Origin of the sequence: Aphanothece hegewaldii CCALA 016, from assembly GCF_003007785.1 — a bacterium.
In the GTDB taxonomy this organism is placed as follows: domain Bacteria; phylum Cyanobacteriota; class Cyanobacteriia; order Cyanobacteriales; family Microcystaceae; genus Chroococcus; species Chroococcus hegewaldii.
Window position 1 is genome coordinate 57672 of record NZ_PXOH01000011.1, and the last position, 86506, is coordinate 144177.

Below are 86506 nucleotides of genomic sequence, written 5' to 3' on the forward strand. Positions count from 1 at the left end.
TGTAAAAATTGTTCTGCTGAATTAAACAGATCTGCTCTCAATTCTTTTTAGTATATTTATATTCATTGGCGATATGTCAGAAAATAATGAAAAGAAGTTTATCATTATTCAAAATGCTATCACTCAGGGAATTCGAGAGTTTCTTGTAGCTTTTGAGAATAATTGGCCTAATGAAACAATGTATGCTTTTTTACTGGAGGTTAGTTGTGAAGGCACTTCTCTAGAAGCAGTTGCAGCAACAGAAGAAGGGCTGACTCGTATTGCGAAAAAATATGCAGAAAGTTATTTTAATGAGCTACAAATAAATGAGAAACGTATTGAGTTACGTTGGGGAAGTCCTGAAGACGGTTGGTATCCTAGCTATAATGGAAATTACTTCAATTATGCTAATCAACTTCTCATAGATGCTCATAATGACCAATTGATGGAACTATACGACGGAAAACTTAATCAATTAGCATTAAACGTCCTACACAAATTGGATATGCAAGGCCTTTTTGGTCACATGAAAATACGTCAGCAAAGAGCAATTGGTATTTGCTATGTAGGTGGTGATAATAGCGATGAAGAGTTTCTACATTGGCTTAGAGTAATCAACTCTATTGATGTGGTTGAACGAGTGAAACGAGAAATGGCCGCAAGGAACGAAATATACATCAAGAGCCATAAAACATAACAACTTTATTGTATTGGGTTTAAGGAAGTTACTGAGTATAGCCGTTAGCTGTATATGTACGATCGCAGATTGAAAAAACGTGAGTAGCTTATAAAAATCTCTAAATTTTTCACCCTCCCCCTAACTTACTGAGAACAAAAGCAACAAGAAAGCCGAAAACAGTAATAAGACCTGCAAAATTATGTGTTTTCTCGAAAGCTTCTGGAATCATAGTATCGACTAACATGGCTAGAATTGCCCCTGCTGCAATAGCCGTTGTTGCCGCGATCACCTCTACTGAAAAATGTTGGAAGACTGTATAACCAATGAGTGCAGCTACACCAGAAAGGAGCGTAATTGTTCCCCATACTCCAAAAATATAACCTATAGAACGTCCCGCCTGCTTCATCCCTGCTGCACTAGAAAGTCCTTCGGGAATATTAGAAAGAAAAACCGCAGCAACAGTTACCCAACTAACAACCCCTCCTCCAATAAGACTAACTCCCACGACTATAGATTCAGGTATACCATCGAGTAACGCACCGATCGCAATTGCTAAACCACTTCCAGAGTGTTCTTCTTCTGAGGGATGCAGTTTGCCCGATCGCTTACGATGTTTTGCACCATAAGATTCTAAATACCAGTTAGCTAGTGTATAAACCAGCGCACCACTAACAAAACCGATCGCAGTGGAGTCAAAACCTCCTCGGTGATAAGCTTCATCCATCAACTCGAATGCTAAAGCTGAAATAAGTACACCTGAACCAAAAGCCATAATCGCGGCGATTAATCTTTGAGGAATACGGAGAAAATAGCCGAGTAATGCTCCGAGTAAAAGTGCAGAACCACTAACCAATCCCCAAAATCCTGCTTGTAACCACAGTGGAATCATAAAAGAATTAGCTTTAAGCTTCAGTTACTAGAAAATCTAACATGAGCGTGTAAAAGTAAGCATCGAACCTTAGAAATAGTCGGTTTTTTCCTGCTACGCTTAAGTTAAAGAACGTTTTCATTGATCAAAATGCTCTCAGAGAAAGCCGCACAACTTCGACAGTCTCTTAGTCTTTTACAAAAGCAAGATATTCAAACCGCAGCGCATATATTAAAAAATAGCAATATTCCCATCGGTGATGATTGTGCCGCTATTCCTGATGGTGACGAATATTTATTATTTGCAGCAGAGGGAATGTTACCCCAACTAATAGAAACCGATCCTTGGTTTGCTGGTTGGTCAGCAGTCATGGTAAATGTTAGTGATATCTATGCAATGGGTGGTCGTCCGATCGCTATTGTAGATACAATCTGGAGCCAATCAACAAGCGATACTACGCCCATTTGGGACGGAATGACGGCAGCCGCACAAGCTTACAATATCCCTATTGTGGGCGGTCATACCAACTGTCATAGCCCCTATAATGCCCTATCTGTAGCCATTTTAGGACGTGCCAAGCGTTTAATCAGCAGTTTTTCGGCTCAATGCGGTGATTTACTCCTTGTTGTTACTGATTTTCGCGGTAAATCTCATCCAAATTATCCTTTTTGGAATGCAGCAACTGAAGCAGATCCCCTTCAACTACGAGAAAATTTAGAACTTTTACCCTATTTAGCCGAAACTGGTTTATGTGATGCGGGCAAAGATATTAGTATGGGGGGAATTATTGGTACACTGCTGATGTTACTCGAAACCTCTCACTGTGGAGCCGTTTTAAATCTTGATCTTGTTCCTTGTCCCTCTAATTTAACACTCTTAAGTTGGTTGGTTAGTTTTCCGAGTTTTGGCTTTCTTTTGAGTGTTCGTCCCGAAAAAGTAGCGGAGGTGCGATCGCTTTTTCACGCTTCAAATTTAGTCTGTGAAGTGGTGGGAGAAATACAGCAAACTCAACAACTCATTTTACAATCACAGCAGGAATCTATTGTATTTTGGGATCTGCAAAAAGAAAAATTAACTGGTTTTTCTTAGATATAATAAGATGTTTAATGTTTACACCATCAATATAATTTAAGGATTCGGGAAAAATACTACTGCCTCTCGTTGTGACTTTAAAAGTCAGAACTCGGATGGGCAGTTGCCTTCCGCAACTTTTCCCACAATTCCTAAGATTCCTGTGACTAAAATTCCGACAATACTCAAAAAGCCTATTGTAAAAGTGTTAAGACGGGTATTAAAATCATCAATCCGTTTATTTATGCCTGTTACCTCCCCTTTAACCGTCCCTAATTCAACTCTTATACTGTTGACTTCTCCTTCTAGCTTATCAAATCGGTCTTCTAGCCTATCAAATCGGTCTTCTAGCCTATCAAATCGGTCTTCTAGCCTATCAAATCGCAATGTAAAAAAGTCTTTTAACTCTTTTAAGTCTGAATCTGTTACCGTTGATATCTTAGCTAGACTCCTTTTTAAATGCCGATTGAATCCCTGATCCTATTATGATCCTATATACGATGAAACGGATCTAAAATGATCTCATGCAGCAATTCACTTTAGGGCTATAATTAAGAATTACTGAACCTTTTTGTAGTACATTTTTACTAAACTCCCCGGGTGGGATTCGAACCTACGACCAATCGGTTAACAGCCGACCGCTCTACCACTGAGCTACCGAGGAATGTTTGTCACGATTACTAATCATAGCAACAACACCGAAAAAAAGCAAGACATGAATCGAATTTTTTTTTAATCGCTTTGTAGGGTTTAACAACTAAAACCCTACCTATAGTTTAAAACTTGAAGCTTCCCCGAATAGCCCCAACCCATAAGGGATCTCGGTTATTTTCGGGGTTAATACCGACATAAACACCTGGAGTCACGGAAATATTATCGTTAATCTGGTAAACATAAAACGTTTCCACTAACCAAGGATTGTCTTTAGTTGCTTCGGTGACATCCGCAATATTGTTATCATTGCTAATATAAGCGGCATAGGGTGGCTGTCCGATCGTCACTACTCCAACATTACCTTCTTTAAATAAATCAGGGAACGCTAAACTAAATTTCCAGTTCCAAATATCGGCTGTATCACCGTCTCTAAGTCCACCTTGAGCATATGCTCTAGTATACATTCCCCAACCTTCTATACTAATTTGGGGAATAATACGCCACGCAAATAAGAGCGCGAGGTTATCTGATGCTGTAGCATTATCATTAAACGGATTATCGCTATTAGATACACCTGTATAACCCAATAGCGAAAAAGAATTAAACTGATCATCTGGAATATAATTATGTGAGTAGGCAACTGCTAAATTAAGAGTGCTAGTCGCTGCATACGTTAACTGAGATCCGACAACGTAGTTACCATTAAATAAACCGTTACCAGCTTCCGGGTTGTTTCCATTTCCCGCAGAATAAAAAGCACTCAGATTTAAAGATTTGCTAAATTCGTAGAGTAAGCCTAACCCTGTTCCTAGATTATCACTCAAAACATAAATCGGAGCGATCGCACCAAAGTAAGATAATGCACCTTCAGTAAAAGAACCCGTAAAAGGAGCTAATGGATCGGATATATCATCTAATGTTACTTTAACACCACTAATCCAAGCGGTTAATTGATCGGTGACTGGAAAACGATATTGTAATTTATTAATGGTAAGCTGATTATCTCCAGGTGCGGCAAAGTTAAAATCAGTTAAATTACTACCACCTCGTGCAAAGACAATATTAGAGGTTTGTAGACGCACTTGTAATCTATCTTCACCCGTAAAGCTGGTATCAAAATTCGCTCGATAGCGGTAATTAAGTGTAATCTGATTATCTTCTAAATCTGTTCCTGCAGGTGCGTTAGCTTGTTCATTACCCCAAACACCAGAGGCTACCATTATTACATCACCATTTAATTTTGTTGTGGTAGAAAACTGATGATCTTCAAGAAAAGCGACTCTTTGCTCTAGATTATCAACTCTAGCACCTAATGCTGCGAGTTCAGCATCAAATTCTTGGGCGAGTCGGCGAAGTTTATCGATATCTTCTTTTAAGACAGTAACACCCTCTTGTATTAAACGTTCTATGGTATTTAAACAAGCGTTTAACCCTGCTGCAAACTCCCAACGACTTAACGCCCGATTTCCACGAAAAGTACGGTCAGGATATCCTACAATACAACCATAGCGTTCTACAAGGCTTCTGAGGGCTTCATATGCCCATGCAGTCGGTGCAACGTCTTTTAGTTCATTAACGTTGGTTATTTGACTCATGGGGTTATTCTGAGTCATTGATGAAAAGGTTTGCGCTTCGTATAAAGACTCAGAAAGAGACGTTGTTTTATTGTTTTGAATTTGGTTAACTGAAGGTTGATGAAGTTCATCGGCTAATGCTGGACTTCCCAACAACATCGCACTAACAGTGACTAAGCCTTGATTTCTTAAGACTTTTTTTAGGTTGATTAACATTTTACTCCTCACACCAAAAGAAAGAACTTTCTTAAAGAAAGAAAATTATAAAAAAAATTCTAGTTTATAATCTACCATTAGTCTATTTAAAATATCAGTTGGCTTTTATACCATTTCAATAAGAAGCTAAATCACTTCAATTTTAAATTGTAATTGATTTTTCTCAAATCAAAGAAAATCTAAGGGAGAGGAAAAAAACAATGACAACTTTAAGACACACATGGCAAGATGGATTTATTGAAACCAACAATATTCAATTGCATTACGTCAGCCAAGGCGAAGGTAAGTTAATTTTATTCTTGCATGGATTCCCTGAATTTTGGTATTCTTGGCGGCATCAAATCCCAGAATTTTCTCAAGACTATAAAGTTGTTGCTTTAGACTTAAGAGGTTACAACGAAAGTGATAAGCCATCTGAAGTAGAAGCTTATCAAATGAGCGAATTAATGAAAGATGTCGAAGGTGTTATTAAAGGATTAGGTTATGAGGATTGTATCTTAGTTGGTCATGATTGGGGAGGGATGATCGCTTGGAATTTTGCCTATAATTATCCCAATATGGTCGAAAAATTAATTGTCCTTAATTTACCCCATCCTGCTAAATTTAAACAAGGTTTAACAACTTTTGAACAACTTCTAAAAAGTTGGTATGTTTTCTTTTTCCAAATTCCCCTATTACCCGAATGGTTAATTCAGTTTAATGATTATGAAATTCTTGCCTCTATGTTTACAAGAATGGCGGTTGATGAAACGATTTTTAGTCAAGCTGATTTGAATGTTTATAAAGACGCTGCGGCTAAAAGAGGTGCATTAACAGCTATGATTAATTATTATCGTTGTATCTTTCAATATTTGTTGAATCAATCTAATGATAATTGGACAATTTTAGAAACTCCTACCTTAATGATTTGGGGCGAAAATGATGTCGCATTAGGAAAAGAATTAACCTATGGAACCGAAGAATTTGTCAGATATTTAACGATTAAATATATTCCTAACTGTAGTCATTGGGTACAACAGGAAAAACCCGATCTCGTTAATCAATATATCTGGGAATTTTTAGACGGCAGAAAAATATAAAATTATTATTACTGTAGGGGTGCGGAATGCACTGCACGCCGTTTCACAGGATTTTAAATCCTGTGAGCGGTGCAGTTTGGTTTCCAAACCCTTTGATGATTAAATTTAATTCTCATGTAGGGATAGAATCTCCAAACCCTTTTTAATTCAATAATAAATAATAATTTAACCTTTTCCTAAACTAAATTTAGTAAAAATAATATATAATATATTCGATTGATTATAAAACGGATAATATGAATCTAAAACGTCGCCATTTTTTAATGTTTATTGGTGCAACAGTTGGCGGAACCCTTTTAAGACTAAATGAAAAAACTTTTTCAATGCCTTTTTCTAAAATAGTAGCAAAGAAAAATTCTGAACTAAGTTTTCAACCCATCAAAACACCTATACCATTAGAAATTGATTCATATACTAAAGAACAACAAATAGCCACCTACTCGACTTATGAAGTGGTTGATGATTTAGTTTTACCCAAAGATTTTACCTATGATATTATTGCCGCTTGGGGTGATCCTGTAGGTGATTCTCGTTTTGGCTATAATAATGACTATTTATCGTTTATTGAAACTAAACCTAATGAAGGCTATTTAACCATAAATTTTGAGTATATTAGTGGTCAGACATGGATGAAAACTTATGAGAAAGTTATTGGAAAAACATTACCATTCACTGAAGTAAAATCAACTTTAGCAGCAAACCAAGGAGAAATTAACGCTTTTGCTCTTTCTGATAGCGATCCACTAAAAACAAAAATTAAAGAAATATCAAAAGAAGGTTTAATTGATCTAGGAATTGGGATTATTTCAATTCGTCGTAATAAAGATGGAAAATGGGAAAGAACTTTCTCTGATCGAGATCGCAGAATTACAGGTATATCAGGTTTAGAAGATCAAAGATATCTTAAATCAACAGGCCCCAGTGTTGCCGTTTTTACTAAATCGAATAAACTCGGTTATGAGGATCAATTAGGTAGTAAAATAATCGGAACATTCCAAAATTGTGCAGGAGGGACAACACCTTGGGGAACCGTTTTTAGTGCCGAAGAAAACTTTCAAGATCAAGTATACGATCCTGTTATGGCAGATGGTACCTCTTTTAATCCTTCAGCAAAACCTTTTTTTATTAATGATGTCGAAATAGACGGACGCGGTAATGTATTTGGTTTAGCATCCAATAAATATGGTTGGATGGTTGAAGTTGATCCCGCTAACCCCAATGACTACGGAACAAAACACACTTGGTTAGGTCGCTATCGTCATGAAGCAGTAGGGTTTAGAGTAGAAAAAGGAAAACCTTTAGCAGTCTACTCAGGATGCGATCGCAGAGGTGGACATTTATACAAATTTGTCTCTAAAGATTTCATCCGCAACCCCAAAGATAAACAAAACTCCCAACTTTTAGAACGTGGAATGCTATACGGGGCAAGATTTAACCCCGATGGTACCGGAAAATGGCTCCCTTTAACCCTAAATACCCCAGTTGATCCCGTTTTACCCAGTCAAATTGTTGAACGCCAAAAAGTCGGCATAGTTGCATTACCTAATCCTAACCGCACAGAAGGGGGCATTGTAGCCTATACAAAAGATGAAGACATCGCCTTCTATAAACAAAAATTCAAGACCCTTAGTGACCTTTATGAGGGCAATCCAGCCGAGAAACAAGGGGCTATCCTAATTGATGCTCATTATGCCGCAAATGCCGCAGGAATCACCTGTACCGCTAGACCCGAAGATACGGAAGTTTCCCCAGATGGGACACTCTATATTACCTTTACTTCTGGAACACCTGGCGAAGATGGTGGACCTGATAAAAATATCTTTTTTGGGACCAAAGGAGAAACCCCCTATGAATATGGTTGGATCATGAGTCTAAAAGAAGACCAAAACGATCCATCGGCGATGTCTTTTCGCTGGCGGATGTTTGCAACTGGAGGTGAACCCACACAAGGGGGACTCGGTTTCTCGAACCCCGATAACCTAGAATTTGATGCAAGTGGTCATCTTTGGATGGTCTGTGATATGTCTACAACTTCTCACAATGATCCTAAGAAAACCCTTGGTATTTTTGGCAATAATACAGCGTGGTTTCTCCCGACTTCTGGCCCGAATATGGGGAATGCTTATCCATTTGCGATCGGTCCGATGGATACTGAGTTAACGGGGCCTTGGTTTACCAAAGATCAACAAACCTTATTTTTATCTGTGCAACATCCAGGTGAAGCAGGAGGAACTCGTCAAGACATGGCTTTTGAGGAACGAGAATTTACGCTTAATACGACCCAAAGACAAGAATTTATGCAACAGCGTAAAGTTCCAATAGGATCAAACTGGCCAAGTAAACAAGCAAATGATCCGCCGCGTCCGGCTGTTGTTGCGATACGTCGTGTAGATAATCAGGGAATTTCGCGTGTTTAAGGTTTAATTCAGCCATTTTAAGCATTAATCGCAGGTGAAGCAGCAGGAATTTTAGATCTACTTATTGGAGAAGGGATTAGACCTTCTATTCTAACAGGAGTAAGAGCAGCAGAAGCCATTGATCAAGCTGCGTCGGGTAATGCAAATGCCTTAGCGAGATACACCGATATTATTGATGATGAATGGGGTCTAGACATGGTTTTAGCACAACGTCTAGCAGGTTTATTCTATCAGTTTATGGGGTCAAACGTCCCGCAGAAGGACAAATTATGGGTAAAATACTTTGTGAAAAACTGCGATATAGTGAAGTTGTTGAACAAGCAATGCAGAGATTAAAAAAATCTTTAATTCCTGGATTTGGACGATGATGATAAAATGGGTTGATCACAAGTTCAACCCGTTTCTAATTGTTTAAACTTTAGCCCGTGTCGTTCCTAAAGAATAAGCAATTTGATCAAAATCAATATCTTTAACTGGATCTGTTAAATTATCTGGTATAAAAGTTCCTCGAATTTCTGGATTAAAAAACAGTTCACCAGACGCTGTAGAATCATCAGAAGTTAACGAAGCAAAACCTCGAACTTCTAAAAAAGATTGCTGATTATTTAAAAATTGTTGAACATCGGGTAAAAGCTGCAATGATACAGTTGCCCAACTGGGTAAAATAAAACTATCGCTTTCATATCGAATAAATTTTTCGTTTACTGCTTCAATGCGTTTAAAGTTTATCGGAATATTTTTAGCCGCAACATCATACAGCAAAACGGTTTTATTGTCTAGGATTCTAGTTTCATTTGGTGGAGAAGCATTTGGCGGATCAGAAGGTTCACTAATTGTCAAAAATAATTTTAATTCTCGATCTCTTTTTTCTAAATTGGAAACCGTTAAAAAATAGCCTTGAACAATAACTCGACTTAAAACATTAGCTTGAGAAGCCGTTGCTGTACGAGGTGCGATCGGTTTCAGCAATAATTCAAATGGAGAGATATCCATTTTGTTCACCTTTTTTGATAAATTGTCTATATTCTGTTTATTGCTTCATCTAGAACAATTTTAATTACCGAAAATTTAATATATTGTAATAATATCAATTGACTCGCTTTGCCAGAGTTAGATAAAAATTAACTATTATTCTCAGGTTCACCGAATAAAACCAAAGAACCCGTTAATCTTTTTAAAATTTCTGTCGTCAAGTCACTGACAGCAAGTCCTCCCCCTGCTGTTTGACGACGGACCGATCGCAAAACCGTTAAATCATAGGTTTTAGATTCTTTTATAATGACTTGGGAAATGTTATCGTGAGTAATCGTCTTAATCTCAGATGTTACAGGAAATCCAAATTGATTGACTACATTTAATAAATCTTCTTTAAAAGTAGCAATTTGACTAGATGAGGTATAGCGACGGCAAACGTGCAACAATGTTACAGAACCTTGATTCGTATCCGCTAAAAGATGAGCAAATCGAATTACTCTAATCATTTCTGGTGTAATATTTTTTACAGGTACTAAAAGATGATGGATGTTAACGGGTTCATCTAATAGACGCATCACAGCCACTGGACAATGTGCCGAACGGAAAACACTATCAATAACCGTACCAAAAAGACGCGCCCGCAAGCCAAAGGTTTTACTCCAACCCATAATAATTAAATCGGCATTTTTTTCACGGGCAGCACGACTAATACCATGAGAAATCTTATCATCAATTCGGATCGCGGGTTGAGATTCCACTTCAAATTCTTGACTCAGTTGAACCGCTTCTCCTAACATTTCTCTACTTTTATAAAGACGTGTATTTAATTGCGGTGAGTCCATATGAACATGAGATGTAGCAACCGAAAGCGGTACAATAAGACCAGACTCATGACGGGCTATTAACGCCGCCATTTCTATTAAATTGCGTTGTGTTGTAGGATTATAAATGGGAACAACGATCGTAAACGGATGATTTGGGGCAAAAGGTTCGGCTTTTGGGAGTAATTCAGAAAGAATAATATCTCTTTTTTCAGAACTATCTTCTAGCTTGGCTTTAGGTACAGAAAGATTTCTCGCAAATCTAGCCGTTAATAAAGGGCCTAGAATAGAAGTCACCAGCATTAAAACAATTACACTATTAAAAGTAGCTTCGTTTAAAAGTCTTTCTCCTGCGACATTTTTCGCTTGATATGCAGCTAAAGCGGCGGCTAATGTAGCGGCAACTTGCGGTAAAGAAAGTGACCACATCGTCATCCCTTCATTAAAATTATAACGATAAATAATTTTACTAATAAAAGCGGCTAAAAATTTGGCGACAATTAACCCTAAAACAATAGCAAGCATTAAAGGAAATTGAGTAGTAATGGTTTTAATGAAAATGGGAATATCTATTAATAAACCCATCGCCACAAAAAACATCGGGATAAATAATGTACTTCCCATAAACTCAATTTTTTCTTTAACGGGACTTCTCCCTAAAACATCATTAACGGCTAATCCTGCTAAAAAAGCACCAATAATCTTTTCAACATTAATAACTTGCGCCCCTAATGCTGCAAGAAATACCGCAAATAGAACAAAAAGAAATTGATTACTTTCTTCGTCTCCTGTGCGTTCAAAATACTTTTTACCTGCCCAGTCTAAACCAAAAAGAACTACTATACAATAAATTCCTAAAGCGACTAATTGCAAGATGAGACTTGCCGTAGAAAACTCACCTTGATGAATCGAAAGGCAAACCGCTAGAACCACTAAAGCTGATATATCTGTAAAGATTGTCGCCCCAATTGTTACCATTACTGCTTCATTTCTAACAACACCTAAACGTTGTACAATCGGATAGCCTAAAAGTGTATGAGATGCAAATAAAGAACCGATTAAAATTGCACCATTCCAACCATAATCGAAAAATCTACCGATAGCAGTTCCGATAATTAGCGGAATAATAAAAGTAGCAAAACCAAAACCCAGAGAACGATCTTTTGTTTTTTTAAATTCCCCTAAATCTATCTCTAAACCCGCCACAAACATCAGATATATCTTTCCGATATCCTCTAGTAGGTGCATCGTTTCGGATTCACCATCGAGTAAATTTAATCCATTTTTTCCTAACACAACTCCTGCAAAAAGTAAACCGACTAGCCCTGGTAATTTGATTCGCTCAAAAAGAGGCGGAAGCGTTAAAATAACTAAAAGAAGAATCGTAAAAGCAACAAGCGGATTATTAGAGAGAAAGCTTAGGGTTTTTTCCATTATGTGCGCTAGTCATTAAAAATAGATTTAAAAAGCATCGTTCTATAGAATTAGATTGATTGATACTCTCCTAGTCTATCTAGCCTGATTTAGTCGCTTGATTACATCCCCTATAAGATAGAGAGAAGTTTTTATTTTACATTTTATGCTTGAATTATCTATCTGGAAATTTAACTCTTTTGTAGAGATCAGCTAAAGTAATTTCAATAGGTACGGTTTGCAAGGTAATTTTATCGTCATCTTCGTTATATTCATACAAAGACCATTGTTTATGATCAACTTTGACATATTGATCTACGTGTTTTTGTGTTTGAGTGACTAAAATATATTCTTGGAAACTCGGAATGGTTCGATAGTTTTTAAATTTTTTATCTTTGTCATAACCACGTGTTGAAGGTGAGAGAATTTCTATAATAACTTGAGGATTAATGATGGTATCGTTTCGATTTTCATGATATTCAGCCTCTCCAGAAATAATCATGATATCAGGATAGGTATAAACATTACACTGAGGTATCCATAGACGAACATCACCAATGAATACGTCATAATCTTGGTCGTTTAACGCCAAATGTAACGCAGCATAAAAGTTCCCAGCGAGTCGATTATGATTAGTTGAACCATCTGCCATAGGTATAATTTGTCCATTAATGTATTCACTTTTGTCTTTAGCTGTTTCTTCCCGTTCTAAATATTCTTCGGGTGTCAAATATTGTTGTTCTACAGATTGCATCATAATTACCTCTATAGAAATTTAGCCATATAAAAAATCAAATAAGGTGAGTACAATTATACCACCTTATATCAAATATAACTTAAATTTTTATTCTGCTCTAATTACGCCGCATCATCATCGTGAGCAAAACGATTATAGAGGAAGTCTAAAGCATAGTTACGCAGATTATAATATTCAGGATCTTCCATAATCCGATCCCGATCTCTTGGACGTGGAAAGGGAATATCGAGGATTTCTCCAATATTAGCAGATGGGCCATTGGTCATCATCACTAAACGATCGGCCAAAAACAAAGCTTCATCAATATCATGGGTAATCATCAAAACCGTACAGCGATGATCTTGCCAGATTTTGAGTAATTCTTCTTGCAATTCTTCTTTAGTAATTGCGTCTAACGCCCCAAACGGTTCATCTAAGATTAACACTTCAGGACGGATTGATAAAGCCCGCGCAATAGATACCCGTTGTTTCATCCCCCCCGAAATTTGTGGGGGTTTCTTGTCTGCTGCTTCACTTAATCCGACTAAAGCTAAATGTTCCTTGACAATTGATCTTTTTTCTGCTTCTAATTTACTAGGATAAACCGAATCAACTGCTAAATAAACATTTTCAAAAACCGTTAACCAAGGTAATAGCGCGTAACCTTGGAAAACCACCATGCGATCGGGGCCTGGTTCAACAATATCCTTACCTTTAAGGCGAACTGATCCATAAGTCGCATCAGCAAAACCAGAAACCATATTCAATAAAGTAGATTTACCACAGCCAGAGTGACCAATAACACAGATAAATTCACCTTCATTTACCGTTAGATTAACACCATCGAGAACCGTATAGGGACCTTTCGGAGTGGGATAAATTTTTGAGACATTGTCGATCTTTAAAAAAGTTTCATTAACTGAAGATTGATCGTATGGATTGATCGTTTGTGTTGTTGTTGTCGTGTATGCCATGATAAATACTCCTTATTGTGTCTGAAAATAGTCGAGTTTGGCGACCAAACCGCTACAAAAATGGGGTTAGGGACGGTTTGGCGACCAAACCTAGGCAATCATTTAGGCTGCTACTAAACTTTGACCGACTGAAGATCGATGATTAACAGCCACCTCAGCCATTGTCACATTCTGTTTAATCGTTTGATTATTCAGATAGCCGATCGGATCTTCTGCATCAAATTCAATCCCATCAAACAATATAATCGGTGAGCGGCGATATTTAATATCCCCTAAACCTAATTCACGGGCTGCCGTACTAAAGACACTCACTTTACAGACTCTTTCTAGGATTTCTACCCAGTTACGAGGGAAAGGAATATGCCCCCATCTCGCCATCTGTGTCATCATCCAAAGATGTTCGGTACGACTGGGACGATTTACGCCTTCGCCATAGAATAAATGATGGGCAGCTTCCCACATGGGATGTTCTAAGCTACAAGATTGATCATTTGGATCAGCGAGTTGAATGTAGTCTACTTTGGTACTAAGATACTGACGACTAGCGAGTAAATGTCTGATCTCTTCTCTATTAGCAGGATCGGCGCAGTAAGCACAAGCTTCTAAAAGGGCTTTCACTAAAGCAACGTGGCTATTGGGATACGCATTAGCCCAATCTTCGCGCACACCTAAAACCTTTCCGGGGTGATTTTGCCAGATTTCAAGATCTGTCGCTACCGTAAACCCGACACCTTCCATCGCAGCCCGCAAATTCCAAGGTTCACTCACACAATAACCATCTATAGTACCCGCTTTGAGATCGGCAACCATTTGCGCGGGGGGAATGGTTTCCAGATGAACATCTTGATCTGGATTAATACCACCAGATGCTAACCAATAACGCAATAATAAATTGTGCATTGAGGACGGATGTACCATACCGAATGTATGGCGTTCGTCCGCCGATTCAAGTAAATAGCGTTTTAGAGCATTACTATTCAAAACCCCTGCTTCATAAAACTTTTTACCCAAAGTAATCGCGTTACCGTTGCGAGTCATGGTTAAAGAGGAAACAATGGGTACAGATTGTTCATCCTGTCCACCCGCCGTTAACCACGTTGGCATCCCAGAGGGCATTTGAGCCGCATCTAAGTAACCACCGATCATCCCATCGACGATCCCCCGCCAACTGGTTTCACGGACTAAATTTACTTCATCTAGACCATGTTTAGTAAACAATCCCTTCTCTTTGGCAACGACTAACGGCGCACAGGCAGTTAGAGGTACAAAACCAATTTCTAGGTTAACTTTTTCGAGTCCATGACGGGCAACTACAGCCGTTTTTTGCGCCCGAAGTTTTTTGATGCGTTTTTGTTGGTTGAGGAAATAGATAATTTCACTGCGGAGGCTGTAATAACTAGGATGGTTTACGACTTCCATCCGTTTACGGGGACGCGGGATATCGACTTCTAGGATACCACCAATTTTCGAGCCAGGCCCATTGGTGAGCATGACGATGCGATCGGATAATAACACGGCTTCATCGACATCATGAGTTACCATGACTGAAGTTACATGATATTCCTCACAAATTCTCATCAACTGTTCTTGTAAATTTCCTCTGGTTAGTGCATCCAACGCGCCAAAAGGTTCGTCTAATAAGAGTAGTTTGGGACGGATGGCTAAAGCACGTGCGATCGCTACTCGTTGTCTCATCCCCCCCGACAGTTGTCCTGGTTGTTTATCTACAGCATGACGCAACCCAACGAGATCAATATGTTCTTCAATAATTTGATTTCGTTCCGCAATGGGTAAACCCGTCATTACTTCATCGACTGCAAGGGCTATATTTTGGCGAACTGTTAACCAAGGAAGTAAAGAATAATTTTGAAAAACGACCATTCTTTCGGGGCCAGGTTCTTTGATCCTTTGTCCTTCTAGGGTTACAATTCCTTCACTGGGTAAGTCTAAACCTGCCATCATGTTTAATAGGGTCGATTTACCACAGCCTGAGTGACCAATTAGAGAGATAAATTCGCCTTTTTTGACTTCTAAATTAATTCCTTTGAGGGCGATATATTCACTTCCACCAGAGAGGGGAAACACTTTATCAATATTATCAACTGCGACAAATACACTCATTATTTTTTTCCTATTTAATTTATTTTGTTTATAGAGGGTTTGGCGACCAAACCCCTACGCTCATCGGGTTGTATGTCCTTTCAAATTAGTTGTCTGGAAGAATTTTTGTTTGGATAAAAGCGACAAGTCGATCTAGGATTAAACCAACTGCACCGATATAAACCAGAGCTAAAATGATGTCAGAGATGTAGTTATTTTGATAAGAATCCCAGATAAAGAAACCGATTCCGACGATACCAGACATGACGATTTCTGCTGCAATAATCGCTAACCAAGCAAGACCGATCGCAATTCTTAAACCTGTGAAAATGTAAGGGAGCGCAGAAGGAATCAGAATCTTGAAGAAGAATTTTTGTTGAGAAAGTTTGAGAACTTTTTTAACGTTGATATAGTCTTGAGGAATTTGTTGTACACCAACAGCAGTATTAATCAAAATCGGCCAAACTGCGGTAATAAAGATGACGAATAACGCGGCAGGTTGGTTTTGTTGTAAGGCGGCTAGGGCTAAGGGAACCCATGCTAAAGGCGGAACTGTTCTTAAGAATTGAAACAAAGGATCTAAAGCTTTATTCCAAAAAGAATTGAGTCCAATAACAATACCTACACTAATGCCCACAACTGCCGCTAAAACATAACCAATTAAAACACGTTGTAAGCTGGCTAATACTTGCCAAAATAGACCGACATCTGTTCCGCCACGATTGAAAAATGGATACATTAAATAAGTGCGGGTTCTCTCATTGGTAATTAGATCACTTGGCGGGGGTAATTTAATTAATCCAATCATTGAACAAAGTTGCCAAATCGCTAGAAAACTTAAAATACCGATGATTGGAGGAATAATATCTTTAGATTTCTTTTTCCAAAATTTAGAGAAAGCATTAGATGAACTTGCGCCGTTACGATTTCTCATTGTTGCTGTCATGGTGATGAACGCTCCTTATAAGTAATTTGACTTAGATACTTAAGCTTTTTTTATTGCTAAACTATCGAGGTAGGCCTGGGGATTTTCTGGGTCGAATACTTTACCATCAAAAAACTTTTCAACTCCTCGGGAGGTACTGGTAGGTATATCAGCATCGGAGATACCAGCTTCTTTTGCTGCTGCTTTCCAAATATCCTCCCGATTTACTTTATCGATTAATGCTTTGGCATTCGTTAAGGTATCTTTGGGTAAAAAGCCCCAGCGAACGCTTTCAGTTAAGAACCACAAATCGAGACTCTTATAGGGATAAGAAACACTACCGCGAGGCGATTTCCAATACAAGGCGGCTTTCTGGAAATCTTTAATTTCTGGCTGGTTATCACCCATAATGTAAGTTCCGAGTAACATCGGTTCAAGAACACTGACTGGAACGTTAAAATACTTCGCACCAGAGAGAATTTGAGCCATTTCTGCTCGATTGCCTTCTACATCGCACCACTGTTGAGCCTCCATAATGCCTTTGAGAAGTGCTTTCGTCGCTTTCGGATTTTTGTCCACCCAATCACCACGCATGGCAAAATATTCTTCTGGATGGAATGGCCAAATCTGAGAGGTTAAAGCGGCGATAAAACCAATGCCATCTCCAACAATACGAGCCGGCCAAGGATCACCTGTACTGAAGGCTTCCATCGTTCCAGTTTTCATGTTGGCTACGGTTTGAGCAGCAGGTACAGTTAATAGATTCACTTCTGTATCTGGGTTAATGCCTCCAGCAGCTAACCAGTAACGTATCCAAAAATCTTGGTTGGCTTTGGGAAATGTATATGCGGCTCTGAATGGTTTGCCCGCTTGTTTTAAACCACTAATATAATCTTTTGCTTTGCTTGCATCTAAACCGATATTTTTACCTTCTTGGGTTTTAGCGACTGCAATTCCATTCCCTTGAGTGTTTAGCATTGCTAAAACATACATAGGAACTTTAACATTGTTTTTGGTGATCAATCCTTCAGAAATTAGATAAGGCATGGGCATTTGCCATTGTCCACCATCAATACCACCACCTGCGGCACCAATCTCTACGTTATCCCTAGCAGAACCCCAGTTTGCTTGTTTGGAGACATCTACACCCGTCATCCCGTATTTAGCAAAAAATCCTTTTTCTTGAGCAATAATTAAAGGTGCTGCTTCAAAGATTGGCAAAAATCCTAATTTGACTTGTGGGGTTTCGGGTGTTGTTTCTGGCGTTAAGGCCGTTGGTGCGCTTGTTGTCGGTGTTGTCGTTGTTGGTGAACTGGCTGTACCAGAAGGTGCCGGCGGATTTCCTAAACACCCTTTCAGTAATACAGCCCCAACAGCAGATGTCGCAGTTGTTGTTAAAAATCTTCTTCTAGAAAAATTGGACATAAAATTCCCTCCCTGCTGGTAATGACTTTGTTGCAGAACAATTTGGTAAAGGTTTTTAGTTAAAAGCTTTCTGCCTTTCTCAGGTTATGAAAGCTGTACTGAGTTTTTTAATACAGTTTAGCTCCGTCTTTATTGAAAACTAACTGAATTCATATAGAGTATCTTACATGATTTTTGGAGTAATGATTGATTTTTATGAAAGTATTTGTAAGAAAATTTTAATTTTATTGATAAGTATCAGTTAAGAGTATTGATTTAACTAGATTTCAGCCTTTTTTTTGCTTTCTGGCTGCTCATTCTTTATAGCAAAAAGTATATAGTTTGTATTTTATATAATCAATTAAAGAAAACTTTTATCGGGATTTTGTCGCCAAATTTCATAAGTTAATAACAAAAACATATAATTAATCTAAATTAAATTTAAATCTATTATATTTAAAGCAAAATGTATCACAGAATACAGACGCAATATAAACACGGTTCGGGAAGCAAGCACCCCAAGTAGAACGCAACGGGTACAATTTCTCGTGTTTTGGGCTAAATGAGGCGAGCAATCGCAGACGGGCACTTGTGAGAGAAAAACTGGTTTTGTAGCTTGAAGATTAATTCAGTTTTCCGTCTCTTAAATCCTGTTCAAACTGTCGTAAGGCTAGACTAGAACCATTATTCCAAGCAAGTTCTACATATTTCGGCAAGATTTTTTTTAGCTCAAATTCTCTGAAAATCAAACTTTGCTGATCTTGATATTCTTTACCATCAAAAATATAAATCAATAAGTTGCCCCGACGATAAATCCATAATTCAGGAATCCCAATAGCTTGATAATCCTTTGCTTTCGTGGTAGAAGTTAAATCTACTTCGAGCGCTAAATCTGGAGGAGGATCGATACTCAGATCGATTTTCTCTTTACCTAAAATAGCTTGACGGTTATCGATATAGAAACAAGTATCGGGTTCTACTCCCGATAAAGCAAATCGTTTGAGGGTAATTGGATCAAAGCATTCCCATTCTAACCCTTGATGACGTAAAAGAATTTTAACTAAATCTCTGAGGGTATCAATTCTTTTTCCGTGACTGGGAAGGGGAGCCATTAGTAAAATCTCATGAGTACTATCATTAAAATAAATTTTAGGATATGTTTGCTCTTGGCGAATTTTTAGAAGTTGCTCATAATCTTCCCAAGTTTGATGGCGTAAAATGACTTCACTTCCGGGGGACAATGTAAGCGTATCTTGGCTAACCTTTACAAGCATAGTTTTTTTGCTCTTGTTACAGAATCGTTTGCAATTGTTGTATTAACTGTTGTGCTTGTACTACACCTTCAATTCGTTCTATAGGTTGCCCGTTTTTGAAGAGAACCAATGTCGGTAGGGCATGAATCTGATATTGCGTTGCTAAGTTAGGATATTTGTCTGTATCAATTTTTACAATTTGTACACGATTTTTTAAATAGGCTCCAACTTGTTCTAAGATAGGACTCATCATCTGACAAGGTCCGCACCAAGTCGCATAAAAATCGACTAATACGGGTGTTGCTGAATTGGATAATAGATCCTCAAAGCTGGTAAATTGCTTTTTAAGTGCCATAAAATTTTAGTTGTTAGAAAAAGTAAAAAACTAAGACAGTACTTTCTTTCTTCGTAACTTGATTATAGCGAAACCCCAAGATAAAGAATCAATTATTTAGCGACATCTTTGTGTTGAAAGGTCTTACGAATCACCCAACGAATTAAAGAAGGTACAATTGTGTAAACTCCTTCCGTTGCTTGTGCAGAACCGACAAAAACTTTTTCTTTTTTATGTTGTACCGCATCCCAAACCGCATTGGCAACATCTTCGGGTTTTTCGATTAATGGATTATTCATCAGTTGTTCGACTTGTTGTCGTCGCATCTGCTGATCGTTTTCATCCCTACCAGTAAATATAGCTCGTTCTAAAAAATTAGTTTTAATCAAGTTTGGATAAATACCACCAACATGAATACCTTTAGGCGCAAGTTCAGTATACAAGGCTTGTGTCATTCCATTGATCGCGTATTTACTGGTAGTATAGGGAACTAAATAAGCTAGAGGAACTGTCCCTCCAATTGAACAAAGATTAATGATCGTTCCTTTCTCTCTTAAGAGCATATGGGGTAGTAAAGCATGAATGGTATGGATATATCCCCATAAATTAGTATCAAGAGTTCGATGCCATTCTTCTAATGTAAACTGTTCTATTGGTCCTGAAACGTATATACCAGAATTATTTACTAACACATCGATCGCCATAAATTCATTAAGTGCTTTTTGGATTAGAATATTAACCTGTGCTGGATCTCTAACATCAGTTGGAATAGCTAGAGTCTTAATCGAAAAACGCCCACTCAACTCATCGGCTACCGCATTCAATCGATCGCTTTGTCGTGCTGCTAAAATAATATTGTAGCCTTCTTGGGCAAATCGGTAAGCTGTAGCTTTGCCAATTCCTTGAGACCCTCCCGTAATTAATATTGTTGCTGTCATAGGATAATAATAATTAATGTTTTTTTATTTAATTTTGTGCCAAAAATTCTCAAAAACCGTCTGACTTTGGTTAGAGATTGTTTCTACTCCTATAATTTATTTAATTACTTTATTTTTCAATAGTCATCATATACATAATTAATTTGTAAAGACGTGCCATGAACACGTCTCTACGATTGCTCCAGATTTAATATTATTTAGCCAATTTGTAGTTCTTTAAAAGAATCAAGATCTTGAACTGCAACTAGCTTTTCTTCATCTTCCCAGTTAGCGATCGCTGTTACTTCTGTTTCTTGTTCATTTAAGATAAGGTTAGAACTAATATAACCCACTTGTAAGGGTAAAATTTCGGTATAAAGTTTTCTAAGTTTTTCAAAACGTGAATCTTTTTTACCCGAATCTAAAATAAAAGTCTTACTCAAGGTAATCATTTCCGTAGCTCCATTTCAATTTAAGGACTAACATTCTTATTGTGACGATTTTGCTTTTTGGGATGTCAGGGGGAATAACTGTCTTTTTTGGTACGGTTTTCATCTTGTTTATGGTTAGGGAAAGAGCGTCTGTAACGTCAATATATGAAATGTTTTCATGAATTTGGCTAAATTTTGCTAACGTTAAATAAGGATTTGATTTCTAAACCTTTATCAATCAACAATCTGTGTGTTTAAAAATATGAATCAACCTTTACATAAAGCGGTTATTCCTGCTGCTGGTTTTGGTACACGTTTATTTCCAGCAACGAAAGGAATAAAAAAAGAATTTTTTCCTTTAATCGATCAAGATGGACTCGCTAAACCTGTTATCTTAATTATTGTCGAAGAAGTCATCAAATCAGGAATACAAGAAATTGCCATTATTATACAAACTCAAGATTATTCTTTATTTGCTGACTTTTTTAAAAATCCACCACCAGCTAAATTTTATAATAAACTCTCAAGAGAAAGTAAAAAGTATAGTGACTATCTACAAGAAATAGGCGAAAAAATAACTTTAATTCCCCAAGAACAACAAGAAGGTTATGGTCATGCGGTTTACTGTGCCAAAGATTGGGTAAAACAAGAACCTTTTTTATTATTACTCGGCGATCATGTTTATCGCTCTAATATCGATAAATCTTGTGTCCATCAATTAGTCGAACTTTATCAACAATATCAAACGAATGTGATCGGTTTAACAATTATACCTGAAGATATTATTCATAAAGCAGGTATTATAACAGGCAATTGGCTAGAAACATATTTACTATCAATTACACAACTGGTAGAAAAACCATCTATAGATTATGCGCGAGATCATCTTCATATACCCAACATGAAACCAGATGAATTCCTCGCTATTTTTGGAATGTATATTCTACAACCCCAGATTTTTGATTATTTAGAAGACGAAATAAAAAACGAGCAACGACTTAAAGGAGAATTTCAATTAACGACTGCTTTGGATCAGCTTGCAAAAGCACAAGGAATGCTTGGTTATTTGGTTCAAGGTCAATATTTTGATATCGGAATGCCGTTGTTTTATCGTCAGACCATGATTGATTTTAAAATGGGTTCTTGACAAACTTGAAAAATTGTGGTAAATTTGACACATAATGGAAAAGGTGTACGCCTACAAACTCGATATATGATACGCAATTCCTACTACTTATTTTATTGGTTTAGATTGGCTCATCAGAGGCGATCCTAATTAAGTATGGGATAGTCAAGATGAGCCGCAGTAAGTTAAATAGCTGCGGTTTTTGCTTTATATACATTCGTTCGTTAGAAAAGATTATGCTTACCCCCCTATTTTACGGATTTTATTTTTATTGGCCTAAACGAGGTTTTGGGTAAGTTTATGATGCTGCTAACTAACGCGCTAATTATAGAACCCGGAACCAAAAAAAGGTAACGGGTTTTTTTAATGTCCAACTTTATAGACTAAAGGAAGTTACAATCATGTTCAATGCGAAACTAGCCTCTTCTACTGATCTACAACAAACAACGATCGTCAAACTCTCATCTAATGTAACAATTGGAGATGAGGAAATTATAATTATTGCAGGACCTTGTACAGTGGAAAGTTATGAGCAAATGGAGACAGTCGCTCAAAAACTCAAAACCAGTGCTATTCAAGCAATACGAGGAGGTGCATACAAACCGCGAACATCTCCTTATGCGTTTCAAGGGTTAGGAGTCGAAGGACTAGAAATACTTGATACCATTAGACAACGTTATAAAATGCCTGTGGTGACGGAAGTAATGGGAACAGAAGATATTCACATAGTGGCAAACCATGCGGATATGTTACAAGTGGGGAGTCGGAATATGCAGAATTTTAACTTACTCAAGGCATTAGGACAAGTGAATAAACCGATACTCCTCAAGCGTGGTTTAGCTGCAACCCTTGAGGAGTTTGTTTTTGCCGCAGAATATATTCTCAGTCATGGTAACCCGAATGTTGTTCTATGTGAACGGGGAATTAGAAGCTTTGATACATATACTCGTAATGTACTCGACTTAGGTGCAGTCGTCGCACTCAAACAAATTACCCATTTACCCGTTATTGTCGATCCTTCTCATGCTGCGGGAAAATGGGAACTTATACCTAATTTAGCAAAAGCTGCGATCGCCTGTGGTGCCGATGGATTAATTATAGAATGCCACCCCTCACCTGAAAAGTCGGTTTCTGATGCACGTCAAGCTTTAACTTTAGAAGCAATGGTAAACCTAGCAGAAAGTTTAGCACCCGTAGCAAATGCAGTAGGACGTAAAATTGCAAAAACTTTAGCGCTCGTTTAGAAATGTATCTGTAGGGGTTTGGAAACCAAACCCGAAAAAAGATTAATCACCTGTTGTCTAATTTATTTAATCAGAATTGGATTCCCGAAAGACACCTTATATTGCGTCTGTATTCTATGATACATTTTGCCCTAAATATAAGATATATGTATATTAAAAATATAATGAATAAGAAAAAATAAGATAGAGACACCTGTTTTTTTGTGCCAGTCTAGTAGTAGTTGTATTTACTTCTACTACTAATGACTTCTTTAATATTGTGTTTAGGCGAAATACTTTTCGACTTATTAGCCGATCAAAACGATCGAGAAATTACCCAAGTCACCTCATGGACATCATACCCTGGCGGTGCGCCTGCGAATGTAGCTTGTGCATTAGTAAAACTGGGAACACCATCAGCATTTATGGGATGTGTGGGGGAAGACAAACAAGGAGATACTTTAATAGATCTTCTGAAAACGACTGGAGTGGATATAACGGGAATACAACGTCATCAAACAGCGCCAACGCGACAAGTATATGTAACCCGTTCCAAAAATGGTGAGCGTCATTTTGCTTCTTTTGGAGAAACACCGACGACAGAATTTGCCGATACACGTTTAGTAGCAGATAACTTACCTAATTTTTTATTTCGTGATGCAAAAATTCTCGTTTTGGGAACACTAGGATTAGCTTATCCTGATACCCGACAAGCCATGTATCGAGCCATAAAATTAGCAAAAGAAAATCAAGTAAAAGTATTGATTGATCTAAATTGGCGACCTGTATTCTGGGAAAATTTAGAGGATGCACCCCCATTAATTTTAGAAATGCTGCGATGTGCAGATACGATCAAATGTTCTGATGATGAGGCAAAATGGTTATTTAATACAGATCGTCCCCAAGAAATACAACAACAACTAAAGACAGTCAAAGGGGTGTTAGTGACAAAAGGAGAAAAAGGATGTCAGTATTGTTTAGGGGAAAATCTCGGACAAGTCGATAGTTTTAAAGTTGCTACAGTCGATACAACAGGTGCAGGAGATAGCTTTTTAGCAGGTTTTATTCATCAATATCTCAAACAAGATGAAAAGATTTTTTTATCTGAGCAAATAGCAAAAGAAATAGTAATTTATGCGAGTGCTGTCGGTGCATTAACAACAACGAAACCAGGTGCGATCGCTTCTCAACCCAACCCACAGGAAGTACAAACTTTTTTAGCAAATTATCAACATTAGAGGTTTTTAAAATCGTGAAAAATCGATTAGGAATTAACGATAATGAACTAGCAAATTTAGACTATAGTAATATCCTTGAGCAGATTTTAGCTTGTTTAAAGAGCAAAAATCCTTATGCCTTTACACAGGATGGACAAAGATTAGAATTAAAAATATATGAAATTGCGACAGAACTTTTATCCAAAAAGCTAGAAAGTCCTTTAAGTTAGGCTCAAGGAATTAAATCAGCTAGTGTTAATTTTAGTATATTATATGAAGAGAAATTTACTAAGCAAATTCGAGCCATTCGTGATCAACTTCATCAAAATTTCAGTCAAGCGATACCCTCAAATTGTGTAAATTTTGAACAAGCAATTCAGCAACTTTTATTAGATTTAGATAATTTTCGTGGTAAAAGCGATAATATTGATTTTAGTTAAACAACGACTTAGCCTAACAAATAACACAAAAGGCAGTAATTCCCTATTAAAATTACATAAAGCTACTATTACCGTTCAAAAAATTTCCGAAATACAAGAGCAACTCAAAAAAAGTTTAAACAATTATATACAACAGCAATTTGCTAATGAATACTAAGACACTCAAGATGATTTAGCAGAAATACTCAATGATTTTTTTAGAGACGAGAAATCAGATTTTTATCGGCTTTTAAAAGTCATTCAAGAAGAAGTTGTCGGCAAACTTAAACGAGACTTAAAAATCCGTTATTTAGAATATCTTTTAGATAATATTTCTGAAACAGAGACAGAAAAAAGTAAGCTACAAAAACTCAAAGATAGATTACGATTAATCGAAGAATAGATTTACCAGATAATTATTATAAAGTAAACTATCAAGGAATTGAAATAAATTATAGAAATACATTTTCTGATGCTGATGCTTTCGATATGCTGCCTATTATTCCGATTATTGATGGATATTTAGGAGAAAAAATAACGAGCAAAAAGGAGAAAAAAGCTTTATATTTGGCTTGAAGATGAAACTAGATAAGTCAGTCAATTCTCAAAAAAGTGAAATCAAAAATGTTTTTAATTATTATTTATATAGAAAAAGTACCAAATCTTAGCTATTCTCAAAAAGAGAAAACTTTAAAAATTGCTTTTTTATACTATTTAGTCTTTGCTTCAAAAAACAACCTTATTACAAAATTTGAGGAAAGATTATTGCCTTATCTAAAAAGCTCTAATCCTGTCGAAAAAAAAGAAACATTGATCGCTATAAAAGATAACTTAAAAGAACTTAATGTACAAAAAGATATTAATAAATTAAAAAAATTAATCACTAAATTTTTAAGTAAAAAAACAATTTAATCACGTCAAGAATATCCCGTATTCATTAGTATCAAAAAAGGAATATTAGAAAAATATCTAGAACGCATACTTAGAGAAAGAACATTTATTAAATCTGTTTTTAAAGAAAAAAGTAAAGAATACTTACAATATATAGTTATTCAAAAAAGACAAACAGATCAAAATTCTTTATGTCAAATTACTGTTAGTTTACTGATATAAGATTTTTTCCAACAAATGAACAACAAAAATTTAATTTAAGCAAATGAAGAACTCAAAATACTTCCTTTACTAATAGCACCAGTGCGCGAGAAAAATTGTAAGATAGTGTATCAGAAGAATTTCCAAAAAAATAATATTATTGTTTTTTCTTATAATGAAGAAAATCTCAAGAAAAAAATATTTAATACTTTAGATAATTATCAAGATTTTTTTTTCGTTTAATTTATTCTTTATTAGCATATTTATGTATTAAAGTTATTTTAAAATATGTAGATGAGCCAAAAAATGTATTTTTTCTAATTATGAGATTACAACTTAATAATAAAGACACATTAGAAGAAGAAAAATTTATGCGATCGCTTGCCAAAGTACTATCACATTTGTTGAGTTAAGAGTGTTTATCTAACTCGCAAGGTTTTCGTATTAATGATAAAAAAACAGAAAAATATCGAAGCAGTAATAGTAAAAGTTCTCTTTATTCAAGATTACCAAAAATATTTCAAATGAAAGATAATAAAGATTATCCACAATTGGATAAAATGGTTATTATAATTGTTTCCAGTTGGTTATGTGATCAAAGCTCTCGAAGTCAACAGAAAATATCTAATTTATTAGGAGAAATTATCCAAATAGAAAACCTAGGAAATGGTAAAATTAAGTTAGATAATTATCAAACATTTTCGGCTAATTTAGATCATGATGAAATGAATCTAGAATACGTCCCAAAAATATAATTTTAAGCGAAGTAGCTCAATACTTGACAAAACTTTTAGAACGAGTCCAAATTACACTTAAAAATGTGGTTAATGATAAGTCTTTATCTTATCTTTCTCAAATCCGTTCTTTTTCGGAAAAATTCGAGCGTAGTATTCAGCATAATTTAGCAAGTTTACTAAATTTATAAAAAATTGAAAATAGCTATATTTTAGGAAATATGCTGATTGTTCCTATAGCTGATCAAATAATGCGAGAAAAATATGAATTACCTTGCCAACAAGAATATATTAATAATGACCAATTACTTAATAAACTTCTCGCAATATCTTATCAAGAGGAATACCATACAGCATTAAGATTAGCCGCCTATGATGCTATAGATTTAATCAATGAATTGCAGTCACAACAAGACAACAATATGACACAAATTCTTGAACAAACGAGTCAACGCTTTGATCAGTCTTATTCTATACCTTTGTTTGTCTTAATTAGTAAAACTGAAATGAAAGAGTATTTTTCCAGTAAAAAAACTCATACAGAAATTGAGGGGAACTCATTTCGGGATTATTTAGAAACTTATTTAAAAACAAGATTCCCCATAACTAATGTACTTCCCATCGGCAGACAATATGAAGAATTTCCATTTTTAGTCTTCACAAGCTACAGTTTTAACCAACTTAGAGAACAAATTTTTACTGAGCGACAAATGTTTATTTCACATGAATTAAATATTTTGAATTTAATCTTGTCCTATCAGGAAGTGTGAACCAGTCGCTTAAAACATATATACTCTGAACCTCTAATTATCCAGAAAGAGTTCTGAAGTGTCACCCTTTGGATGTACTCTATTAGGAGTAAACAAACCACCTATAGAAACCTAAATCAGCAGTTGGGAGGATCAGTTCTGTGGAAAGTACGCTAGGTCTAGAAATTATTGAAGTTGTCGAACAAGCTGCGATCGCATCATCTAAATGGATGGGCAAAGGCGAAAAAAACATCGCCGATCAAGTTGCCGTAGAAGCAATGCGTGAACGGATGAATAAAATTCAGATGAGAGGGCGGATCGTCATTGGAGAAGGAGAAAGAGACGATGCTCCGATGCTCTATATTGGTGAAGAAGTCGGGATCTGTACCCAACCCAACGCCAAAGATTATTGTAACCCCGAAGAACTACTAGAAATTGATATCGCGGTTGATCCCTGCGAAGGAACTAACCTAGTAGCATACGGTCAAAACGGTTCAATGGCCGTTTTAGCCATTTCCGAAAAAGGTGGGTTATTTGCCGCCCCTGACTTTTACATGAAAAAACTCGCAGCCCCCCCAGTTGCTAAAGGTCATGTAGACATCAACAAGTCGGCTACCGAAAACCTAAAAATTCTTTCTGAGTGTATGAGTCGTGCGATCGAAGAACTCGTCGTCGTCGTCATGGATCGTCCTCGTCATAAAGATCTTATCCAAGAAATACGAGATGCAGGAGCAAGAGTCCGCTTGATCAGCGATGGTGACGTTTCGGCGGCTATTTCCTGCGCGTTCTCTGGAACCAATATTCATGCACTGATGGGTATTGGGGCGGCACCTGAAGGCGTGATCTCGGCGGCGGCTATGCGTTGTTTGGGAGGTCACTTCCAAGGACAATTGATCTACGATCCTGAAATTGTTAAAACAGGTTTGATCGGAGAAAGCAGAGAAAGTAACCTCGCACGTCTCAACGAAATGGGCATTACCGATCCTGATCGAGTTTATGATACTGATGAACTAGCTAGTGGCAAAACTGTACTGTTTGCGGCTTGCGGGATCACTCCTGGTACTCTTATGGATGGCGTTCGTTTCTTCCACGGTGGCGCAAGAACTCAAAGCCTAGTTATTTCTACTCAGTCGAAAACGGCTCGTTTTGTCGATACAGTTCACCTCTTCGATGATCCAAAAACCTTGCAATTGCGTTAATCTAAGCAATAGATAAGTGCGATCGATCCCTCGACAGCAGAGGGATCAACACTTGATTCAGATGACGATGAAAAGGTTATAAAAAAAGTTACAATCAAGAATTATAAAGTTTGTTTTCAAATGCTTTGAATCAGGGACAAATAAAGTCTAAATTTCATTCAATAGAGAACTTTTAAAAATTATCTATAGTATTCCACCGAAAGCGATCGCTTTTCAAAGATTAAACTCTAGGAGAACACATGAATATCGTTGTTGTGGGCTTAAGTCATAAAACAGCCCCAGTTGAAATTCGGGAAAAACTCAGCATTCAAGAAGCTAAACTACAAGAAACCTTGACTCATCTTAAGAGTTATCCTCATATTGAGGAAGTGGCAATTATTAGCACTTGTAACCGCTTAGAAATATATAGTGTCATTACTGATACAGAAAAAGGAGTCGTTGAGATCATTCAATTTTTATCAGAAATTGGTCATATTCCGATCGCTCAATTGCGACGCTACCTCTTTATCTTGCTACACCAAGACGCGGTACGCCATCTGATGAGGGTTTCAGCAGGTTTAGAAAGCCTTGTTCTCGGTGAAGGACAAATCCTCGCCCAAGTCAAAAATACCCATAAATTAGCTCAAAAATACCAGGCACTCGGACGGTTATTAGATCGTTTGTTTAAACAAGCTATGACCGCCGGAAAACGAGTTCGTACTGAAACCAGCATTGGCACCGGCGCAGTATCTATCAGTTCGGCAGCAGTAGAATTAGCATACGCCAAAATTGAAAACTTATCTGTACAAAAAGTAACGATTATTGGTGCGGGGAAAATGTCCCGTTTATTAGTACAACATCTAATCGCTAAGAATGCACATAAGATAACAATTGTCAATAGATCCCAGCATCGTTCTGAAGAATTAGCCGCTCAGTTTCCCGAAATATCCCTAAAGCTATATCCTCTCGAAGAAATGATGAACGCGATCGCCACTTCGGATCTCGTCTTTACCAGTACTGGGGCAACCGAACCCATCTTAGATAAAGCCATGTTACAGGGCGTTTTAAGCGTACATCAATCATTGATGCTCATCGATATTTCGGTTCCGCGCAACGTACACGCCGATGTCCATAATATGGAAAATGTGCGAGCCTTTAATGTAGACGATCTAAAAGCCGTTGTCGCCGCAAACCAAGAAAGTCGCCGCAAAATGGCGCAAGAAGCCGAAGAATTACTAGAAGAAGAAGTCGCCGCTTTTGATATTTGGTGGCGTTCCCTCGATACCGTTCCTACCATCAGTTGTCTTCGTACTAAAATAGAAACTATACGAGAACAAGAATTAGAAAAAGCTTTATCACGTCTGGGTACAGAATTCGCCGAAAAACATCAAGAAGTGATTGAAGCGATGACAAGAGGTATTGTTAATAAAATCTTGCATGAACCGATGGTACAACTCCGGGCGCAACAAGATATTGAAGCCCGTAAACGTTGTTTACAATCATTACAAATGTTGTTCGATCTTGATGTAAGTGAACAGTTAACTTAAATTAATCCGTAGAGACGCTTCGCCCCTGATGCGTCTCTATATCCCCCGAAGCGTAAATAAATTCACCCAAATCTATTTATTTAACTTTGGCGATCCCATCTAAACTTACGTTCTGATTCTAAAATGGGTAAATCATTAATACTGGCTTCTCGTCGCTTCATTAAGCCATTTTCTGCAAATTCCCACTGTTCATTACCATAGGAACGATACCATTGTCCAGAGTCGTCATGCCATTCGTATTCAAATTTTACTGAGATGCGATCGTCTGTAAAACTCCATAATTCTTTTTTGAGTCGGTAGTCTAATTCTTTATGCCATTTTCTCACCAAAAACTCTCTAATCTTATCCCGTCCTGTAAAAAATTCTGAACGGTTTCGCCACACAGAATCTACTGTATAAGCTAAAGACACTTTTTCAGGGTTTCGAGTATTCCAAGCGTCTTCGGCCATTTGTACTTTAGTTTTTGCGGTTTCAAGAGTAAAAGGAGGTAAAGGGGGTTTGCTTTCCATTAGTTTTTTCCGAGTTGTCTAAGCTGATTTTCTAGTTCAGATATACGTGTTTGGAGTGGCGTGATTATTTGCATCACTTCTTCTGATGTATATCGGATCGGAATATGTTGTGGACAGTTCCAGTTCCACGCTTCAACTTCAAATAATATTACACCTTCGATTTCTGCATCATAACCCGGAACTTTCAGCCGTTCGATAAGAGTTGCGTTTCCATCTACATATCTGGCTTTTCCCCAGATTTTTAGGCGTTTCCGATGACGATAATCCATCAAAAAAAGAAATGCTTTATCGTTTTGGGAGAGGTTGCCCACTGTAATATACTGCACATTTCCTCTAAAATCCGCAAATCCTAGCGTTTTAGAATCAAGTACTTTTAAAAACCCTGGATTTCCGCCGCGAAATTGAATATAAGGATAGCCATTTGAACTAACTGTCCCTAAATAGAATCCATCCATTTTACCGATAAATTCCACAATTTCTGGAGTAAGACTATCATTTTCAGGGCCGCTTTGTTCAAATCGTGCGTAGGTTTCCCGCGATCCTTTTTGTTCTTGAATAGCTCTAACGGCGGGTGTAAAAGCGAGTTGGGTAAATTTGCGTGCCATAATTCCTCTAAACTTGTGTAGGTTTTGCTATTCCAGACATTTCGACAAAATTAGGAAGGGTTTTGATGCGCTCAATCCATGCTAAAACATGAGGATAGGGTGTTAGATCGATTTTGCCATCGGGTGCTAGAGAGATGTACGGAAAAACGGCTACATCTGCGATCGTTGGATGCTCAAACTCTAACCACTGTCGAGTACTTAGATGTTGATTGAGTTGATTTAATATATATTCGGCTCTCTGTTTAGCTCGCTCAATATTAATGCTAGTGACTTTAAACAAATGGTACAAACGTGCTGATTCTGGACCCTGACGAATTTCTCCTGCGGTAGTGGAAAGCCAACGCATCACCAAAGCAAGGGATTTAGCGTCTTGTGGGAACCATTGTTCATTTCCATATTGTGAGGCTAAATACACCAGAATAGCTTGTGCATCGGCTAAAACAAAGTCTTCATCAACGATTACGGGAACTTGCCCAAACGGGTTGAGTGCGAGAAACTGGGGGGTTTGATGTTCGCCTTTGAGCAAATCAATTTTGAGCCACTCGTATTCAATATCTAATAATGATAGGAAAAGCTTGACTTTGTAGCTGTTGCCAGATAGTTCGTGTCCGTAAAGTTTAATCATGGGTTGATCCTTTGTTTTTATTGCACCGTTCGTTCGGTATAATAGTAGTTGTACCGATTGTTCGGTATAATGTCAAGAGGTCAAGTTAAAAGTTTTTTCCATGACAAAAGATAAATATATTCCCTGCTTACTCAACTTATTTCGGCAACACGGTTATGATGGAGCAACCCTATCTAAAATTTCAAAAGCGACGGGTTTGGGGAAAGCCAGTCTTTACCATCACTTTCCAGGTGGTAAAGATGAAATGGTGACTACGATCCTAAATTATCTTGAACAAGCATTAGAGGAGAATATCAAAAAGCCATTGCGGGGTGAGGGAGATGCTTGCGATCGATTTAAGAGAATGTGTCAGTCTGTTAATAATTTATACGAAGGGGGGCAACAACCTTGCTTATTTGCCATTTTGCTGCTAGGGTCAGCGAGGGATATTTTTCAGGAGAAAGTAGGACAACTATTAGAGAGTTGGATATCGGAGATCGCAAAAGTTTTGATTGAAGCAGGAAAAGAGGAGAATATAGCGAGACAACGTGGAGAAGATGCTGTGATTGCCATTCAAGGGGCGTTAATTCTGGCTCAGGGGTTAGAGGATGTCGCACCCTTTGAGCGTATTTTACAGGAATTACCAGAGCAACTCTGTATTTAAAGCATTGTTTTTAGATCAAGAATTTACGCTGATTTTACCGAAGTCCACTAATGCCAAATCCGCCATAAATTATATCCTTAAACTTATGTAGGGGTAGGGAGTCCAAACCCTATTTAATGTTAAAGGGGTTATTTATGACGGATAAGCATATCAGATGGAGAATTTGAAAGCTAAGTAGTTTCTATCTAAGTAGTGACAAAAATATCAGCATTAGAGAGAGAAAGTCCAGTACTCAAAGTCGCCAACTGAACCGCAGCAATACCACCAGTTCCATCAGCATCAAACAACAACGCCCCAGAAGAAGAATTATAGATAAAACGTTGGGTAGCTGTTGTTGCGGCTGTACCTATGATAAATTGCTCCGCCGTAATAGCTGCGTCGGCAATTAAATCATTTCCAAAACCGGCTTGAAAAACGACGATCGTATCATCAATTACTGTAAAATCATCAATAAAATCAATGCCTTCTGTAGATGACTTGAAGACAAAGTAATCAAGTCCATCACCACCGTAGAGCGTATCAACACCGTTACCACCGTAGAGCGTATCATCGCCACTGTCTGCGGAGATATAATCCTTACCACCACCCCCAATTATTTTATCATTTCCCGTCCCAGCATAGATATAGTCATTCCCTGCACCAGCCGAGATATAGTCTTTACCTTCACCTGAAGAGATATAATCATTCCCTTCCCCAGTGGTTATCGAGTCATTACCATCATAAGTGTAAATAATGTTGGCATCATAGTAAGAGTAGCCGAGCGCTGCTGTGGAAACAATAGTATCATCACCCGAACCTGTCAGTAATGTGACAGATTCTATACCCTGAATCTTGCCAACTTCAGGGTCAGTATAGCTGAAATTAACCGCCGTAGTTTGATCGCTAGAGTCCTTGTAGAGTTGGTCATTCCCTGCACCCCCAATTACTGTATCATCTCCTTCCCCAGAAGAGATATAATCATCTCCTTCCCCAGAAGAGATATAATCATCTCCTTCCCCAGCAGAGATATAATCATCCCCTTCCCCAGTAGTTATCGAGTCATTGCCATCATTACTGTAAATAGTGTTGGCATTATAGTAAGGGTAGCCAGATGCTGCCGTGGAAACAATAGTATCGTCACCTGAACCTGTCCGTAATGTGACAGATTCTATACCCTGAATCTTGCCAACTTCAGGGTCAGTATAGCTGAAGTTAACCGCCGTAGTTTGATCGCTAGAGTCCTTGTAGAGTTGGTCAAAACCAGCACCTCCAATTACTGTATCATTTCCCGTCCCTGCATCGATATAGTCATCCCCTGCACCAGCCGAGATATAATCATCACCAGCACCAGCAGAGATATAATCATCCCCTTCCCCAGTAGTTATCGAGTCATTACCATCATTAGTGTAAATAGTGTTGGCATCATAGATAGAGTAGCCAAGCGCTGCTGTCGAAACAATGGTATCATCACCCGAACCTGTATATAATACGACACGCTCTATACCTTGAATATTGCCATTATTAGGGTCAGTATAGCTGAATGAGACCCCTGTCGTTTTACCAATCCATTTCCTTTGGAGGGTATCATAACCTGCACCCCCAATTACCGTATCATTAGCCGTACCTGCATAGATATAGTCATCCCCTGCACCACCACGAAGTAAGTCATCTCCTGCTGCTCCTTCTAGTAAGTCATTTCCTGCTAATCCTTTTAGGACATCATTTCTCTTCGTACCTACTAAATAATCGTTGCTATCTGTTCCTATTATTCTCATGTTACACCTTCATTCATTTTGGCGATAATAATTCTGTGTGTGAAGGATTTAAAATTTCTTCACTCAACAATCTTTAAAGTATGATTGTGATTGGCTTTCAGACCTAGCTTTTCTAGGTAAAACCCCAAATCACTTTTTTGATTTAGAGAACAAACAATTCTTTTATAGTCTTAGATTACCTCAAGAATATCATTAGTCCTAAAAATGTCTATTGAACTTAATTAAAAATTATGAATATTAACAATTCCGTAATTAAAAAAAAATGAGATTGTAGTAATGACAGCATAAAGCTCACAAAAGATTATTTTTTCACAGAACAAGACAGTCGTACAATAGTATTTTGAGAATTTTGATAAACGGTCTGTTATGGTTACTCCTTCGACTGATGATATTATTTCGGTATTAGAAACCCCTATAGATATAAACTTTGATTTACCAGATCCAGAAGATGAAGGGATAGAAGAGACAGACTTTCAAGAACAGTTAGACGCGATCTGGAAAGTGTGCGATCGCTTCGACTTACAGACTGATATCTGGCGTGGGCGTATCTTACGGGCGATCCGAGACAGAGAAAAAAAAGGCGGTGATGGAAGAGGTACAGGTTTCCTTAACTGGTTAAAACAGCGAGAAATCACCAAAAGTCAAGCCTATGCTTTAATTCAATTAGCTAATAGTGCAGATACACTACTCGAAGAAGGACAACTTGACCCCACGACGATCAATAATTTTAGTAAACGGGCATTTGTCGAAACCGCTAAAGCATCACCCGATGTACAACGCTTAGTCAGTGAAGCCGCACAAAATGGCGATCGCATTACCCGACGCGAAGTGAAACAACTTTCCGATGAATGGACGGCGATGAGTTCAGATTTACTACCAGAAGTCCTCAAAGAAAAAGCCACAGAAGGAACATTACCCGCCCGTCATCTTGCCCCATTAGTGAAAGAATTAGAAAAATTACCCGATAGTCACATCGAAACCATTCAAAAAGAAATAACCAATAATCCCGATGTTGATACGATTAAAGCAATGACATCTGAAGCAAAAAGTCTTTCTAAATATCTCGATGCAGCAGCCCAAGTACAAACCCTAAAACGGGCATCATTAGATATAGAAATGGCATTAGATGAAGCTTTACGATTAGAGTGTTTAAATACAGCAGCCGATCTCGTTAAACAAGCAACACAACTTGAACAAACAGTCGCTAAACTTTATACAACTTGGAAACGTTTAGGCAGTCTTTCGGATCGATTATATGTCGATACTGGGGCAAGTAATCCACATTTGCGATCGATGTTAACCTGTTTAGAAACCCTAACCAGTGAAGTCATCGAAGTAGAATTAGATGAAGGAGGTAAAAAGTTAGTGCGATTACGGGTGATGACAGAAGGAGAGTAAAAAATTATTCCTACATCAGAACAGAAAAACCAGTGTTATATATTGTGCTGTTGGTTTACTAAACTTTACTTACCTGTCAACCTAGTACGACTCGATGAGCGAAGTAGAAATGTATTTTTTTTGGCCGGAGAAGAGAATATTATTGAAATCTATCCTAACGGCAGATGGAGGTATGTGCAGTGAGCAAACCTAATTTTAAGACAATGAGTAAAAAAGAGTTACAGTCTTATATTTTAGAGCATCGAGACGATCAAGAAGCGTTTTATGCCTTTGTTGATAAGCTACATTCTGAGGCTAACTGGGTTGAAATGCCACCATTAAGTACTCTCGAAGACTTGGAACATTACCCCGAATTTACTAAGCGTATTCGTAATCCTTCAGATTTATGATCTTAATTAAGAAATACAGTAACTAAACTTTATACAACATGAAAACGTTTAGGCAGTCTTTCGGATCGATTATATGTCGATACTGGGGCAAGTAATCCACAGAAAGCGATCGTCTTTCACCTGTTTAGAAACCTTAACCAGTGAAGTCATCGAAGTAGAATTAGATGAAGGAGGTAAAAAGTTAGTGCGTTTACGGGTGATGACAGAAGGAGAGTAATTGATGTTTTGGAGTATTTGGCGGGTAGCATGACTGGAGCAAAAATACTATAATTTACTCACGCTCCTAGAAAATTAATAAGAGTAAATATGTTGACTACTCTAGGTAAACCATCTTCACTATTACATGAAATTCGTCTGGAAAAGGTCGGTGAGTGGAATTTGTTTAAATTTAGCGATACACTTCAACTTCTCATGGAAAGTCTTCTTGAAAAGAAAAAAGCTGATCAATTAACTCTTGAGGAGATTGTAGAATTTGAGACGATTGGTGAATTAGATAGAATTTTTACTTATATTAATGCTATGATTGTTGCTCAAAATGCCAATCAGTGATCTCGTTAGACAAGCTGTGCGAGAACGAGCAAACTACCTGTGTGAATACTGTCATTCTCCAGAACGCTTAAGTGCCAATAGGTTTACATTCGATCACGTTATTCCAAAATCTTTAGGCGGTTCAGATGAATTTGATAACTTAGCGTTAGCTTGCCGCCGTTGTAATGAAAGACGTTATAATTTCGTTGCAGGAGTAGATTTAGAAACTCAGGAAATTGTCCCTATTTTTAACCCTCGTCGGCACAAATGGGAAGAACATTTCTTTTGGACTAATAATGGAGTTGTGATTCAAGGAGTTACACCCATTGGCCGAGCAACCTGTATTCGTTTAGATCTTAATGATACACGCTATCCTCAAGAGGATTCTATTCGAGCAACAAGACGTTTTTGGATTCAAACAGGGCTACATCCTCCCGCTAACGATCCATGTCAACCGTTCTAAAAAGTGAATCTGTAGCAGAATTACTTTAGCAAGTTGTAGGATGGATCTTTAGTGCAAAAATTATCCCTCCTATCTAAATGTGTCGATTACTAGGTTATATTGGTTCCCCGCTTCATCTTGAAAAAATACTCGATAAACCCGAACATTCTTTAATTGTTCAAAGTTATCAACCCCGTGAAATGACTTCGGGTGTGGTAAATGCTGACGGTTTCGGTTTAGGTTGGTATAATGCTCATCAAGATACTCTCCCTTATATCTATAAAAATATTCTGCCAATTTGGAATGATGTCAATTTACCTTACTTAAATCGTTATGTTGAGTCTGGGTGTGTTTTAGCTTATGTCCGTAGTGCTACTCCACCCAATCCTGTAGATTATAGTAATTGTCAGCCTTTTATTAAAGATAAAATTCTTTTTATACATAATGGCTTTATTCATAATTTCCGTCAAACTTTATATCGTCCCATTCGGAATGTTTTAAGTGACGAAATTTATCAGTTTATTACGGGGACAACCGATTCTGAACACATTTACGGATTAATCTTAAATGAATTACAAAAAGATTCTAATACAAATTTAACTCAGGCTTTACAACAAACCTTAGTTTTTCTCACGGATTTAGCCAAACACTATCATGTTTTCTTCTCAGCAAATATCATTCTAAGTGATGGAAAACAGTTAGTTGCTTCTCGTTATTCTAATCGTAATCCTACACCTACGTTATATTGGTTAAAAAATGACTCATTATATCCAAATGGGGGATTTATTGCCTCAGAACCCATTTTTCAAGGTGATTGGAATCGTTGTTCTGAAGGTAGCATCATTACAATAGGGGAAAATCTTGACGTTAACATCAGTCCAATTATTTAAAGAGTTGCAAATATGCCGCGATCGCACTTTAAATTTATCTCGATCAAGTTGGAGAGATTGAAGATGTATCATTAGGACTAGCGATCGTCAAATTAATTGTACAATCACCTAATGTGGCGGGTCAAGTCGCGCCAAACCTTTTAGAGCGTGTTAAAACAGAAATAACTGATCTGACCAGTCAAAGACAGATTATTGATGTTATTGAAACCATTATCGTTTACAAATTTCCCCAATTGAGTCGTTACTGAGATAGCAGAAATGTTGAACTTAGAAGGGATCAAACAAACTCGCTTTTATCAGGAAACGTTTGAAGAGGGTAAGATAGAAGGCAAGATAGAGATGATTCCCCTGTTGCATGAATTGGGGTTAAGTGCCGAACAAATTGCCGATCGCTTACAACTAGACCTCATCATAGTTAGACAAAAAATACAACCGTAAATTTACTGAAATATTATTGATTTTTTAAGAGCAAGTTTAGATAATTACACGGTAGAAGTAAAAACTTGATTTGTTTATCCTGAGCAATGAGGGAATTTTCGCTCTTATTCCTATCAAGAAGCGAAATTATTCCTATAAGACTTGAATCCTAGAAGTAGCTACAGTTTGATCTCCCTAACCATTGTCCATGCAGCAAAGTAAATAGGAAAATTTCGGGTGTCCTTTTTGTGAATAAAAAGGATGCAAAATTGCACTATCATTTCAGGATAAAATATGCTTAACACCTTTTCAAGCGATATCAATATAACTGATCCGATTAATCAAGAAGACAATCTTAATTTAACCGCACGTAACCTTTCATTATTTAAAAATAGCGCGATCCAAGATTTTACTATTACCGAAAATCTCGGCATTGAAGAACTTTCTAACCCAAATCCTCTCTCTAATACAGCTTCATTCCCACTGCCAAAAAACGTTTTTGTCTCGACACCAGAGCTTGTCTTAACACCTCAATCAATCACCACTTCATCTGTTATTACTCTCACAGTAAACACAACATCCGATCAAAATGATGGCAGTGCAACAAATGGTTTATCCCTCAGAGAGGCTATCATAATTGCTAATCAAAATACTGACAATGATTATGTGATTGTTCTAACAGGTGACTATCGATATAAACTTACGCTTAGTGGTAGCGACAGTGCAGGAGAATTTGGAGACTTAGATATCGTCAATGGAAGTAATGTCACTATTAAAACACAAGGTAACAATCTCGCTATTATTGATGCGGTAGCAATGAATGATCGTATTTTTGAGGTTTTGAATGGTGGAAATCTTCGACTAGAAAATGTAGTTGTTACAAGAGGTAATAGTTCTTATGGCGGCGGAATCTATAATAATGGACAACTAACGTTAGTTAATAGCAGCGTAGTAGAGAATAGTGCCACATACGGTGGCGGTATTTACAATTATAGTTCAGGTATTCTGACTCTAATTAATAGTACTGTTGCTAATAATTCAGCATATTATTATGGTGGTGGAATTTTTAGTAGTGGCACGATAAATTTAATCAACAGTACTGTTGCTAATAACTCAGTAAATGCCTTTGATGGTGGCGGTGTCTATTTGGGTGGTACTGCTACCATTGTTAACAGCACAATTAGTAGTAATAAAGCAAATCGTTCTGGAGGCGGAATATACGTTGATTCTGGCGTTGTTAATTTAACCAATGACACAGTTACTAATAATACGGCTGATGCAGATAATAATGGTAGTGGTGATGGTGGAGGGATCTATCGCCCTTCAGGAACTGTTATTTTAAGTAATAATATTGTTGCTGGAAATTTCGATACGCCTAATAATAGTGGTAGTTCTGATAAAAATCCTGATGTATTTGGTACTTTTTTTTCCAATGGTAATAACCTGATTGGTAATACTACAGGTAGTACAAGTTTTGGTAGCTCAGATCTACTTAATATTAACCCCTTACTTGGCCCATTACAAAATAATGGCGGTGCTACTCTGACTCATGCTCTATTATCGAATAGTCCTGCCATTAATGCAGGAAATAACAACGAACTAGCAGAAGATACTTTTGATCTAGATGGAGATGGTAATACATTTGAATTTATTCCTTTCGATCAACGTGGCAACGGTTATAATCGAATTTCTGATAATAAAGTCGATATTGGCGCATTTGAAGTGCCAAATGCCGTCACAACCACAGTAAAACTTACCGTTTCTCCATCTATTGTCATGGAAGATGGTACAGATAATTTAGTTTATACCTTTACTCGTACTGGTAGTCTAACAGAAGCTTTAACGGTTAATTTTAACATTGCGGGTACTGCGACATCCAACGACTATACCCAAACGGGGGCGACTTTTACAGGAACAACGGGTACAATTAATTTTACTGCGGGTGCAAGTACTGCTACTGTGACAGTTAACCCCACTGCTGATACTACCGTTGAACTAGACGAAACCGTGATCCTTTCCCTCGCTAATGGTACAGGTTACAGTGTCGGTACTCCAAATAGTGCAACAGGTACCATTAAGAATGATGATCCACAACCCACTGTTACTCTCTCTGTTAGTCCCACTTATGTTATTGAAGATGGTACATCATTTTTGTTATATACTTTTGTCCGTACTGGTAGTTTAACCAATGCTTTAACGACCAATTTTAAGGTAGGTGGTACAGCGACTTTTAATACAGACTACGATCCAATTGGTGCAACTAGCTACAATGCAACAACAGGTACAGTAACCTTTGCTGCGGGACAAAATAATGCTCTTGTCGCCATTAATCCTCGTCCTGATACTACTGTAGAATCGAATGAAATAGTATCCTTAACCATACAACCTGGTACGGGTTATAGCATTGGAACAACGATCGCCGTTAAAGGAACTATCATAAATGATGATGCAAGTTCAGGAAACGATAGTCTAACGGGTAGTAAAGGGAATGATACCATCAATGGATTAGCAGGAAATGATACTATACTTGGTGGAACTGGAGATGATAACCTAACAGGTGGCACAGGACAAGATCAATTTGTCTTTAATGCTATAAATGAAAGAATTGATACAATCACAGACTTTAATGTAACTGATGATGCGATCGTTATTTCTCGTGCTGGTTTTAGTAATAGTTTAGCAGTGGGAACACTTCTTGCTACTCAATTCATCAAAGGTACAGCAGCAACGACCACCAGTCATCGTTTTATCTACAATAACAATAATGGTCAATTGTTATTCGATCCCGATGGAAATGGTGCCACCGCAGCCACACAAATTGCTACCTTAAGTACAGGTCTAGCCATGACTAATGCTGATATTCTAGTCATTGCATAATTATTTGTAGGGGTTTGGTCTCCAAACCCTATATGTCAGGATGTGGTATCATACTTTATTCTTTTGCCAATCTCATTTTAAGTGATCAATAGGGGAAAATCTTGACGTTAGCATCAGTCCAATTATTGAAAGAGTTGCTGTTTAATGATTTGCAAATATGCCGCGATCGCACTTTAAATTTATTAGCAATCATTCCTAGTGATCTTTTCTCACAACAAATACATCCTGATTTTAGTCCGATGGGTTGGCATTTTGCTCACATCGCTTATACAGAGGCATTCTGGATTTTAGAAAAATTTGCTACACTACCAGCTTTATTTCCCGAATATCGTCGATTATTTGCGGCTGATGGTTTACCGAAAACGGAACGACAAAAGTTACCCTCAATCGAATTTATCACAGAGTACTTAGATCTCGTCAGAAGTAAAGTTTTATTTTATTTAGAAATTGCACCCCTCGAAAAACAAGAACGATTTTGGCGATGGTTAATTCAGCACGAAAGTCAACATAATGAAACAATTTGTTATATTTTACAACTAACTAACCCCACAGGAAATTTAGCAAAAAAAGAACAAAAGAAAAATCCGTCTAAAAATTTCGGGGAAATGGTAGAAATTCCTTCTGGTGAGTTTATTATAGGAAATGATGGGATCGAAGCCCAAGATAATGAACGTCCCAGTTATCTTATAGAATTAGATACTTATTGGATCGATATTTATCCCGTGACTTGTGGGGAATATCGAGAATTTATGGAAACTGGGGGTTATCAAAAATCAGAATTTTGGTCGCCGGGGGGGTGGCAATGGAAAGAAAAACAAGCTATTTCTCAACCTTTATATTGGATAGATACACACCATCGAGATGATCATCCAGTGTATGGTGTGAGTTGGTATGAAGCACAAGCCTATGCTAACTTTGTGGGTAAACGTCTTCCAACAGAAATGGAATGGGAAAAAGCAGCAAGTTGGAATAGTCAAACACAACAAAAATATATTTATCCTTGGGGAGACATACAACTAGATCAAACACGATGTAACTTCGATCGATTAATAGGACATACTACCCCAGTAAATACTTATCCACAAGGTCAAAGTTTTTATGGTTGTTACGATATGTTAGGGAATGTCTGGGAATGGACAGACTCATGGTTTAAAGGATATAGCGATTTTACACCTTATCCCTATCAAGGCTATTCTCAAGTTTATTTTGACAACCAACATCGAGTTTTACGGGGTGGAAGTTGGGTAACTTATCCTTGGATACTCCGTAATAGTTTTCGTAATTGGTATTATCCAACTGTACGCGAGATTTTTGCTGGTTTTCGTTGTGCGCGGTAAAATAACTAAAAGATTTCGGTTGTCATAGACTCTTTAAGGAGTTCTAAACCTTTTTTCACTCTTCGAGAAACGGTAACGACACTAATTCCAAGTTGTTCGGCGGTTTCTTTTTGGGTTAAGTCTTTTAGGAAAACAAATTCTAAGATACAACGGGTTCGATCTTCGAGTTGACTTAAAGCTTGTTGTAAACGGATGCGATCGTCTTGGGTTAACTGAAAGCTTTTACAACGAGGATCAGCAACAAGATCTCCTAAACTGGTTTGTCCGTCATCTTCATTATTAACAGAAACATCTAAACTAATCGGTTCTCGATTTTGGAAAGCTAATTTAATATCTTGCCATTCTTTGAGAGAAATTTCTAGAGCCTGAGAAATTTCTAGATCATTCGGCTGACGATTATACCGTATTTGATAGTCTCGACGGATATTCATCGCTTGTCTGCCCAATTCTTGCCAACGTCGCGGAATACGGACAGAATAGCCTTTATCTCGTAGATAGTGTTGAATTTCACCTCGAATGTAAGGAATAGCGAAAGAACTAAACGCGTGTCCTTTATCTACGCTAAACCTTTCAATGGCACGAATTAAGCCTAAACAGCCGACTTGTAATAAGTCTTCATAATTTTCATTACACTGAGTTGTCCAATGATGCGCCTCCCTTCTAACTAATCCAAAATTCAATTCTAGAATGCGATTTCGCAATGTGGTTTTACCGAATTTTTGATAGTCTTGGAATAATCTTAAGGTTTCGATTTTAAGGTTTTCGGGTGCAAGGACAGTCATAGCTCAATGAGTAATGTTAGGCGATCGGCTGTAAATTTCCGTTGACAATCTGCTTTAGTATTTTGAGTTTTATCAGAAAATATCAGAAACTAAAGTGTTGTTTTGGTTTTCTACATCCTTGGATTTATCTAAGTTTATGTTGGATATAAAGCAATTACAACGGCAGTTCTACCAGATTTAATCTTTACAGAATCTGATCATATACATGATTTTACTGAGAAGCTGCTGTTAAAATTTGCATAACTTAGTTTATTAATAAATAAGACCAATGGCAGTGATCGAGATCACCGTAAAGCTGTGATTTATATCACAAGAAAAATGAAACAAAATGTAAACCTTTGAAAAGAAAAGATGATAGTAATGCTGTCGGCTCCTCTTGGGTTGACTCAGAAGATGTGGATCGTAGACAATATTACTGAGGTAGTTTTCGCGCCTTTTGCTGTAAAGTCAGATGTCGATAAATGTTTCATGATTGACACCAATCACTATCAAACGCTAGAAATTAGTCAACAAGCCACTCAACAAGAAATTAAAAACGCTTATCGAAGGTTGGTTAAACAGTTTCACCCAGATAGCCTAGAAGAAACAGCCAGTCATGAGAGAATTATTGAAATTAATGCAGCTTATGAAATCTTAGGAGATCCTAAACATCGCCAAGTTTACGATCGTCAAATAAATCAAAGTGAAAATTATCTTGTAGCAACTCAACGTCAACAACGAACAGCAGACGCTCAAAAACAATATCAACGCGATCGAGCAGCGCAAAAAGACACTGAATTTTATATCAGTCAATGGTATCAAAAAATCTACTTACCCCTGAATCGTCTCATCAACCAAATTCTTAACTCACTTCCTAAAAAAATCGAGGATTTATCAGCCGATCCCTTTGATGATGAATTGATGGAACAGTTCCAAGCTTATCTTGAAAAGTGTCGTACTCATCTTCAAAAAGCTAAACAGATATTTTCGTCACAACCAAACCCGTCTAAACTAGCTAAAGCTGCGGCTCATTTTTATCATTGTCTTAATCAAATTAGCGATGGAATAGATGAATTAGAACGCTTTACCTTGAGCTATGATGATCATGCGCTTCATACTGGACAAGAGTTATTTAGAATTGCATCTAGCCTCAAACGAGAAGCACAACACGCGACTTTGAAGTATTATTCTCAGTAGGCAGTTACCGTAATTACCTTGAAAAACTTGATCACCTTTTCTCTAAAAGAGAGTATATTAAACAAAAAGAAGCCTTATCAGAAATTTCACGTACCACTTGTGTCAGTTTCCAAGAAGTCACCGATTTATCTAAAAGTTAATCCGTCTGTAGCGCGTCAGTTTCGTCACGTGATCAAACGCCTTGCTCACAAAAGATTCCGTAAGTTATTAACTTGGTTTCTTTTAGCAATGGGTATTTTAATGATGTTGGCGTGGAACTGGAAATTAGTGATTTCTACAAGCTCAGGCATCGGTTTAATGTGGTTAGTTTATGCTGGATTAGATTGGAATTGGCGACGACAATGGAAGCACTTGTTACCTTTTTTTAAAGGCTATAAGGGTAAACTGACATTAGCCGTGGGAAGTGGCGGTCTGGCGGCGATTAGTACTTATCTTGTTGCTTCGATTTGGGCTGATTCAGAAAATCGCTGGTTAGCAACAGGGACTATCATACAAGGTGTGGCAACTCTTTCGACACTTATTCTTGTTTTGTGGCAAATGTTAACAGTTCAACATCAAAGCGATGAAACAAAGTTTGAGAATTGGTTAAGCGAGTTGACGGCGCAAGATAGTCTCAAACGATTAATTGCTGTACGACAATTAACAAATTTAGTGAACCAAGGCGGTTTACCTTTAAGCTATCAGCAGCAATTAAGTGATTATTTTCGGCTCATGTTGCGATCAGAGCAAGATGACTCAGTACGCGATGCTTTACTTGATAGTCTTGGAACATGGAATACTCAACCTTCTTTAGAGGTAGGTCAACCCTTACAAATTCCTGTTTCTTTGAAACGTTCTCTCAATCGTGTTGCTCGTCCCATCTAGTTTGATAAAATCGAGCATAACATCAGCAAAATATGTTAATAAGGAAAGATATCATCAATAAATTTTAAGTGATTTCACATCACGCTTTGTCAGCCTTTCTCTGTATCACAGAAGATAGGCACTCTGTTGATGACAATTAAGATAGTTTGATGACATTAGAGGATGTTCCATTGGACTAATCTCTCTTCAAAGTTTAGAAAAGTTCAAAATACAAAAATGGTGAAAGCTTGATATTTTTAGAAAAAAAATGCTTCAATGAAAGAAAAATATTGCTAACTTAGAGAAAGAAAAATCTCTAATATAAGTAAACAAGTGTACTAGCCTATGGGGTAGTTGATGAACTCTAGTCGTCTTGAGATTTCCAGTCTTGAGATTTCCAGTCTTGAGCTTTTCATTAGACGAGAAATTAAAAAGCGGCTTGCTCGTTTTTTAGAGTGGTGAAAGAGCATATTTTGTGATCTCAATCTCTCTTTTAAGACAAGCTCTTTCAAGACAAGCTCTTTCAAGACAAGATGCGGCTATAGCAATTTAGCGGCTTGAACAAAAGTGAATTCATATATGAATTCAAAAATGAAATTGTTTTCCCCTAGGAAACAATACTCAATTTCTCAGAGGTTACTATGGATAGGTTTACCATGAAAAAAATAAAGACAAAAAGATTAGTTGGCAATAATTGCATCGAGCTATTAAGATTTAATCAAAAATCTTTCCCCATTTGTTGTAATCAAAGCTACAATCAGATAGGTCGATCGCTATGATCAGTAAGACCACTGACTGATCTAGTCATGGTATCAACATTATTTAATCAACTTAATTTAAAGAGTGAAAGCAGGATAAGGAGTAAGAGGAAAACGGCATGACGCAGGCCAACGATGTACTCGCCACTATGACTGAACCTCAGATGATGGACTGGGATTTCATTGATGAGGGCATTGATGAAATAGATGCAATGGACGACGATTTAGAAGACGTAGGAGAAGCAGACGGGAAAAAACCTCGTAAGCTGACTGCTAAGAGTCGTCGAGATCAAGGACGGAGAAAGCCTTATACAGAGGATTCAATTCGGATATATTTACAAGAAATTGGACGAATTCGACTGCTCAGGGCAGAAGAAGAAATCGAACTCGCTCGTAAAATTGCCGATTTACTTGAGTTAGAGCGACTTTTTGAACAACTCAGAAAACGGTTAGGTCATTTTCCGACTGATAAGGAATGGGCCCAAGCAGTGGGTATGGAATACCCCGCATTTAAGCGTCGTCTGTATTTAGGACGGAAAGCTAAAGATAAGATGGTTCAGTCAAACCTACGTCTTGTCGTTTCCATCGCCAAAAAATATATGAATCGCGGGTTGTCCTTTCAAGATTTAATTCAAGAAGGCTCTTTAGGATTGATTCGGGCGGCGGAAAAATTTGATCATGAAAAAGGGTATAAGTTTTCGACTTATGCGACATGGTGGATTCGTCAGGCAATAACAAGAGCGATCGCTGATCAATCTCGCACGATTCGTTTACCCGTTCACCTTTACGAAACTATCTCACGCATTAAAAAAACGACAAAAATTCTTTCTCAAGAAATGCGCCGTAAACCCACTGAGGAAGAAATAGCGACGCGAATGGAAATGACGATCGAGAAATTACGTTTTATTGCTAAATCAGCACAATTACCGATTTCTCTAGAAACGCCCATTGGTAAAGAAGAAGATTCTCGTTTAGGAGATTTTATCGAAGCGGATGGCGAAACTCCAGAAGATGAAGTCTCAAAAAATTTATTGAGAGAAGATTTAGAAAACGTCTTAGATACTTTATCTCCAAGAGAACGAGATGTTTTACGCCTGCGATATGGTTTAGATGATGGACGAATGAAGACTTTAGAGGAAATTGGACAAATTTTCAACGTCACTCGTGAGAGAATTCGTCAGATTGAAGCGAAGGCTTTACGGAAACTGCGTCATCCAAATCGGAATAGTATTTTAAAAGAGTACATTCGTTAATACTAGACTAAGATCAGTTAGAAGCTAGGTGTTATAACCTAGCTTTTTTGGTTGTTGAGACCGATTTTTTAGGGGCAGTAAGTTTTATCTAAAACCTGCTCTAAGGTGACAATCTGATCTTGGGGAATTTCAACGCCAATTAAAATAGACATTGATTCAGAAGCGTCTGAATAACATTCGGCAAAGATTTCTTGTAAATAAGGTTTCAGACTGGGGCTATCCTTAAGTAACTTTTGAATATGATTACGAAAAGTCGTGATTTCAGCTTTCCAACCTCGCTCACAACGTTCTCGTTCTGATTCCCAGTAAACCAACTTTAGTGAAGCACCCATGCGTAAACGCACGGGCTTCCTAGACTCAATTCGGTTACGAATTGATGCGCTGCATTTCAACAGCATTCTTAGGCGTAGATTCCTGTCCTTCCGACAGTATTTTTAGTTCAGAGAAAGCTAACAAATTGTGACAAGCATTAATGTCTCTGTCATGATGTACATGGCACTCAGGACAATCCCATTCTCTATCTTTTAAAGTTAAATCTTCTTTGATATATCCACACCTACTGCATCTTTTAGAACTAGGAAAGAATCTATCAACTCGATGTATCTCACAGCCGTATAACTCTCCTTTATATTCTAAAAGATTTAGGAATTGTCCCCAAGCCACATCAGATATTTGCTTAGATAACTTACGGTTTTTGACCATCCCTTTAATGTTTAAGTCTTCACAACTAATTGCTTGGTTTTCGCATACTAGCTTCAGACTGATTTTATGTTGATAGTCTAATCGCTGATTGGCAACTTTTTCATGGATTCGGGCTACAGTTAGCCTAGCTTTGTTTCTATTGTTTGACTCTTTGGCTTTTCGACTTAACCTCCTCTGTCTAATTTTTAATCGTCTTAAAGATTTTTTAAAGTATCTAGGATTAGGGAATTTTTCAGGTTTCGAGGTAATGCAGAAATCTTTTAATCCTAAATCTAATCCTATTTTTTCTCCATTTAAAGGAGCCTTTGGAAGAGCCTGCTCAGTTAATATTGATGCAAAATATTTACCCGATGGAGTCTTGCTAATTGTAACACTTTTAATCGTTCCTTCTATTTCTCGGTGGATGACCATATAGATAGCATCCATTTTTGGAAGTTTCAGTTTATTATCTTCCGTAATGGAAAAATGTTGAGGAACCCTAAATGATTGACGATTTGACTTCCTTTTGAATCTAGGAAACTTCCCTAACTTTTTAAAGAACCGCGTAAAAGCAGATTCAAGGTCTTTTAAAGTTTGCTGTAAAGACTGAGAATTCACTTCACTTAACCAGTCAAATTCGCGTTTTAGTTTAACAAGCAAGTTAGCCCATTCTTTATATCTAAAATGCTTTTTAGATTCAGCATAGATATCAGTGGTCACTCTTATAAAATGATTGTAAACAAAGCGTGAACATCCAAAACATTTAGCTAAAAATGCTTGCTGTTCTTGATTTGGATAAATCCTAAATTTATACGCTTTGTTACCCATTCTTGTTACCTCCGTTCACTGATTCTAGCACACATTTATCTAATGTATGCTAAAAAGATAAGTTGCCGCCTCTCATGAGGGGCTATGTGGGGAATTATTTCCGCACCTTGTAAGCCCCGTCCCACGATTGAAATCGCGGGTGTTCACGGCGGGCATAAATGTTCTAAAAGTCGGATTAACAGACTAGAAAGTGCGCGTTTCTCACTTTTGCCCATGTCTTCCAACTCTTCAAATAGGTTTACCCAGTCTACTGCTGAATACTTTTCATCCCTCAATTGTTCTAGGGTTGTTTCTATCCAGAGAGCATAATCTTGATTGTATAGAGTAGGAAAAGTTGGGTGTGTTGGTTTGGCCATAAAAAAAGCCACTCTATTAATTCACCGTTTTTTCATTTCCTTGGATCAATAACTGGATACCCAGTAAAATTAAACCAAAGGTCACAAAAACAAAAATAAAGGTCGCTAAAGAAGAAAGTCCCATCACCAACGTCCGAACGGCAGTCGCAATTTTAAAAGCCAGTTGACTATCAGCCGTCACAGGTTTAGCAGCAAAGGTCGTAATAATCGCAGAAGTCAAATAATATAAAAAGTAAGTTAAACCACCAGAAATAACAGCCCCTAGAAAACAGCGTAAAGGCGTAACTTTTTCGTTTTCTTCAACTGGTTTAACTTTTTTTTCAATTGGTGTAACTTTAGGTTGGGTCGATGGAGTGGGTTCAGTCATAATCATCACCTTTAAGTAGAAATAGAAATACCTGTATTAATAAATTGTGCGATCCAAATTCCTAAATTAGGATCATTAATCGATTGAAAGACCGTTTTTTGAATCTGTTTAGCTTGTTCGGCGGACTCGCATAGGGTAAAAACAGAAGGGCCCGAACCCGACATCATTGTCCCTAAACCACCCGATCGCTGCATGATTTCTCGTAATTGAGCTACATTAGGATACTCTCTTAAAACAACTTTCTCTAAATCATTGTGTAATAATTCTCCGATCTTAGCACTCTCCTTATGGATGATTGCACTCACTAAAGGGCCAGAATGAATCTGTTTTGTTCGTTGTTCAATTCCTTGACGATCGCTTAGATAAGTATCATGGAAAGATAAACGATAGGTTTGATATGCCCACGCCGTCGATACTTCTAAATTATTGTATTTAGCGAGAACTAACCAAAGATGATCTACGCCTTTGATTTTACCGAGTTTTTCACCTCTTCCTGTTGCGATCGCTGTTCCACCCGCTAAACAAAATGGTACATCTGAACCTAATTGAGCGGCTAGTGTTTGTAATTCTGGTATAGTTAAACCCAATTTCCAGATTAGATCAATGCCGACGAGTACAGCCGCCGCATTCGCCGAACCACCTGCTAAACCTGCCGCAACGGGAATATTTTTTTCGATGGTAATATCTACGCCACCATAATTAGCGAAATGTTGAGGGAATGAAAGCTGCATTAATTTTGCGGCTTTATATGCAAGATTTGTCTGATCGCTAGGGACTTGTTCATGTTGACAAAATACGCGAAACTGTTCTAAACCATTGGGATTGATTGTTAAGCGATCGCATAAACTAATACTTTGGAGGATCATCACCAATTCATGAAAACCATCAGGACGATCGCCAATAATCTCTAAATATAAATTAATTTTTGCTGGAGCCAGTAAAGTATAACTATGTTGCATGATTGATCAAAATGGCTGATGAGAGCGCGATCCATTGCTCTAAGCTTAATTCCTCTGCCCGACAGTGAGGATTTATTTCTAATTGTTCCAGTATTTGGGTCAAAAGATCACCGTCTATGATTCCTTTTAAATTATTTCGTAACATTTTACGACGATTGGCAAAACCCATATTAATCAGATTTTCTAACTTTTTCGGATTATCTACCGTTTCTTGGCTCGGTTGGGGACGAAGACGAATCACGGCGGAATCGACTTTTGGCGGCGGATAAAATGCTCTTGCTGGTACATCTGTAATCCATTCACAAGATGCTAAATATTGGGTCTTGACAGATAAGCCATTATATGCTTTGGTGGCGGGTTTGGCGACGAGCCGTTCGGCGACTTCTTTTTGGATCAGTAAAACGATTGTACAGTAAGGGTTTGCGGCGGGTTTGGCGACCGAGCCGAGTAATTTTTCGAGAATGGGGCTAGTAATATTGTAGGGAATATTGGCGACGACTTTATTTGGATGAGCGAATTTTGGGAAACTGGTTAGATGAGAGTCGAGATCGAGAGATAGGATATCACCTTGTAGAAGCAGAAAGTTTTCTTGGTTGGCGAAAGTTTTAACTAATTTTGTACATAAATCTCGATCAATTTCCACTGCTACAACAACACCCGCCGTTTTTAGTAATCGACGGGTTAGAATACCAGTACCGGGGCCAATTTCTAGAATACGATCGCTCTGTTTAAGTTCAGCAGCTTCTATAATCTGATCAAGAGCATATTCACTCTTTAACCAATGTTGACCGAATTGTTTGCGGGGTCTTATACTCATCTATTGACTAACGATACCTAAAATCCCTAATACCGTATTAATTAAATAAAATACACCAACGATCTGAGTTTCCGCCCACCCACTTAATTCTAAATGATGGTGGAGCGGTGCCATCTTCAATAAACGTTTTCCTTTACCATTTTCATCTTTAGTCGCTTTGTAGTAACTAACTTGGGCGATAACTGAAAGAGACTCAACAAAAAAGATCCCACTAACCAAAAATAAACCCCATAGGTTTTGTCCAAGAATTCCCACAGCAGCTAAAGCACCACCTAACGCTAAAGATCCTGTATCACCCATAAATACTTTAGCAGGATTGCGGTTATGTATGATAAATCCCAGACAGCCACCACTTAAACAAGCACAGAATAACAACAAACTTGGTGAAGTCGGGGCTACCATAATTCCTAATCCTAACAAAGCGATCGCCGTCGTGCCACCTGCTAAACCATCCACCCCATCTGTCAGGTTAGTTGCATTACTTTCGGCCACTAAAACAAAACCTGCTAATATCCAGAATAATAAACCTAAAGAAAGAATGAGAGAACCAGGTAATTTAATTTGAGTAATACTGTCATTTTGCGTAACAAATGCCCAAATACAGAATAAAACAGCACCCAAAATCTGTAGAATTAACTTCATTCGGGGCGATATTCCTTTATTCGACTGTTGACGTAAAATTTGCCAATCATCCACCCCACCGATCGCCAAATAAGCTAGAGTAAGTAAAGAGACTGCGACGACTTGCGGATCGAATTTAGACCAAAGCAAAGCGACTAAAACAGCCACAGGAACAAAAAAAATACCGCCCATTGTGGGTGTACCTGCTTTTTTTAGATGACTTTGGGGACCATCTTCTCGAATAATTTGCCCTGCTTTAAGTTTTTGTAGCCAAGGAATTACCCCAAATCCTACCACACCAGATAACACAGCACAAACACCAAACGGTAATAATAGAGATAGAGAAGAAGAAAAAACAGCCAACAGCAATAGCAATAAAGTTAAAAGAACTAATAAGCTTGTTCCTGTCGGTTGTTTAAGACTCGGTACTGAAAAAGAAATAAAGTCCACAACGTATCCACACACTAGATTTTATGCAGCTTATTAGATGATAATCTCATGGAATAGGTTTCACCAAACCGCATGACTATTACTTAAAGGGCATCTTCATCAATTACAATTTCATCATCATCATCATCGATATCCATATCATAAGTATCATCACTATCCATAAAATCAGATAATTCTAGTTCATCTTCTAAGATAACTTCTCGTTCTTCTTTTTCTCGTGGAATCAAACGGCCAGTTCTTTCTAACCATTCTATAATCGAAGAATCTTTATTCACAGGAATGACTCGCGCAGGTTCGTAACGCGGTTCTTGACGTAAAGAAGGATTTTGCATTGTGTTAGATAACTTTAAAAATTAGTCTAAGGTTTGATTTAGGTACAGTCCCTTTTTGAGTTTATCAGTTTAAATCGATTTTCGGGACACTTGAAAAAAAAAGAAACTTTAAAAAATTCCCTTTTAAGGGACAAAATTGATCATCATAGAACTATATAGGCTGTTCATCAAGGTGACTCATGAAAGAAAAAGCTAAATTATTAGAAATTATAGCAGGCAGAAATCGGGGTTTACTTTCATCTGAAGCTGATAAAGTGCGAGTACTTACCGCAGTTGAACAACTCGAAGATCACAACCCCACCTCAAACCCAGTCAGCGCAAAAGATTTACTTGATGGTAACTGGAGATTACTTTATACTACCAGTCGCGGTATTTTAGGATTAGATCGAATTCCTTTATTACAATTGGGTCAGATTTACCAGTATATCCGAGTCAATGAAGCAAAACTTTATAATATTGCTGAGATAGTCGGTGTTCCTTTTTTAGAGGGAATAGTCAGTGTCGCGGCACAATTTGAACCTGTAAGCGATCGTCGTGTTAATGTAAAGTTTGAGCGCTCGATCATTGGGTTACAACGTCTTATCGGTTATCGTACCCCAGAACAACTCATTCAAGAGATCGAAAATGGGAAAAAGTTTTTGCCTTTAGATATTAGTCTAGAAAACAGAGAACAACAAGGTTGGTTAGAAATTACTTATCTTGATCACGACTTACGCATCGGTAGAGGCAATGAAGGCAGTATTTTTATTTTAGCAAAGGAAAAATCTTAAGAGGCTTTTTATGACAACAACCATCGATATCGGAACATTAATCGTTAAAACCCCAGACACTTGCGGTGGTCGTCCTAGAATAGCAAATAGAAGGCTATCTGTACAGCAAATTGCTGTTTTATATACTAGAGAAAAACTTTCACCAGAAGAAATTAAAGAAGAATACGATGGATTAACTTTAGCAGAAGTTCACGCAGCTTTAGCCTATTATTATGCTAACACTGAACAAATAGAAACCTATTTAGCTCAAGAAAAAGCTGAATACGATCGTGCAGTAGCTGAATATCGAAAAAATCAACAACTGTGAAAATCTGTTTATATTTAGATGAAGATTCTAGTAGAGGGGAATTAATACAAGCTTTAAGAACAGCAAACTTTGACGTTCTTACAACCTCGGAAGCTAATAACTTACGTTCCCCCGCTCCAGAACAATTAATTTATGCAACACAGCAAGAGCGAGTGATTTATACTTATAACATGGGTGATTTTTGCCGATTACATGGAATTTATATGGCACAAGGACTCAATCACTCTGGTATTATTGTAGCCGAAAGATAAACTTATACAGTTGGGGAACAGTTACGAGGTTTGTTAAAAGTAGCGGAAGATTATTTAGCAGAAGCAATTCAAAATCAATTAATTTTTACTGGTAACTATATTAGAGAAGATTACTAAGTATCCGTTAATTCTCTAAAATACTCTGTACAGTAGAAGTAGGAACCGCTACAAAATAAAAGTAAATGCAACAAGGTAGTTTAGTCGAAATAGAAATCACCGATCTAAATCATACGGGTGAAGGGGTAGGAAGAAGTAATGGACAAGTGATCTTTGTACCTGATACAGTGATAGGCGATCGCATTTCTGCAAGAATTCTCCATCTCAAACGTCATCACGCAGAAGGAAAAATCCAAAAAATCCTTAAAGAATCTCCTTATCGCATTCGTCCTCGTTGTATCGTAGCAGATAAATGCGGTGGCTGTCAGTGGCATCATATCGATGATAACTATCAAAGTCAGATTAAACACTATCAAGTCATCGAAACCCTAAAACGAATTGGGGGTTTTAGCGACATCGAAACCTCTCCTATCCTCACAGGTACATCCTCTCTCGGATATCGCAATAAAGCAACCTATCCATTAGGACAATCAACCACTGGTAATATACAAACAGGATATTATCGTCGTCAAAGTCATCACATTGTTAATCTCAATCAATGTCCAGTACAAGATCCTGACCTTAATCCATTTTTAGCAGAAATTAAACAAGATATTCAAGGGCGAGGATGGACAATCTATAATGAAACAACGCATCAAGGACAATTACGTCATCTTGCTTTAAGAATTGGACGCAAAACAAAAGAAATCTTATTAACTCTCATCACCACAGACTCACAATTATCGGGTATAGAAGAACAAGCAGACATTTGGTTACAACGCTATCCTAATCTAGTCGGTGTCACCCTAAACTACAATCCCACGAAAACGAATGTTATTTTCGGTAAAGAAACTCATACGATCGCAGGTCGTCCATATTTAAGAGAAATCTTTGGTGGACTCACCTTTCATTTACGTCCTGAAACCTTCTTCCAAGTCAATACAGAAGCCGCCGAAGCACTTTTAGGTGTGATTTTAGAAAAATTAGCTTTAGATGGCTCACAACGGCTTTTAGATGCGTACTGTGGTGTTGGTACATTTACCTTACCCCTCGCACAACACGTATTTGAAGCAGTGGGAATAGAAGTTCAAGAAACCGCCATCCAACAAGCCAAAGAAAACGCTAAACTAAATGGGATCGATAATGCTTCGTTTTTTACTGGAACCGTTGAAACGATTTTACCCCAGATACAAGATCAGTTCGATATTGTTATTTTAGATCCACCGCGTAAAGGATGCGATCGTACTGTTTTAGATACACTTCTTTCTTTACAACCTTCTCGTATTGTTTATGTCAGTTGTCAAGCAGCGACTCTAGCAAGAGATTTAAAATATCTGTGTCAAGAGGGAAAATATCAATTAACCTTTGTTCAACCTGCTGACTTTTTCCCGCAAACTCCCCATGTAGAATGTGTAGCTTTTTTAAAAATTTGAGATACTTTTCCCAATGTGTGTAAGGATTTGAAAACCAAATCCATACATAAGTGTAAAAATGTACTCTATTGAAGGATTAATTTTCCCCAATTAATTGATCTAATTCCCCCTGCATAGTATTGACAACTTGCCAGTAACATGATTCAACATAAGCGCGATCTTGTGCTGCTTCTTTGCCGTATTGAGAAAAAGTAATTGGTGGACAGACGCGAGTATGAATCTGAACGGGAAACGGTATATTAGGTAAAGGACCGATCGCAAGTCCCCAAGGTAAACCTAAATAGAAGGGAAATACTTCTAAACCTTCGGGAAACAAGCCAGAAAAACCCCAAGTACGGAACGGCTCGATCCATTCTGATAAATCCCCTAAAATAATAAGTGTTTCGTGTGCGCCTTTAGAAATAAGGGGAATAATCGGTAATTCTTGTTGTAGAGCGAGTTTAATAAAGCCTTTTTGTCCAGCAAAATAAATTTGATTGCGTTGTGTGTAGGGACGAAATAAATCTCTAGCGCCACCAGGATAAACTAAAAGACTGCTTCCTTTTCTGAGGGCGGCAAAAGCCATTCGAGGAGTAGCGGGAATGGCTCCAACTTGCATGGCTAATTTAGTAAAAAAGGGATAAGGATGATTTTTCCAGACGCTTGGATGAGATAATCCATAAATGAGGCGTTCTGTGCCGAAACGACGAAACCAGTCATACATCATCATACTCATATCTGGAATGGCTAAACCTCCATTATGAGAACCGACTAATAAAACTTGTCCAGTTGAGGGGATATGATGCCAACCATCGGTTTTGACTCGAAAATAATATCGATAAATCCAATCCCAATACGGAAATAGCGATCGTATAACAGACGGATTGCGTTGTTGCAAAAACCAATTACTATCTACAGTCATTTATTGAGTCTATCTAAAAATTACGAAATGTTAAATAAAATTGCACAGACCAATATACTCAAGCAAAATCCAGTCAAAGTCAACTGAGATAAGGATTATTTCGGAAGGTAGAGAGACAATTAGCCCTAATTCTCGACGCGCTACATGAGCCAATGTTACAAAACTTTACGCCTTTGCAGACCCTAATCATAGTATAAGTTAAACTGACTGAGAATCTTTCTAATTTCCTCCAACGTACAGGTTGGGCTGTCTTGTTGAGTGAAGCGTAGGGAGTTAAAGCATCAAGGGGATTCTTTACTCTGCTGCGTTTTGAGCAATTGGGCAACTCGTCAAAAATTTGTACGGTGTTTAAGAAAGTTTACGCCATCCAAACCCAAACAATCTATTAATAATCATCTCAAATGAGATTAGAGGCTTTTTAGACTCAAGATTGTTAAGTTTTATCACAAAAATAAGAATCCCCTACCTACAACCTTAGATTAAGGAGATTTTAAATGGCTTTTGGGCCTGCATCCCAGTTAGGTGTCGCTATATATGAAGAAACACCCCCAATTGAACTGGTACCTGGACGTTCAGAAGAAGAGGTCACAAGCATTATCAATGCTGTTTACAGACAGGTTTTAGGTAATGCTTATGTGATGGAAAGCGAAAGAGCTACCGTTCCTGAATCTCAGTTTAAGCGGGGAGAACTCAGCGTACGCGAGTTTGTTCGTGCTGTAGCCAAATCAGATCTCTATCGCTCGCGCTTTTTTGAAACCAGTCCGCGCTATCGGTTTATTGAACTCAACTTTAAACATCTTTTAGGACGTGCGCCCGATGGGTACGACGATATGAAGGCACACAGCGCCATCCTAGATACCCAGGGCTACGATGCTGAAATTGATTCTTACATCGATAGCGATGAGTATCAAAATGCCTTTGGTGAAAACATTGTCCCTTACTTCCGGGGTTACAAGTCTCGTCCAGGCCAAAGTATGCTTGAGTTTACGCATATGTTTGCTCTGTTGCGTGGTCCTTCTAGCAGTGACCTCAAAGGTAGTCTATCTGGCACCAGTCCCGTTTTGAATAAATATGTTATTCAAGAGATCCCCCTTGCGGTTATTCCGCCCAGTGGTGGATCTTCGGGCGATGGTTGGGCATTCCAAGATACTGCCGGAAGTTCTCGGACTCGTTTGGGTTCTGGTGCAGGTGACGAAGGAAAAGTATACCGCATCGAAGTCACCGGCTATCGTTCACCTGGTAAAGTGAACAAAATTTCTAAATACCGTCGCAGTAACCAGGTTTTCCTCGTTCCCTACGACAAACTTTCTCAAGAATATCAACGTATTCATCAACAGGGCGGCGTAATTGCTAGTATTACCCCTGTAGGCTAAAGCTATAAATAGTGAACAGGGACCAGTCATTAAATCTGGACTCTGTTCGCTGTGTGTGCCATTTTTTAACAAATCATTGATTAATTTGTTGTAGGAGCAACTGACCATGAGTGTCGTTTTAGATCGTCCATTAGAATTACGTTCTACCAGCAGTCCTGATGAAGTCGCTGCTGTGATTCGTGCCGTTTACAAACAAGTTCTGGGAAATCCCCATGTCATGGATAGTGAACGGCTAGTTACCGCAGAATCTCAACTCTGCAATGGTACACTAACAGTACGGGAATTTGTCCGCGCCGTTGCCAAATCAGATTTTTATCGTCGCCGCTATTTTGAAACCTGCGCCCCCTATCGCTTTGTTGAACTCAACTTTAAGCATCTTTTAGGACGAGCGCCTCAAGATCAAGCCGAACTATCAAAACATATTCAAATCTGTGTTAATGAAGGCTACGATGCTGAAATTGATTCTTATATCGATAGTCAAGAATATCAAGATAATTTCGGCGATAATGTTGTTCCTTACTATCGCGGTGCAAGCAGTCAAGTCGGCACTAAACAAGTGGGTTACAACCGCACTTTAAACCTATATCAAGGTTATGCAGGTGTTGATAGTGCCTTCAAAAATGCTCGTTTAGTGGATGCGATCGCCACCAATAGCGGTAGCAAAATCAGCTTACCCAGTACAGGTGGTCGTCGTGGTGCTTATAAAGATGCCACCGAAAAAATGTTCAAAATCGTGGTCAAAGGCTCTAAATTCGATAGTCCTCGTCGCACTAGCGTAACCGAGTATATCGTCTCTGGTGCAAAAATGACCCCGCAAATTCAGCGTATTCACCGCGCAGGCGGCACAATTAGCGAAATTGTAGAAATCTAATGTTTAAGAAATAGGTAGGGTTAAAAAGCTAAGGAAATCGGATCGGTTTCCTTTCCTTAACCCCACCGCTCGCTAAAAAATCATTAATCACACTCTCGTATTGTAGGAGAAAAATCGTGTCAACACTAACTGCTGCTTATATTGATAGTCCGAGCGAACTACGTCCTAATGCAACCGAAGATGATCTCCAAGGTGTGATACGTGCCGCTTACCGTCAAGTTCTAGGCAATGTACACGTAATGGATAGCCAACGTCTCACCAGCGCCGAATCAATGCTCAGAAATGGCGATATTACCGTAAAAGAATTCATCAGACGGATTGCTCAATCAGATCTTTATCAATCACTCTTTTTTAGTAATAAATCTCCATATCGTTCTATTGAACTCAATTGTAAACATCTTTTAGGACGTGCGCCTTTAGATCAAGCCGAAATTTCTCAACACGTTCAAACTTATAACGAACAAGGCTACGAAACTGATATCGATTCTTACATTGATAGTGCAGAATATGCCGACAATTTTGGGGACAATACCGTACCCTATCCTCGGAGTATTCGCTCTCAAACTGGGATCAAAAACGTTGTTTATAATCGTACCCTTTCTTTATTAGGTGGTTACGCAACCAGTGATAACAGCAAAGAAGCGCAATTAATTAATACAGTTGCTGCTAATATTCCGCAAAAAATCAAGGTTGCTTCATCAGGCAAAGGATCAACTTATACTAACACCAGTAAGCGGTTCCGTTTGACTATTCTTAATTTAGGATTAGCCAATGCACGTACCAAAACCACAACCGTTGAAATCGGTTACTCTCAATTATCCCAAAAAATCCAAAACGTTCAACGCGGCGGCGGGAAAATTTTGAGTATTACTGAAGTTAACTAATCATTTTTTTCTAAGATTAGGGTGGGCAAAACTCATCCTAATCTCGTATCTTAATAAATCTAGATTTAGGTTTAATCTATTGTTTTATTAATGGTTTCATCTCTCTAAAACTCTTTCCTAATCTTCTCAAATTCTCTCTCATTCTAATTAATTAATATAAAGGGTTTTGTGATGGATATTACCAAATTTGTAGAAATGTCTCTGGGTCATTGGAAGTCGCAACGTAGCGCACATCATTTAGCATTCCGTCACTTTGAAGAAATAACTTCAGAAATTGAAATTACACCGCTAGAAAAAGATCACCCAGAAGTCATCAAATTGTGTCAATCCTATCAAATTGATCCCGATCTTATTACACATCCTTTTGCCATGAGTTGGGAAGGTGAATCAGACTGGGATGAAAAAGAAATCTTAAAAGGTTCAACAATATTAATTCCTATTCCCGATCCAGATAATGCCTCCAAAGGAAGATTATTAAGAGATCAAGGATATGCAGAAACCATACCCTCTGTGGGTCAATATTATTTTACAGAAGATGGCACATTTGTTCTTTTAACAGAGTATGATAGAGCTACAGCCGAAGAAAAAATCTGGTTTGCTTCTCCTAATATTCGTTTTCGAGTTTCATTAATTAAAACCAGTAGTGGTAGTGGTGTAGTTACTGCTTCTTTTTCCTCAGAAATTCGAGCTTTATCCTAATCTTCTTTTAATATGACTCAAAATGATCACACTAACTTACTAATGTCTCTTGCTCAGGTAATGGCTGGAGATTTTAGCAATCATCAACAAGCAAAAGAAGATCCTAAAAATTTTGCTCATATTCGGATTTTTTTTAGACCGCTACCCTTTGAATTTTTTAATGCTATAGGATTTTATTCCGAGCAGTCTTATGATTATGATATATGGAATCCTTATCGTCAAGGAATTCATCAATTAATCGACCAAGGAGAGCAAATTTATGTAGAAAATTATGGTTTAAAAGAAGCGTTTCGTTATGCGGGTGCAGGACATAACTTAGAAATTCTAAAAACTATCTCACCAGAGAATATTCAAAGACGGTGTAACTGTTCAATGATCTTTAGAAAACAAGAAAATTATTTTAGAGGAGAGGTAGAAGGGAAAAAATGTTTTATACCTAGAAATGGTCGTCAGACTTATTTAATTAGTGAAGTAGAAATCACCGAAAACACATGGGTTAGTTTAGATCGGGGTATGGATATTAATACTAATGAACAGGTGTGGGGATCGGCCGTTGGCCCCTTGAAATTTGAAAAACGCGCTAGTTTTGCTCAAGAATTACCGCAATTTATTAAATAATTCACTTAAATTTTTTGTCAGACGATCCATGAGTGTATCAGAATTACAAGTTGTTATGTTACCCCCTGTAGCCCGTAAAAAAATGCAGGCTTGGATAAGAAGTCGTCACCTGATTTGCTCTGGAAATTTCTTCATTTTTGAATCAGTAGAATATTCTGCGATCGAACGATTTGAAGAATGCGTAATTAGTTTAGGCGGTACTCTAATTTCAGTTGAACCAACTAAACGAATTTGGATGGGAAATCATCGTCAAGTCCTTCTTTATCAAGCCAAAGCAAGTTTACACACACCACATCATGAATTAAAACAATACTGGTTCAAATACGGTAGTTTTCAAACTAAATTTGATGACACTGTTTAAAAAGATTTCATTCTAATAATTATTTCGGAGAGTATTTCAATGACTACTAAATTTACATCACCCAGACTTGGTAATGCTTCAGAATTAGGCGTTAATTTATATGAAGATACCGCGCCGATACAACTGTTACCAGGAGTCGAAATCGAGCCGCTAATTCAAGCAGTTTATCGACAAGTTTTAGGAAATGCTTATGTAATGGAAAGCGAGCGTTTAAGTATCCCTGAATCTCGTATAAAAAACAACGAAATTACAGTTCGAGAATTTGTGCGACAAATCGCTTTATCTGACTTATATCGTTCTCGTTTCTTTGATCCTTGTTCTCGCTATCGTGCCATTGAATTAAACTTTAAACACCTATTAGGACGTGCTCCAGAAAGTTACGAAGAAATGCAGCAACATAGCCAAATTTTAGATGAGGGAGGCTATGAAGCAGAAATCGATTCTTATTTAGATAGCGATGAATATCAAGATGCTTATGGCGAAGATATCGTCCCTTATTACAGAGGTTATAAAACACAAAGTGGACGTAACTTAGCTGGATTTACCCACATATTTAAATTACATCGCGGCGCATCTAGTAGCGATAAAAATTTATCCCTTGGTAACTATTCTCGCTTAAATCAATCCTTATTAACCAATCGTCCTAGTAATATAACGCCTCCTTCTGGTGTGTCAACTTATGGCGGTTTGACGGATATTCAGAAACTATTATCCGAGGTATTAAAACCCAAAACACCTACATCCAGTCAATCAAGCTATACCCAACAAACTATTAATTATCCAGAATTACAACGTAAGTATAGTCAACAAGCTGAACAAATCAAAAAACTCCAATCTCAACTATCCGAACTTAGTTCATTTGCGAGTATCGGTGAAAGTGGGTTAAATAAATGGAATTCAGGTAGTGCATCAACTTCTAGTAGTAGTATTAGCGCGTCTAGTTCTTTTCAAAATCCTGAGACAGCTTTAGACTATGAAAGAGCCATAGAAGGACAAGCTAAACTGATTACAGAATTAGAAACCAAAATTGCCGACTCTCGAAGATTAGCCACCATTGGGGAAGCAAAACTCAATAAATGGCGTAGTCGCAGTTATTAGAAGATAGCTTAAAGTACATTTATTATTTTAGAGGCGCATCGACGATCGCGTCTTTATTTTTTTCTGCCATAAGCTATATACAGAAAGAACTATAAATATTGTTTTGTCATCTATATTACTGTGCTATACTGAAAAAGTCAGTAATATTTACTGCAATATAACTGAACTGCAAGGAGACAACTATGGCTAATCAATTTAAAGCCTCTGAAAAAGGAACAAAAATTCGACTTACTTTAGATGTGTCACAAGAACTCAATAATACATTGAACGAGTTGGCTGATGATGGAAATACCACAAAAAGCGATATTTTAAGACGTGCCATCGCTTTAATGGAGATTGCCGTAAAAGCTCAAAAGGAAGGCGGTAAAGTCATGCTTGTTAATAATGACAAGTCCGAAACAAAAGAAATTGTAGGACTGTACTAAATGGATTTAATAAACTTAACTCCTCAGTTTTTGGGGAGTTAACGCTTTAAAAAGAAATTCATCATAAAAATGAAAATTTTTGGCAAAAACAATCAAGACGATCAAGATAAAGAAAAGTCCGGTAAACTTGATGTTAATAAATATTCTAAAGACGAAAGATACGACCTTGAAATTCTTAAAGAACAAGGTAAACAAGCTAGAGAAAAAAGAGAGGGACTTAATAGCTTATTATTGCAGGGGACATCTTCTATTATTGCGCTCATGGCAGCAATCGCTTTATTTATCTTACCTGTTTCTAACGACGTTAAATCTCATGCCAAAGATATTCTAATTTTTATCGGTGGTGGTGCAAGTGGATATGTAATAAAAGAAGCCAATAAAAAAAATGACAAAGATGCCGAATGATAAATTAATTTAGCTTGACGTACAAAAGTTGTTTAAAAAATCTACAAAATTTTATAAAAATTCTAGCAATACAGCCGCTCATTTCGGCAAATTATTTAACAGAAAAGCTAATTTAAAATTAACTATGACCGAAACCCTTATTCTAGAACCCGATACCCTGTGGAATAAAGTGATCACCCAAACCCAACACGCCCTCTTGTGTGGTGCATTACAACCGATTCTGACTGAATACGAAATCATCGGAGATACAGGGGTTCCTTTTTTGGTTCGGATTGTGACGAATTTAGCCCGTAAAGATGCAGCAAAGCAGGAAGAGGACAAAAAAGTCAAAACAGAAGGTAAGCCGTTTAATCCCTTTTTACCCTACGATAAAGAGCTATTTGTTACTAATATTTCTGACACCCATTTATGTTTATTGAATAAATTTAACGTTGTTGATCATCACTTACTCATCGTAACGCGGGAATATGAAGATCAAGACAACTGGTTAACGCGAGAAGATTTTATCGCTTTGGGAGCAACTTTAGCTCAAATTGATGGTTTAGGTTTTTACAATGGTGGAAAGTTAGCGGGTTCGAGTCAACCTCATAAGCATTTACAGTTAATTCCGTTTCCTTTCCTACCCGAAATTCGCCTACCGATCGATTCAGAGATCTCATCAGTCCAGTATAATTCGGATCAGATTGGGATTATTCCTTGTTTTGAGTTTATTCATGCGATCGCACCTTTAGAACAAAATTGGGTACAATCTCCTGTAGAGTCTGCACCAACTCTTTTAGAAATTTACTATAAACTTTTAAAAACAGTTCAGTATGAAATCAATAGCCCCAAACAAACTGGAGACTATAATTTATTAATTACACGAGAATGGATAATGATTGTACCGCGTACTCAAGATAGTTATCAGTCTATTGGTGTGAATGCTGTCGGTTTTGCGGGTGCATTATTGGTTCGTAATATTGAACAATTAAAAATATTAAAAGAAATTAGACCATTAAATTTACTCTCTAATGTCGCTAAACTGAAATAAAAAAGGAATATATAGATATGCTTCAAACGAAAACAGAACCCATTAAATTTACTGTATCAGATCTAGAAGCCTTGGCTTATATTAATAATGACAAGAAATATGAAATTATCGACGGAGAATTATTTGTGACAAGATCCCCTCACATTTATCATCAAGATGCTAGTGGAAATGTTTATTTTGAATTACAAGCTTGGTCAAAAACGATAGGTACAGGTAAAGCTTTTTTAACACCGGGCATTGTCTTTTCAGAATTTGATAGTGTGATTCCTGATGTAATTTGGATTAGTCACGAAAGATTAGCAGTTTTATTAGATGAATCAGGACATTTAACGGGTGCGCCAGAATTAATTGTTGAAGTGCTTTCCCCCGGTAGTAAGAATGAGATAAGAGACAAAGAAGCCAAGCTTAAATTATATTCAATTCGAGGTATTCAAGAATATTGGCTCGTTAACTATATTTTGAAAAAAGTTGAAGTGTATCGTCGAGATCAGGCACAATTAAAACTGATTGCTACTTTACATGAAAATGATGTCATAACGTCGCCTCTTTTACCTGGATTTTCTTGTCAGATACAACAATTTTTTATCTAAAAAGGAATCAGAATGGGTAAAAAAACACGTGGCGCGATCGCAGCAGGACACCCCAAAACCGCAGAAGCAGGACAAATTATCTTTGAATTAGGGGGTAATGCTTTTGATGCTACACTTGCGGCGATGTTAGCATCATTTGTTGTCGAATCAACTTTAACATCTGCGGGGGGCGGCGGTTTTTTATTAGCCCATACCCAAGAAAAAGAAAACATTTTATTTGATTTTTTTAGTCAATCTCCTTTACAAAAAAAGCCTTTAGATCAAATTGATTTTTATCCAGTTGATGTGAATTTTGGCGATGCGATCCAAGAATTTAATATTGGACTCGGTTCAATAGCAGTACCTGGAAATATTTTAGGAATATTTAAAATTCATCAAAAATTAGGCACTTTGCCTTTTAGTGTCATAGCCGAACCTGCGATTCATTATGCAGAAAATGGCTTTATCATGACTAATTTTAATGAATTTAGTTATCGTTTATTAGAACCCATTCTGTTAGCTTATCCCGAAAGCCGTAAGATTTATGCACCACAAGGCAGCTTATTAAAAGAAGGCGAGATATGTTATAACAAAGACTTAGCTCAGAGTTTGCGAGAACTTGCCAAAAATGGTTTAGAAACATTCTATCAAGGTGAAATAGCGGCTCGAATGCTCAAAGATTTATCAGTAGGAGGTTACTTAACACAAGATGATTTATCCTGCTATCGAGTCATCGAACGAAAACCCCTCAAAATTAATTATAGAGGATATGAATTATTAACCAATCCGCCCCCAAGTTCTGGCGGAATTTTAATTACTTTTGCCCTAAAACTATTAGAAAAGATTGATTTATCTAAAATTAAGTTTGGTAGTCCAGAACATCTCAATATTTTAATTCAAGTCATGGAATTAACCAATCAAGCAAGAAGTCAAGAATATGATAACTCTTTATATCAGAACAATATTGCAGAAATTTTCCTCGCTGATGAATTACTCAAAGACTATCATCAAGAATTAAGTAAAACTAATAAATGGGGCAGTACAACTCATATTAGCGTTATCGATGAAGATGGCAATGCAGCGAGTGTAACTACATCTAATGGGGAAGGCTCATCTTATGTGATTCCAGGGACAGGAATTATGTTAAATAATATGTTAGGAGAAGCCGATCTTAATCCTTTGGGCTTTCATAACTGGACTTGTAATCAACGCATATCATCGATGATGTCTCCTACCTTGATTTTACAAGAGGGTCAACCCAAATTTGTTTTAGGCTCAGGTGGTGCAAATCGCATTAGAACAGCCATTTTACAGGTTATCTTAAACTTATTAGATTTTAAATTTCCCTTAGATGAAGCGGTGAATCACTCTCGAATTCATTGGGAAAATAATATCTTAAATATAGAGCCTTCATCTGATCGAGATTTAGCCATTAATAACTTAGAGCTTTCCCCATCTGCTAAAATTTCTCTGTGGCAAGAACAAAATATGTTTTTTGGGGGAGTTCACGCAGTCGGAATAACACACACAAAGAAAATAGAAGGAGTAGGAGACGCTAGACGCAAAGGGATCGCGCTCATCGAAAATTTAGAGTAAGCAAAGCCGAAAAAAACGTATATATTGAGTAAATGATGAAACTGCTTTCATGATCACCACTTCACATAACAACTCATATTTTAATAGCCAATCAATCATAATAAACCCATGCTAGTTATTCGTTCATTCACAAATATTGGTAGCAGTTTAGCCTTATTGCTCATTGTCGGACAACAAGTTACCGCTCAAACTCCGCTATCAGAAGTTGTATCAAATAGCGGCTCAACCAGTCAAACAACAAGTCAAACTCTTCCCCAGACAACCCCAGATCCCGCACAAGCAGAAGACTTACTCCCTTTACCCAATAGAAATGATCAAAGCAATAAGTTTGAAAGAGCGCCAAATTATCTAAATCCTAGTGGCAATCCGCTCATTTTTCCCACTGTACCCGATGAAGTCGATATCAAAACAGTTCAACCCATTAGTTTAAATCAAGCCATTGAATTAGCCTTACAGAATAATAAAGATTTACAGTCGGCTAGAATACAACTTACACAAAGACAAGAACAACTCACTGAACAAAGAGCTAGACTATTTCCGGCTCTAGATGCACAATTTAATTTTTCTCGTGATTCTAGTATCAGTGCAGCCCAACAAAATTTACAGCTGAGAAGACAGGCTGAAGCTGCAGGACAGGATTTTGTAGGTATTAATAAAGAGAGTACGAATGCAACGGGACAATTAAGCTTAACTTACAATATTTATACTGGAGGAGAAAGAGCAGCCCAACTCAAACGCGCTGAAAGAGAAATAAAACGTCAAAAGCTAGAAGTAGAACGAGCAGCCGAAGAAGTTCGCTTTCAAGCAGCAGACAACTATTATCAGTTACAACGGCGAGATGCAGAAGTAGCGATCGCACAAGCTGCCATTGAAGACGCAACCCAAAGTTTACGGGATGCTCAACTCCTAGAACAAGCGGGACTCGGCACACGTTTTTCTGTACTACAAGCTGAGGTAGATGTAGCACGGGCAAATCAAGAGTTAACGACAGCTATTTCTAATCAACGCATCGCTAGACGGACTTTAGTTCAGCTTTTAAGTTTAGGTCAAAAAGTCGAATTAACGGCAGCCGATGCCATTCGAGAAGCGGGAAACTGGCCTATTTCACTAGAAGAAAGTATTGTTCTAGCTTATAAAAACCGTTCGGAATTAGAACAACAACTCGTAGCACGGGATATTGGCGAACAGGATCGTAAAATTGCTCTATCAGAAATTAAACCTAAAGTTGATTTCTCCGCTAACTATGAATATGCTGATAATTTCGACGACGAAATTAGTGTTGTTGATGGTTATAGTTTTGTGGCGACAGCAAGATGGCGGTTTGTTGATGGTGGTCGAGCTTTCTCACGAGCCAGACAAGCCGATCGTCAAATTGACTTAGCTAATAACGAATTTGCTAGAATTCGCAATCAAGTTCGTTTGGAAGTAGAACAATCATACTATCAAATGGTGGCTAACCAAGAAAATATTCAAACCGCCGCTTTGAGTGTGGAATCTGCGACAGAAAGCCTCAGACTCGCCCGTTTACGCTTCCAAGCAGGCGTTGGAACCCAAACCGATGTTATTAACTCTCAACGGGATTTAACCGATGCTAGAAGCCGATATTTACAAGCGATCGTCGATTATAATCGTTCCTTAAATGACTTACAACGTTCTGTTAGTAATTGGCCTGATGGTCGTTTGTTTGAATTACGATAAATTGATGATTGTCGGTAGGGGCTTGGTCGCCAAGTACAGACGCGCCATGGCGCGTCTCTATTACACCATAGTGATACAATGTAAAAAAAACTTAATATTATTTAATATTAACTAAGCAAAGGATTGGGGTAGAGATTACAGTATGTCTAATATCACGTTTATTAAAGAAAATAAGCTAGTTGTAGCGGCTGATGGGGCAAATTTACGGGAAAAAGCCTTACAAAACGGAATTGACATCTATACACTAAAAGGAAAACTGATGAACTGCGGGGGATACGGTCAATGTGGGACTTGTGTCGTCGAAATAGTCGAAGGATTGGAAAATTTATCCCCAAAAACGCCTTTTGAAAAACGGGTTTTACGGAAAAAACCCCAAACATACCGTCTCGCTTGTCAAGCCTTAGTAAATGGACCAATTACTGTTAAAACCAAACCTTAATTGTTAAAGGTTGTTATTTAGTCAATTGCCGATGTAATGATATTCTAAGAAATGGTTGTTCATCATTATTTCGAGGGGAACTGTCATGCAAGTCAACGATCTTGGATTTATTGCTACCATTTTATTTGTTTTAGTCCCTACCGTTTTCTTACTCATTCTCTATATTCAAACCAACAGAGATCAAAGAGAAGGTTAAAATCGTTTAATAATAGTCAAATTATCAACGTGCAAGGGGAAAACCGACAAATTTGGTTAGCCCCGCTTTTTTTAGGTTTCTCACGCTTACCACTCAAGACGAACCACCCAAAAATCCGTTAAAGTATAAATAAACGCACTCTCGATCGCCTTTAAGCTGTTATATGACATCTTCATCTTCTTCTATTGCTGTAAGAGAACTTCCCTTATTTCCCCTCCCTGAAGTTGTGTTATTTCCAGGTCGTCATCTTCCTCTTCACGTTTTTGAATTTCGCTACCGTATTATGATGAATACCATCTTAGAAGAGGATCGCCGTTTCGGTGTGTTAATGGTTGATCCGGTAGAAGGTGGTATTGCTAAAGTGGGTTGTTGTGCAGAGATTCTACGTTTTCAACGACTACCAGACGATCGCCTAAAAGTTTTGACGGCAGGTCAACAGCGTTTTAGAGTATTAGAATATACTCGTGAAAAACCCTATCGCGTTGGTTTAGTAGAATGGATTGAAGATCATCCCCCCACCCAAGATTTAAGACCAATTGCCAAAGAAGTTGATAAACTCTTAAGAGATGTCGTTCATTTATCAGCCAAGTTAACCGATCAAAAGATTGAACTTCCTAACGATTTACCCAATCTTGCCACAGAACTATCTTACTGGGTTGCTAGTAACTTGTATGGAGTTGCCAGCGAACAACAAGCATTATTAGAAATGCAAGATACTTTTAAACGCTTAGAAAGAGAAATTGAAATATTAACCTCTACCCGTAATCATTTAGCCGCTAGAACCGCTTTAAAAGATGCTCTCAAGTGATTTAATTACAGTTCAGATAAGATTGAGGGTGATATAGGCGTAACACAATACTGTCCAAAAATCTTGATAATTTCAGTATGAGTGGCTAATTCGCTTAAGGCTTCTTGGGTGAGGGTATGATCATATTGAATCTCAAGATCGATAAAAAATAAATATTCTCCAAGCGATCGCCGTGTTGGACGCGACTCAATACGCGATAAGTTTATCTCTTTACTGGCAAAAACTTGTAAGGGTTTCACCAACGCACCTGGAACATTTGCGGGTACACTAAAGCCCAAAGAAATCTTATTTCCCACCGTACTAGGTGTTAAACCCACCACCCAAAAACGCGTACAGTTATCGGGATAGTCATTAATATTGGTGGCTAAAACTGGTAAATCATAGAGTTTAGCAGCCCTAGGCGATGCGATCGCTCCAGATGTCGGATCTTGATTAATCTCTGATAACGCTTCTGTCGTCGAATTAGTCGGAATTAACTTGACTTTTGGCAGAAAATGTGTTAGCCAGCGTTGACATTGTGCTAAAGCTTGCGGATGAGAGTAAACCGTTTTTAGTCCTTGTAGCGATGTTCCGCGAGAAAGAAACACATGAGAAATCGGTAAAACTAACTCTTGTTGAATGTTCAGTTGTTCGAGTTGCCACAGCGTATCTAAGGTAATCGTAACACTTCCCTCGGTCGAGTTTTCCACTGGTGCAATTGCCAAATTGGCCTCTTTTGTTGCGGCAGCCTGTATGGTTTGAGCAATACTTGGATAAGGATGTAAGATAATTTCTTCATTCATTGTATCCGCTAAAAAACGAGCGTAGGCTAAAGCTGCGGTTTCCGAATTCGTTCCTATTGGGCCAAGATATGCAAGCGAAATCGCCATAAACAGTGATCATGAGTCGATAATACTTTACTTTACTCCTTAATGTAGGTCATGGGAACCGAGCAAAGTATTTACTTCCTAAGTTTCCTTGCTTTTCTAACCTTTGACTTTTGTTATTACATAATTGATTGGACTACGATAAGCATTAGGGTAGGATTGACTGAAAAAATCATGAAAGGTTTAATTATTCCGTCTCTTGTTATACTAGCTACAGGTTTTGTAGTAGAGATGGTTTCGGCTGACCCAAATCGAGAAGCTACTACAGCCGAATGCAATCAAGTCGTACAAGTGATCAAAAATAAAAACTGTAGGGATGTCGATCGATATCAATCTAACAAAATATATTAATTAACTGACTGGTTCATTTAATAGTAAAGTTTCCAATCGATCGAGAATCAGATCAGTAACACACTTAACTCGATAAAGACAAGCATTTGTCTGGGTTGAGCGAAACGTTCCATTCTCCCAGTATTTATTACTACCCGCGCCCCCTCCACAAACACCAAAATAGGGACAAGTTTCTCGACAAGCTATCACTCCTGCTTGCATATCCTGATAAACGCGCCAGAATTTTTCTGTATAACAAGCTGACTCAAAGGAACTCGAAAGAACATTGCCGAAAATAAAATCGCCGTAAGTTTCCGTTTTTACCGAAAGTAACTCAGGATCAAATGTAGAAAAATTCCCTTGATGATCGATATTAATAATCATAAAAGGACGATTCATATCAGTATGATTTAAGCGATCGTCTGCATAAATAAGACTACAAAGGGTTTCAAATTCCCTAAGTTTAAACTTTCCTTCAGTTGCCGTTACTAACTCCCAAAACCTCGCCATAAACGCACGATAACGCTGTTCTATTCCAGATTGATTGAGAGAAGAAATCGGATGAACTCCCTCGCTTTCTTCCATATTAAACCCGACATCAGTAATTCCGTTTTCCCAGAAAAAATTAAAAATTTCATCAGGATAATTTAAGGAATCTTCAGTTAAAACAGCGATCGCATGAACATCAATCTCGTGTTTTTGCAGGAACGAAATCCCGCGTAAAGTGCTCCCATGACTTCCTAAACCTTTTCGGGTTTTCCGATGCGCGTCATGAAGAAAAGCCGGTCCATCGATACTAACCCCGACATAAACCGAATGTTTCTTAAACAGATCGCACCAAGCATCATTAATTAACGTAGCGTTCGTTTGTACAGAGTGGCAAAAACCGTAACCCTTGGTATTATATTGGTGGCTCATCGATTCGATCAAGGCGAAAGCGGATTCATAAAAGTTAACAGGAACGGCTAACGGTTCCCCTGCGTGCCAACAGATCGTAAAATCATCTTCTAAAAAACGGCTTGTAAAAATTGCCTTGAAAATCGGTTCGATCAACTCTAACGATAAAGTGTTTTTTAAATGACGATCGGGCAAATAACAGTAATCACAATTAAGATTACAAAAAGATGTCGGTTGAACGACCACTAAAGCGATCGGTCCAAAATCCGACCAATTTAATACAGGCTTACTCATCTTTTTAACGACGATTTAAAAAACCGCCCCCCGGTCGAACATTACCAAAACCGCCCCCATTAAGCCAACCTGGACGGAAATTATTAAAACCACCAAAATCAGACCAACCATTTCCCCAAGGTCGAGCATTAGCAAAACTTCCACGAGATCCGTCAGCCCATCCCCCTACACGACTATTCACCCAACCTCTATTTCCTCTACCGTCGCCCCATCCAAAAGCTTGTAGAGTGGGATCTTCCGATGGATTCGGCAGTTGCTCGATCCGTTCTCGCATGGCAGAGGAAAGACGGCTTAAACGTGCTTCGATCGTCGTTGGTTGCTCTGTAGTTGCCTGTGCGGTAGAGGGAATATTCAAGGCGGCTATAACGAGAAGAAAACCAACTAAACCCGTTTTATTAGTAATATTCATTTTATCTATCCTGTTATTTGCTTGTTTTCGGGTCAATTTGAGCGTGTTCGATAATAGTAAAGCTAAAAAATCCTTTTAGGAGATCTGGGGGAATGGGTACAAGTCCATCTGCACCAAACCAGCGATCGATCTTCGCAACGGTGGGGGCATCTTCAGTAACGTAGTCTTGCATCATCTTGACGATCGAATAATTGACCAGATCAAGAAAAGTAGAATTATTTTCGGGAACCATACAAGCTACCCCAAAACGAGCGTAAGGCTCTTCTGGAACCATCTTATAATCTTTTGGATTTTCTCGGAGGATGCTTCCTGCTAGGGTTACGCTATCTCCTGCGATCGCATCGACTCTATTACTTTTGAGGGCTTCTATTCCCTCCTCTACCGTCTCGTAGGTGGTGGTAATAGTAACCTTCGGCTGTACTAATTTTAAAACATTCTCAGCGACGGAATTCCGAACAACGGCGATCCGCTTACCTATTAAAGATTCTGGAGTGGATAGATCGACTCCTTGTTTAGTTAACAAACGAATGCCAGAAATAGCGTAACTGGTGGAAAAATCGACGATTTTCGCCCGTTCCCAAGTGAATGCCGTATCACAAGAAATATCGATCTCGCCGCTACGAAGTAGATTAATTCTTTGTCCTGGGTCGTTTGCTTCGATCATCTGTATGGTAACAGTCCGACCGAGGTTTGTCTGTAGGTTTTCTCTCACTCTTTCGAGAAGATCGATCGAGTAACCGACTAATTCTCCTTTATCGTTGATGTATGAATAGGGGATCGCATCAAAGCGTGTTCCTACTGTTAAAAATCCCGTACGTGCCACCTTTTCGACTACCGTTTCTGCCTGTACTAGACTCGGCAACAAGAACGGTAACAATAAGCCAAACCAAGCCATCTGTAGTGTTTTTTTCATACTTAAGTGACTTTTCTCTTACTTTCTGTAACTATAGCTGAACTGTGAAGAGCGATCGTGTATTGCTCAACATTTTTTAGTTATTGCTTGCTCAACGTTTTGGCTATTTTGTCAAATAAATTTAAGAAAAGTACAATATATCAGTCAAAATTCTTTAAAAAACAAAATATTTACCGAAATAATCCAAAAAGCAGTATGATGACGAAAGTTTAATGCAAAAAATCTTTAAGAATTGTAAAATAAGATTAATATAAGCAAAGAATCTGAGAACACTAGCTTAAAAAACTGTCTATGGAAGTTCGTTTTACAGCCTCAGAATCAGTAGAAATACAGGTTGAGGAACAAACCAGACCCATTCAGCATTATCTAAGACAACCACAACGTCTAGTAAATGCGATCGCTGATCCTAAGTTAATGGAAGCTTTATCAGAAGACTTGTTTTTACTGAAAATGCGTCCTCTTAATTTCATGGACATTTATCATTTTCAGCCGACTGTAATCTTAAAAGTATGGTCAACCCCAAAAGGAACACTCTATCTACAATCTCAAAGTTGCGAGATTCGTGGGATTGATTATATCAATAACCGCTTTTTCTTAAATGTTACTGGGATTCTATCACCCCAACAGCGTCAAGAGCAAACCTATTTAGTCGGAAGAGCGGACTTAGAGGTTAAAGTTGCGTTACCCCCGGCACTATGGTTAACACCAAAACCTTTATTAGAAGTGGCTGGAAATGGACTACTCAAAAGTGTTTTAGTTAGAATTAAACAAAGAATACTCAGTCATCTTTTAAACGACTATCAGCAGTGGACAAAAGATGAGCCATTACTGGAAAGCTTACCCGCACAAACTTTACCTGTTCTAGAATAAGTTTACAGCATAAGTTGATATGCCCTATAGTCAGTTTACTTCTGTTGGTAAAGTCAAGGAAACATTTCAGTTGAGAACGATAGAAGGTGTTCGTTTTTTACCAGAACTTGAGCCTATTACACCTTCTGAAACGCTCTTAAATTATTTAGCTGAAAGTCTCCCTGTAGCAATTGCGACAGGCAGTGAAAAAGCTCGGAGTGAAGGCATTGTTTATCCTGTTTTATTAGAAGTTCGACGTTTGCTGAACCGTGAAATTAGCCTCTTTTCAGGTGAAGATTTTACCGTTGATGAAAGTGTTGGACTTAATGGCGTATGTGACTTTCTTCTGTCTCGCTCTCCAGAGCAATTAGATATTGAAACTCCTGCTGTGATTATTATTGAGGCAAAAAAAGCGGATCTTAAATCAGGGTTAGGACAGTGTATCGCTTCTATGATTGCGGCTCAACGCTTTAATGAAGCTAAAAACCGAAGCATTCCCACAATTTACGGCAGCGTCAGCAACGGTTCTCAATGGCGATTTATACAACTACAAGGTTCTATTGTAACGATCGATCTAGCTGATTATCCTCTACCACCTGTTGACCAAATTCTCGCTTTTCTCGTATTTATGGCGCAAAATTGTGCATTAAATTAGCTCAATTACTTTTTGATAATTGGGATCACTTCCTCTTTTGTATTGTCTTCTCTGCTGCTTGAGGAGATTTATTAAGAGCGAATTGGAGACAAATAAGTTATATTAAGATAATCAAATCTTAAATTTTTCTTAAGCTTAAGCAATAAATGACGCTGCTCATCCTTGCGTTAGCCAGTTGTACGGGTTGTTTTTTGAGTACCCTTGCAGGTGGTGGTAGTCCTCTGATTCTAATTCCAGTTTTAGGCATCTTTCTCGACTCATCGGCTATACCTCCCGTCATTACGGTTGGTATGTTTATTGGCAATAGTCAACGTTCTTATTTATATTGGAATAATATAGATTGGACGATGACTCGATGGTATTTACCAGGTGCGATCGTTGGTTCGGTGATCGGTGCCTTTATTTTTACTAAAATACAGTTTGAATGGTTATCTTTAGTCTTTGGCATCCTCTTAATCTTATCGACGCTTAGTTATATTGGCAAAGGTACCAAACCTAGATTTCAAGTACAAGCTTGGCACTTTCTCCCCGCAGGAATGATTTATGCTTTCTTATCGGGTTTAGTCGGCAGTATGGGGCCAATTTTAAACCCATTTTATCTAAATTACGGACTCGATAAAGAAGATCTCATCGCTACCAAAGCCTTTCATATGATTATTGTCCATTTTGTGAAAATAATTGCTTATATTGCTTTTGGAGTTATGACAAGACCTAATTGGGGTTATGGGATATTATTGGGATTAGCCGCATTACCGGGTAATTGGTTCGGACAAAAAATATTAAACCAAATGAACCCCCAACAATTTCGCCAAATGGTCATAAGTTTTGTTGGAGTCAGTGGCATGATCTTAGTATGGGAACAAAGACACGTCTTTTTACCTTAAGCTATAGGAAAAACTTAATAAGCGCAACCATAACGACGGATATCGTTTTAAGAGCCAAGGTTGAGCATCTTTTAACCAACTTCTAAACCAAGGGCTAAATAAAGCATTTTTCAGCCCATCTAGGGTAAAATCGGCATATGATCCCAACCATCGGATCATATCTTTATATCCTGCCATTTCTAGTATCCAAATTAATAATGCTGGATTTTTTCGCGCTGCTTTTATCGCTAACCGAGTAAATGTCATCCAGTCGGTTTTATCCTTAATAAAAGTATCGGCGACTTCTTTTGGTTCATCCGCTAATAAACCAAAAAAGGTGTTTAGCATTGAATTAACCCGTTGTGGGGGTAAAGTTTTCCCCGTCGGTACCATCATTCCTTTAGAGAATAACCATGTCACCGCAACATTACTTTGATACGCTCGAATTAATTCTAAATCATCCGCTTTTAGTAAATCATGTTTGAGGGCAGTATCTAACAGATGGGTTAAACGGGCTAAATTTCGCACCAAAGAACCAAACCCTGTAAAAATGAGAGGAGACTGGAGAGATGCCGCGTCACCAATGGATAATAAACGATTATAGGAAATTTTGCGATCGCTTTTACTGGTACTAAAATGACCAGGAATATAACCAAACGTCGGCTTTTTCCAGATTAATTCATCCATATTACACCGTCGATACTCTGGCAAAATTGTAAAGAAATCTTCATACATTTCCAACAACGAACCAGGATTATCTCGATGTACTTGATGATAATGAAATAAATAAATCGTTAACTCGTCTTCTTCTGCGGGAAACAATTCCCAGATTAATTGTCGTCCTTTGGAAATATCGCCATGAGAATTTAAAACATCTCCATATTCACTATCCCACACCCCCGGTTTAAACCCAGAAACCACCGCCCCTACCGTCGGGCAAACACTATCAAATGCCCGTTTTCCGTTGAGTTGCCAAGCAATAGGAGACGCTGTACCCATCGCATCAACTAGAAGCCTTCCGGTGACTTGTTTTGCTTCTCCTGTACTCATATGGGCTAAACTAACGGTAACCTGTTGCGGTTCTATTTCTGCTTGAATAAACTCGGTTTCATCCCAAATTTCACCCCCTGCTTGTCGTAATTTTTCGCCGCACAACTGGAGGAATTTTTCTGAATTAATGGCAATATTTAAGACTGTTGGCGTGTGTAAAACAGGTGATTTCAGATGAGGCGGGTTATTTCCATCAAAAAACTTACTATAACCGTCTTTATATTCTCTGGCGATAACCTGTTCAAATTCATCCCTATTAAACAAACCTAAATCAATTAAACACTGAAACTCTGAACGTGAGATATTCCATTCACGGTTCATGCGTCCAAATGCTAATCTTTCAATTAATAGAACACGATATCCCAAACGCGCCATCACTGCGGCATGAATTACCCCTAATGCACCGCCAATATAAATTAGATCATATGTTGGCACATTATTAGAAGTAGTTTCTTTAATTAAAATAACTTGTTTGGGTTCTTGTGGGTTAGCGGAACTCTCACGCCATCTTTTTTCCCACCAATAAACTCGTTGTAAGTCGAATTCACCTTTCGGCATTTCCCTGAAAAAATGTACGGTTTTTGGATAATACGGGGCAAGAGATTCAAAAATATTAGCTTGAGATAAATCTATTTCGGGTAATGAGGGATACTGCGGAGGGAATGCCGTTTCTATTGCTGATAATAACTGCTGACAAATTCGTTTTTGTTTTTGCGTGGGCTGCTCCCAACAAAATACTTTAAGATAAGTTGTTCGTTGCAGTGACCAAACAAAAATAGATAATTCATTTTCGGGAATTTTAGTGACTTCGGCTGAAGTATTTTCAGAAAGTTGTAAACGAATTCCATGCGGTGTAACAATTCTTAACCCTGTCTCAGGTTGCCATTGTTGCTGTAACCAATGACAGACAGCATCTGTATTCGGCGTAGGGATTTCTCTATAGAGGATTTCTTGCATCGTTTAATAAAAATTCAATCTATCAAATTACGGATATCTACCGAATCCATTCGGTAAAAAGTACGCTATAGTACCAGATACGATAATCTTAAAAAACTTTAAAAAAATTTACATTTTTCAGCTAATGAGTTTAACATATCAAGTCATTATGAATTATCCCATACCAAACACAGCAGATGAAATCAACGCCCTACGTCATCGTCCCGTAAACGGAGATGCCATTTTAGCAGCGATCGCAGGTACAATTAAAATTGCTCGTTCTCAAGGTCAGTCCTTAGATGACTTAACAGCAGAAGTATTAGCCGAAGATACTATTTTAGACCAAATGCAGCGTCGTTGGCTGAGTCAGATTGTTACTCAAGCCTGGCAAAATCTACCAGAAAGCTTGTAATAACTAGACTTCCGCTTTCAATGTTCCTATTAAATATAATAAAGCCATCCGCACCGCAACCCCACTGGTTACCTGTTGAGAAATCAAACTGACAACCGGATCATCCATCAAATCCGAACTAATTTCAACACCTCGGTTAACGGGTCCTGGATGAAGAACTTTTACAAAAGGTTGACAAAGTTTCAAGCGTTCTCTAGTAATACCGTATCTGAGATGATATTCCCGCAAACTCGGTAACAAATGATTGGTCATGCGTTCCCGTTGGAGTCGTAACGTCATCACAAAATCAGCATCTTGGATGGCTGGTTCTAATTTCCAGTGTAAGAATAATTGACCACGATGGGAAGAATTAGCCAAACCCGCGAATAACTGAGGTAATAAAGTGGGTGGGCCGACTAAATGGACATCAGCCCCCGCCGCCGTTAGACTCCAAATATTAGAACGGGCTACCCGTGAGTGTAAAATATCCCCTACAATAGCGATTTTTTTGCCCTGTAACAGTTCCAAACGAGGGTTTTCATCATCCAACAAGCAACAGAGAGTAAACAGGTCTAAAAGGGCTTGTGAGGGGTGTTCATGCTGTCCATCACCCGCATTAAGGATACTTACACCCGATTGTAAACGATCCATTTCATCTGCGATCGCATGACAAACCCCCGCTTGTTGATGACGAATCACAAAAATATCGGTACCCATCGCCAAATAGGTTTTAGCCGTATCAAGAATTGTTTCACCTTTGGTTAAAGAAGAACTTCCAGGCGCGAAATTAAGAACATCCGCAGAAAGTCGCTTGGCCGCTAGTTCAAAACTACTACGAGTCCTAGTCGAAGGTTCAAAAAATAGATTTGTCACGACTTGCCCTTGCAAAGCGGGAACTTTTTTCGTGCGTCGTGAAAGGACTTCACGGAAACTAGAAGCCGTCTGGAGTAAAGATTCATATTCTGCGGCAGTCCAATCCGCTAAACTGAGAATATGTTGGCGAGTCCAAGTCGAAGCCATGTAACAAACAGCCAGCCAGCAATTATTGTCTATGGTTATTCAAAACATGGTTATTCAAAACTTTGAATTTTGTTGTGAACGGATACCATAATATTCCGCCAAACTCTAAAAGTCTTTTAGTCAACTATGTTTTAGAGGTTTTATCTATCTCATTTACAGGTAGTTTTCTTTGACTAAGATCCTAAAAACTGTCTGTAGAGGATAATAATCCAATGAAATAGATACCTAGTTTTAGTGTGAGAACGTCTCACAGATTAAATAGTATCACAAATTGACAAAGTTTTGAGCAATTATTTATGATGCTATTTTTAAAAGTCGCGGAGATGAATGCCGACCAGTAAGAACCCGCGAAGCACCGCTACATAGTTGACATTTCTTGTAGAACATAGTAATATAGCTCTAAATTAAGGGTCGAAAAAATTGCTTACTTGTAATTATCAGTTTAAGTTAAAACCTACCTTGCGACAGATTGTCGAGATAGAAAAATATCTTACAGCTTGTCGTAAAGTTTGGAATTATGCTTTAGCCGAAAGGAAAGATTGGAGCAATTCACGAAAAAGTAATATAGATAGATGTTCTTTAGAAAAAGAGTACATTATCCCTGCTGATGCTCCTTATCCTTCATACAAATTACAAGCAGCATCCTTGACCGAGGCTAGAAAAGTCTGCACTGATTTAAAAGAGATAAATGCCCAAGTTTTACAACAAGTGCTACGTCAACTAGACAGAGCATTTGCTGAGATGAAATCTTTAAATAAAGGATTTCCTCGATTTAAGAATAAATACAGAATGAGGTCATTTGTCTTTCCTCAATTTAAAACAAATCCAATTACCAACAATTACATTAAATTGCCTGGAATTGGAGTAGTTAAGATGAAATTATCAAGACATATTCCTCAAGGATTTATTCTCAAACAAGCAAGAGTAATTAGAAAAGCTTCAGGATATTTCATCAATCTTTGTTTTCAAGCTTCGGTCAATGTACCTAATCCTTACCCTCATGGGTTACCGTTAGGAATCGATATCGGTTTGGATTATTTCGTAGCCACTTCTAACAATGAACTAATTAAAAGACCTAAATTCTTTAACAAACTTCATCGCCAGCTGAGATTGCTGCAAAGAAGATTAAAGAATAAAAAGAAAGGGTCTAATAATCGTTATAAGTTAAATAGAAAGATAGCGAGGGTTAATCAAACCATATCAGATACAAGGAAAGATTTTCACTACAAATTGTCCCATCGTCTTTGTGATGGGAATGGGATGATATTTGTGGAAGATATTGACTTTAAAGCTTGGGGTAGAAATATGCTTAGTAAGCACAATCTAGATGCCAGTTTTGGTCAATTCTTTGAAATACTGTCTCATGTCTGTTGGAAAAGAGATGTTTACTTTGCCAAAGTCAACAAAAATTATACTTCACAAATATGTCCTAACTGTGGAGTTCATACAGGCAAAAAGAAACTCAATGAGAGAACACATACTTGTCCTGAATGTGGATTCACTTGTAATCGAGATTTTGCAGCTAGTTTAGTAATAAGAAATCGGGGAGTCGGTGTGGTCTTGGGGTCTCCCCAAGTAGAGCAACTGACGTGGATAAATGCGGTCGGGCAGTCCGTGTTATAAAATGCTTGTGGAGATGGTCTGTCGGGGTTTGATAGTAATATTAAGCTAGATAAGAATCTGTGAAGCAAGAATCTCCCGACGAGTGCGACGTAGGAGCTTGACGGAGAGAGTGTCAATCTAAGACGTTTGGTAGCTTCAATAAAAAAGGAAATTTTCTTTTATGATTCGACTGTCGATTTTAAAAAAATTAACGTTAACCGTTATTTTATGTGCATTACCTTTAAATACAGTTCTTTCTCAATCAACACCAAGCAGCAGTAACCTATCTCCCAGCAGTAATGATGCTACGTTAATCTCACCCACCACTCAAATTGATTATGCTCCATTACGAATACTTTTAGCAACGCAACAATGGCGACAAGCCAATGAAAAAACCATAGAATTATTATTACAAGCGACTGGACGAAGTAAACAAGGATGGATACCGCCAGAAACTTTAAAAAAGCTATCCTGTTGGGATCTCAAAACCATCGATAGTCTTTGGCGAGAATATTCTAATAATCGTTTTGGATTTAGTACTCAGTTTCCTTTATTTATTAAAACAGGTAATCGTCCAGGGCGGTTAATTGATGACGAAGCGTATCAGAAATTTGGTGATTTAGTGGGTTGGCGAAAAAACAGTGATTGGATCGTTTTTAAAGAAGACCTTAACTATACTTTAAATGCTCCAGTGGGTCATCTTCCAACACCTAGACAACAATATCAGTTTGCGGGTGGCAGATTAGAATATACCACCCTTGCTCAAACTATGATTAGCTGTGGTTTAGTCACTTATTCACCACCAAAACCCGTAATCAAACCTTAGCCGTAGCGGGGCTTTCTACCTTGTTGATTGATGGTTCGTAGGACGTGTCTGGAATCAAAGAAGCGAGATCGGATGAAGCTTCACCCGTAATCAGACGCGCTCCTCTACCATGAGTAAAATAATTCCACCCCCACTCTAACATCACAATTAACTTATTATCAAATTCGATAAGGTAATAAATATGCGCCCAAACCCAAATAAACCAAGCAATAAACCCAGATAAATGGATAAATTTTAAATCGATAACAGCCGCATTTTGCCCGATAACCGCTAAACTTCCTGCATCCGAATAAGTAAAAGGCTCAAGGGTTTCACCTATTAGACGTTTTTGAATTAATTTAGCGATATATTTGCCTTCTTGAACCGCAACTGGGGCAACACCGGGTAAAGGTTTATCGCCTTGGTGGGAAAAGTTCGCTAAATCTCCAATGACAAAAAGATTCGGATATCCGGCAACACTAAGATCAGATTCTACCATGACACGACCTGAGCGATCGATCTTAGCTTGGGCGCGTTGGGCAATAATTTCACCCATTTTAGACGCTTTGACACCAGCAGCCCAAAGAACCGTTTTAGCAGAAATTTGCTGAATTTCGTCGTTTACTTTCACCGTCACGAGATCTGCTTTAATATCAGTTACCATCGCTTTCGTCATCACAGTAACACCGCGACTTACTAGGGTTTTTTCGGCTTTTTCCGACAAATCTGGTGTATAGGGCGGTAATAAGCGATCTAACCCTTCAATCAGGATAATTTCGGCATCACCCGGATCGATCCGACGATAATCACCTTTGAGGGAACTATTGGCAATTTCGGTAATGGCTCCAGCCAATTCTACACCCGTTGGCCCTCCTCCAACAATAACAAAAGTTAACCAGGCTTTTTGTTGTTCGGGATCACTTTCTTTTTCTGCTGCTTCAAAAGCGGCAAAAATCTGACGACGCATATTAACCGCATCTTCAACCGTTTTTAAACCAGGGGCGTAAGCTTTCCAATGATCATTCCCAAAATAATGATGACTGACACCTGTGGCGACAATTAATGTATCGTAGGGTACAGGAGGATGATCGTTGAGGATAACTTGTTGTGCGTCTGGATCGAGATCAATCACTTCATCTAAAATAACTTGGGTATTTCGATGATTTCTAAGAACAAGACGCAGGGGTGTCGAAATATCAGCCGGAGAAAGAGTACCTGTAGCGACTTGATAGAGAAGAGGCTGAAAAAGATGAAAATTGCGCTTATCAATCAGAGTAACATCAACAGGAGCGTTTTTTAAAGCTTTGGCTGCATTTAAGCCCGCAAAACCTCCGCCAATAATTACAACTTGAGGCTTTTTATTTGTCTGATTCATCGTTTTTTTTAGAACTCGTTGACTATCAGTCTAAAGGCTCTCTTTTAAATAGACCGTCTATCTTGAACAATAATTTTAGCTTTTGCGATATATTCAACTATGTATTCTCGGTTCGGGGTGTAGGGTAGATAAAATTTCACTTTCGACTGTTGCGAGTTCATCTAATCTTTGCTGTACTAAATCTCTATCAAAATAAGTATCAGCTAAAACCCAATATATGCCATAATGACGTGCTTCAGAAGCCATTAAACTACGATAAAATTTAGCTAATTCTGGATCTGGGCAATGTTCCCCTAATAATCCTAATCTTTCATGGGAACGCGCTTCAATTAAGGCGGTCATGAGTAAAGAATCTAATAAACGATGGGGTTCTTGTGGACGTACTTGCGCTTTTAGGGTTGAACCATAAGGGGGAGGATTTAGAGGGGCTAAAGGAATTCCACGACGATCTAACCATTGATTTACCAGTTCAAAATGTTCTAATTCTTCTTGGGCGATCGCTGTTAATTTTCTCACTAATGGTGCATGAGAAGGATAACGAAACATAAAGTTAATGGCGGCACCTGCTGCTTTGCGTTCACAATGGGAATGATCCAAGAGAATGAGATCTAGATTAGCGATCGCTTGTTCAATCCATGAGTCTTGAGTGGGTTTTTTCAGTAAATTAATTTTTGCTGTAGTTGAAATCACTTGTTTAAAGTTTACAAACTTTTTTTAGTTTAACTCGATCATAGAAAACTTTTTGTTTTGAAAATGGGTATATTAATCATATATTTAGTCTCACAAGGGTAGATTTGCTGCTAAATGCAGTAAAAATTATATGACCCATCGACGTATTGTTATCGGTGATGTACACGGCCATTATGAAGCTTTGTTAGTTTTATTAGATGCGATCGCGCCTAATGCTAGTGATGCTATTTATTTTTTGGGTGATTTAATTGATCGTGGTCCCCACAGCGCCCAAGTTGTCGATTTAGTTAGAAAATACCATTATCGGTGTTTACTGGGAAATCATGAACAAATGCTCTTAGAAGTTTTGGGGGGGAAAATGGCTACCTCAGAAATCTTCCAAGACTGGTTATACTGTGGCGGATATCAGACTTTACTCAGTTATAACTACAAAGTCCCTCAAAATCATATTGAGTGGATGAAAACATTACCCTTATATTTAGATTTAGGTGATGTTTGGTTAGTACACGCGGGCGTACATCCCCATTTTCCCATTGAAGATCAAAGCGTCGATCAATTTTGTTGGATTCGAGACGAATTTCATTGTATGACAGAACCCTATTTCCCCAATAAACTGATTATTACAGGTCATACGATTACTTTTACTTTTCCTGGCATTGAACCAGGTAATCTAGCATTAGGGGCAGGATGGCTAGGCATTGATACGGGTGTCTATCATCCCTATAGTGGATGGTTAACGGCTTTGGATATCGATGAACAATTAGTTTACCAGGTGCAAACGAAAACTCGTGAGTTACGCAAAATACCGCTACCCGAAATTGTGACACGGGTTGAGCCAGAAATGGTACACGCCAAAAGAATGAAAGCACAAATTTAATTCTTTAGCGCAATAATTGAATAAAGATTGTTTGAATTTAAAAGACTAATGAATGGAATTAACTCATCATTTAGAAGCAGGTCTTAGAGAAGTCGTCGCGTTATTTAAGTTTGCCTTAGAATTTATTTCAGTCTTGTGTGTTTTATTAGGTACGATTGCTACCTTACAATTATTTACGAAAGGATTGCGATCGCATTTACCCATTCCGTTTTCTCAACTGCGATTACGTTTTGGAACTTGGTTAGCAATGGCCTTAGAATTTCAGTTAGGGGCTGATGTTTTGGCGACTACGGTAGCACCCACCATTGATGTTTTAATCAATTTAGCGGCAATTGCTGTGATCCGAACATTTCTTAACTATTTTCTTCATAAAGAATTAGAAAATGAAAAGCACGAAACAGAAAGACAGCAACTCTTAACCTCAGCCACTCACAATGAAATTATCGATAAAGACAGATGAACGATCGCCAAACTATTGTTATAAAAATTGGAACTTCTAGCCTAACTCATCCGACGACGGGTCAACTCGCATTATCGACGATCGCTACTCTTGTCGAAACCCTAACCCAACTTAGACAGATGGGGTATCGGGTCGTATTAGTCTCATCAGGTGCAGTTGGAATCGGCTGTAGTCGCCTCAATTTGACCGAGCGACCCAAAAAGATGTCACTAAAACAAGCCGTTGCAGCCGTCGGACAAGGGCGACTGATGCGAATTTATGATGATCTGTTTAGTGGACTCGGACAAGCGATCGCCCAAATTCTCCTCACCCGACGCGAGTTAATGGATCGCAGTTGTTATGTGAATGCTTACAATACTTTTGAGGAACTCTTTGAATTAGGGGTAATTCCCGTCGTTAATGAAAATGATACGGTAGCCGTCGATGAATTGAAATTTGGCGATAATGATACACTTTCGGCTTTAGTAGCGAGTTTAATTGAGGCGGATTGGCTTTTTATTCTAACCGATGTCGATCGTCTTTATTCGGCTGATCCCCGTTTATTTCCCCATGCTCAACCGATCAGTTTAGTGCGTTGGTCTGAACTTGCACAACTACAAGTAGAAGCGGGTTCAAGTGGTTCTCAGTGGGGTACTGGAGGAATGGCGACTAAATTAGCAGCAGCGCGGATCGCTACGAGTGCGGGGGTGAAAATGGTCATTACAAGCGGTAAAAAGCCCGAAAATATCAGTAAAATCTTACAAGGGGAAGAACTCGGCACACAGTTTGAGCCACAACCACGCACCGAAAACGCTCGAAAACGTTGGATCGCTTATGGTTTGCTGCCGATGGGTCAGTTATATTTGGATGAGGGAGCAGTAAAAGCCATTTGTATAGGAGGAAAATCTCTTTTAGCAGCAGGAATTATTAATGTAAAAGGAGATTTTACCGCATCAGATGCCGTTCAGTTATGCGATCGCCAAGGAAACGAAATAGCGAGAGGTTTGGTGAATTATAGTAGTAATGAGATTGAACGCCTCAAAGGTCAACGTTCTGAAGTAATTCCGAAGTTATTAGGATATGAGGGCGCTGAAACGGTGATTCATCGAGATAATCTCGTGATTTTGTCGGTTTCTATGTAAAAATAACATCAAAAATTTGCATTAAATTAAAAAATAAACAACTTTTTGAGTTTATCTTGCTAATGTTGTGATAGAGTGACCAACGACTATGAAAGGAAGTTTGGAGCCAAGCGGAAACTTGAACGAGCGTCTATTTCTCTATGAAGTCGTTATGCCCTCTAATAATGAGGACGTGCGATCACCATCTCATTATCGTCAGAGTCAATTTACTCTTAAAGTCCCATATCGTCGCATGAAACAAGAACTACAGCGCATTACTCGCCTAGGCGGAAAAATTCTTAATATTACGCCCTATGATTCTAGTTTGATGGTAAATCTTCCCTGGTGGATCGAAATTGAAACAAGCCAACCAAATTGTTTATACTATTTTGGCCCATTTGATGCGATCGATGAAGCTCGTTCTTATGAGTCTGGATATCTTGAAGATTTAAGACTCGAAGGCGCACAAGGAATTAGTGGGACTTAAACGAGAAACCAGAGGAAATAAGGGTAGAATAATTACTATGTAAACGTCTCACGTTAAATTGATTGCC

Annotated in this window: 94 protein-coding genes, 1 tRNA gene and 3 pseudogenes; 61 read left to right on the forward strand and 37 right to left on the reverse strand. The window is 38.0% G+C overall.

Going from position 1 to position 86506, the window contains the following annotated elements; genetic code table 11:
• Positions 1-73 precede the first annotated feature (73 nt).
• Entirely contained in the window at positions 74-676 is a 603-nt protein-coding gene (locus tag C7H19_RS11700; protein WP_106457063.1) for a DUF4303 domain-containing protein, read from the forward strand.
• 109 nt (positions 677-785) lie between these two features.
• Here C7H19_RS11700 and C7H19_RS11705 read toward each other — a convergent pair whose 3' ends face one another.
• A complete protein-coding gene (locus tag C7H19_RS11705) occupies positions 786-1547 on the reverse strand; it encodes a ZIP family metal transporter (RefSeq protein WP_106457064.1) in 762 nt (253 codons plus the stop codon).
• 129 nt (positions 1548-1676) lie between these two features.
• On the opposite strand from C7H19_RS11705, the gene C7H19_RS11710 reads away from it, so the two are divergent.
• Entirely contained in the window at positions 1677-2615 is a 939-nt protein-coding gene (locus C7H19_RS11710; RefSeq protein ID WP_106457065.1) for a sll0787 family AIR synthase-like protein, read from the forward strand.
• Positions 2616-2702: 87 nt separating this feature from the next.
• Here the strand turns inward: C7H19_RS11710 and C7H19_RS11715 are convergent, their stop codons facing one another.
• The 3 genes from C7H19_RS11715 to C7H19_RS11725 all read right to left on the reverse strand — a co-directional run bounded on the left by C7H19_RS11715 (position 2703) and on the right by C7H19_RS11725 (position 5041).
• Positions 2703-2984 carry a hypothetical protein gene (locus C7H19_RS11715; RefSeq protein WP_106457066.1) on the reverse strand — a complete coding sequence of 94 codons (282 nt, stop codon included), beginning with the start codon at positions 2982-2984 and terminating at the stop codon, positions 2703-2705.
• Between the two features lie 205 nt (positions 2985-3189).
• Positions 3190-3261, reverse strand: a tRNA-Asn gene (locus C7H19_RS11720).
• 112 nt (positions 3262-3373) lie between these two features.
• A complete protein-coding gene (locus C7H19_RS11725) occupies positions 3374-5041 on the reverse strand; it encodes an iron uptake porin (protein WP_106457067.1) in 1668 nt (555 codons plus the stop codon).
• Between the two features lie 200 nt (positions 5042-5241).
• Between C7H19_RS11725 and C7H19_RS11730 the strand changes: the two genes are divergently transcribed.
• From C7H19_RS11730 to C7H19_RS25660, 3 genes are all read left to right on the forward strand, one after another.
• Positions 5242-6120 carry an alpha/beta fold hydrolase gene (locus tag C7H19_RS11730; RefSeq protein WP_106457068.1) on the forward strand — a complete coding sequence of 293 codons (879 nt, stop codon included), beginning with the start codon at positions 5242-5244 and terminating at the stop codon, positions 6118-6120.
• A 236-nt stretch (positions 6121-6356) separates the two neighbouring features.
• Entirely contained in the window at positions 6357-8537 is a 2181-nt protein-coding gene (locus C7H19_RS11735; RefSeq protein ID WP_106457069.1) for a PhoX family protein, read from the forward strand.
• Positions 8538-8719: 182 nt separating this feature from the next.
• Positions 8720-8905: a hypothetical protein gene (locus C7H19_RS25660; protein WP_181280591.1), complete on the forward strand. Its 186-nt coding sequence runs from the start codon at positions 8720-8722 to the stop codon at positions 8903-8905.
• Between the two features lie 43 nt (positions 8906-8948).
• Here C7H19_RS25660 and C7H19_RS11745 read toward each other — a convergent pair whose 3' ends face one another.
• The 11 genes from C7H19_RS11745 to C7H19_RS11795 form a co-directional block, all read right to left on the reverse strand.
• On the reverse strand, positions 8949-9530 hold the full coding sequence (locus C7H19_RS11745; protein ID WP_106457070.1) for a hypothetical protein: 582 nt from the start codon (positions 9528-9530) through the stop codon (positions 8949-8951).
• A gap of 128 nt (positions 9531-9658) precedes the next feature.
• Positions 9659-11767 (reverse strand): cation:proton antiporter, encoded by a 2109-nt coding sequence (locus tag C7H19_RS11750; protein ID WP_106457071.1) that lies wholly within the window; start codon positions 11765-11767, stop codon positions 9659-9661.
• Positions 11768-11921: 154 nt separating this feature from the next.
• Positions 11922-12503 (reverse strand): Uma2 family endonuclease, encoded by a 582-nt coding sequence (locus C7H19_RS11755; protein WP_342752279.1) that lies wholly within the window; start codon positions 12501-12503, stop codon positions 11922-11924.
• A gap of 101 nt (positions 12504-12604) precedes the next feature.
• Complete coding sequence (locus C7H19_RS11760) at positions 12605-13456, reverse strand: nitrate ABC transporter ATP-binding protein (RefSeq protein WP_106457073.1); 852 nt, start codon at positions 13454-13456, stop codon at positions 12605-12607.
• Positions 13457-13558: 102 nt separating this feature from the next.
• Positions 13559-15577 (reverse strand): ABC transporter ATP-binding/substrate-binding protein, encoded by a 2019-nt coding sequence (locus C7H19_RS11765; RefSeq protein WP_106457074.1) that lies wholly within the window; start codon positions 15575-15577, stop codon positions 13559-13561.
• Positions 15578-15662: 85 nt separating this feature from the next.
• Entirely contained in the window at positions 15663-16502 is an 840-nt protein-coding gene (ntrB, locus tag C7H19_RS11770; protein ID WP_106457075.1) for a nitrate ABC transporter permease, read from the reverse strand.
• A 39-nt stretch (positions 16503-16541) separates the two neighbouring features.
• The gene (locus C7H19_RS11775) at positions 16542-17906 is read right to left on the reverse strand and encodes a CmpA/NrtA family ABC transporter substrate-binding protein (RefSeq protein ID WP_106457076.1); all 1365 of its coding nucleotides are present in this window, start codon (positions 17904-17906) and stop codon (positions 16542-16544) included.
• 602 nt (positions 17907-18508) lie between these two features.
• Positions 18509-19159, reverse strand: a complete 651-nt coding sequence (locus C7H19_RS11780; protein WP_106457077.1) for a Uma2 family endonuclease — start codon at positions 19157-19159, stop codon at positions 18509-18511.
• A gap of 16 nt (positions 19160-19175) precedes the next feature.
• Entirely contained in the window at positions 19176-19493 is a 318-nt protein-coding gene (gene trxA, locus C7H19_RS11785; protein WP_106457078.1) for a thioredoxin, read from the reverse strand.
• Between the two features lie 92 nt (positions 19494-19585).
• On the reverse strand, positions 19586-20410 hold the full coding sequence (locus C7H19_RS11790; RefSeq protein WP_106457079.1) for an SDR family NAD(P)-dependent oxidoreductase: 825 nt from the start codon (positions 20408-20410) through the stop codon (positions 19586-19588).
• A gap of 197 nt (positions 20411-20607) precedes the next feature.
• Positions 20608-20841: an antibiotic biosynthesis monooxygenase gene (locus C7H19_RS11795; protein ID WP_106457080.1), complete on the reverse strand. Its 234-nt coding sequence runs from the start codon at positions 20839-20841 to the stop codon at positions 20608-20610.
• A 241-nt stretch (positions 20842-21082) separates the two neighbouring features.
• Here C7H19_RS11795 and C7H19_RS11800 point away from each other — a divergent pair, with 241 nt between their 5' ends.
• The 10 genes from C7H19_RS11800 (at position 21083) to C7H19_RS11840 (ending at position 30105) form a co-directional block, all read left to right on the forward strand.
• Positions 21083-21967 carry a sugar phosphate nucleotidyltransferase gene (locus C7H19_RS11800; RefSeq protein ID WP_106457081.1) on the forward strand — a complete coding sequence of 295 codons (885 nt, stop codon included), beginning with the start codon at positions 21083-21085 and terminating at the stop codon, positions 21965-21967.
• A 380-nt stretch (positions 21968-22347) separates the two neighbouring features.
• Complete coding sequence (gene aroF, locus C7H19_RS11805) at positions 22348-23190, forward strand: 3-deoxy-7-phosphoheptulonate synthase (protein ID WP_106457082.1); 843 nt, start codon at positions 22348-22350, stop codon at positions 23188-23190.
• A 242-nt stretch (positions 23191-23432) separates the two neighbouring features.
• Complete coding sequence (locus C7H19_RS11810) at positions 23433-24407, forward strand: carbohydrate kinase family protein (protein ID WP_106457083.1); 975 nt, start codon at positions 23433-23435, stop codon at positions 24405-24407.
• 14 nt (positions 24408-24421) lie between these two features.
• A complete protein-coding gene (locus C7H19_RS11815; RefSeq protein ID WP_106457084.1) occupies positions 24422-24616 on the forward strand; it encodes a hypothetical protein in 195 nt (64 codons plus the stop codon).
• Between the two features lie 813 nt (positions 24617-25429).
• Entirely contained in the window at positions 25430-25717 is a 288-nt protein-coding gene (locus C7H19_RS11820; RefSeq protein WP_106457085.1) for a hypothetical protein, read from the forward strand.
• 704 nt (positions 25718-26421) lie between these two features.
• Positions 26422-26652 (forward strand): hypothetical protein, encoded by a 231-nt coding sequence (locus C7H19_RS11825; RefSeq protein ID WP_106457086.1) that lies wholly within the window; start codon positions 26422-26424, stop codon positions 26650-26652.
• Between the two features lie 23 nt (positions 26653-26675).
• Complete coding sequence (locus C7H19_RS25665) at positions 26676-26822, forward strand: hypothetical protein (protein WP_181280592.1); 147 nt, start codon at positions 26676-26678, stop codon at positions 26820-26822.
• A 30-nt stretch (positions 26823-26852) separates the two neighbouring features.
• Positions 26853-27401: a hypothetical protein gene (locus C7H19_RS11830; RefSeq protein WP_106457087.1), complete on the forward strand. Its 549-nt coding sequence runs from the start codon at positions 26853-26855 to the stop codon at positions 27399-27401.
• Between the two features lie 140 nt (positions 27402-27541).
• Positions 27542-28579, forward strand: a complete 1038-nt coding sequence (gene glpX / locus C7H19_RS11835) for a class II fructose-bisphosphatase (RefSeq protein ID WP_106457088.1) — start codon at positions 27542-27544, stop codon at positions 28577-28579.
• 239 nt (positions 28580-28818) lie between these two features.
• Entirely contained in the window at positions 28819-30105 is a 1287-nt protein-coding gene (locus C7H19_RS11840) for a glutamyl-tRNA reductase (RefSeq protein WP_106457089.1), read from the forward strand.
• Positions 30106-30185: 80 nt separating this feature from the next.
• Here the strand turns inward: C7H19_RS11840 and C7H19_RS11845 are convergent, their stop codons facing one another.
• The 3 genes from C7H19_RS11845 to C7H19_RS11855 are packed head-to-tail and all read right to left on the reverse strand — an operon-like array spanning position 30186 to position 31844.
• Positions 30186-30614: a nuclear transport factor 2 family protein gene (locus C7H19_RS11845; protein WP_106457090.1), complete on the reverse strand. Its 429-nt coding sequence runs from the start codon at positions 30612-30614 to the stop codon at positions 30186-30188.
• A complete protein-coding gene (locus C7H19_RS11850) occupies positions 30614-31219 on the reverse strand; it encodes a pyridoxamine 5'-phosphate oxidase family protein (RefSeq protein ID WP_106457091.1) in 606 nt (201 codons plus the stop codon). The genes C7H19_RS11845 and C7H19_RS11850 overlap by 1 nt, the downstream gene beginning before the upstream one ends.
• A 7-nt stretch (positions 31220-31226) precedes the next feature.
• Positions 31227-31844 carry a glutathione S-transferase family protein gene (locus C7H19_RS11855; RefSeq protein ID WP_106457092.1) on the reverse strand — a complete coding sequence of 206 codons (618 nt, stop codon included), beginning with the start codon at positions 31842-31844 and terminating at the stop codon, positions 31227-31229.
• Between the two features lie 100 nt (positions 31845-31944).
• On the opposite strand from C7H19_RS11855, the gene C7H19_RS11860 reads away from it, so the two are divergent.
• Positions 31945-32487 (forward strand): TetR/AcrR family transcriptional regulator, encoded by a 543-nt coding sequence (locus C7H19_RS11860; RefSeq protein ID WP_106457093.1) that lies wholly within the window; start codon positions 31945-31947, stop codon positions 32485-32487.
• A gap of 185 nt (positions 32488-32672) precedes the next feature.
• On the opposite strand, the gene C7H19_RS11865 is transcribed toward C7H19_RS11860, so the two are convergent.
• Positions 32673-34241 (reverse strand): calcium-binding protein, encoded by a 1569-nt coding sequence (locus tag C7H19_RS11865; RefSeq protein WP_106457094.1) that lies wholly within the window; start codon positions 34239-34241, stop codon positions 32673-32675.
• Between the two features lie 366 nt (positions 34242-34607).
• Between C7H19_RS11865 and C7H19_RS11870 the strand changes: the two genes are divergently transcribed.
• From C7H19_RS11870 to C7H19_RS11910, 11 genes and pseudogenes are all read left to right on the forward strand, one after another.
• Positions 34608-35639: a hypothetical protein gene (locus tag C7H19_RS11870; protein WP_106457095.1), complete on the forward strand. Its 1032-nt coding sequence runs from the start codon at positions 34608-34610 to the stop codon at positions 35637-35639.
• Positions 35640-35645: 6 nt separating this feature from the next.
• A complete protein-coding gene (locus C7H19_RS27195) occupies positions 35646-35822 on the forward strand; it encodes a DUF6888 family protein (RefSeq protein WP_425428900.1) in 177 nt (58 codons plus the stop codon).
• Positions 35819-36028 (forward strand): DUF6887 family protein, encoded by a 210-nt coding sequence (locus C7H19_RS11875; RefSeq protein ID WP_106457096.1) that lies wholly within the window; start codon positions 35819-35821, stop codon positions 36026-36028. The genes C7H19_RS27195 and C7H19_RS11875 overlap by 4 nt, the downstream gene beginning before the upstream one ends.
• 6 nt (positions 36029-36034) lie before the next feature.
• Positions 36035-36245 (forward strand): annotated as a pseudogene (locus C7H19_RS11880) (hypothetical protein); the annotation flags it as partial.
• An 89-nt stretch (positions 36246-36334) separates the two neighbouring features.
• A complete protein-coding gene (locus C7H19_RS11885) occupies positions 36335-36577 on the forward strand; it encodes a hypothetical protein (protein WP_106457097.1) in 243 nt (80 codons plus the stop codon).
• Positions 36564-37019: an HNH endonuclease gene (locus C7H19_RS11890; protein ID WP_106457098.1), complete on the forward strand. Its 456-nt coding sequence runs from the start codon at positions 36564-36566 to the stop codon at positions 37017-37019. Before C7H19_RS11885 ends, C7H19_RS11890 begins: the two co-directional genes overlap by 14 nt.
• A 77-nt stretch (positions 37020-37096) precedes the next feature.
• A complete protein-coding gene (egtC, locus tag C7H19_RS11895; protein ID WP_106457099.1) occupies positions 37097-37888 on the forward strand; it encodes an ergothioneine biosynthesis protein EgtC in 792 nt (263 codons plus the stop codon).
• Positions 37889-37971: 83 nt separating this feature from the next.
• Positions 37972-38136: a DUF2887 domain-containing protein gene (locus C7H19_RS26740; RefSeq protein WP_342752280.1), complete on the forward strand. Its 165-nt coding sequence runs from the start codon at positions 37972-37974 to the stop codon at positions 38134-38136.
• 10 nt (positions 38137-38146) lie between these two features.
• The gene (locus tag C7H19_RS26745) at positions 38147-38326 is read left to right on the forward strand and encodes a hypothetical protein (protein ID WP_181280593.1); all 180 of its coding nucleotides are present in this window, start codon (positions 38147-38149) and stop codon (positions 38324-38326) included.
• A gap of 273 nt (positions 38327-38599) precedes the next feature.
• Complete coding sequence (locus C7H19_RS11905) at positions 38600-41182, forward strand: choice-of-anchor Q domain-containing protein (RefSeq protein ID WP_106457100.1); 2583 nt, start codon at positions 38600-38602, stop codon at positions 41180-41182.
• A 101-nt stretch (positions 41183-41283) separates the two neighbouring features.
• Positions 41284-42519 carry an SUMF1/EgtB/PvdO family nonheme iron enzyme gene (locus tag C7H19_RS11910; protein ID WP_106457101.1) on the forward strand — a complete coding sequence of 412 codons (1236 nt, stop codon included), beginning with the start codon at positions 41284-41286 and terminating at the stop codon, positions 42517-42519.
• A 5-nt stretch (positions 42520-42524) separates the two neighbouring features.
• On the opposite strand, the gene C7H19_RS11915 is transcribed toward C7H19_RS11910, so the two are convergent.
• Positions 42525-43301, reverse strand: a complete 777-nt coding sequence (locus C7H19_RS11915; protein WP_106457102.1) for an RNA polymerase sigma factor SigF — start codon at positions 43299-43301, stop codon at positions 42525-42527.
• A 468-nt stretch (positions 43302-43769) separates the two neighbouring features.
• Here C7H19_RS11915 and C7H19_RS11920 point away from each other — a divergent pair, with 468 nt between their 5' ends.
• The 3 genes from C7H19_RS11920 to rpoD all read left to right on the forward strand — a co-directional run bounded on the left by C7H19_RS11920 (position 43770) and on the right by rpoD (position 47331).
• Entirely contained in the window at positions 43770-44477 is a 708-nt protein-coding gene (locus C7H19_RS11920; RefSeq protein ID WP_106457150.1) for a J domain-containing protein, read from the forward strand.
• A gap of 99 nt (positions 44478-44576) precedes the next feature.
• Complete coding sequence (locus tag C7H19_RS11925) at positions 44577-45341, forward strand: ATP synthase subunit I (protein ID WP_106457103.1); 765 nt, start codon at positions 44577-44579, stop codon at positions 45339-45341.
• Between the two features lie 856 nt (positions 45342-46197).
• The gene (gene rpoD / locus C7H19_RS11930; protein ID WP_106457104.1) at positions 46198-47331 is read left to right on the forward strand and encodes an RNA polymerase sigma factor RpoD; all 1134 of its coding nucleotides are present in this window, start codon (positions 46198-46200) and stop codon (positions 47329-47331) included.
• A 68-nt stretch (positions 47332-47399) separates the two neighbouring features.
• On the opposite strand, the gene C7H19_RS11935 is transcribed toward rpoD, so the two are convergent.
• From C7H19_RS11935 to C7H19_RS11970, 8 genes and pseudogenes are all read right to left on the reverse strand, one after another.
• A complete protein-coding gene (locus C7H19_RS11935) occupies positions 47400-47663 on the reverse strand; it encodes a DUF29 domain-containing protein (RefSeq protein ID WP_245927477.1) in 264 nt (87 codons plus the stop codon).
• Positions 47664-47697: 34 nt separating this feature from the next.
• Positions 47698-48840 carry an IS200/IS605 family element RNA-guided endonuclease TnpB gene (gene tnpB / locus C7H19_RS11940; RefSeq protein WP_106457106.1) on the reverse strand — a complete coding sequence of 381 codons (1143 nt, stop codon included), beginning with the start codon at positions 48838-48840 and terminating at the stop codon, positions 47698-47700.
• A 155-nt stretch (positions 48841-48995) separates the two neighbouring features.
• A pseudogene (locus tag C7H19_RS11945) lies at positions 48996-49196 on the reverse strand (DUF29 domain-containing protein); the annotation flags it as partial.
• Between the two features lie 16 nt (positions 49197-49212).
• Entirely contained in the window at positions 49213-49563 is a 351-nt protein-coding gene (locus C7H19_RS11950; protein ID WP_106457107.1) for a DUF3082 domain-containing protein, read from the reverse strand.
• 11 nt (positions 49564-49574) lie between these two features.
• The gene (gene ispE / locus C7H19_RS11955; protein ID WP_106457108.1) at positions 49575-50522 is read right to left on the reverse strand and encodes a 4-(cytidine 5'-diphospho)-2-C-methyl-D-erythritol kinase; all 948 of its coding nucleotides are present in this window, start codon (positions 50520-50522) and stop codon (positions 49575-49577) included.
• Positions 50512-51339 carry a 16S rRNA (adenine(1518)-N(6)/adenine(1519)-N(6))-dimethyltransferase RsmA gene (gene rsmA, locus C7H19_RS11960; RefSeq protein ID WP_106457109.1) on the reverse strand — a complete coding sequence of 276 codons (828 nt, stop codon included), beginning with the start codon at positions 51337-51339 and terminating at the stop codon, positions 50512-50514. The genes ispE and rsmA overlap by 11 nt, the downstream gene beginning before the upstream one ends.
• On the reverse strand, positions 51340-52401 hold the full coding sequence (mraY, locus tag C7H19_RS11965) for a phospho-N-acetylmuramoyl-pentapeptide-transferase (RefSeq protein WP_425428901.1): 1062 nt from the start codon (positions 52399-52401) through the stop codon (positions 51340-51342).
• A gap of 92 nt (positions 52402-52493) precedes the next feature.
• Complete coding sequence (locus C7H19_RS11970; protein WP_106457111.1) at positions 52494-52742, reverse strand: DUF3134 domain-containing protein; 249 nt, start codon at positions 52740-52742, stop codon at positions 52494-52496.
• A gap of 179 nt (positions 52743-52921) precedes the next feature.
• On the opposite strand from C7H19_RS11970, the gene C7H19_RS11975 reads away from it, so the two are divergent.
• The 4 genes from C7H19_RS11975 (at position 52922) to rlmD (ending at position 55599) form a co-directional block, all read left to right on the forward strand.
• On the forward strand, positions 52922-53512 hold the full coding sequence (locus tag C7H19_RS11975; RefSeq protein ID WP_106457112.1) for a PAP/fibrillin family protein: 591 nt from the start codon (positions 52922-52924) through the stop codon (positions 53510-53512).
• A gap of 10 nt (positions 53513-53522) precedes the next feature.
• Positions 53523-53819 carry a DUF433 domain-containing protein gene (locus C7H19_RS11980; RefSeq protein WP_106457113.1) on the forward strand — a complete coding sequence of 99 codons (297 nt, stop codon included), beginning with the start codon at positions 53523-53525 and terminating at the stop codon, positions 53817-53819.
• Positions 53816-54070, forward strand: coding sequence for a DUF5615 family PIN-like protein (locus tag C7H19_RS11985; RefSeq protein WP_219907640.1), 255 nt, complete (start codon positions 53816-53818; stop codon positions 54068-54070). The genes C7H19_RS11980 and C7H19_RS11985 overlap by 4 nt, the downstream gene beginning before the upstream one ends.
• 182 nt (positions 54071-54252) lie before the next feature.
• The gene (gene rlmD / locus C7H19_RS11990) at positions 54253-55599 is read left to right on the forward strand and encodes a 23S rRNA (uracil(1939)-C(5))-methyltransferase RlmD (RefSeq protein ID WP_106457114.1); all 1347 of its coding nucleotides are present in this window, start codon (positions 54253-54255) and stop codon (positions 55597-55599) included.
• A gap of 76 nt (positions 55600-55675) precedes the next feature.
• Here the strand turns inward: rlmD and C7H19_RS11995 are convergent, their stop codons facing one another.
• The gene (locus tag C7H19_RS11995; protein ID WP_106457115.1) at positions 55676-56500 is read right to left on the reverse strand and encodes a lysophospholipid acyltransferase family protein; all 825 of its coding nucleotides are present in this window, start codon (positions 56498-56500) and stop codon (positions 55676-55678) included.
• A gap of 494 nt (positions 56501-56994) precedes the next feature.
• Here C7H19_RS11995 and C7H19_RS12000 point away from each other — a divergent pair, with 494 nt between their 5' ends.
• The 16 genes from C7H19_RS12000 (at position 56995) to C7H19_RS12075 (ending at position 69570) form a co-directional block, all read left to right on the forward strand.
• Positions 56995-57873 (forward strand): phycobilisome linker polypeptide, encoded by an 879-nt coding sequence (locus C7H19_RS12000; protein ID WP_106457116.1) that lies wholly within the window; start codon positions 56995-56997, stop codon positions 57871-57873.
• Between the two features lie 106 nt (positions 57874-57979).
• The gene (locus C7H19_RS12005; protein ID WP_106457117.1) at positions 57980-58744 is read left to right on the forward strand and encodes a phycobilisome rod-core linker polypeptide; all 765 of its coding nucleotides are present in this window, start codon (positions 57980-57982) and stop codon (positions 58742-58744) included.
• Between the two features lie 116 nt (positions 58745-58860).
• On the forward strand, positions 58861-59628 hold the full coding sequence (locus C7H19_RS12010; protein WP_106457118.1) for a phycobilisome rod-core linker polypeptide: 768 nt from the start codon (positions 58861-58863) through the stop codon (positions 59626-59628).
• 171 nt (positions 59629-59799) lie between these two features.
• A complete protein-coding gene (locus C7H19_RS12015; RefSeq protein WP_106457119.1) occupies positions 59800-60327 on the forward strand; it encodes a phycobiliprotein lyase in 528 nt (175 codons plus the stop codon).
• Positions 60328-60339: 12 nt separating this feature from the next.
• Positions 60340-60945 (forward strand): chromophore lyase CpcT/CpeT, encoded by a 606-nt coding sequence (locus C7H19_RS12020; protein WP_106457120.1) that lies wholly within the window; start codon positions 60340-60342, stop codon positions 60943-60945.
• 55 nt (positions 60946-61000) lie between these two features.
• Positions 61001-61306 carry a CpeR family transcriptional regulator gene (locus C7H19_RS12025; protein ID WP_106457152.1) on the forward strand — a complete coding sequence of 102 codons (306 nt, stop codon included), beginning with the start codon at positions 61001-61003 and terminating at the stop codon, positions 61304-61306.
• A 39-nt stretch (positions 61307-61345) separates the two neighbouring features.
• Entirely contained in the window at positions 61346-62404 is a 1059-nt protein-coding gene (locus C7H19_RS12030) for a phycobilisome rod-core linker polypeptide (RefSeq protein WP_106457121.1), read from the forward strand.
• Between the two features lie 182 nt (positions 62405-62586).
• Entirely contained in the window at positions 62587-62829 is a 243-nt protein-coding gene (locus C7H19_RS12035; RefSeq protein ID WP_106457122.1) for a ribbon-helix-helix protein, CopG family, read from the forward strand.
• Positions 62830-62898: 69 nt separating this feature from the next.
• Positions 62899-63234 carry a hypothetical protein gene (locus C7H19_RS12040; RefSeq protein WP_106457123.1) on the forward strand — a complete coding sequence of 112 codons (336 nt, stop codon included), beginning with the start codon at positions 62899-62901 and terminating at the stop codon, positions 63232-63234.
• Between the two features lie 124 nt (positions 63235-63358).
• Positions 63359-64264, forward strand: a complete 906-nt coding sequence (locus C7H19_RS12045; protein ID WP_106457153.1) for an ATP adenylyltransferase family protein — start codon at positions 63359-63361, stop codon at positions 64262-64264.
• Positions 64265-64281: 17 nt separating this feature from the next.
• Positions 64282-64854, forward strand: coding sequence for a Uma2 family endonuclease (locus C7H19_RS12050; RefSeq protein ID WP_106457124.1), 573 nt, complete (start codon positions 64282-64284; stop codon positions 64852-64854).
• A gap of 12 nt (positions 64855-64866) precedes the next feature.
• Positions 64867-66429 carry a gamma-glutamyltransferase gene (ggt, locus tag C7H19_RS12055; RefSeq protein ID WP_106457125.1) on the forward strand — a complete coding sequence of 521 codons (1563 nt, stop codon included), beginning with the start codon at positions 64867-64869 and terminating at the stop codon, positions 66427-66429.
• Between the two features lie 108 nt (positions 66430-66537).
• A complete protein-coding gene (locus tag C7H19_RS12060; protein WP_106457126.1) occupies positions 66538-68127 on the forward strand; it encodes a TolC family protein in 1590 nt (529 codons plus the stop codon).
• A gap of 142 nt (positions 68128-68269) precedes the next feature.
• Positions 68270-68566 (forward strand): 2Fe-2S iron-sulfur cluster-binding protein, encoded by a 297-nt coding sequence (locus C7H19_RS12065; protein WP_106457127.1) that lies wholly within the window; start codon positions 68270-68272, stop codon positions 68564-68566.
• 85 nt (positions 68567-68651) lie between these two features.
• On the forward strand, positions 68652-68762 hold the full coding sequence (gene psbM, locus C7H19_RS12070) for a photosystem II reaction center protein PsbM (protein WP_106457128.1): 111 nt from the start codon (positions 68652-68654) through the stop codon (positions 68760-68762).
• Positions 68763-68925: 163 nt separating this feature from the next.
• Positions 68926-69570: an LON peptidase substrate-binding domain-containing protein gene (locus C7H19_RS12075; RefSeq protein WP_106457129.1), complete on the forward strand. Its 645-nt coding sequence runs from the start codon at positions 68926-68928 to the stop codon at positions 69568-69570.
• Between the two features lie 5 nt (positions 69571-69575).
• Here the strand turns inward: C7H19_RS12075 and pheA are convergent, their stop codons facing one another.
• A complete protein-coding gene (pheA, locus tag C7H19_RS12080) occupies positions 69576-70439 on the reverse strand; it encodes a prephenate dehydratase (protein ID WP_106457130.1) in 864 nt (287 codons plus the stop codon).
• Positions 70440-70610: 171 nt separating this feature from the next.
• Here pheA and C7H19_RS25680 point away from each other — a divergent pair, with 171 nt between their 5' ends.
• Positions 70611-70787, forward strand: coding sequence for a hypothetical protein (locus C7H19_RS25680; protein WP_219907641.1), 177 nt, complete (start codon positions 70611-70613; stop codon positions 70785-70787).
• On the opposite strand, the gene grrM is transcribed toward C7H19_RS25680, so the two are convergent.
• Genes grrM through grrP form a run of 3 tightly spaced genes read right to left on the reverse strand, consistent with a single transcriptional unit; the run spans position 70788 to position 73279 of the window.
• Positions 70788-71957, reverse strand: coding sequence for a cyclophane-forming radical SAM/SPASM peptide maturase GrrM/OscB (gene grrM / locus C7H19_RS12090; protein WP_106457132.1), 1170 nt, complete (start codon positions 71955-71957; stop codon positions 70788-70790).
• 4 nt (positions 71958-71961) lie between these two features.
• Positions 71962-72366 (reverse strand): GrrA/OscA1 family cyclophane-containing rSAM-modified RiPP, encoded by a 405-nt coding sequence (grrA, locus tag C7H19_RS12095; RefSeq protein WP_106457133.1) that lies wholly within the window; start codon positions 72364-72366, stop codon positions 71962-71964.
• 13 nt (positions 72367-72379) lie between these two features.
• Positions 72380-73279, reverse strand: coding sequence for an extracellular substrate binding-like orphan protein GrrP (grrP, locus tag C7H19_RS12100; protein WP_106457134.1), 900 nt, complete (start codon positions 73277-73279; stop codon positions 72380-72382).
• Between the two features lie 291 nt (positions 73280-73570).
• Here grrP and C7H19_RS12105 point away from each other — a divergent pair, with 291 nt between their 5' ends.
• The 3 genes from C7H19_RS12105 to C7H19_RS12115 all read left to right on the forward strand — a co-directional run bounded on the left by C7H19_RS12105 (position 73571) and on the right by C7H19_RS12115 (position 75667).
• Entirely contained in the window at positions 73571-74149 is a 579-nt protein-coding gene (locus C7H19_RS12105) for a DUF1997 domain-containing protein (protein WP_106457135.1), read from the forward strand.
• A gap of 19 nt (positions 74150-74168) precedes the next feature.
• A complete protein-coding gene (locus tag C7H19_RS12110; protein ID WP_106457136.1) occupies positions 74169-74783 on the forward strand; it encodes a hypothetical protein in 615 nt (204 codons plus the stop codon).
• A gap of 146 nt (positions 74784-74929) precedes the next feature.
• Entirely contained in the window at positions 74930-75667 is a 738-nt protein-coding gene (locus C7H19_RS12115) for a sulfite exporter TauE/SafE family protein (RefSeq protein WP_106457137.1), read from the forward strand.
• Here C7H19_RS12115 and C7H19_RS12120 read toward each other — a convergent pair.
• Positions 75659-77653: an NAD(P)/FAD-dependent oxidoreductase gene (locus C7H19_RS12120; RefSeq protein WP_106457138.1), complete on the reverse strand. Its 1995-nt coding sequence runs from the start codon at positions 77651-77653 to the stop codon at positions 75659-75661. The two genes, C7H19_RS12115 and C7H19_RS12120, sit on opposite strands and share 9 nt — an antisense overlap.
• 148 nt (positions 77654-77801) lie before the next feature.
• On the opposite strand from C7H19_RS12120, the gene C7H19_RS12125 reads away from it, so the two are divergent.
• Positions 77802-78044 (forward strand): hypothetical protein, encoded by a 243-nt coding sequence (locus C7H19_RS12125; RefSeq protein ID WP_106457154.1) that lies wholly within the window; start codon positions 77802-77804, stop codon positions 78042-78044.
• Positions 78045-78047: 3 nt separating this feature from the next.
• Here C7H19_RS12125 and C7H19_RS12130 read toward each other — a convergent pair whose 3' ends face one another.
• Positions 78048-79043, reverse strand: coding sequence for an aspartate carbamoyltransferase catalytic subunit (locus C7H19_RS12130; RefSeq protein WP_106457139.1), 996 nt, complete (start codon positions 79041-79043; stop codon positions 78048-78050).
• Between the two features lie 420 nt (positions 79044-79463).
• Between C7H19_RS12130 and C7H19_RS12135 the strand changes: the two are divergent.
• Together C7H19_RS12135 and C7H19_RS12140 are read left to right on the forward strand one after the other, a co-directional pair.
• Positions 79464-80663 (forward strand): annotated as a pseudogene (locus C7H19_RS12135) (RNA-guided endonuclease InsQ/TnpB family protein); the annotation flags it as partial.
• Positions 80664-80826: 163 nt separating this feature from the next.
• Complete coding sequence (locus tag C7H19_RS12140; protein ID WP_106457140.1) at positions 80827-81471, forward strand: GUN4 domain-containing protein; 645 nt, start codon at positions 80827-80829, stop codon at positions 81469-81471.
• Here the strand turns inward: C7H19_RS12140 and C7H19_RS12145 are convergent.
• Both C7H19_RS12145 and C7H19_RS12150 read right to left on the reverse strand, forming a co-directional pair.
• Positions 81461-82825 (reverse strand): NAD(P)/FAD-dependent oxidoreductase, encoded by a 1365-nt coding sequence (locus C7H19_RS12145; RefSeq protein WP_106457141.1) that lies wholly within the window; start codon positions 82823-82825, stop codon positions 81461-81463. The genes C7H19_RS12140 and C7H19_RS12145 overlap by 11 nt on opposite strands.
• Before the next feature lie 93 nt (positions 82826-82918).
• The gene (locus C7H19_RS12150; protein ID WP_106457142.1) at positions 82919-83515 is read right to left on the reverse strand and encodes a MiaE family protein; all 597 of its coding nucleotides are present in this window, start codon (positions 83513-83515) and stop codon (positions 82919-82921) included.
• 130 nt (positions 83516-83645) lie between these two features.
• Here C7H19_RS12150 and C7H19_RS12155 point away from each other — a divergent pair, with 130 nt between their 5' ends.
• The 4 genes from C7H19_RS12155 (at position 83646) to C7H19_RS12170 (ending at position 86439) form a co-directional block, all read left to right on the forward strand.
• Positions 83646-84392, forward strand: a complete 747-nt coding sequence (locus C7H19_RS12155; RefSeq protein ID WP_106457143.1) for a metallophosphoesterase family protein — start codon at positions 83646-83648, stop codon at positions 84390-84392.
• Between the two features lie 52 nt (positions 84393-84444).
• A complete protein-coding gene (locus tag C7H19_RS12160) occupies positions 84445-84852 on the forward strand; it encodes a DUF1622 domain-containing protein (RefSeq protein WP_106457144.1) in 408 nt (135 codons plus the stop codon).
• On the forward strand, positions 84849-85973 hold the full coding sequence (gene proB, locus C7H19_RS12165) for a glutamate 5-kinase (RefSeq protein WP_106457145.1): 1125 nt from the start codon (positions 84849-84851) through the stop codon (positions 85971-85973). The genes C7H19_RS12160 and proB overlap by 4 nt, the downstream gene beginning before the upstream one ends.
• An 88-nt stretch (positions 85974-86061) precedes the next feature.
• Positions 86062-86439, forward strand: coding sequence for a DUF1816 domain-containing protein (locus C7H19_RS12170; protein ID WP_181280596.1), 378 nt, complete (start codon positions 86062-86064; stop codon positions 86437-86439).
• Positions 86440-86506: the final 67 nt, after the last annotated feature.

Coding starts and splice junctions, on each gene's coding strand:
- ispE (WP_106457108.1), bottom strand. CDS start 50,522: ATGCAACATAGTTATACTTTACTGGCTCCAGCAAAAATTAATTTATAT.
- C7H19_RS11760 (WP_106457073.1), bottom strand. CDS start 13,456: ATGGCATACACGACAACAACAACACAAACGATCAATCCATACGATCAA.
- C7H19_RS11775 (WP_106457076.1), bottom strand. CDS start 17,906: ATGTCCAATTTTTCTAGAAGAAGATTTTTAACAACAACTGCGACATCT.
- C7H19_RS26745 (WP_181280593.1), top strand. CDS start 38,147: ATGTTGAACTTAGAAGGGATCAAACAAACTCGCTTTTATCAGGAAACG.
- C7H19_RS12145 (WP_106457141.1), bottom strand. CDS start 82,825: ATGAATCAGACAAATAAAAAGCCTCAAGTTGTAATTATTGGCGGAGGT.
- C7H19_RS12155 (WP_106457143.1), top strand. CDS start 83,646: ATGACCCATCGACGTATTGTTATCGGTGATGTACACGGCCATTATGAA.
- rpoD (WP_106457104.1), top strand. CDS start 46,198: ATGACGCAGGCCAACGATGTACTCGCCACTATGACTGAACCTCAGATG.
- C7H19_RS11765 (WP_106457074.1), bottom strand. CDS start 15,577: ATGAGTGTATTTGTCGCAGTTGATAATATTGATAAAGTGTTTCCCCTC.
- C7H19_RS11800 (WP_106457081.1), top strand. CDS start 21,083: ATGAATCAACCTTTACATAAAGCGGTTATTCCTGCTGCTGGTTTTGGT.
- C7H19_RS12115 (WP_106457137.1), top strand. CDS start 74,930: ATGACGCTGCTCATCCTTGCGTTAGCCAGTTGTACGGGTTGTTTTTTG.
- C7H19_RS11935 (WP_245927477.1), bottom strand. CDS start 47,663: ATGGGTGCTTCACTAAAGTTGGTTTACTGGGAATCAGAACGAGAACGT.
- C7H19_RS11890 (WP_106457098.1), top strand. CDS start 36,564: ATGCCAATCAGTGATCTCGTTAGACAAGCTGTGCGAGAACGAGCAAAC.
- grrA (WP_106457133.1), bottom strand. CDS start 72,366: ATGAATATTACTAATAAAACGGGTTTAGTTGGTTTTCTTCTCGTTATA.
- C7H19_RS12105 (WP_106457135.1), top strand. CDS start 73,571: ATGGAAGTTCGTTTTACAGCCTCAGAATCAGTAGAAATACAGGTTGAG.
- C7H19_RS11735 (WP_106457069.1), top strand. CDS start 6,357: ATGAATCTAAAACGTCGCCATTTTTTAATGTTTATTGGTGCAACAGTT.
- C7H19_RS12110 (WP_106457136.1), top strand. CDS start 74,169: ATGCCCTATAGTCAGTTTACTTCTGTTGGTAAAGTCAAGGAAACATTT.
- C7H19_RS11970 (WP_106457111.1), bottom strand. CDS start 52,742: ATGCAAAATCCTTCTTTACGTCAAGAACCGCGTTACGAACCTGCGCGA.
- C7H19_RS12130 (WP_106457139.1), bottom strand. CDS start 79,043: ATGGCTTCGACTTGGACTCGCCAACATATTCTCAGTTTAGCGGATTGG.
- C7H19_RS12065 (WP_106457127.1), top strand. CDS start 68,270: ATGTCTAATATCACGTTTATTAAAGAAAATAAGCTAGTTGTAGCGGCT.
- C7H19_RS12005 (WP_106457117.1), top strand. CDS start 57,980: ATGAGTGTCGTTTTAGATCGTCCATTAGAATTACGTTCTACCAGCAGT.
- proB (WP_106457145.1), top strand. CDS start 84,849: ATGAACGATCGCCAAACTATTGTTATAAAAATTGGAACTTCTAGCCTA.
- C7H19_RS11920 (WP_106457150.1), top strand. CDS start 43,770: ATGATTGACACCAATCACTATCAAACGCTAGAAATTAGTCAACAAGCC.
- C7H19_RS11950 (WP_106457107.1), bottom strand. CDS start 49,563: ATGACTGAACCCACTCCATCGACCCAACCTAAAGTTACACCAATTGAA.
- C7H19_RS11820 (WP_106457085.1), top strand. CDS start 25,430: ATGTTTTTAATTATTATTTATATAGAAAAAGTACCAAATCTTAGCTAT.
- C7H19_RS12125 (WP_106457154.1), top strand. CDS start 77,802: ATGAATTATCCCATACCAAACACAGCAGATGAAATCAACGCCCTACGT.
- C7H19_RS25660 (WP_181280591.1), top strand. CDS start 8,720: ATGGGGTCTAGACATGGTTTTAGCACAACGTCTAGCAGGTTTATTCTA.
- C7H19_RS11745 (WP_106457070.1), bottom strand. CDS start 9,530: ATGGATATCTCTCCATTTGAATTATTGCTGAAACCGATCGCACCTCGT.
- grrM (WP_106457132.1), bottom strand. CDS start 71,957: ATGAGTAAGCCTGTATTAAATTGGTCGGATTTTGGACCGATCGCTTTA.
- C7H19_RS11810 (WP_106457083.1), top strand. CDS start 23,433: ATGACTTCTTTAATATTGTGTTTAGGCGAAATACTTTTCGACTTATTA.
- C7H19_RS12170 (WP_181280596.1), top strand. CDS start 86,062: ATGAAAGGAAGTTTGGAGCCAAGCGGAAACTTGAACGAGCGTCTATTT.
- C7H19_RS11845 (WP_106457090.1), bottom strand. CDS start 30,614: ATGGAAAGCAAACCCCCTTTACCTCCTTTTACTCTTGAAACCGCAAAA.
- C7H19_RS25680 (WP_219907641.1), top strand. CDS start 70,611: ATGAAAGGTTTAATTATTCCGTCTCTTGTTATACTAGCTACAGGTTTT.
- rsmA (WP_106457109.1), bottom strand. CDS start 51,339: ATGAGTATAAGACCCCGCAAACAATTCGGTCAACATTGGTTAAAGAGT.
- trxA (WP_106457078.1), bottom strand. CDS start 19,493: ATGGCACTTAAAAAGCAATTTACCAGCTTTGAGGATCTATTATCCAAT.
- C7H19_RS11755 (WP_342752279.1), bottom strand. CDS start 12,503: ATGATGCAATCTGTAGAACAACAATATTTGACACCCGAAGAATATTTA.
- C7H19_RS11780 (WP_106457077.1), bottom strand. CDS start 19,159: ATGCTTGTAAAGGTTAGCCAAGATACGCTTACATTGTCCCCCGGAAGT.
- C7H19_RS12025 (WP_106457152.1), top strand. CDS start 61,001: ATGTTACCCCCTGTAGCCCGTAAAAAAATGCAGGCTTGGATAAGAAGT.
- C7H19_RS11795 (WP_106457080.1), bottom strand. CDS start 20,841: ATGATTACCTTGAGTAAGACTTTTATTTTAGATTCGGGTAAAAAAGAT.
- C7H19_RS12015 (WP_106457119.1), top strand. CDS start 59,800: ATGGATATTACCAAATTTGTAGAAATGTCTCTGGGTCATTGGAAGTCG.
- C7H19_RS11975 (WP_106457112.1), top strand. CDS start 52,922: ATGAAAGAAAAAGCTAAATTATTAGAAATTATAGCAGGCAGAAATCGG.
- C7H19_RS11825 (WP_106457086.1), top strand. CDS start 26,422: ATGAAAGATAATAAAGATTATCCACAATTGGATAAAATGGTTATTATA.
- C7H19_RS11885 (WP_106457097.1), top strand. CDS start 36,335: ATGTTGACTACTCTAGGTAAACCATCTTCACTATTACATGAAATTCGT.
- rlmD (WP_106457114.1), top strand. CDS start 54,253: ATGCAACAAGGTAGTTTAGTCGAAATAGAAATCACCGATCTAAATCAT.
- C7H19_RS12050 (WP_106457124.1), top strand. CDS start 64,282: ATGCTTCAAACGAAAACAGAACCCATTAAATTTACTGTATCAGATCTA.
- C7H19_RS11790 (WP_106457079.1), bottom strand. CDS start 20,410: ATGACAGCAACAATATTAATTACGGGAGGGTCTCAAGGAATTGGCAAA.
- C7H19_RS11865 (WP_106457094.1), bottom strand. CDS start 34,241: ATGAGAATAATAGGAACAGATAGCAACGATTATTTAGTAGGTACGAAG.
- ntrB (WP_106457075.1), bottom strand. CDS start 16,502: ATGACAGCAACAATGAGAAATCGTAACGGCGCAAGTTCATCTAATGCT.
- C7H19_RS12035 (WP_106457122.1), top strand. CDS start 62,587: ATGGCTAATCAATTTAAAGCCTCTGAAAAAGGAACAAAAATTCGACTT.
- C7H19_RS11710 (WP_106457065.1), top strand. CDS start 1,677: ATGCTCTCAGAGAAAGCCGCACAACTTCGACAGTCTCTTAGTCTTTTA.
- C7H19_RS12140 (WP_106457140.1), top strand. CDS start 80,827: ATGATTCGACTGTCGATTTTAAAAAAATTAACGTTAACCGTTATTTTA.
- pheA (WP_106457130.1), bottom strand. CDS start 70,439: ATGGCGATTTCGCTTGCATATCTTGGCCCAATAGGAACGAATTCGGAA.
- C7H19_RS11860 (WP_106457093.1), top strand. CDS start 31,945: ATGACAAAAGATAAATATATTCCCTGCTTACTCAACTTATTTCGGCAA.
- C7H19_RS12060 (WP_106457126.1), top strand. CDS start 66,538: ATGCTAGTTATTCGTTCATTCACAAATATTGGTAGCAGTTTAGCCTTA.
- C7H19_RS12075 (WP_106457129.1), top strand. CDS start 68,926: ATGACATCTTCATCTTCTTCTATTGCTGTAAGAGAACTTCCCTTATTT.
- C7H19_RS12030 (WP_106457121.1), top strand. CDS start 61,346: ATGACTACTAAATTTACATCACCCAGACTTGGTAATGCTTCAGAATTA.
- aroF (WP_106457082.1), top strand. CDS start 22,348: ATGTTCAATGCGAAACTAGCCTCTTCTACTGATCTACAACAAACAACG.
- C7H19_RS11980 (WP_106457113.1), top strand. CDS start 53,523: ATGACAACAACCATCGATATCGGAACATTAATCGTTAAAACCCCAGAC.
- C7H19_RS11750 (WP_106457071.1), bottom strand. CDS start 11,767: ATGGAAAAAACCCTAAGCTTTCTCTCTAATAATCCGCTTGTTGCTTTT.
- grrP (WP_106457134.1), bottom strand. CDS start 73,279: ATGAAAAAAACACTACAGATGGCTTGGTTTGGCTTATTGTTACCGTTC.
- C7H19_RS11730 (WP_106457068.1), top strand. CDS start 5,242: ATGACAACTTTAAGACACACATGGCAAGATGGATTTATTGAAACCAAC.
- C7H19_RS11850 (WP_106457091.1), bottom strand. CDS start 31,219: ATGGCACGCAAATTTACCCAACTCGCTTTTACACCCGCCGTTAGAGCT.
- C7H19_RS11995 (WP_106457115.1), bottom strand. CDS start 56,500: ATGACTGTAGATAGTAATTGGTTTTTGCAACAACGCAATCCGTCTGTT.
- C7H19_RS12020 (WP_106457120.1), top strand. CDS start 60,340: ATGACTCAAAATGATCACACTAACTTACTAATGTCTCTTGCTCAGGTA.
- C7H19_RS11700 (WP_106457063.1), top strand. CDS start 74: ATGTCAGAAAATAATGAAAAGAAGTTTATCATTATTCAAAATGCTATC.
- egtC (WP_106457099.1), top strand. CDS start 37,097: ATGTGTCGATTACTAGGTTATATTGGTTCCCCGCTTCATCTTGAAAAA.
- C7H19_RS11705 (WP_106457064.1), bottom strand. CDS start 1,547: ATGATTCCACTGTGGTTACAAGCAGGATTTTGGGGATTGGTTAGTGGT.
- ggt (WP_106457125.1), top strand. CDS start 64,867: ATGGGTAAAAAAACACGTGGCGCGATCGCAGCAGGACACCCCAAAACC.
- C7H19_RS12120 (WP_106457138.1), bottom strand. CDS start 77,653: ATGCAAGAAATCCTCTATAGAGAAATCCCTACGCCGAATACAGATGCT.
- C7H19_RS12160 (WP_106457144.1), top strand. CDS start 84,445: ATGGAATTAACTCATCATTTAGAAGCAGGTCTTAGAGAAGTCGTCGCG.
- C7H19_RS11840 (WP_106457089.1), top strand. CDS start 28,819: ATGAATATCGTTGTTGTGGGCTTAAGTCATAAAACAGCCCCAGTTGAA.
- psbM (WP_106457128.1), top strand. CDS start 68,652: ATGCAAGTCAACGATCTTGGATTTATTGCTACCATTTTATTTGTTTTA.
- C7H19_RS11855 (WP_106457092.1), bottom strand. CDS start 31,844: ATGATTAAACTTTACGGACACGAACTATCTGGCAACAGCTACAAAGTC.
- C7H19_RS12000 (WP_106457116.1), top strand. CDS start 56,995: ATGGCTTTTGGGCCTGCATCCCAGTTAGGTGTCGCTATATATGAAGAA.
- C7H19_RS11905 (WP_106457100.1), top strand. CDS start 38,600: ATGCTTAACACCTTTTCAAGCGATATCAATATAACTGATCCGATTAAT.
- C7H19_RS12045 (WP_106457153.1), top strand. CDS start 63,359: ATGACCGAAACCCTTATTCTAGAACCCGATACCCTGTGGAATAAAGTG.
- C7H19_RS11870 (WP_106457095.1), top strand. CDS start 34,608: ATGGTTACTCCTTCGACTGATGATATTATTTCGGTATTAGAAACCCCT.
- tnpB (WP_106457106.1), bottom strand. CDS start 48,840: ATGGGTAACAAAGCGTATAAATTTAGGATTTATCCAAATCAAGAACAG.
- C7H19_RS11830 (WP_106457087.1), top strand. CDS start 26,853: ATGCTGATTGTTCCTATAGCTGATCAAATAATGCGAGAAAAATATGAA.
- C7H19_RS11915 (WP_106457102.1), bottom strand. CDS start 43,301: ATGACTGTCCTTGCACCCGAAAACCTTAAAATCGAAACCTTAAGATTA.
- C7H19_RS12040 (WP_106457123.1), top strand. CDS start 62,899: ATGAAAATTTTTGGCAAAAACAATCAAGACGATCAAGATAAAGAAAAG.
- C7H19_RS11725 (WP_106457067.1), bottom strand. CDS start 5,041: ATGTTAATCAACCTAAAAAAAGTCTTAAGAAATCAAGGCTTAGTCACT.